The organism is Amycolatopsis sp. lyj-346 (assembly GCF_046548975.1).
In the GTDB taxonomy this organism is placed as follows: domain Bacteria; phylum Actinomycetota; class Actinomycetes; order Mycobacteriales; family Pseudonocardiaceae; genus Amycolatopsis.
The window spans coordinates 112723-225388 of the sequence record NZ_JAJPWT010000009.1 but is presented as its reverse complement, the minus strand read 5'-3'; the positions used below and the strand labels follow the sequence as shown (position 1 = coordinate 225388).

At 71.2% G+C, this 112666-nt stretch carries 102 protein-coding genes, 2 tRNA genes and 1 pseudogene (2 of these 105 running past the window's edge); 43 read left to right on the top strand and 62 right to left on the bottom strand.

Going from position 1 to position 112666, the window contains the following annotated elements; genetic code table 11:
- Together ACLJQE_RS26030 and ACLJQE_RS26025 are read right to left on the bottom strand one after the other, a co-directional pair.
- A protein-coding gene (locus ACLJQE_RS26030; protein ID WP_410641969.1) for an ATP-binding protein crosses the window boundary here: on the bottom strand, positions 1 to 715 show its 5' portion. The gene continues 707 nt to the left of window position 1, outside the view; only the first 715 of its 1422 coding nucleotides appear in the window; the start codon lies at positions 713 to 715; its stop codon lies beyond the left edge, outside the window.
- On the bottom strand, positions 712 to 1425 hold the full coding sequence (locus ACLJQE_RS26025; protein ID WP_410641968.1) for a response regulator transcription factor: 714 nt from the start codon (positions 1423 to 1425) through the stop codon (positions 712 to 714). Before ACLJQE_RS26025 ends, ACLJQE_RS26030 begins: the two co-directional genes overlap by 4 nt.
- 146 nt (positions 1426 to 1571) lie before the next feature.
- Here ACLJQE_RS26025 and ACLJQE_RS26020 point away from each other — a divergent pair, with 146 nt between their 5' ends.
- The 5 genes from ACLJQE_RS26020 (at position 1572) to ACLJQE_RS26000 (ending at position 5624) form a co-directional block, all read left to right on the top strand.
- Positions 1572 to 2918 carry a ferric reductase-like transmembrane domain-containing protein gene (locus ACLJQE_RS26020; protein ID WP_410642126.1) on the top strand — a complete coding sequence of 449 codons (1347 nt, stop codon included), beginning with the start codon at positions 1572 to 1574 and terminating at the stop codon, positions 2916 to 2918.
- A 9-nt stretch (positions 2919 to 2927) separates the two neighbouring features.
- Positions 2928 to 3398, top strand: a complete 471-nt coding sequence (locus ACLJQE_RS26015; RefSeq protein ID WP_410641967.1) for an FMN-binding protein — start codon at positions 2928 to 2930, stop codon at positions 3396 to 3398.
- Positions 3395 to 4138 carry an FAD:protein FMN transferase gene (locus ACLJQE_RS26010; protein ID WP_410641966.1) on the top strand — a complete coding sequence of 248 codons (744 nt, stop codon included), beginning with the start codon at positions 3395 to 3397 and terminating at the stop codon, positions 4136 to 4138. The genes ACLJQE_RS26015 and ACLJQE_RS26010 overlap by 4 nt, the downstream gene beginning before the upstream one ends.
- A gap of 72 nt (positions 4139 to 4210) precedes the next feature.
- A complete protein-coding gene (locus tag ACLJQE_RS26005) occupies positions 4211 to 4591 on the top strand; it encodes a VOC family protein (protein ID WP_410641965.1) in 381 nt (126 codons plus the stop codon).
- A 49-nt stretch (positions 4592 to 4640) separates the two neighbouring features.
- Positions 4641 to 5624, top strand: coding sequence for an asparaginase (locus tag ACLJQE_RS26000; RefSeq protein WP_410641964.1), 984 nt, complete (start codon positions 4641 to 4643; stop codon positions 5622 to 5624).
- A 4-nt stretch (positions 5625 to 5628) separates the two neighbouring features.
- On the opposite strand, the gene ACLJQE_RS25995 is transcribed toward ACLJQE_RS26000, so the two are convergent.
- From ACLJQE_RS25995 to ACLJQE_RS25985, 3 genes are all read right to left on the bottom strand, one after another.
- Positions 5629 to 6108, bottom strand: a complete 480-nt coding sequence (locus ACLJQE_RS25995) for a cysteine dioxygenase (protein ID WP_410642125.1) — start codon at positions 6106 to 6108, stop codon at positions 5629 to 5631.
- Positions 6109 to 6293: 185 nt separating this feature from the next.
- Positions 6294 to 7310, bottom strand: coding sequence for an NAD(P)H-dependent glycerol-3-phosphate dehydrogenase (locus tag ACLJQE_RS25990; RefSeq protein WP_410641963.1), 1017 nt, complete (start codon positions 7308 to 7310; stop codon positions 6294 to 6296).
- The gene (locus tag ACLJQE_RS25985; protein WP_410641962.1) at positions 7310 to 8029 is read right to left on the bottom strand and encodes a lysophospholipid acyltransferase family protein; all 720 of its coding nucleotides are present in this window, start codon (positions 8027 to 8029) and stop codon (positions 7310 to 7312) included. Before ACLJQE_RS25985 ends, ACLJQE_RS25990 begins: the two co-directional genes overlap by 1 nt.
- A gap of 731 nt (positions 8030 to 8760) precedes the next feature.
- On the opposite strand from ACLJQE_RS25985, the gene cofC reads away from it, so the two are divergent.
- Genes cofC through ACLJQE_RS25970 form a run of 3 tightly spaced genes read left to right on the top strand, consistent with a single transcriptional unit; the run spans position 8761 to position 12771 of the window.
- Positions 8761 to 9393: a 2-phospho-L-lactate guanylyltransferase gene (gene cofC / locus ACLJQE_RS25980; protein ID WP_410641961.1), complete on the top strand. Its 633-nt coding sequence runs from the start codon at positions 8761 to 8763 to the stop codon at positions 9391 to 9393.
- Between the two features lie 55 nt (positions 9394 to 9448).
- Positions 9449 to 11821 (top strand): RNA degradosome polyphosphate kinase, encoded by a 2373-nt coding sequence (locus tag ACLJQE_RS25975; RefSeq protein WP_410641960.1) that lies wholly within the window; start codon positions 9449 to 9451, stop codon positions 11819 to 11821.
- Positions 11818 to 12771: an NUDIX hydrolase gene (locus tag ACLJQE_RS25970; RefSeq protein WP_410641959.1), complete on the top strand. Its 954-nt coding sequence runs from the start codon at positions 11818 to 11820 to the stop codon at positions 12769 to 12771. Before ACLJQE_RS25975 ends, ACLJQE_RS25970 begins: the two co-directional genes overlap by 4 nt.
- Positions 12772 to 13020: 249 nt before the next feature.
- Here the strand turns inward: ACLJQE_RS25970 and ACLJQE_RS25965 are convergent, their stop codons facing one another.
- The 4 genes from ACLJQE_RS25965 to leuC all read right to left on the bottom strand — a co-directional run bounded on the left by ACLJQE_RS25965 (position 13021) and on the right by leuC (position 19511).
- Positions 13021 to 15816: a BTAD domain-containing putative transcriptional regulator gene (locus tag ACLJQE_RS25965; protein WP_410641958.1), complete on the bottom strand. Its 2796-nt coding sequence runs from the start codon at positions 15814 to 15816 to the stop codon at positions 13021 to 13023.
- A 669-nt stretch (positions 15817 to 16485) separates the two neighbouring features.
- The gene (locus tag ACLJQE_RS25960) at positions 16486 to 17223 is read right to left on the bottom strand and encodes an HU family DNA-binding protein (RefSeq protein WP_410641957.1); all 738 of its coding nucleotides are present in this window, start codon (positions 17221 to 17223) and stop codon (positions 16486 to 16488) included.
- Between the two features lie 232 nt (positions 17224 to 17455).
- Entirely contained in the window at positions 17456 to 18058 is a 603-nt protein-coding gene (leuD, locus tag ACLJQE_RS25955; protein WP_410641956.1) for a 3-isopropylmalate dehydratase small subunit, read from the bottom strand.
- A gap of 19 nt (positions 18059 to 18077) precedes the next feature.
- The gene (leuC, locus tag ACLJQE_RS25950) at positions 18078 to 19511 is read right to left on the bottom strand and encodes a 3-isopropylmalate dehydratase large subunit (RefSeq protein WP_410641955.1); all 1434 of its coding nucleotides are present in this window, start codon (positions 19509 to 19511) and stop codon (positions 18078 to 18080) included.
- 143 nt (positions 19512 to 19654) lie between these two features.
- Here leuC and ACLJQE_RS25945 point away from each other — a divergent pair, with 143 nt between their 5' ends.
- From ACLJQE_RS25945 to ACLJQE_RS25925, 5 genes are all read left to right on the top strand, one after another.
- On the top strand, positions 19655 to 20356 hold the full coding sequence (locus ACLJQE_RS25945; protein WP_051183801.1) for an IclR family transcriptional regulator: 702 nt from the start codon (positions 19655 to 19657) through the stop codon (positions 20354 to 20356).
- A gap of 44 nt (positions 20357 to 20400) precedes the next feature.
- Positions 20401 to 21417 (top strand): GlxA family transcriptional regulator, encoded by a 1017-nt coding sequence (locus ACLJQE_RS25940; RefSeq protein ID WP_410641954.1) that lies wholly within the window; start codon positions 20401 to 20403, stop codon positions 21415 to 21417.
- A gap of 130 nt (positions 21418 to 21547) precedes the next feature.
- Positions 21548 to 21802, top strand: a complete 255-nt coding sequence (locus ACLJQE_RS25935; RefSeq protein WP_410641953.1) for a hypothetical protein — start codon at positions 21548 to 21550, stop codon at positions 21800 to 21802.
- A 53-nt stretch (positions 21803 to 21855) separates the two neighbouring features.
- On the top strand, positions 21856 to 22446 hold the full coding sequence (locus ACLJQE_RS25930) for a hypothetical protein (protein ID WP_410641952.1): 591 nt from the start codon (positions 21856 to 21858) through the stop codon (positions 22444 to 22446).
- Positions 22447 to 22599: 153 nt separating this feature from the next.
- The gene (locus ACLJQE_RS25925; protein WP_410641951.1) at positions 22600 to 23094 is read left to right on the top strand and encodes a hypothetical protein; all 495 of its coding nucleotides are present in this window, start codon (positions 22600 to 22602) and stop codon (positions 23092 to 23094) included.
- A 61-nt stretch (positions 23095 to 23155) separates the two neighbouring features.
- On the opposite strand, the gene ACLJQE_RS25920 is transcribed toward ACLJQE_RS25925, so the two are convergent.
- Genes ACLJQE_RS25920 through ACLJQE_RS25905 form a run of 4 tightly spaced genes read right to left on the bottom strand, consistent with a single transcriptional unit; the run spans position 23156 to position 31095 of the window.
- Positions 23156 to 24133 (bottom strand): hypothetical protein, encoded by a 978-nt coding sequence (locus tag ACLJQE_RS25920; RefSeq protein ID WP_410641950.1) that lies wholly within the window; start codon positions 24131 to 24133, stop codon positions 23156 to 23158.
- Positions 24130 to 28146 carry an AAA family ATPase gene (locus ACLJQE_RS25915; protein ID WP_410642124.1) on the bottom strand — a complete coding sequence of 1339 codons (4017 nt, stop codon included), beginning with the start codon at positions 28144 to 28146 and terminating at the stop codon, positions 24130 to 24132. Before ACLJQE_RS25915 ends, ACLJQE_RS25920 begins: the two co-directional genes overlap by 4 nt.
- Positions 28147 to 28156: 10 nt before the next feature.
- Positions 28157 to 29317 (bottom strand): exonuclease SbcCD subunit D, encoded by a 1161-nt coding sequence (locus ACLJQE_RS25910; protein ID WP_410641949.1) that lies wholly within the window; start codon positions 29315 to 29317, stop codon positions 28157 to 28159.
- A 35-nt stretch (positions 29318 to 29352) separates the two neighbouring features.
- Positions 29353 to 31095, bottom strand: a complete 1743-nt coding sequence (locus ACLJQE_RS25905) for an ATP-binding protein (RefSeq protein WP_410641948.1) — start codon at positions 31093 to 31095, stop codon at positions 29353 to 29355.
- A 644-nt stretch (positions 31096 to 31739) separates the two neighbouring features.
- On the opposite strand from ACLJQE_RS25905, the gene ACLJQE_RS25900 reads away from it, so the two are divergent.
- From ACLJQE_RS25900 to ACLJQE_RS25890, 3 genes are all read left to right on the top strand, one after another.
- On the top strand, positions 31740 to 32435 hold the full coding sequence (locus ACLJQE_RS25900) for an HU family DNA-binding protein (RefSeq protein WP_410641947.1): 696 nt from the start codon (positions 31740 to 31742) through the stop codon (positions 32433 to 32435).
- 530 nt (positions 32436 to 32965) lie between these two features.
- Positions 32966 to 33151, top strand: a complete 186-nt coding sequence (locus tag ACLJQE_RS25895) for a hypothetical protein (protein WP_410641946.1) — start codon at positions 32966 to 32968, stop codon at positions 33149 to 33151.
- Between the two features lie 237 nt (positions 33152 to 33388).
- Entirely contained in the window at positions 33389 to 33802 is a 414-nt protein-coding gene (locus ACLJQE_RS25890) for a histone-like nucleoid-structuring protein Lsr2 (protein ID WP_410641945.1), read from the top strand.
- Positions 33803 to 33959: 157 nt separating this feature from the next.
- Here the strand turns inward: ACLJQE_RS25890 and ACLJQE_RS25885 are convergent, their stop codons facing one another.
- The 3 genes from ACLJQE_RS25885 to ACLJQE_RS25875 are packed head-to-tail and all read right to left on the bottom strand — an operon-like array spanning position 33960 to position 37110.
- Positions 33960 to 34559, bottom strand: a complete 600-nt coding sequence (locus ACLJQE_RS25885; RefSeq protein WP_410641944.1) for a TetR/AcrR family transcriptional regulator — start codon at positions 34557 to 34559, stop codon at positions 33960 to 33962.
- A gap of 26 nt (positions 34560 to 34585) precedes the next feature.
- A complete protein-coding gene (locus ACLJQE_RS25880; protein ID WP_410641943.1) occupies positions 34586 to 35659 on the bottom strand; it encodes a hypothetical protein in 1074 nt (357 codons plus the stop codon).
- Positions 35656 to 37110, bottom strand: a complete 1455-nt coding sequence (locus tag ACLJQE_RS25875) for an NAD(P)/FAD-dependent oxidoreductase (RefSeq protein WP_410641942.1) — start codon at positions 37108 to 37110, stop codon at positions 35656 to 35658. The genes ACLJQE_RS25880 and ACLJQE_RS25875 overlap by 4 nt, the downstream gene beginning before the upstream one ends.
- A gap of 176 nt (positions 37111 to 37286) precedes the next feature.
- Between ACLJQE_RS25875 and ACLJQE_RS25870 the strand changes: the two genes are divergently transcribed.
- Positions 37287 to 37649 carry a DUF6292 family protein gene (locus tag ACLJQE_RS25870; protein ID WP_410641941.1) on the top strand — a complete coding sequence of 121 codons (363 nt, stop codon included), beginning with the start codon at positions 37287 to 37289 and terminating at the stop codon, positions 37647 to 37649.
- A gap of 76 nt (positions 37650 to 37725) precedes the next feature.
- Here ACLJQE_RS25870 and ACLJQE_RS25865 read toward each other — a convergent pair whose 3' ends face one another.
- Positions 37726 to 38142, bottom strand: a complete 417-nt coding sequence (locus ACLJQE_RS25865; protein WP_410641940.1) for an SsgA family sporulation/cell division regulator — start codon at positions 38140 to 38142, stop codon at positions 37726 to 37728.
- 281 nt (positions 38143 to 38423) lie between these two features.
- On the opposite strand from ACLJQE_RS25865, the gene ACLJQE_RS25860 reads away from it, so the two are divergent.
- Complete coding sequence (locus ACLJQE_RS25860) at positions 38424 to 38795, top strand: hypothetical protein (protein ID WP_410641939.1); 372 nt, start codon at positions 38424 to 38426, stop codon at positions 38793 to 38795.
- A 42-nt stretch (positions 38796 to 38837) separates the two neighbouring features.
- On the opposite strand, the gene ACLJQE_RS25855 is transcribed toward ACLJQE_RS25860, so the two are convergent.
- The 3 genes from ACLJQE_RS25855 to ACLJQE_RS25845 all read right to left on the bottom strand — a co-directional run bounded on the left by ACLJQE_RS25855 (position 38838) and on the right by ACLJQE_RS25845 (position 41253).
- Complete coding sequence (locus ACLJQE_RS25855) at positions 38838 to 39119, bottom strand: hypothetical protein (protein ID WP_410641938.1); 282 nt, start codon at positions 39117 to 39119, stop codon at positions 38838 to 38840.
- A 39-nt stretch (positions 39120 to 39158) separates the two neighbouring features.
- The gene (locus tag ACLJQE_RS25850) at positions 39159 to 39839 is read right to left on the bottom strand and encodes an HU family DNA-binding protein (RefSeq protein WP_410641937.1); all 681 of its coding nucleotides are present in this window, start codon (positions 39837 to 39839) and stop codon (positions 39159 to 39161) included.
- 502 nt (positions 39840 to 40341) lie between these two features.
- Entirely contained in the window at positions 40342 to 41253 is a 912-nt protein-coding gene (locus tag ACLJQE_RS25845) for a LysR family transcriptional regulator (protein ID WP_410641936.1), read from the bottom strand.
- A gap of 266 nt (positions 41254 to 41519) precedes the next feature.
- Here ACLJQE_RS25845 and ACLJQE_RS25840 point away from each other — a divergent pair, with 266 nt between their 5' ends.
- The 3 genes and pseudogenes from ACLJQE_RS25840 (at position 41520) to ACLJQE_RS25830 (ending at position 43988) form a co-directional block, all read left to right on the top strand.
- Positions 41520 to 42626 carry a PrpF domain-containing protein gene (locus tag ACLJQE_RS25840; protein WP_410641935.1) on the top strand — a complete coding sequence of 369 codons (1107 nt, stop codon included), beginning with the start codon at positions 41520 to 41522 and terminating at the stop codon, positions 42624 to 42626.
- A gap of 55 nt (positions 42627 to 42681) precedes the next feature.
- Positions 42682 to 43071 (top strand): annotated as a pseudogene (locus tag ACLJQE_RS25835) (C4-dicarboxylate ABC transporter); the annotation flags it as partial.
- Positions 43072 to 43496: 425 nt separating this feature from the next.
- Positions 43497 to 43988 carry an SLC13 family permease gene (locus ACLJQE_RS25830; RefSeq protein ID WP_410641933.1) on the top strand — a complete coding sequence of 164 codons (492 nt, stop codon included), beginning with the start codon at positions 43497 to 43499 and terminating at the stop codon, positions 43986 to 43988.
- Between the two features lie 89 nt (positions 43989 to 44077).
- On the opposite strand, the gene ACLJQE_RS25825 is transcribed toward ACLJQE_RS25830, so the two are convergent.
- The 3 genes from ACLJQE_RS25825 to ACLJQE_RS25815 all read right to left on the bottom strand — a co-directional run bounded on the left by ACLJQE_RS25825 (position 44078) and on the right by ACLJQE_RS25815 (position 45102).
- A tRNA-Glu gene (locus ACLJQE_RS25825) sits at positions 44078 to 44153 on the bottom strand.
- 93 nt (positions 44154 to 44246) lie between these two features.
- A tRNA-Gln gene (locus ACLJQE_RS25820) sits at positions 44247 to 44318 on the bottom strand.
- Between the two features lie 49 nt (positions 44319 to 44367).
- Positions 44368 to 45102 (bottom strand): HAD family hydrolase, encoded by a 735-nt coding sequence (locus ACLJQE_RS25815; RefSeq protein WP_410642123.1) that lies wholly within the window; start codon positions 45100 to 45102, stop codon positions 44368 to 44370.
- A 502-nt stretch (positions 45103 to 45604) separates the two neighbouring features.
- Between ACLJQE_RS25815 and ACLJQE_RS25810 the strand changes: the two genes are divergently transcribed.
- Positions 45605 to 46855 (top strand): FAD-dependent oxidoreductase, encoded by a 1251-nt coding sequence (locus tag ACLJQE_RS25810; protein ID WP_410641932.1) that lies wholly within the window; start codon positions 45605 to 45607, stop codon positions 46853 to 46855.
- On the opposite strand, the gene ACLJQE_RS25805 is transcribed toward ACLJQE_RS25810, so the two are convergent.
- The 6 genes from ACLJQE_RS25805 to ACLJQE_RS25780 all read right to left on the bottom strand — a co-directional run bounded on the left by ACLJQE_RS25805 (position 46852) and on the right by ACLJQE_RS25780 (position 56671).
- On the bottom strand, positions 46852 to 47622 hold the full coding sequence (locus tag ACLJQE_RS25805) for a fumarylacetoacetate hydrolase family protein (protein ID WP_410641931.1): 771 nt from the start codon (positions 47620 to 47622) through the stop codon (positions 46852 to 46854). The genes ACLJQE_RS25810 and ACLJQE_RS25805 overlap by 4 nt on opposite strands.
- 32 nt (positions 47623 to 47654) lie before the next feature.
- The gene (cimA, locus tag ACLJQE_RS25800) at positions 47655 to 49259 is read right to left on the bottom strand and encodes a citramalate synthase (RefSeq protein WP_410641930.1); all 1605 of its coding nucleotides are present in this window, start codon (positions 49257 to 49259) and stop codon (positions 47655 to 47657) included.
- Positions 49260 to 49509: 250 nt separating this feature from the next.
- Positions 49510 to 50547: a 3-isopropylmalate dehydrogenase gene (locus ACLJQE_RS25795; protein WP_410641929.1), complete on the bottom strand. Its 1038-nt coding sequence runs from the start codon at positions 50545 to 50547 to the stop codon at positions 49510 to 49512.
- A 228-nt stretch (positions 50548 to 50775) separates the two neighbouring features.
- Complete coding sequence (locus tag ACLJQE_RS25790) at positions 50776 to 54153, bottom strand: S8 family serine peptidase (protein WP_410641928.1); 3378 nt, start codon at positions 54151 to 54153, stop codon at positions 50776 to 50778.
- 230 nt (positions 54154 to 54383) lie between these two features.
- A complete protein-coding gene (serA, locus tag ACLJQE_RS25785) occupies positions 54384 to 55982 on the bottom strand; it encodes a phosphoglycerate dehydrogenase (RefSeq protein WP_410641927.1) in 1599 nt (532 codons plus the stop codon).
- A gap of 125 nt (positions 55983 to 56107) precedes the next feature.
- Entirely contained in the window at positions 56108 to 56671 is a 564-nt protein-coding gene (locus ACLJQE_RS25780; RefSeq protein WP_410641926.1) for a TetR/AcrR family transcriptional regulator, read from the bottom strand.
- An 88-nt stretch (positions 56672 to 56759) separates the two neighbouring features.
- Here ACLJQE_RS25780 and ACLJQE_RS25775 point away from each other — a divergent pair, with 88 nt between their 5' ends.
- The 3 genes from ACLJQE_RS25775 (at position 56760) to ACLJQE_RS25765 (ending at position 60063) form a co-directional block, all read left to right on the top strand.
- Positions 56760 to 57659, top strand: coding sequence for a TIGR03620 family F420-dependent LLM class oxidoreductase (locus ACLJQE_RS25775; protein ID WP_410641925.1), 900 nt, complete (start codon positions 56760 to 56762; stop codon positions 57657 to 57659).
- Entirely contained in the window at positions 57656 to 58468 is an 813-nt protein-coding gene (locus ACLJQE_RS25770) for a TIGR03620 family F420-dependent LLM class oxidoreductase (RefSeq protein ID WP_410641924.1), read from the top strand. Before ACLJQE_RS25775 ends, ACLJQE_RS25770 begins: the two co-directional genes overlap by 4 nt.
- A 278-nt stretch (positions 58469 to 58746) precedes the next feature.
- Positions 58747 to 60063 (top strand): ankyrin repeat domain-containing protein, encoded by a 1317-nt coding sequence (locus ACLJQE_RS25765; protein ID WP_410641923.1) that lies wholly within the window; start codon positions 58747 to 58749, stop codon positions 60061 to 60063.
- Positions 60064 to 60075: 12 nt separating this feature from the next.
- Here the strand turns inward: ACLJQE_RS25765 and ACLJQE_RS25760 are convergent, their stop codons facing one another.
- The 4 genes from ACLJQE_RS25760 to ACLJQE_RS25745 form a co-directional block, all read right to left on the bottom strand.
- On the bottom strand, positions 60076 to 60354 hold the full coding sequence (locus ACLJQE_RS25760) for a DUF397 domain-containing protein (RefSeq protein WP_410641922.1): 279 nt from the start codon (positions 60352 to 60354) through the stop codon (positions 60076 to 60078).
- 102 nt (positions 60355 to 60456) lie between these two features.
- Complete coding sequence (gene ilvC / locus ACLJQE_RS25755; RefSeq protein WP_360267039.1) at positions 60457 to 61470, bottom strand: ketol-acid reductoisomerase; 1014 nt, start codon at positions 61468 to 61470, stop codon at positions 60457 to 60459.
- Between the two features lie 36 nt (positions 61471 to 61506).
- Positions 61507 to 62013, bottom strand: coding sequence for an acetolactate synthase small subunit (ilvN, locus tag ACLJQE_RS25750; protein ID WP_003080760.1), 507 nt, complete (start codon positions 62011 to 62013; stop codon positions 61507 to 61509).
- 1 nt (position 62014) lies between these two features.
- Entirely contained in the window at positions 62015 to 63907 is a 1893-nt protein-coding gene (locus ACLJQE_RS25745) for an acetolactate synthase large subunit (RefSeq protein ID WP_410641921.1), read from the bottom strand.
- 335 nt (positions 63908 to 64242) lie between these two features.
- On the opposite strand from ACLJQE_RS25745, the gene ACLJQE_RS25740 reads away from it, so the two are divergent.
- Both ACLJQE_RS25740 and ilvD read left to right on the top strand, forming a co-directional pair.
- Positions 64243 to 64683, top strand: coding sequence for a PH domain-containing protein (locus tag ACLJQE_RS25740; RefSeq protein ID WP_410641920.1), 441 nt, complete (start codon positions 64243 to 64245; stop codon positions 64681 to 64683).
- A 68-nt stretch (positions 64684 to 64751) separates the two neighbouring features.
- On the top strand, positions 64752 to 66596 hold the full coding sequence (ilvD, locus tag ACLJQE_RS25735) for a dihydroxy-acid dehydratase (RefSeq protein WP_410641919.1): 1845 nt from the start codon (positions 64752 to 64754) through the stop codon (positions 66594 to 66596).
- A gap of 231 nt (positions 66597 to 66827) precedes the next feature.
- On the opposite strand, the gene ACLJQE_RS25730 is transcribed toward ilvD, so the two are convergent.
- Positions 66828 to 67403, bottom strand: a complete 576-nt coding sequence (locus ACLJQE_RS25730) for a DoxX family protein (protein ID WP_410641918.1) — start codon at positions 67401 to 67403, stop codon at positions 66828 to 66830.
- A 37-nt stretch (positions 67404 to 67440) separates the two neighbouring features.
- Positions 67441 to 68349: a 2-hydroxyacid dehydrogenase gene (locus ACLJQE_RS25725; protein ID WP_410641917.1), complete on the bottom strand. Its 909-nt coding sequence runs from the start codon at positions 68347 to 68349 to the stop codon at positions 67441 to 67443.
- 64 nt (positions 68350 to 68413) lie between these two features.
- Between ACLJQE_RS25725 and ACLJQE_RS25720 the strand changes: the two genes are divergently transcribed.
- Positions 68414 to 69622, top strand: a complete 1209-nt coding sequence (locus ACLJQE_RS25720; RefSeq protein ID WP_410641916.1) for a PQQ-dependent sugar dehydrogenase — start codon at positions 68414 to 68416, stop codon at positions 69620 to 69622.
- A gap of 60 nt (positions 69623 to 69682) precedes the next feature.
- Here the strand turns inward: ACLJQE_RS25720 and ACLJQE_RS25715 are convergent, their stop codons facing one another.
- From ACLJQE_RS25715 to gatC, 8 genes are all read right to left on the bottom strand, one after another.
- Positions 69683 to 70825, bottom strand: a complete 1143-nt coding sequence (locus ACLJQE_RS25715) for a Gfo/Idh/MocA family protein (protein WP_410641915.1) — start codon at positions 70823 to 70825, stop codon at positions 69683 to 69685.
- Positions 70825 to 71544 carry a cupin domain-containing protein gene (locus ACLJQE_RS25710; RefSeq protein ID WP_410641914.1) on the bottom strand — a complete coding sequence of 240 codons (720 nt, stop codon included), beginning with the start codon at positions 71542 to 71544 and terminating at the stop codon, positions 70825 to 70827. Before ACLJQE_RS25710 ends, ACLJQE_RS25715 begins: the two co-directional genes overlap by 1 nt.
- A complete protein-coding gene (locus ACLJQE_RS25705; protein WP_410641913.1) occupies positions 71541 to 72461 on the bottom strand; it encodes a PmoA family protein in 921 nt (306 codons plus the stop codon). Before ACLJQE_RS25705 ends, ACLJQE_RS25710 begins: the two co-directional genes overlap by 4 nt.
- A complete protein-coding gene (locus ACLJQE_RS25700; protein WP_410641912.1) occupies positions 72458 to 73558 on the bottom strand; it encodes a Gfo/Idh/MocA family protein in 1101 nt (366 codons plus the stop codon). Before ACLJQE_RS25700 ends, ACLJQE_RS25705 begins: the two co-directional genes overlap by 4 nt.
- A 257-nt stretch (positions 73559 to 73815) precedes the next feature.
- Positions 73816 to 74346 (bottom strand): hypothetical protein, encoded by a 531-nt coding sequence (locus ACLJQE_RS25695; protein ID WP_410642122.1) that lies wholly within the window; start codon positions 74344 to 74346, stop codon positions 73816 to 73818.
- Entirely contained in the window at positions 74343 to 75848 is a 1506-nt protein-coding gene (gatB, locus tag ACLJQE_RS25690) for an Asp-tRNA(Asn)/Glu-tRNA(Gln) amidotransferase subunit GatB (RefSeq protein ID WP_410641911.1), read from the bottom strand. Before gatB ends, ACLJQE_RS25695 begins: the two co-directional genes overlap by 4 nt.
- A complete protein-coding gene (gene gatA, locus ACLJQE_RS25685; RefSeq protein WP_410641910.1) occupies positions 75845 to 77362 on the bottom strand; it encodes an Asp-tRNA(Asn)/Glu-tRNA(Gln) amidotransferase subunit GatA in 1518 nt (505 codons plus the stop codon). The genes gatB and gatA overlap by 4 nt, the downstream gene beginning before the upstream one ends.
- Positions 77359 to 77658 carry an Asp-tRNA(Asn)/Glu-tRNA(Gln) amidotransferase subunit GatC gene (gene gatC / locus ACLJQE_RS25680; protein WP_285988990.1) on the bottom strand — a complete coding sequence of 100 codons (300 nt, stop codon included), beginning with the start codon at positions 77656 to 77658 and terminating at the stop codon, positions 77359 to 77361. The genes gatA and gatC overlap by 4 nt, the downstream gene beginning before the upstream one ends.
- A gap of 236 nt (positions 77659 to 77894) precedes the next feature.
- Between gatC and ACLJQE_RS25675 the strand changes: the two genes are divergently transcribed.
- Positions 77895 to 78548, top strand: coding sequence for an amino acid-binding protein (locus ACLJQE_RS25675; protein WP_043781008.1), 654 nt, complete (start codon positions 77895 to 77897; stop codon positions 78546 to 78548).
- A 73-nt stretch (positions 78549 to 78621) separates the two neighbouring features.
- Here the strand turns inward: ACLJQE_RS25675 and ACLJQE_RS25670 are convergent, their stop codons facing one another.
- From ACLJQE_RS25670 to ACLJQE_RS25655, 4 genes are all read right to left on the bottom strand, one after another.
- The gene (locus ACLJQE_RS25670; protein WP_410641909.1) at positions 78622 to 79116 is read right to left on the bottom strand and encodes a GNAT family N-acetyltransferase; all 495 of its coding nucleotides are present in this window, start codon (positions 79114 to 79116) and stop codon (positions 78622 to 78624) included.
- Positions 79109 to 81289 carry an NAD-dependent DNA ligase LigA gene (gene ligA, locus ACLJQE_RS25665; RefSeq protein ID WP_410641908.1) on the bottom strand — a complete coding sequence of 727 codons (2181 nt, stop codon included), beginning with the start codon at positions 81287 to 81289 and terminating at the stop codon, positions 79109 to 79111. The genes ACLJQE_RS25670 and ligA overlap by 8 nt, the downstream gene beginning before the upstream one ends.
- Positions 81290 to 81300: 11 nt before the next feature.
- Positions 81301 to 82005, bottom strand: a complete 705-nt coding sequence (locus tag ACLJQE_RS25660) for a hypothetical protein (protein ID WP_410641907.1) — start codon at positions 82003 to 82005, stop codon at positions 81301 to 81303.
- 85 nt (positions 82006 to 82090) lie between these two features.
- Complete coding sequence (locus tag ACLJQE_RS25655) at positions 82091 to 83128, bottom strand: methionine synthase (RefSeq protein WP_410641905.1); 1038 nt, start codon at positions 83126 to 83128, stop codon at positions 82091 to 82093.
- A 121-nt stretch (positions 83129 to 83249) separates the two neighbouring features.
- On the opposite strand from ACLJQE_RS25655, the gene ACLJQE_RS25650 reads away from it, so the two are divergent.
- The 5 genes from ACLJQE_RS25650 to ACLJQE_RS25630 all read left to right on the top strand — a co-directional run bounded on the left by ACLJQE_RS25650 (position 83250) and on the right by ACLJQE_RS25630 (position 87632).
- Positions 83250 to 84074, top strand: a complete 825-nt coding sequence (locus ACLJQE_RS25650; protein ID WP_410641904.1) for a phospholipid scramblase-related protein — start codon at positions 83250 to 83252, stop codon at positions 84072 to 84074.
- A gap of 104 nt (positions 84075 to 84178) precedes the next feature.
- On the top strand, positions 84179 to 85222 hold the full coding sequence (locus ACLJQE_RS25645; RefSeq protein ID WP_410641903.1) for an MBL fold metallo-hydrolase: 1044 nt from the start codon (positions 84179 to 84181) through the stop codon (positions 85220 to 85222).
- Between the two features lie 78 nt (positions 85223 to 85300).
- Positions 85301 to 85702 (top strand): GNAT family N-acetyltransferase, encoded by a 402-nt coding sequence (locus tag ACLJQE_RS25640; protein WP_410641902.1) that lies wholly within the window; start codon positions 85301 to 85303, stop codon positions 85700 to 85702.
- Between the two features lie 10 nt (positions 85703 to 85712).
- The gene (locus tag ACLJQE_RS25635; protein WP_410641901.1) at positions 85713 to 86165 is read left to right on the top strand and encodes a GNAT family N-acetyltransferase; all 453 of its coding nucleotides are present in this window, start codon (positions 85713 to 85715) and stop codon (positions 86163 to 86165) included.
- Positions 86166 to 86360: 195 nt separating this feature from the next.
- Positions 86361 to 87632: a DUF222 domain-containing protein gene (locus tag ACLJQE_RS25630; RefSeq protein ID WP_410641900.1), complete on the top strand. Its 1272-nt coding sequence runs from the start codon at positions 86361 to 86363 to the stop codon at positions 87630 to 87632.
- Between the two features lie 7 nt (positions 87633 to 87639).
- Here ACLJQE_RS25630 and mnmA read toward each other — a convergent pair whose 3' ends face one another.
- From mnmA to ACLJQE_RS25610, 4 genes are all read right to left on the bottom strand, one after another.
- On the bottom strand, positions 87640 to 88731 hold the full coding sequence (gene mnmA, locus ACLJQE_RS25625) for a tRNA 2-thiouridine(34) synthase MnmA (RefSeq protein ID WP_410642121.1): 1092 nt from the start codon (positions 88729 to 88731) through the stop codon (positions 87640 to 87642).
- 4 nt (positions 88732 to 88735) lie between these two features.
- Positions 88736 to 89932 carry a cysteine desulfurase family protein gene (locus tag ACLJQE_RS25620; RefSeq protein WP_410641899.1) on the bottom strand — a complete coding sequence of 399 codons (1197 nt, stop codon included), beginning with the start codon at positions 89930 to 89932 and terminating at the stop codon, positions 88736 to 88738.
- A 64-nt stretch (positions 89933 to 89996) separates the two neighbouring features.
- On the bottom strand, positions 89997 to 91364 hold the full coding sequence (locus ACLJQE_RS25615) for an MFS transporter (protein ID WP_410641897.1): 1368 nt from the start codon (positions 91362 to 91364) through the stop codon (positions 89997 to 89999).
- Between the two features lie 44 nt (positions 91365 to 91408).
- Positions 91409 to 92692 (bottom strand): helix-turn-helix transcriptional regulator, encoded by a 1284-nt coding sequence (locus ACLJQE_RS25610; protein ID WP_410641895.1) that lies wholly within the window; start codon positions 92690 to 92692, stop codon positions 91409 to 91411.
- A gap of 154 nt (positions 92693 to 92846) precedes the next feature.
- Between ACLJQE_RS25610 and ACLJQE_RS25605 the strand changes: the two genes are divergently transcribed.
- Positions 92847 to 93749: an NADP-dependent oxidoreductase gene (locus tag ACLJQE_RS25605; RefSeq protein ID WP_410641894.1), complete on the top strand. Its 903-nt coding sequence runs from the start codon at positions 92847 to 92849 to the stop codon at positions 93747 to 93749.
- 60 nt (positions 93750 to 93809) lie between these two features.
- On the opposite strand, the gene ACLJQE_RS25600 is transcribed toward ACLJQE_RS25605, so the two are convergent.
- From ACLJQE_RS25600 to ACLJQE_RS25585, 4 genes are all read right to left on the bottom strand, one after another.
- A complete protein-coding gene (locus ACLJQE_RS25600) occupies positions 93810 to 94694 on the bottom strand; it encodes a lysophospholipid acyltransferase family protein (protein WP_410641893.1) in 885 nt (294 codons plus the stop codon).
- Positions 94691 to 95473 carry a GNAT family N-acetyltransferase gene (locus tag ACLJQE_RS25595; RefSeq protein ID WP_410641892.1) on the bottom strand — a complete coding sequence of 261 codons (783 nt, stop codon included), beginning with the start codon at positions 95471 to 95473 and terminating at the stop codon, positions 94691 to 94693. Before ACLJQE_RS25595 ends, ACLJQE_RS25600 begins: the two co-directional genes overlap by 4 nt.
- 147 nt (positions 95474 to 95620) lie before the next feature.
- Positions 95621 to 96580: an electron transfer flavoprotein subunit alpha/FixB family protein gene (locus ACLJQE_RS25590; protein ID WP_043780820.1), complete on the bottom strand. Its 960-nt coding sequence runs from the start codon at positions 96578 to 96580 to the stop codon at positions 95621 to 95623.
- 29 nt (positions 96581 to 96609) lie between these two features.
- Positions 96610 to 97395 (bottom strand): electron transfer flavoprotein subunit beta/FixA family protein, encoded by a 786-nt coding sequence (locus tag ACLJQE_RS25585; RefSeq protein ID WP_410641891.1) that lies wholly within the window; start codon positions 97393 to 97395, stop codon positions 96610 to 96612.
- A gap of 243 nt (positions 97396 to 97638) precedes the next feature.
- Between ACLJQE_RS25585 and ACLJQE_RS25580 the strand changes: the two genes are divergently transcribed.
- Positions 97639 to 98484, top strand: a complete 846-nt coding sequence (locus ACLJQE_RS25580) for a DegV family protein (RefSeq protein WP_410641890.1) — start codon at positions 97639 to 97641, stop codon at positions 98482 to 98484.
- Here the strand turns inward: ACLJQE_RS25580 and ACLJQE_RS25575 are convergent.
- Positions 98462 to 98887: a hypothetical protein gene (locus tag ACLJQE_RS25575; RefSeq protein WP_410641889.1), complete on the bottom strand. Its 426-nt coding sequence runs from the start codon at positions 98885 to 98887 to the stop codon at positions 98462 to 98464. The two genes, ACLJQE_RS25580 and ACLJQE_RS25575, sit on opposite strands and share 23 nt — an antisense overlap.
- A gap of 53 nt (positions 98888 to 98940) precedes the next feature.
- On the opposite strand from ACLJQE_RS25575, the gene ACLJQE_RS25570 reads away from it, so the two are divergent.
- From ACLJQE_RS25570 to ACLJQE_RS25560, 3 genes are read left to right on the top strand one after another with little or no spacing between them, the layout of a single operon-like run.
- A complete protein-coding gene (locus ACLJQE_RS25570) occupies positions 98941 to 99714 on the top strand; it encodes a methyltransferase domain-containing protein (RefSeq protein ID WP_410641888.1) in 774 nt (257 codons plus the stop codon).
- Complete coding sequence (locus ACLJQE_RS25565; protein WP_410641887.1) at positions 99711 to 101216, top strand: 1,4-alpha-glucan branching protein domain-containing protein; 1506 nt, start codon at positions 99711 to 99713, stop codon at positions 101214 to 101216. The genes ACLJQE_RS25570 and ACLJQE_RS25565 overlap by 4 nt, the downstream gene beginning before the upstream one ends.
- Positions 101217 to 101230: 14 nt before the next feature.
- Complete coding sequence (locus ACLJQE_RS25560) at positions 101231 to 101719, top strand: glutathione peroxidase (RefSeq protein ID WP_410641886.1); 489 nt, start codon at positions 101231 to 101233, stop codon at positions 101717 to 101719.
- Between the two features lie 210 nt (positions 101720 to 101929).
- Here the strand turns inward: ACLJQE_RS25560 and ACLJQE_RS25555 are convergent, their stop codons facing one another.
- Positions 101930 to 103693, bottom strand: a complete 1764-nt coding sequence (locus ACLJQE_RS25555; protein ID WP_410641885.1) for a glycoside hydrolase family 2 protein — start codon at positions 103691 to 103693, stop codon at positions 101930 to 101932.
- Between the two features lie 111 nt (positions 103694 to 103804).
- Here ACLJQE_RS25555 and ACLJQE_RS25550 point away from each other — a divergent pair, with 111 nt between their 5' ends.
- Positions 103805 to 105082: a glycosyltransferase family 4 protein gene (locus ACLJQE_RS25550; RefSeq protein WP_410641884.1), complete on the top strand. Its 1278-nt coding sequence runs from the start codon at positions 103805 to 103807 to the stop codon at positions 105080 to 105082.
- Between the two features lie 12 nt (positions 105083 to 105094).
- On the opposite strand, the gene ACLJQE_RS25545 is transcribed toward ACLJQE_RS25550, so the two are convergent.
- The 3 genes from ACLJQE_RS25545 to ACLJQE_RS25535 form a co-directional block, all read right to left on the bottom strand.
- Positions 105095 to 105223, bottom strand: a complete 129-nt coding sequence (locus ACLJQE_RS25545; RefSeq protein ID WP_410641883.1) for a hypothetical protein — start codon at positions 105221 to 105223, stop codon at positions 105095 to 105097.
- Positions 105224 to 105353: 130 nt separating this feature from the next.
- Positions 105354 to 106133, bottom strand: coding sequence for a class I SAM-dependent methyltransferase (locus ACLJQE_RS25540; protein WP_410641882.1), 780 nt, complete (start codon positions 106131 to 106133; stop codon positions 105354 to 105356).
- 56 nt (positions 106134 to 106189) lie between these two features.
- Positions 106190 to 106648, bottom strand: a complete 459-nt coding sequence (locus ACLJQE_RS25535) for a nuclear transport factor 2 family protein (RefSeq protein ID WP_410641881.1) — start codon at positions 106646 to 106648, stop codon at positions 106190 to 106192.
- Positions 106649 to 106739: 91 nt separating this feature from the next.
- Between ACLJQE_RS25535 and ACLJQE_RS25530 the strand changes: the two genes are divergently transcribed.
- Together ACLJQE_RS25530 and ACLJQE_RS25525 are read left to right on the top strand one after the other, a co-directional pair.
- Positions 106740 to 107273, top strand: a complete 534-nt coding sequence (locus tag ACLJQE_RS25530) for a TetR/AcrR family transcriptional regulator (RefSeq protein WP_410641880.1) — start codon at positions 106740 to 106742, stop codon at positions 107271 to 107273.
- 78 nt (positions 107274 to 107351) lie between these two features.
- Positions 107352 to 108038, top strand: a complete 687-nt coding sequence (locus ACLJQE_RS25525) for a hypothetical protein (protein ID WP_410641879.1) — start codon at positions 107352 to 107354, stop codon at positions 108036 to 108038.
- A 156-nt stretch (positions 108039 to 108194) separates the two neighbouring features.
- On the opposite strand, the gene aceB is transcribed toward ACLJQE_RS25525, so the two are convergent.
- Complete coding sequence (gene aceB / locus ACLJQE_RS25520; RefSeq protein ID WP_410641878.1) at positions 108195 to 109802, bottom strand: malate synthase A; 1608 nt, start codon at positions 109800 to 109802, stop codon at positions 108195 to 108197.
- A gap of 96 nt (positions 109803 to 109898) precedes the next feature.
- Positions 109899 to 111179, bottom strand: coding sequence for an isocitrate lyase (gene aceA, locus ACLJQE_RS25515; RefSeq protein WP_410641877.1), 1281 nt, complete (start codon positions 111177 to 111179; stop codon positions 109899 to 109901).
- Positions 111180 to 111407: 228 nt separating this feature from the next.
- On the opposite strand from aceA, the gene ACLJQE_RS25510 reads away from it, so the two are divergent.
- Positions 111408 to 112666: the 5' portion of a short-chain fatty acyl-CoA regulator family protein gene (locus ACLJQE_RS25510; RefSeq protein WP_410641876.1), read on the top strand. It continues 166 nt past the right edge of the window; only the first 1259 of its 1425 coding nucleotides appear in the window; its start codon is at positions 111408 to 111410; its stop codon lies off the right edge, out of view.

Genomic DNA, 112666 nt, shown 5'->3' with positions numbered 1-112666 from the left:
CGATGTGGGCCAGCATCACGTTGAACGCCGTCCGCAGCTCTTCGACTTCGGCGCCGCCGCCGGTGCCCGCCGCGCGCACCGGCAGGTCGGGGTTCGCGGTGAGGTCGTGCGAGGCGATGTCGTGCGCGGTCCCGGCCATGTCGGCCAGCGGGCGCAGGCCGCGGCGCAGCACCAGCCGTCCCACGATCACCAGCACGGCCAGCGCGAGCGCGAACGCGCCGACCTCGACCCAGATCAGCTGCCGGACCGTGCCGTCGAGGTCCTGTTGCGGCGCGGCGGACAGCAGCACCGAGTCGGTGTCGACCGGGCACGCCCGCACCCGGTACGGGCCGTCGTCGCGCAGGTAGATGTTCCGGGTGACGTCGCCGTTCACCGCCTCGGCGGCGATCTTCGCCAGCTGTTTGGCGTCACCCGGCAGCTTGCCGCCCCGCTCCGGGACGGCGACGCCGTTCTTGACCGTGTACAGCGCCGAGTACCACGAGTACACCGACTGCGGCGAGCCGTGCGTCTGGCGCAGCAGCGGCAGCTGCGTGTTCTGGCTCTTGGACAGCTGTTCGTCGAGCCGCCGGTCGAGGTAGCCGTGCATGATCCCGACCGTCGTGACGCCGACGGCCGCGAACACCACCAGCGCGAGCGCGCCGAGGCCGAGGGTGATCCGGGTGCCCAGCCGGGTGCGCTGCCAGGCCTCGTACCACCGGCGGACCGTCCGCGTCACCGGTGGGCCTGCCGCACGACGTACCCGACGCCGCGGACGGTGTGGATCAGCGGCTCGCCGTCGCCCGCGTCGACCTTGCGCCGCAGGTGCGAGATGACCAGCTCGACCACGTTCGACCGGCCGCCGAAGTCGTATTCCCAGACGTGGTCGAGGATCTGCGCCTTGGTCAGCACGGCGGGCGAGCGGCGCATGAGGTAGCGCAGCAGCTCGTACTCGGTCGGCGTCAGCTCGGCCAGGACGTCGCCGCGGCGGACCTCGCGGGTGTCCTCGTCCAGGGTCAGGTCGCCGACCCGCAGCACGGCCCCGCGCGCTTCGGGCTGGTGGGCGAGGCCGGCGCTGCGCCGCAGCACCGCCCGCAGCCGCGCCATCAGCTCTTCGACCGAAAACGGTTTCACCAGGTAGTCGTCACCCCCGCGGGTGAGCCCGGCGATCCGGTCCGCCGTCGCGTCCTTGGCCGTGAGGAAGACCACAGGGATCGCGTTGCCGCCCTCCCGCAGACGGTCGAGCACGGTGAAACCGTCGAAGTCGGGCAGCATCAGGTCGAGCACGACGATGTCCGGCCCGAACTCCGCGGCCCGGCTCAGCGCGGCCTGGCCGGTCCCGGCCGTGACCGCCTGCCAGCCCTCGTACCGGGCGACGGTGGCGACGAGGTCGGCGATGTGCGGCTCGTCGTCCACGACGAGCAGGCGCACCGGGTCAGGGGTCTGCACCCCTTCATCATCTCCCGGCGCGCGCCGATCGGCGTACCCGAACGGCGCGCCGACAGGAACCCGACAGTCGTGGCAAAGCCTCCCCACAGGCTCGGTGCCGACGCTAGCCTTGTGAACCGAATCAAAGGGGGATCCGTGTGAGCACCATGACGCAGACCGTCGAGGCCGCGCGCCCGGCGATCCGCCCCCGGATCGCCGCGAAATCCGGCCTCTTTCTCTTCCTCGGCGCCAACGTGGCCGCCGTCACCATGCTGTTCGTGCAGGCCGGGGTTTCGCAGAACGTGCTGATCACGATCGGCAGGCTCGCCGGGATGTACGGCGCGCTGACGATGGCGTTCCAGCTGCTGCTGGTGGCCCGGCTGCCCTGGCTGGACCGCCGCCTCGGGATGGACCGGCTGACCACCTGGCACCGCTGGACCGGCTTCACGATCCTCTGGACACTGCTGGCGCACCTGGTGTTCATCACCATGGGCTACGCGGAGGTCTCGGACAAGGGGTTCGTCGACGAGCTGGTCGAGATGGCCAACACGCTCGAAGGGATCCTGCGGGCGCTGGTCGCCTTCGCCGTGATCCTCGTCGTCGGCGCCGTTTCGGCGAAGTTCGCGCGCAAGCGGCTCGCCTACGAGACGTGGCACTTCATCCACCTCTACACCTACGCCGCCGTACTGCTCGCCTTCACGCACCAGATCGCGCTGGGCCAGTCGTTCGCCGGTTCGGAGACGGCGAAGGCGTACTGGTGGACGCTCTGGCTGGGGGCCGGCGCCGCCGTGCTCGCCGGGCGCGTCGTGCTGCCGCTGTGGCGGAACCTGCGTCACCAGCTGCGCGTGACGGCGGTCGTTTCCGAGTCCCCGGACGTCGTCTCGGTGTACATGTCCGGCAAGAACCTGGACAAGCTGCCGGCCAAGGCGGGGCAGTTCTTCCTGTGGCGGTTCCTGACGAAGGACCGGTGGTGGCAGGCCAATCCGTTCTCGCTGTCGGCCGCGCCCGACGGCCGCTCCCTGCGGCTGACCGCGAAGGCACTCGGCGATGCCAGCGCGGGGTTGCGCAACCTGCGTGTCGGGACGCGCGTGTTCGCCGAAGGTCCGTACGGCGCCTTCACGACGATCCACCAGCAGCGGCCCAACGCGCTGCTCGTGGCGGGCGGCGTCGGGATCACGCCGATCCGCGCGCTGCTGGAGGAGATCGACGGCCACGTCGTGGTGCTGTACCGCGTCCGCAACCAGGCCGACGCGGTGCTGTTGCCGGAGCTGAACGAGCTGGCCAAGGCGCGCGGCGCCGTCGTCAACCTGCTCACCGGGCCGGACCAGGCGGTGGGCCCGCGCGGTGTGCTGCTCGGGCCGGCGAACCTGCACATGATGGTGCCGGACGTGCACGAGCGGGACGTGTTCGTCTGCGGTCCGCCGGGGATGACTTCGGCCGTGCTGCGCAGCCTGCGTGAGCTGCGTGTGCCGAACGCCCAAGTCCACGCCGAACGCTTCAGCCTCGCGGCCTAGGGGAACGTTGTGAAGAAGACCATCTTCGTCGTCGCGCTGTCGATCGCCGGGTTCATCGCGGTCTGGCGGTTCGAGCCGGGACCGGTGCAGAGCACCGCCGCCGCCCAGCCGCCGCCCGCCATCACGGCACCGTCGACGTCGGCCGCGCCGTCGACGGCACCGTCCTCTTCGGACAACAAGGCACCCGGGCAGTCCACACCGGACACTTCCGGCGGGACCGTGACCACGCAGGGGACGCCGGAGTCCAGTGTGTACGGGATCGTGCAGGTCCAGGTGACCTTCACCGGCAGCCGTCTCACCGCGATCACGCTGCTGCAGGCCCCGGACCACGGGCGGGCGGTCACCGCGCTGCCGAAGCTGCAGGAAGCGGCGATGCAGGCGCAGAGCGCGAACATCGACACGGTGACCGGCGCGACCGAGACGAGCGAGTCGTACAAGACGTCGCTGCAGGCCGCGATCGACGCGCGGGGCAAGAGATGACCACCCGCGTCGAACAGGTGATGGGCCTGCCGATCTCCCTCGACCTGCGCGACGACGAGGACGGCTTCGCCGAAGTCGTCGACGAGGTCTTCGCGTGGTTCCGCGACGTCGACGCCCGGTTCAGTCCCTTCAAGGACGACAGCGAGGTCAGCCGGTACGACCGCGGCGAGCTGACGGCCGCCGAGCTGAGCGACGACCTGCTGGAGGTGCTGGAGCTCTGCGCGTACTACGAGCAGCTCTCCGGCGGCGCGTTCCGCGCGCGGCTGCCCGGTCGCGGCCTCGACCCGTGCGCGGTCGTCAAGGGCTGGGCGGTGCAGCGCGCGGCCGACCTGCTGAAGGCCGAGGGCGCGACGACGTTCTGCCTCAACGCCGGCGGCGACGTCGTCACCGCCGGCGAGCCGGAACCGGGACGTCCGTGGCGGGTCGGGGTGCGCCACCCCGAGCAGCCGCTGGCGGTGTGCGCGGTCCTGGAGTCGCGCAACGGCGCGATCGCGACGTCGGCGGCGTACGAGCGCGGCTCCCACATCCTCGACGGCCGTTCGGGCACGCCGGCGACGGGCCTGATGAGCGTCACCGTCGTGGCAAGCGACCTGGTGACGGCGGACGCGCTGGCCACGGCGGCGTTCGCGATGGGCGAGGAGGGCATCACCTGGGCGGCCGACCGGCCGGGCTGCGAGATCCTGATCGTCGACGACAGCCGCCGCGTGCACCGGACCGCGGGGCTGGCGCTGGCGTCCTGAATCGGCTCGCCCTCCTCCGGCGGCTGCGTCAGACTCGGGCTTGCCCGCTCTGCCCGATTCCCGAGGAGTGCCATGCCGTCGTCCGTGCTGAACGTGTCCGTCGACTGCGCCGATCCGTACACGCTGTGCCAGTTCTGGAGCGAAGTCACCGGGAAGCCGATCCCGGACGAGGACCAGCCGGGCGACGACGAGGTCGGTTTCCAGCTGAACGACGACACGGCGTTGCTCTTCCTGCGCGTGCCGGAGCCGAAGACGGTGAAGAACCGGCTGCACCTGTGCCTGCAGCCGGACATCCCCCGCGATGAGGAGGTCTCACGCCTCCTCGGCCTCGGCGCGACGCTGGTGAACGACCTGCGCAACCCGGACGGCACGGGCTGGGCGGTGCTCGCCGACCCGGAGGGCAACGAGTTCTGCGTACTGAGGAGCGCGGCCGAGCGCGCGGCGACGCCCTGACGGACGCGCGGCGCCGTCCGGTCAAGACCGGCTGAATAGGGTGGCGGGCATGGCACGTCCCCTGATCGCCGTCGCCACCTTGGGCGGCACCATCTCGATGGCCCCGGTCGACGGCGACGGCGGCGCCGTCCCGCGGTTCGGCGCGGCCGAACTGCTCGGCGGGCTCGGCGACCTGCCGATGGACGTCCTGGCGGAAACCCTCGCCGGGATCGGCAGCGCCTCGCTGGACTTCGCGACGCTGCTGCGCTGCCGCGAATGGGGCCTGCGCCAGGACGCCGACGGGTTCGTCGTCGTCCAGGGCACCGACACCCTCGAAGAGACGGCGTACTTCCTGGACCTGCACTGGCCATCGGACGTACCGGTGGTGGTGACCGGAGCCATGCGCAACGCCGGCCTGTTCAGCCCGGACGGCCCGGCGAACCTGCGCAACGCGCTCACCGTCGCGGCCGATCCCCGCAGCCGCGGCCGGGGCGTGCTGGTCACGCTCAACGACGACGTCCACGCCGCACGCTGGGTGCGGAAGGCGCATTCGAGCCACCTGGAGGCGTTCTCTTCGGCGCCGGCGGGGCCGCTGGGCATGGTCGTCGAGCAGGCGGTGCACTACTTCCACCCGTCGCCGCCGCGGCTGCCGTCCCTCGACGGCGACGACTTCGGCGGCCTGGTCCCGGTGGTGGAGGCGGGTCTCGACGACTCGGGTGCGGTGCTGGCGCACGTGGCTTCCCTGCCGGGCGTGCGCGGCGTCGTGATCGCCGCGACGGGCGTGGGGCACGTTTCGGCCGGCACGGCCGACGTGCTCGCGCGGCTGGTGCCGTCGCTGCCGGTGGTCGTCGCTTCGCGGACCGGGGCGGGCCCGACGCTGCGGTCGACGTACGGCTTCCACGGCTCGGAGTCGAGCCTGATCGCGATGGGCGCGACGATGGCGGGCTGGCTGGACGCACGGAAGTCGCGGATCCTGCTGCACGCGCTGCTGGCGGCCGGCGCGGATCGCGAAGGGATCGAACGCGGGTTCCGCCGTCGCGGCGACCTGGACTGAGTGGTCAGTCCAGGACCGGGCCGCCGATCGGGTCGAGGTGGTACGGGCGCATCGCGCGGCCCGCATCGCGGTAGACGTGGATGGAGACCGCCGGGTCGGGGCCTTCGTTGCGGACCTCGTGCACGTACCCGGGCCCGAACACCCGCGACTGCCCCGCGGCGAGCGCGTGCAGCTCGGTGACCGCGCGGCCGTCCGGTGCGCGGCGCGCCACGGCTTCGGTCAGGTGGCCGCCGACCACGGTGAACGCGCCGCTGGCGAACGCGTGGTCGTGCAGGTCGGTGCGCTGGCCGGGCAGCCAGCTCATCAGCCACACCTCCTGCCGCTCGTCCTGCGACACCAGCGTCGCGAAGCGCTCGTCGGGGTCGTAGCGCAGCAGGTGGCGCCAGCGGTCGCGGTCGGCGGCGACTTCGAGGGCGACGCGCACCGGGTGGCGCAGCGCGGGGTTCTCGGGACGCAGCAGGGTGTTGTCGGGAACGGCGAACATGAGGGTCCTCACGGGAAGAAAGGGTGTCGAGCCGGGCCGGGGCGGGGTTCACCGACAACAGCGACACGCGCGCAGGACGGAGCGGAGGCCCATGCGGCCCCGCGGCTCGGTCAGTCCGTGCGCGAACATGCGACCAGAGTCCCAGCCGCTTCCCACCCGGTCAAGACGTCTCACCTGCCGGGAGATCAGGACCACTCGTGCTTGCGGGAGCGCCCCAGCAGCTCCGCGCCGGCCTGGCGGGGGTCGACGCCCTCGTGGCAGACGCGGTGCATGGCGTCGGTGATCGGCATGTCGACCCCGAGGCTCTGCGCCAGCGCCCGGATCGACGAGCACGACATGACCCCCTCGGCGACCTGCCCGCCGGCCGCCGCCTGCGCCTGTTCGAGGGTCTCGCCGCGGCCGAGGCGTTCGCCGAAGGTGCGGTTGCGCGAAAGCGGCGACGAGCAGGTCGCGACCAGGTCGCCGACGCCGGCGAGCCCGGCGAAGGTGAGCGGGTCGGCACCCAGCTTCGCGCCGAGCCGGGCCATCTCGGCCAGCCCGCGGGTGATGAGCGTCGCCATCGTGTTGGTGCCGAGGCCGAGGCCCGCGGCCATCCCGGTGCTGAGCGCGATCACGTTCTTGCAGGCCCCGCCGAGCTCGCAGCCGACGACGTCGGTGTTGGTGTACGGGCGGAAGTACGAGTTGGCGCAGGCGCGCTGGATCGCGACGGCGCGTTCGTGGTCGGCGCAGGCCAGCACGGAGGCGGACGGCTGCCCGGCGGCGATCTCCTTGGCCAGGTTCGGCCCGGTGACGACGACGACGTCGCCGGCGTCGATGCCGACGATCTCGCCGATCACCTCGCTCATCCGCTTGAGCGTGCCGAGCTCGACGCCCTTGGCGAGGCTGACGAGGATCGCGTCGGGCGGCAACAGGCCGCGCCACTCGGTCAGGTTCGCCCGCAGGCTCTGGCTGGGCACCGCGAGCACGACCGCTTCGGCGGCGTCGAGGGCCTTCGCCGGGTCGCTGGTGGCGGTGATGTTCCCGGGCAGGGGCACCCCGGGCAGGTAGGCGCCGTTGGTGTGCCGTTCCCGGATGTCCTCGGCGACCTGTTCGCGGCGCGCCCACATCGTGACGTCCCGCCCGGCGTCGCCGAGCACCTTGGCGAAGGCGGTGCCCCACGACCCGGCACCGAGGACGGTGACCCGCTGCACGTCGGCGCGCATCAGACCGGGTCCCCCGGCTTCGTCACCGGCGGTTCCTCGTGCCGGATTTCGGCGAGGAGCCGGGTCACCTCGTCCATCATGACCTGGGTGACTTCGCGCAGCTTCGTCGCGCTGCGGGTGTTGCCGCCGCGGTAGGCGGACAGGTCGATCGGGTCGCCGACGAAGTGGGTGATCGTCTTGCGCGGGAACGGCGTGAACCTCTTCGTGTAGCCGTTGAAGATCTGGCTGGTGCCCCACCGGGCGACGGGGATGATGGGAACGTCGTTCTGCAGCGCGAGCCGCGCGGCGCCGGTGAAGGACTCCTTCGGCCAGCCGGCCGGATCCTTGGTGATGGTGCCTTCGGGGTAGATGACGACGACCTTGCCGTCTTCGAGCGCCTGGTGGGCAGCTTTGAGACTGTCCCCGGCGGCGGCCGAACCCCGCGAGACGGGGATCTGCCCGGACCCGGAGACGATCGGGCCGAGGATCGGCGCGCGCGTCAGGCTCTCCTTGAAGAGAAAGCGCGGCACGCGCTTCTGCCGGTGCACGAAGACGGCGTCGACGGCGGGGTCGAAGTGCGAAATGTGGTTCATGACGAGCAGCGCGGGCCCCTGCCGCGGAATCTTTTCGGCCCCGACGTAGACCCGCCGCCCGATGGCGGTGAGCGGGTAGAACAGTACGGCGGCCAGCCCCACCCAGAAGCCGCCCTTCTCACGCCGGGCCACGATCTCCTCCTCCACGCATCAAGTCGGCCCTGATCCTGCCGCGCCGCACTCCAGCCAGTCCAGGGAGGGTGCCTTCACCATCGGCGACGGGCGTGCTGACCAGGCCGGAAGCCGCTTTTCGGCGGCTTGGGCGCTTGCCCGCGCAGGGTCGCCGCCTGGCCTGGTCCCGCCCTGGTCTGGCCCGCCTGACCTGGCGCCACCTGGCCTCCCCGTCTGGCCTGGCCCCGCCTGGCCTCGTCTGGCTTGGCTGGCCTCGTCTGGCTTGGCTGGCCTCGCCCCGCCTCGCCTGCCGTGGCCTCGCCCGCTGGCATCGCCCGGCCCGGCCGCCGCCGGGCGGCACGCTGCCGGACCGCGCGGCTCGCCCAGCCTGGGGCTGGCCCCGCGAGAGCGAGTTCGCCCGGCAGAAGGCTCTTTCAGCACACTTCCTCAGCACACCGCCCCACACACAGCCCGCCCCACACACAGCCCGCCCCACACGCAGCCCGCCCCACACACAGCCCGCCCCACACACAGCCCGCCCCACACACAGCCCGCCCCACACACAGCCCGCCCCACACACAGCCCGCCCTCCCAAGGGGGCCGCCATCCCCCAACGGGGCACCCCCGAAATCGACGCTATCGCCCCCACCCGACAAAACCCCGCCCCAAGCCCCACCCACCCCGAACCTGTCCACAACACCCGTCGCCTGTGGACAACCCGCCCCGCCCGCCGCCACCCCGGCCGGCTTTCGGGTAAAGATGGACACGTGGACGTGGACCTGGTCGTGCCGATGAAACACCCCCGCGACGGCAAGTCGCGGCTGCGTGGTGCCGTCGAGGCGGATCGCCATCCCGGGCTGGTCCTGGCGCTCGCCGCCGATACCCTCGCCGCCGTGGCCTCGAGCGGGCGGATCAGGCGCGTTCTGCTCGTCGCCACCGATCCCGGGGCCGTCGCGGAGCTGGGCGAGCTCGGGGTCGAGATCGTCGCCGAGCCTGCCGAAAAGACCCTCAACGCCGCCTTCCGCCACGGTGAAGCCCTGCTCAAAGCCGACGATCCGGCCGCCGTCGTCGGCGCGCTCCAAGCCGACCTGCCCGCCCTGCGCGCCGTCGATCTCACGGCCGCCCTCGCCGAGGCCGCCGGGCGCCGGGCCTTCGTCGCCGATCGCCAGGGCACCGGCACCACCCTGCTGCTGGCGGCCCCCGGCGAGCCGCTCGATCCCCGCTTCGGGCCCGGCTCGGCGCGGCAGCACGCCGCGTCCGGGGCCATCCCCCTGTCGCAGCCGCTGGCGACCCTGCGCAGCGACGTGGACACCCCGGATGATCTCGCCCACGTCCGCGCCCTCGGTGTCGGAAAACACACCGCCGCCCACCTCGGCGAACCCTGTGCCGTTCTGCGCTGAGCTGTTCATCCGACCTTCACCGCGGCCTGCGCAATCCGGCGTCGCGTAGTGAAGAATGGGGGCCGTGAGCACAGACGACGGCAGCACGCCCGCACCGCGGAGGCGACGGAACCCGGCCAGCGGATCTTCGGAGACGGCGAAGAAGACCACCGCCGCCAAACCGGCGGCCGCCAAGAAGGTCCCGTCGAAGTCCACCGCGCGTGACACCGCCGCCCGTGCCACCGCCGGCAAGGCCAGAATCCGCAAGACCACGACCGCCGCGGCCACCCCGCGCCGCCGCAGCTCCACGCAGGGCAACGCGCGGGCGGCCGAGGAGTTCCGGTCCGTCCCGTCGGCGCCGCCCGCCGTCACCGCCGCGCCGACCGCCGTCGAGACGCTGCCCGACGACCGGTACTTCAACCGCGAGCTGTCGTGGCAGGACTTCAACTCCCGCGTGCTCGCGCTGGCCGAAGACGAGTCGCAGCCGCTGCTGGAGCGGGCGAAGTTCCTCGCCATCTTCGCGTCCAATCTGGACGAGTTCTACATGGTCCGCGTCGCCGGCCTGAAGCGCCGCGACGAGACCGGCCTGCTGGTGCGCAGCGCGGACGGGCTCACCCCGCGCGAGCAGCTCGGCTACATCGCCAAGCGCAACCAGGACCTGGTCGAGCGGCAGACCGGCGCGTTCGAGAAGCACCTGCGCCCGCAGCTGGCCGAGCAGGACATCCACATCGTCGGCTGGGCCGACCTGGCCGGCGCCGACCAGCTCCGGCTGTCCAGCTACTTCTCCGAGCAGATCTTCCCGGTCCTGACGCCGCTGGCCGTCGACCCGGCACACCCGTTCCCCTACATCTCGGGCCTTTCCCTCAACCTCGCGGTGACGGTCCGCGACCCGGAGGGCGGCACCGAGCGCTTCGCCCGCGTGAAGGTGCCGAGCAACGTGCCGCGCCTGATGCGCGTCGAGACCGAGCGCACCAGCCGGACGGCGACGTTCCTCCCCCTCGAAGAGCTCATCGCCGCCCACCTGGGTGAGCTGTTCACCGGCATGGACGTCACCGAGCACCACGTCTTCCGCGTCACCCGCAACGCCGACTTCGAGGTCGACGAAGACCGCGACGAGGACCTGCTTCAGGCCCTCGAGCGCGAACTGGCGCAGCGCCGCTTCGGCCCGCCGGTGCGTCTCGAGGTCGCGCAGGACATGAGCGAGCACATGCTCGAGCTGCTGCTGCGCGAGCTGGACGTCGACCCGGCGGACGTCGTCGAGGTGCCCGGCCTGCTCGACCTGACCTGCCTGCACCAGCTGTCCGCCGTGGACCGCAAGGAGCTGAAGGACCGGCCGTTCGTGCCGGCGACGCACCCGGCGTTCGGCGAGCGCGAGACGCCGAAGAGCGTCTTCGCGACGCTGCGCGAGGGCGACGTGCTGGTGCACCACCCGTACGACTCGTTTTCGACCAGCGTGCAGCGGTTCATCGAGCAGGCGGCGGCCGACCCGAAGGTCCTCGCGATCAAGCAGACGCTGTACCGGACGTCCGGTGACTCCCCGATCGTCGACGCGCTGATCGACGCCGCCGAGGCGGGCAAGCAGGTCGTCGCGCTGGTGGAGATCAAGGCGCGGTTCGACGAGCAGGCGAACATCACCTGGGCGCGGACGCTGGAGCGCGCCGGCGTGCACGTCGTGTACGGCCTGGTCGGGCTGAAAACGCACTGCAAGGTGTCGATGATCGTGCGCCAGGAGGGCTCCACGATCCGGCGCTACTGCCACATCGGCACCGGGAACTACAACCCGAAGACCGCACGGCTCTACGAAGACATCGGCCTGTTCACGGCCGACCCGAGCATCGGCGCGGACGTCACCGACCTGTTCAACGTGCTGACCGGTTACTCGCGGCAGGACACCTACCGGACGATCCTGACGTCGCCGCACGGGATCCGCCGCGGCATCGTGCGCGCGATCGGCGAGGAGATCGAGCTGGCGCGGGCCGGGCAGCAGGCCGGGATCCGGATCAAGTGCAACTCGCTGGTCGACGAGCAGGTCATCGACGCGCTCTACCACGCGTCGCAGGCCGGGGTGCCGGTCGAGATCGTGGTGCGCGGCATCTGCACGCTGAAGCCGGGCGTCGAAGGGCTTTCGGAGAACATCCACGTCCGGTCGGTGCTGGGCCGGTTCCTGGAGCACTCGCGGGTCTTCCACTTCCGCGCGGGCGGGACGCACTGGATCGGCAGCGCGGACATGATGCACCGCAACCTGGACCGGCGGATCGAGGCGCTGGTGCGCGTCAAGGATCCGAAGCTGACCGCGCAGCTCGACAACATGTTCGACTCGGCGCTGGACCCGGCGACGCGGTGCTGGGTGCTGACCGAGAGCGGCGAGTGGTCGCCGTTCCCGGCGGACGGCTCGCGCGTGCGCGACCACCAGCTGGAGCTGGCGAAGCTGCACGGGGCCGCCGGATGACCCAGGAGGTACGGGCGGCCGGCGCGGTGCTGTGGCGCGTCGCCGGGGGCGCGACGGAGGTCGCGCTGGTGCACCGCCCGCGGTACGACGACTGGTCGTTCCCGAAGGGGAAGCTCGATCCAGGCGAAACGATCGCCGAGGCCGCAGTGCGGGAAATCGGCGAGGAGACCGGGTTCAGGGCGATCCTGGGCCGCTACCTGGCCCGGACGGCGTACCCGGTGCCGTCGCGCAACGGTTCCGGGACGGTGCCGAAGACGGTCGACTACTTCGCCGCGGAAGCGGTGTCCGGCGAGTTCGCGCCGAACGACGAAGTCGACGAGCTTCGCTGGCTGCACCCGACGGCGGCGGAGAAGCTGCTGACGCGCCCGGAGGACGTCCGGGTGCTGCGGGCATTTTGCGAGCTGCCGGTGGGTTTGACGACGCTGTTGCTGGTGCGCCACGCCAAGGCGGGCAAACGCGACGAGTGGTCCGGCGACGACGACCTCCGGCCCCTGTCGGAGGCGGGCCTGCGCCAGGCGGCGGCGCTGCGCCGGGTGCTGTCGCTGTTCGGCCCGGACCGGGTGTTGTCGGCACCGCGGCTGCGGTGCGTGCAGACGGTCCACGGAGTCGCCGACGACGCCGGAGCGGAGGTCCGCCACGAGCCGTTGTTCTCGGAAGAGGGCTACTGGCCGGACCCGGTCCTGGGCATGGCGCGGCTCTTGGCGGTGGCCGGCGACGGCGGAACACCGGTGGTGTGCAGCCAGGGCGGAGTGATCCCGGACCTGGTGAGCGCATTGGCAGACCGCGACGGAGTGGAGCTCTCGGCGGCCCGCGGCGGCGTGGTGCCGAGCAAGAAGGGCTCGTTCTGGGTGTTGTCGTTCCGCCCCCCGACGGCCTCGGAAGGCCCCCTGCTCCTGGCGGCGGACTACCACCCGAGCGCCCTCCCGGCCCCCTCCCCCAGCCACTCCTGAACCGGTTGCCCACAACCCGGCAACCCTGTGGACAGCTCCGGCCGCGGACGGCCGATCGCCCGGTTTTGCCGGCACCCCCCGATAGACTGGACCTGGGGACGCCCCCCGGAGAGGGTGGGGGCTGGGTAAGAGCCGTGCCGGAAATCGCGCCCTCAAGGCTCTGCCGGAAAGTGCGGCTGTCACCACGAGACAGCGCCGTGACAGTCGATCTTGGTGTACTAGCTGAGGGTCCCGTTGGGCTGCGCCGGGCTAGGGGTACGGCGCATCCCCGGGCGAGGGGGTATCTGTCGGCACCGTGGCCAGCAGAGCCTGCACCTCCGCAGCGCGGGGGTCGCCGAGGCGCTGGCTGACGGTCAGCGCCTCGGCCCAGTGGCCGCCCGCCTCGTGCGCACGACCGGTGCGGTGCTTCAGCCGGCCGAGGGTGATCTGGACATCGATCGTGCCGTAGTCGGCGTTCAGTTCCTTCAGTTCGGCGAGTGCGTCGAGGCCGGCGCGCTCCGCTTCTTCGTGCCGTCCCGCCCCTTCGAGGGCTTCGGCGACGTTCCCGAGCGCGAGCGCCGCGTGGTAGCGGTCGCCGAGTTCGGCGAAGGCTTCGTGGGCCGCCTGAGCGGCTTCGGCGGCGTGGTCGTAGTCGCGGAGGCCGATGCGGCTGGCGCTCACGTTGAGGAGCGCGTGCGGCACGAACGTCCGCTGGCCGTGGTCGCGCGCCAGGTGGACGGCTTGGAGCGCGTGGCGTTCGGCTTCGGCGTATTCGGCCCGGACGTAGTAGGCGCCGGCGAGATTGGACAGGATCGCCACCGTCAGCGCAGTGCCGTCGCCGGCCTCGGACGCGGCGCGTGCTTCCTCCAGCGCCTCGAGCGCCTTGTCCGGCTGGAGCGTGCGCAGGTAGGCCGAGCCGAGGTTGTTGGCGCTGTACTGGAGACCCGTGCTGTCGCCGGCGTCGCGGGTGGCGGCCACGGCCGTGCGCGCGGTGGTGATCCAGTCGTCGCGGTCGTGGCGCTCGGCGAAGAATCCGCGCAGCAGCCACGCGAGTTTCCAGGCGTGCGCGGTCCAGCCGTGACCGGCGGCGATGCCGACGAGGGCGGTGAGGGCCTGCCGTTCGGTGGTGTACCAGGCGATCGTCTGCTCGTGCTGTGCGAAGCGGACGGCGGGCAGCGGCGCGGGGTCGAGCGTGATGTCCTCGGTGAGCAGGTCGGGACGGACCAGTTTGTTCGCTTCGGCGACGCTGGCGAGGTACCAGTCGACGAGCCGGCGCAGCGCCGCCGAGCGCTCGGCCTCGGTCGTTTCGGTTTCGACGAGTTCGCCCGCGTAGACGCGCAGCAGGTCGTGGAACTGGTAGCGGTCGGTGCCGGGCTGGTTGAGCAGGTGGGCGGCGGCGAGCTGGTCGGCGAGCTCACGCGCTTCGCGCAGGTCGGCACCGGCGAGCGCGGCGGCCGAGGACAGGCTGAAACCGTGGCCGGGGTGCAGGCCGAGCAGCCGGAAGAACCGGGCCGCGGCCGGGCGCAGCGCCTTGTACGACCAGGAGAACGCGGCCCGCATGTCGGTGCCGGCGTCCTCGGGGTCGCGCAGGGTGTCGAGCCGCAGGCGCTGGTCGCGGAGTTCTTCGACGATTCCGGCGAGCGAGACGCCGGAGAACCGGGAAGCGCGTTCCCCGGCCAGCGCCAATGCCAGCGGCAGGCGGCCGCAGAGCTGCACGAGTTCGGCAACGGCGCCGGGTTCGGCGGCGATGCGCTGCGGCCCGACGCTGCCGGCGAGCAGCGCGGTCGCGTCGCGGTCGTCGAAGGAGCGCAAGGCGATGCGGCGGGCGCCGTCGCGGGCGACGAGCCCGCGCAGCTGGTTGCGGCTGGTCACCACGACGAGGTTGCCGGGCCCGGGCAGCAGCGGCCGGACCTGGTCGGCGTCGCGGGCGTTGTCGAGCAGCATGAGCGTGCGGCTGCCGGCCAGCCTGCTCCGCAGCAGCGCCGAGCGCTCCTCCACAGTGGAGGGCAGCGTCTCGGCCAAGACGCCGAGGGCGCGCAGGAAGCCGGCCAGCGCGGCGCCCGGCGTGACCGGGGTGTCCGCGGAGTGGCCGCGCAGGTCGAGGAACAGCTGGCCACCGGGGAAGCGGTCGCGGACGCGGTGGGACCAGTGCACGGCCAGCGACGTCTTCCCGACACCGGCGGTGCCTTCGATGACGACGATGCCGGACGCGCCGCCGGGCGGCAGCCGGTCGAGTTCGGCGAGTTCGGGGCCGCGGCCGGTGAAGCCGGCGACGTCGAAGGGCAGCTGCCGCGGAACGGTGTGGACGGCCGGATCGGCATCGGCGGCGAGCAGTTCGGCGTGCAGGCGGCGGAGGTCTTCGCCCGGTTCGACGCCCAGTTCGTCGGCCAGCAACGCCCGCAGCCCGGCGTAGCGGGCAAGCGCTTCGGCGCGGCGCCCGGACCGGGCGAGGGCGCGCACCAGCCGTTCCCACAACGACTCCCGCAGCGGGTGCTGGGCGACGAGATCGGTGAGTTCGGCGACGAGCCGCGCGTCGGGCACGAGCCCGGCGTCGAGGTCGATCCGCTGTTCCACGGCGAAGAGGTACCGCTCGGTCAGCAGCGGCCCCCATTCGGCGGCGAGGGCGGGAGAGCCGACGCCTTCGAGGGGGACCCCGCCCCAGCCGTCGAGCGCGGCGGTGAGCAGTTCTCTGCGACGCGCGGGTTCCGTCGCCGCGGCGGCCTGGTCGAGGGTCTGGAGGAAGCGCAGGGCGTCCACCCGGGACGGGTCGACGACGAGCCGGTAGCCGTCCGGTTCGGTGACGACGCTGTCTTCGCCGCAGAGCCGGCGCAGGCGCATCACGTAGGTCTGCAGGCTGCCGCGGATGTGCGCGGGCGGGGTTTCGCCCCACACGCCCCGGGCGAGGGCATCGATCGACACGAGACGGCCGGCGGCGAGCGCGAGGGTGGCGAGCAGCGCGCGCTGACGTGAACTGGTCAGCACGACCGGCGAACCGTCGACGAGCACCTGGAACGGGCCGAGCAGCCGGATGTCGATGGTGGTCGCCCCCAGGTTCGCCTCGCCCACGACCGGCCCCGCCGGACGCGGGCCCGAGGAACGCAGCGTGGCATCACTCGGCCGGGCGCTCAAGCAACTTTGCGAAATTGGGCGGAACCGGTCCCGGGGCCGGGGTTGGGCCGGCCGGGTGACCCGTGCTGCCCGTCCGGACGCCAAGCCTGCGGTGGGTGACTTCCGGCCCGCGCACGCAAGGTGACGCGCCGGTTGGCGCACTTGAACGGTCGGCTCGCGTACCCGGCCGGTCGGCTCGCGTACCCAGACGGTCGGCTCGCGTACCCAGACGGTCGGCTCGCGTACCCAGACGGTCGGATGGCTTGCCTCGGCGATCTTTCGCGGCCAGGGACCCGGATTACCCCGCCCGGGCAGCCAGTTCGCCCAGGCCCCGGCACGATTCGCGCACCGACCGGCCAGGTACGCCGGCCGACGCTTCCGGTACGCGAACCGACGGGTGGGGTACGCGAGCCGCCCCCTGAGGCAAGGCGATGTCATGAACGACTCGTTCATGACGTTTGCCCTCCGGGCGCTCGAACTACTTCCGCTGCAGGGTCCGGACATGCGGCAGGGCCCCACGCACGTCGCGCGGGGCCCTGCCGGAAAGCTGCTCGTCTAGCAGGGGGTCGCCCCCTGGGGGTCCCCCGGATTTCACGGTACCGCAGGGGTACGACAGTTTCGGGCGGTTCAGTCCTTCTTCGCCGCGGCCGAGGTCCGCCTTGCCGGGGCCTTGGCCGCCGTCGTTTTGGCCGCGGTCGTTTTGGCCGTCGGAGTCTTGGCTGCCGGGGTCTTGGCTGCCGTCGACTTGCGGGCCGTGGTCGTCTTCGCCGCGGTGGTCTTCGCGGCAGTCGGAGCCTTCGCCGCGGCCGGCGCCTTCGCCGCGGCTGGAGCCTTCGCGGCCGTCGTCTTTGCCGTGGTGGCCCTCGTCCGCGTGGTCGCCGGCTTTGCCGCCGCCGTCTTCGGGGCCGCCGCCGTCTTGGCCGCCGTTGTCCTCGTGGCCGCCGCCGGCTTTGCCGCTGTTGCCCGGGTGCGCGTGGTCGTCGATCGCGTCGTGGCCGGCTTCGGCGCCGTCGCCGCGGCCGTGCGGGACGTGGCCGTGCGGGTGCTCGTCGTCGCGCGCTTGGCCGGGGTGGCCTTCGGCAGCTTCTTCGCTCCGGAAACGACGTCCTTGAAGGTGGTGCCGGCGCGGAAGGCGGGCACGTTGGTCTTCTTGACCTTGACGGCCTCACCGGTGCGCGGGTTGCGGGCGGTGCGAGCGGCGCGGGCGCGCTTCTCGAACACCCCGAAGCCGGTGATGTTGACCTTTTCGCCCTTGTTGACCGTCCGGATGATGATGTCGACCAGACCGTCGACCGCCTCGGAAGCGGCCTTCTTGTCGCCCAGGCGCTCTGTCAGCGCCTCGATCAGCTGGGCCTTGTTGGCCATGTCCAGTCCTCCAGGAAGGATCCACGGCCGCGTCGGCCGACTAGCGACACGGTATTACCAACGCAGCACAAATTCCAAACGGCACGCGGAACTTTCCCTTGCCCCGGGAGGGGTTCCGCCTCGCGCCGAGCCCCGGTGAGAGGGCTAGCGGAGGGCCGTTCGGCAGCTGGGCGAAGCACCCCGAAGAGGGCGGGATCCCTTGCCGCGCAAGCGATCCCGCCCCAGGATCGGGCTAGCCGGCGGACACCGGCGTCGTCGTCGGCTTCCAGGACGGGCGGCTCGTCTCGAAGCTGTCGATCTCACCGGCATGGCGCAACGTGAGAGCGATGTCGTCGAGGCCTTCCAGCAGCCGCCAGCGGACGTAGTCGTCGATCTGGAAGGGCGCGGTGAAGTCCTTGGCCCGCACGGTCTTGGTCTCGAGGTCGACCGTGACCTCGGTGCCGGGCTCGTTCTCCAGCAGCTTCCAGAGCAGCTCGACGTCGTGCTGCTCGCACTGCGCGGCCACCAGGCCGCCCTTGCCGGAGTTGCCGCGGAAGATGTCGGCGAACCGGGCGGAGACGACGACCTTGAAGCCGTAGTCCATCAGCGCCCAGACGGCGTGCTCGCGGGAGGAACCGGTTCCGAAGTCCGGCCCGGCGACCAGCACGCTCCCGTTCTTGAACGGCTCCTGGTTGAGGATGAAGTCCTCGTCGCCGCGCCAGGCGGCGAACAGGCCGTCCTCGAACCCCGTCCGGGTCACCCGCTTGAGGTAGACCGCCGGGATGATCTGGTCGGTGTCCACGTTGGACCGGCGCAGCGGGACGCCGACGCCGGTGTGCTGGGTGAACGGTTCCATGGTGGGAGCTCCTCTCGGGTCAGCGGGCGGCGGTGAGCAGGTCTTCCGGCGACGACAGCGTGCCCCGGACGGCCGTGGCGGCGGCCACGAGCGGCGAGACCAGGTGCGTCCGGCCGCCCTTGCCCTGCCGGCCCTCGAAGTTGCGGTTCGACGTCGACGCGCTGCGCTCGCCCGGCTGCAGCTGGTCCGGGTTCATGCCGAGGCACATCGAGCAGCCTGCCTGGCGCCACTCGGCGCCCGCCTCGGTGAAGACCTGGTCGAGGCCCTCGGCCTCGGCGGCCTTGCGGACGCGCATCGAGCCGGGAACCACCAGCATCCGGACCGAGTCCGCCACTTTCCGACCGCGCAGCACGTCGGCCGCGGCCCGCAGGTCCTCGATCCGGCCGTTGGTGCAGGAGCCGAGGAAGACGGTGTCGACGGCGATGTCACGCAGCGGCGTGCCGGGCTTCAAGTCCATGTAGGACAGGGCTTTTTCAGCGGCGATGCGGTCGTTCTCGTCCGGGATCGCCTCCGGGTCGGGCACCTCGGCGCTCAGCGGGAGGCCCTGGCCGGGGTTGGTGCCCCAGGTCACGAACGGCGTCAGCTCGCTCGCGTTCAGGTGCACCTCGGCGTCGAACTCGGCGCCGTCGTCGGTGCGCAGCTGCCGCCAGTTCTCGACCGCCGCGTCCCAGTCCGCGCCCTGCGGGGCGTGGGCGCGGCCCTTCAGGTACTCGAACGTCGTCTCGTCCGGGGCGATCATCCCGGCGCGGGCGCCGGCTTCGATCGACATGTTGCAGACGGTCATCCGGGCCTCCATCGACAGGGCCTCGATGGCCGAGCCGCGGTACTCCAGGATGTAGCCCTGACCGCCGCCGGTGCCGATCTTGGCGATCACGGCGAGGATGATGTCCTTCGCGGTGACGCCGGGGCGCAGCTGTCCGTCGACGGTGATCGCCATGGTCTTGAAGGGCTGCAGCGGCAGCGTCTGGGTGGCCATGACGTGCTCGACCTCGGACGTGCCGATGCCGAAGGCGATGGCGCCGAACGCGCCGTGGGTCGAGGTGTGGCTGTCGCCGCAGACCACGGTCATGCCGGGCTGGGTCAGGCCCAGCTGGGGGCCGATGACGTGCACGATGCCCTGCTCGGCGTCACCCATCGGGTGCAGCCGGACCCCGAACTCCTTGCAGTTGCGGCGAAGGGTGTCGACCTGGGTGCGCGAGACCGGATCGGCGATGGGGAGCTCGATGTCGACGGTCGGGACGTTGTGGTCCTCGGTCGCGATGGTCAGGTCGGGGCGGCGCAGCTGCCGCCCGGCCAGGCGGAGGCCGTCGAAGGCCTGCGGGCTGGTGACTTCGTGCAGCAGGTGGAGGTCGATGTAGAGCAGGTCCGGTTCGGCGCCTTCGCCTCGGCGCACGAGGTGGCTTTCCCACACCTTCTCCGCCAGCGTGCGGGCCTTGCCGGTCGGGCTGGTCATCTCCGGCTCCTTCCACGGTTCGTCGTCGAACTCGGGCGCGCACCTGCGGAACCGGGTGCGAGCCGCGAAGGAGGGGCGCAGCTCGAGTTCAGGGTTTTCCCAGATGCTGGACTTCCCAAACTGCGGGACGCTAGTATCGGGTCGTGGGACAGCATAGCGGTATCGGAGTACTGGACAAAGCAGTGGCCGTCCTGCAGGCGGTCGCGGACGACCCCTGCGGCCTCGCGGAACTGTGCACGCGGACCGGCCTCCCCCGGGCCACCGCGCACCGGCTCGCGGTCGGCCTGGAGGTGCACCGGCTGCTGCGTCGCGGTCCGGACGGCCGCTGGCGCCCCGGTACCGCGCTGGCCGAACTCGCGGGTGGTTCGACCGACCCGCTGCTCGACGCCGCGGGCGTGGTGCTGCCGAAACTGCGCGACGTCACCGGCGAGAGCGTCCAGCTGTACCGGCGCGACGGCGTCCAGCGCGTGTGCGTCGCGACGGCGGAGCCGCCGAGCGGCCTGCGCGACACGGTGCCGGTGGGTTCGCGGCTGCCGATGACGGCCGGCTCGGGCGCGAAGGTGCTCGCGGCCTGGGCGGACCCGCACACGCAGCGCACGATCCTGGCGGACGCGGTCTTCGGCGAGCGGACGCTCCTGGAGGTCCGGCGGCGGGGCTGGGCGCAGAGCGTGGCCGAGCGCGAACCGGGGGTGGCGAGCATTTCGGCGCCGGTGCGCGATTCCGCGGGAACGGTCGTGGCGGCGGTGTCGGTCTCGGGGCCGATCGAGCGGATCGGCCGGAAGCCGGGCGCGCGCTGGGCGGCGGATCTCCTTGCCGCGGCGGACGCCCTGCAGGAACGCCTCTGACGGTTCCGCCCCGGTCCTTCCCTTCACCGGGGTAGATTTCCGTGATGGGGGACGGGGACGGCACGGTCCGGCGAGTGGTGCTCGTCGCGTACGACGACCTGCAGATCCTCGATGTGGCGTGTCCCAGCGGGGCGCTGGAGATCGCGAACTCCCACGGGGCCGTGCCCCCTTATGCCGTCGAGCTGGCGACGGTCTCGGGGCGGGCCGCGCGCAGCTCGTCCGGGATCGTGCTGGCCGGCGCGCGGCGGCTGGCCTCGGTGACCGGGCGGATCGACACGATGGTGGTCGTCGGCGGGGCCGGGACGGGGACAGCGGCCGCGAACGACCGGTTGCTGACCCAGGTGCGGCGGCTGGCCCGGCGGAGCCGGCGGATCGCGTCGGTGTGCACGGGCACGTTCGTGCTCGCCGCGGCCGGGCTGCTGGACCACCGGCAGGTCACCACGCACTGGGGATACGCCGAACTGCTGGCCGCGACGTTTCCCGCCGTGACGGTGGACCCGGCCCCGCTCTACATCCGGGACGGCAACGTCTACACCTCGGCCGGGGTCACCAGCGCACTGGACCTCACCCTGGCCTTGATCGAGGACGACCACGGCCCGGCCCTGGCCCGAGCGGTCGCGCGCGAACTGGTGACCTACCTGCACCGCCCGGCCGACCAGGCCCAGATCAGCATGTTCCTGGCCGCACCGCCGACGGGCAACCGCCTGGTACGCGACCTGCTCGGCCACATCGCCGCGCATCCGGCCGCGGACCTGAGCCCGGCGGCACTGGCGGCCCGGGCCGGGATGACCACCCGGCACCTCACCCGGCTGTTCGCCACCCACCTGGGCCGGACCCCGGCCCGCGCCGTCCGGGCCGCCCGGACCGAGGCCGCCGCGCACCTCGTGCGGGGCAGTGCCCTGCCGCTGTCCGCGGTCGCCCGCCGGTGCGGGTTCGCCTCGGCGGAGACCCTGCGGCAGGCGTTCCTCAGCCACTACGGCTTCACCGGGAACACGATTCGCCGGATGCCGGACATGCCGCGACCACTCGGCGCGCCGGCCGGCCGGAACCCCGGAGCATGACGAGTGCACAGCCCTGTGCACTCCCATAGGCCGAGCGCATGCACCTGTTCGGGTGACGCTGCCCGATGTCGCGTATTCGGTGACGGCGGTCACGTCTCCTCACAGTCGGCACCACGAGGGGGATGACCACATGGACACCGAACTGAATCGCCGGGCGTTGGCGATGCTGCGGGCCGTCGGGGCCGGGCGCGCCGAGCTCACCTGCAGTTGTGAACCCGACCTGCGGGTCGACGGCCTGCCCTGCTGCGACCAGGCGACCGCGCACCAGCTGGCGCGGGCCGGCCTGATCCGGCCCGCGCGGGTCGTCGCCGTCGGGCAGTGGACGCGGGCCGAGCTCACCGACGAGGGCCGCCGGGCCTTGGGCGACACTCTCGCCGCCGCCTGAAGCAACCTTCCGGCGCCCTCGCGCGTGTACCCGCCAAACGCGAGGGGGGATCCATGAAGATTGCTGCCGCTCTGCTCGGCGCCTGCCTGCTGCTGACCGCGTGCGAGGGCGCGCCGGCCACTCCGCCGGCCACACCGCAGGCCACCCAGAACCTGCGCCCGGCCGACACCATCGTGCCCTCGCCGACCGCCGATCCGGCGGCGGTGAGCTGGATGGACGGCTTCTGCTCCGCGGTACACGGCTACCGGGAGCGCACCAACCGGGAAGCCGGCACCCCCCAGCCGTCGCCCCGATCGATCGCCGAGGCGCAGAAGGCGCTCAGCGCGACGCTGGGCGGCATCGCGGCCCGCACCGGTGAGGCGGTCGACAAGCTGACCGCGTTGCCGCCCGCGCCGGTGCCGCTCGGCGAGACCGTGCGCCAGGGGTTCATCGCGAAGTTCACGAAGGCCCGCGACCGCGCCACCGAGGCGAAGGTCCAGCTCGACCGGGCGAAGCCGGGCAACGAAGCGTCCCAGGACCCGGCCGCCAAGGCCGTCGAGCAGGCTCAGCAGGACGTCGACGGCACCTACGACCCGGTCGGCGCCTTCACGGCGTCCCCGGAGCTGATGACCGCCGCCGCGACCGCGCCCGGCTGCAAGGCCTGAGGCCTCGGCGCTCGCCCGGGTGCCGGTGGCCCGGGCCGCCGCAGGCCCGGCAGCGGGTCCACTGTGGACGCCGGGATGATTGCGCGGGAGCACTGGACTCAACCATTTCCCCGGCTCAGGCGTGGAAAGAGCACCAACGAGAGGGGACCAACCATGCTCAAGAAAACCCTGATCGGCCTCATGGCCGCGAGCGCGGCGACGCTCGCGCTGTCGGCCCCGGCCGGTGCGGCTGACGAAGCCGGGTGGAGCCTGACTTCGGAGGTCGAGCCGGGCGGCCGAATCGACGCGTTCATCATGAAGGGGACGGGTGGCGGGGCGTGCACCCCGCGGGGACCGGTCACGTCGACGGGATTCACCGCACCGCTGCAGTGGACCGAGGGCGGGAACTGGGGAAAGCAGTCCGGGCACACCACGGCGATCGGGCGGCCCGGGAAGTACACCGCCTCCTACCCGTGCTTGAACGGCCGGTCGCCGACCCGCACGTTCACGATCCTGGGCACCCCGCCGCCGGACACGACGACGAAGCCCAAGCCGCCGGCCACCAAGCCCAAGCCGCCGACATCGTCGAAGGCGCCGAAACCGGCGAAACCGCAGGTCGCGGTCAAGCCGGCCGGGGCGCCGCAGACCGGTGACGGCTCCCGGAGCTGACGCTCCACAAAGGACACCCCGGGGCGGCGCAGTCCCCAGCTCGCCGCCCCGGGGCCCGGTCTCAGCGGGCCGCGGCCAGCCGCAGCGCCCGGTACACGAACTGCTGGTCGCCGAGCCGGTGCCGCAGGTCGCGCTCCAGCCCGGCGATCGGGTAGAGGTTCTGCGGCGCCCGCGAGTCCTTGTAGGCGACCGACGCGAACCGCCCCAGCACCGACTGGGTGACGTTCGCCAGCTCGGCGACCTGCTCGCGGCCGAGGTGCGGCGCCGCCTCCACCCGCACGACCCCCGACCACGGTGGGCCACCCACCGAGGGCAGCCGCAGGTACCACGAGTGCCGGACCCACGTCGTGCCCATCAGGAACACCGGCGTGCGCTGGTGCGGGCCGAGCCTGCCGACCATCGCGTTGAGCTCACCGGGCAGGTAGGTCGTCTGGTGGCTCTTGATGAACCCGACGGCCCGGTCGAGGTGCGCGCGGCCGCGCAGCGGGCCGTCCACGACCAGCAGGTCGCCGCGCACGTGGCCGTCGATCGCCGTGCGCGCCCGGATCGCCGTGTCCAGCTCCGTTTCGGCCAGCTGCTCCTGCAACGCCGACGACAGCACCACCGGCAGCGGCTTGTCCTCCTTGGCCGCCGCGCGGTGCGCCGTGTAGATCCCGGCCGGGGTGGCGATGTCGTCGGCCTGCGGGGCGATGGTGAACAGCCCCCGCCGGACGTCGGTGCCGACGACGTGCGCCTGTCCCTCGCAGCAGCACACGACCCCCGCCGCGTAGGACGCGCAGATCCCGATGGACGCCGAGTTCGTGCCGGCCGGGTCGTCGATCCAGACGCGCGCGTCGATCCGCCGGACACCGTCGACGAACAGCACGGCTTCCGGCGGCGAGACCGGCGACGGGTCGATCGGCGCCCATTCGGCCTCCGGGACCTCGACGTCGAGCTCGACTTCGGCCTGGGAGCGGCCGAGTTCCTCCGCCTCCATCGAGCTGCCGTAACCCGGATCCCAGGCGTCGATGCTGAAGTTCATCCCGGCCACCGCGGTCATGCGCCCTCCCTGGCGATGTGCGAGCCGGTGCCGTCCCGGGTGACCAGGAACCGCACCGGGACGCGCTCGGCGAGCGCCGGCACGTGCGTGATCACCCCGACCATCCGGGAGCCGGACGCGGCGAGGTTCTCCAAAGTGGAGGCCACCACGTCGAGGGTGGCTTCGTCCAGCGTCCCGAAGCCCTCGTCGAGGAAGATCGACTCCAGCCGGGTCGCGCCGTCGACGGCCATCGCGCCGAGCTGCGAAGACAGCGCGAGGGCCAGGGCGAGCGACGCCTGGAACGTCTCGCCCCCGGACAGCGTCTTCACCGGGCGCCGGGCGTCGGCCTCGTTGTGGTCCACCACCAGGAAGTCGCCCTTGTCGTGGGTCAGCTCGAACTGGCCGCCGGACAGCTCCAGCAGCGACGCCGACGCCTCCGCGACCAGCGTGTCGAGCGCACCGGCGATCAGCCAGCGCGGGAACTTGTCCGAGCGCAGCAGATCCGCGAGCAGCCGCGCGACCTGGGCTTCGGACTCCGCGGCCGCGATGTCTTCGTGCAGCCCGGCCACCCGCGCCACGCGCCGCTTCAGGTCGGCGTGGTCGGCTTCGGCGCGCGCCCGGGCGGCCGCGACGGCGACCGGGACGCGGTCCCGCACCGGCCCGTCCGGCAGGGCGATCCCGAGTGCGGTGACGTCGACGGCGACCGCGCGTTCAGCCGCCTGCAACGCTTCGGCGGCTTCGCTCTCGGCGGTCTTCGCGACGGCCAGCCGCTCTCGGTGGTCCTTCGCCTGGGCGGCGGCCCAGTCCGTGAGCCTGGTCCAGGCGTCGAGGAGGCTCTCGCCGTCTGTGACAACCGGGGCTTCGCCCCCGGCCGGGGGCGAAGCCACCCGGGCCCCCGAAAAGCCGTCTGCGACAACCGGGGCTTCGCCCCGAGCCGGGGGCCCCGCCACCCGGGCCCCCGAAAAGCCGTCTGTGACAACCGGGGCTTCGCCCCGAGCCGGGGGCTCCGCCACCCGGACCCCCGAGAAGCCGTCGATCGGCGGGGCGCCGAGGCCGACCAGCGGGTCGCGGGCCCGGGACAGCCGCTGCCGCGCGGCGTCGACCTGGGCGCCGATGCCCGCTTGGGCTTCCGTGGCGCGTTTCGCGGCCGCCCGCGCGGTCCGCAGGTCCGCGTCCGCTTTCTTCGCGGCTTCTTCGAGAGAAGCGACCTTCGCCAGCTGCGCGGTGACGACGTCCGCGGTGGGCGCGCCGGCGAGCGTCGCGGCGAGTTCGCCGTGCCGGCGCCGCGCGGTGGCGAGTTCGGTACCCGCGGCCTGCTCGGCCAGGCCCGCGTCGACCGCCCGCTGCCGCCGCTCCTCGGCGTTCCGCTCGGCGGAGGCGAGGTCGTCCGCCGCGACGACGGCTTCCTTCCCCACGGCTTCGGCGGCCGCTTCGAGCGCGGCCAGCGCCGTCCGCCGGTCCGCCAGCGCGGTGGCCGCCCAGCCGGTCAGCCGCCGCCAGCCCGCCGGGACGTCGTCGCCGTCGACCGCGGGCGCGCCGAGCTCCACCAACGGGTCGCGCGCGGCCCGCAGGGCTTCCCTGGCCGCCGCGAACGACTTCTCGACGCCGTCGGCCTCCCGCTGCGCCGCCGCACGTTCGGCGCGCGCCGCGGCCAGTTCCCGGTCCGCAGCGTTCGCGGCCTCGGCGACCCGGGCCCGGCCCTCGATCGTCTTGGACAGCCACTCGCCCCGCTCGCGCACGGCGGCGACCAGGTCCGCGAAGTCCTGCTCGGTGAAGGACGCCTCGATCCGCCGCAGCAGCACCGGCGATTCCGGTGGGCCGGCTTTTCGGGGGCCGGGGTGGCGGAGCCTCCCGCCCGGGGCGGAGTCCCGGATGTCCGAGCCGCCTTCCCGGGGGTCCAGGTGGCCGAGTCCCCCATCCGGGACGGAGTCCCCGATATCCGAGCCGGCTCCTCGAGAACCCGAGCGGCCAAGCCCCCCACCCGAGGCGGAGCCCTCAATATCCGAGCCGCCTTCCCCGGAACCCGAGCGGCCAAGCTCCTCACCCGAGGCGGAGCCCCCGATATCCGAGCCGGCTCCTCGAGAACCCGAGCGACCAGGCCCCCCACCCGAGGCGGAGCCCTCAATATCCGAGCCGCCTTCCCCGGAACCCGAGCGACCGAGTCCCCCACCCGCGGCGAAGCCCCCGATATCCGAGCCACCCTCTCGGGAACCCGAGCGGCCAAGTCCCCCACCCGCGGCGAAGCCCCGGATGTCCGAGCCCTCCACCAGCACCGCGCGCAGTTCCTCGGCCTGGGCGGCCGCCGTCGCGGCTGAGTCGGCGTCGCGGTCCACGGCCCGTTCCAGCTTGCGTACCGCGGCTTCGGCCGCCGCGCGCCGGCGTTCGGCGTGCTCGAGGCGTTCGCGGGCCTCCGCCAGGTGGGCGTGCCCGCCCGCGTCGGGCAGCGCCGTGACTTCCTGCTCGCACACCGGGCACGGCTGCCCGACGGCGAGCCCGGTCCGCAGGCTCAGTGCCTGCCCGGCCCGTTCGGCTTCGGCCGCCGCGGCCTTCGCCGCCGTCACTTCGGCGTCCGCGCGGGCGAAGGTGCTTCGTGCCGCTTCGAGTTCCGTGCGGCGCGTGGCCCGCTCGGGCGCGGCCTTCCGCTGCGCCTCGCACAACGCGTACAGCGTGCGGGCGTCGGAGCGGGCCGCGGCGAGCGGGGCGACGTCCGGCTGGGCGGCCAGCGCCGCCCGCGCTTCGGTGTCGGCGGTCTCGGCCGCGCTCAGGCGGGCGGCCGCGGCCGCCGTGCGCTTCGCCACGCGTGCCGCATCCGCCGACAGGTCCCCGAGATCCGCCGGCGGCCGCAGCCCGGCCAGCCGGTCGCGGTCCTGACGGGCCCGCCCGGCTTCGGCGGCGGCGTCCTCCGCGGCACGGGCCGTCGAGTCCCGGATCTTCCGGGCCGTCTCGACGACGGCCACGGCCTCGGTGACCGCGACGGCGGCCGCGTCCTTCGCCCGCAACGCCGTCTTCGCCGCCTCTTCGAGCCGCGGGAGCGCCTTCCCGGTCTCCTCGAACTCGGTGCGGTCGGCGCGGATCCGTTCCAGTTCACTTCGCGCGGGAGCCGCGGCGAGCGCGGCACGGGCTGCTTCGTCCGCCGTTTCCGCCGTCTCCAGCGCGCCCCGGGCGGCCGTGGCCGCATCCGCCGCGGCGCGACGCCGGGTTTCGAGGTCTTCGACACCGTCCGGGCGTTCCACCGCGTCGAGGACGCTCAGTTCCTTCGTGAGCGTGGCGACGCGTTGCCGGGCTTCGTCGTGCGTGCGGGTGGCGTCGTTCAACCCCGGCAGCGCCGCGGTCACCCGCGCGTCCAGCTCCACGAGCGCCACCCTGCGGGCAGCGTGTTCGGCGACGGCTTCCTCGGTGGCGTCGGCGTAGCTGCCCAGCTGTTCGGTGAGGACGGCGGCACGCTGCTTCTGCTGCTCCGCCGTCACGCCGGCCCGGCGCCCGATCCGCTCGTAGACCTCCAGGCCCAGCAGCTTGATGAGGATCTTCTGCCGGTCGGCGGCCTTCGCGTGCAGGAACTCGGCGAAGTCGCCCTGGGGCAGCGCCACGCAGGTGCAGAAGTGCTTGAACGTCAACCCGAGCAGGCGTTCGACCGCCGGGGTCACCTCGGAGTCCGCGGCCACCGCGTCGGCGTCGTCCTCCGGGCCGCCGAGCGCGGTCGGGTCGATCAGCCGTTCCAGGCGGACGTTCTTGACGCTGACCGTGGGTTTCTTGCCGCCACTGCGCCGGACTTCCCGCACCACGTGGTAGCGCGTGCCGCCGGCGTCGAAGACCAGGCGCACGGTGGCGCGGTTCACCGTGGGGGCGAGCGCGGGCGCGACGAGGCCTTCGTGGTCCCAACGGGCGACGGAGCCGTACAACGCGAAGGTGAGCGCGTCGATGACCGTGCTCTTGCCCGCGCCGGTCGGCCCGACGAGCGCGAAGTAGTCCGTGTCCGCGAAGCTGACTTCGGTCTTCTCGCGGAAGGACGCGAAGCCGGTCATCTCCAGCAGCACTGGCCGCATGTCACACCCCGCTCGTCTCTTCGTCGTGCAGCCGCGCGAAGAGCGCCTGCACCCGCTTGTCCTCGACAGTGCGTTCCTCGCAGTAGGACGCGAACAGCTCCCCCGGCGAACGGTCCGCGATCGCGCGGTCGCCGCCCGAGGTCGGCACCGGCGCGGCGAACTCCGGGTCGATGCGGATTTCCAGGGCGTTCGGCAGGGCTTCCTGGATCTCCTCCCGCAGCCCGGCCCGGGTGGCTTCGCGGACGTAGACGCGGAGGTAGTCGTCCCCGAACTCCCCGGCGCGGCCGGTCAGTTCCGCCACCGTGCCGTGGACCGTCCGCAGCTTCCGCCCCGCCGTCAACGGGATGTCGGTGATCTTCGCCGGCGTGGTGGGACTCACCTCCACCGACAGCACGACGCTGGTGTTGTCCTGCTCGCCGAAGTCCACGGCGAACGGCGAACCGCAGTAGTGCACCGGGCACGCGGCGGGCAGCGACTGGCGCCGGTGCAGGTGGCCCAGCGCCACGTAGTGGGGGTCGGCACCGAACGCCGTCGCGGGCACGTGGTACTCGAAGATCGACTGCGCCGCGCGTTCCCCGCCGCCCATCGTCCCGCCGGTCACCGTCAGGTGCGCCATGACGAGGTTCACCGCACCAGGCGTGAAACCCGTCTTGAGGTGCTCCAGGATGTCCCGCACGCGCTGGTCGTACTGGCCGACGTTGTCCGCCGGGGTCCCGGCGAGCAGCTCCGCGGCGCGGACCGCGTAGCGCTGGGAAAGGAAGGGCAGCACGGCGACGTTGACGCGCTCGCCCGTCGAACGCGCGTCGAACGAGCAGACGCCGCCGTCGTGCACCGGGCGGGGATCGCCGGTGAGCTGGATGCCCGCGGCCCGCAGCAGCGGCCGGTACGCCTCGAACGTCGCCGCGTGGTCGTGGTTCCCGGCGATGGCGAGCACCTCGGCACCGGTTTCGCGCAGCGCCATCAGTGCCCGCACCACGAGTTCCTGTGCGGCCGCCGACGGCGCCGACGTCTCGTACAGGTCACCCGCGACGAGGACCGCGTCGAAGGCCTCGTCCCGCGCGATCCGGACGATCTCGCCGAGCACGGCCCGCTGCTCGTCGAGGCGGTTGCGCCCCTTGAGCGTCTTGCCGATGTGCCAGTCGGAGGTGTGCAGGAACTTCACCCTTCGTCCTTCCGTTCGGTGGGTGGGAGGCGGACTCAGAACGGCGGCGGGTCGTCACCGAAGGGGTCGCTGCCGCGCGAGGGCAGGCCGGCGAAGGGATCGCTCTTCTTCGATGTGGCCGTGGCCGCCGGGATCGTCCCGGCCTCGGAAAGCCGCGTGGCCCAGGCGGGGAACGGGAAGCCGACGGCGATCGGGACCGGGATCTCCGGCTGGCTCACGAACATCGTGCCCGGCGTCGCGAGCGTGGCGCGGACCCGCTGGCTGGCCGGGAGGAAGCCGTACTCGGGGCGCGAAGCCTCCGCGGCGTCGAGCCGGCCGACGATGCGGACCGAGCTGTTGCTGACGATCCGGCGCTCGACCTCGCTGGCGGTCTGCTGCGCGCCGATCAGGATGACGCCGAGGGAGCGGCCGCGTTCGGCGATGTCCAGCAGCACCTCCTTGATCGGGCTGCTGCCTTCCCGCGGCGCGTACTTGTTGAGCTCGTCCAGCATCGTGAACAGCAGCCCGCCGGGGCCGGCCGCCTCCTTGCGTGCGGTCTCCGCGGCGAGCGTCACGCCGACGACGAACCGCTGCGCGCGCTCGACGAGGTTGTGGATGTCCACCACGGTCACCTGCTGGTTCTCCGTGGACAACCGGCGTGCGGGGTGGTCGGCGAGGTCGCCGCGGATGAGGCCGGACAGCGCGCGCTGGCTCGAGCGCAGGCGGCGGATGAAGGCGTTGACCGTGCCCGCGCCGGTGACCGCACCCGCCCAGCTCGCCCGGGTTTCCTCGTCGGTGACGCGCTCGCAGATGACGTCGACGAGCTCGGCGTAGGTGCGGCACAGGACGCCGTCGACGTTCGCGGCGCCGTCCTTGCCCGCCGGGGTGCTGTCCAGCCGCAGGCGGTTCGCGACCTGGTGGATGACCATCGTGTACTGGTTGCGCTCGTCCTCGGCGTCGGCGAAGACGTAGGGCAGCAGGTCCTTGGCGCAGAACTCCGCGATGGTCCACCAGAACGCGCCCACGCCCGAGGTCCGCCCGGTCACGTAAGGCTTCCCCGTGGTGTCCGACGGCGTCGGCGGCGCGTAGAAGCCGACGGACGCGAAGGGTTCGGCGGGCAGGCCGAGCTTGGCGTACCCGGCCTTGAGCTTTTCGTCGAGGTGGACGTTCGGGGTGTCGAGGAACAGCAGGTCCTCGCCCTTGACCGAGAAGACGAGGGCCTTGGCGTTGTGGGCGTTGGGCAGGGCGCCGCCGCGGAAGATCGAGTGCAGCAGGAACAACGCGAACGACGTCTTGGTGGCCACGCCGGAGACACCGCTGATGCTGACGTGCGCGCCGCGGGTTCCGTCGAGGAAGTCCATGTTGAGGTAGACGGGTTCGCCGTCCCGGCCCAGCCCGACCGCCACTTGGCGGGTCATGTTGTCGAAGTACAGCGCCTGCGCGCGATCTTCTCCCACGGCCCGCTGGACGACGGCGCCCGGCCGCGGCGGCACGTAGCACTCGGGCTCGACGCGGGTGGTGGCGATCTCGGCGATCTCCTGCACCTGGGCGGGCAGGACCCCGTCGGAGATCAGGAAGACGTCGCTGCCGAAGCTGGCGCCCTCGTGGCGCGCGCTCACCTGCGTCACGACGCCGTAGGAGGTGACTTCGCCGAGCCCGGGCAGTTCCCGCCGGGTCACGACGACGTCGTCGAGCTGCAGGTACGCGTCGGGATCGATGGCCACGCAGAACTGCAGCGGCGTCGAGTCCTCGGTGCCTGCCACCCGACCGACCACGGTGGTGAGCGTCTCCTGGTCCACGGTTCTCCCTGTCTCACCCGGGGCTTCCTCCCGCGGCAGACTAGCCCGCCGGACCGACAGTCCCGCGGCCAACACGGCGTTGCCGCCACCGGCTTCGCCACGGCGTCGCCGCAGGCCACGACTGCGCCGAACGAGTGAGCTCACCCTTCGGGGAGGGCCTTTCGTCCCCCGCCACAGGCATTCCGGGAGCGGACCGGTTGCGCCGCAACGCCGTGCCCGCGGGGTCGTGCCGGGCGGGCACGGCGTCACCGGCTCCGCTTCCGCCTGCCGCCACGGCGAAGCGGGCCGGGAGGGCCTCGCGATCCCCCGCCGCCGCGCGGGATCGGGCCGGGTGGGCTCGGCCACACGCCGCGACACCCCCCGCTCGGGCGTGTCGCGCAAAAAGTTCTCCGGAAGGGCCTCGGGTCCTATATGGACGACCACTGTGGACGGCACCAACCCCCGGTTTTGCCTGCTCAGAGGCATGGCGGAAGTCCGGGCCGCGTTCCTGCCGACCTCCGGCGAGGGGCTATCCGGCGGCGGAACCTGCCCCCGTACAAGGAAATATTTCGACCTCCGGTTGGATTTTGTGCGGTATTGGTAATACCGTGTGCAGTGTCGGCCGAGATGGGCCGTGACTAGTAGTTCCACTATGGAGGACTGGAATGACGAACAAGGCCCAGCTGATCGAGGCGCTGTCGGAGCGTCTGGGCGACAAGAAGGTGGCTTCGCAGGCCGTGGACGGTCTGGTGGACATCATCATCCGGACGGTCAACAAGGGCGAAAAGGTCAACATCACCGGCTTCGGGGTGTTCGAGAAGCGCGCCCGCGCCGCTCGCACCGCCCGCAACCCGCGCACCGGTGAGGCCGTCAAGGTCAAGAAGACCAACGTGCCCGCCTTCCGCGCCGGCACCACCTTCAAGGACGTCATCTCCGGCACCAAGAAGCTGCCCAAGGCGACCCCGGTCAAGCGTGCCTCCGCGGCCACCAGCACGCGGGCGACGGCCACCAAGACCGCCGCGGCCGCCGCGCCGGCCAAGGCCGCCACCACGACCCGCACCACCCGCGCGGCGGCGGCCAAGCCGGCCACCACGCGCTCGACCACCACGCGGACCCGCGCCACCGCGGCGAAGCCGGCCGCCAAGGCCACCACCGCCACCAAGGCGGCCCCGAAGGCCGCCGCGGCGAAGACCACGGCGGCCAAGGCCACCACGGCCAAGGCGACCACCACGCGGGCGAAGACCGCCGCCGCCAAGCCGGCCGCGACCAAGACCGCCGCCGCGACCAAGACCGCCGCCGCCAAGAAGCCGGCCGCCGCCAAGGCCCCGGCCAAGCGCACCTCCGCCGCCAAGAAGAAGTAACACCCCCGGCGACGATCGGAAGGGCCCCGCACCTGCCTGGTGCGGGGCCCTTCCGGCATTCCGGGCCCGGTCAACCGCCCGGCGGTCGTGAGCGGATCGGGAAACCCGGCCCGGCCACCCGCGTTCAGGACCGAGCCGGCAATTCCGCCCCCCAGGCCCGGGTTGCGCACAGACCCGGCTGAGATCGCCGCTCGCGGCTTGCCGGGCGCGCGCAGGCTTCCGGGGCCTCCGACCAGCCCCCGGCCGCTCTCCGGCGGCTTGAACACTGTGCACCAGCCCGGTTCGAACCCGGCGCCGCCACGACCCCGGATACCGGCCCGGCCGTTTCCGCCGCGGATTCCGCGGGTTTCGCGGAACCGGTCCCGGTCACCGGCTCACCCGATCCGCCGCCGTTCGCCGAAGAATTCACCGTGGCCACTCGTTGGGGTGAACGGCCCACAACCCTTTCCGCCCGCGGCCGGCGACGGTTGCGTTCGGGGCTTCGCGGGTAGCCGTCCGGCACGGAACGCAATCCGACCCAAGGAGTCGCGATGACGGCGAACGAAAACCGGCCCGAAGCGGACCTCGCCCACAGCCGGCAGCTCATCAAAGAGGCGAAAGAAGCCGCGGCGGAGGCGCACCTGGCCGATCCCGCCGAAGGCGCCGCCGACGAGGCCCTCGCCACCGATCCGCCCTACCACCACGGCGAGCAGGGCTCCACGCCCTCCGGAAACTAGATTCCCGGCCGCATTTCCGCCGGTATTGCCGCCTCCGCCGCCGCTGCCGGGCAAAGCCGCGAACGGCGGCGGGCCAGTCCTATCCGGACCACGCCGGACCGTCGCCGTTCCGCGGAAGCAAGAGGAAATTGCCGTACCTCTCCTCGGGTGGATACACTCCACCGAAGAACGCCGACCATTGTGCAACTTGTCACACGTCGCGTTCCCCGGACGCACATCCAGCTGAGGAGCATTCAAGTGGCCCAGAAAGTCCTCGTCGAGATCCTGGACGACATCGACGGCAGCACCGCCGCCCAGACCGTCCAGTTCGGCCTCGACGGCGTCACCTACGAAATCGACCTTTCGGACGAGAACGCCACCGCCCTGCGCGACGAGCTGGCCCGCTACATCGCGGCCGGACGGCGCATCGGCGGCCGCAAGGTCCGCGTCGCCACCGGGCAGTCGACCACGACCAGCACCACCGACCGCGAGCGCAACCAGCAGATCCGCGCCTGGGCCAACGCGAACGGCTACGAGGTTTCCGAGCGGGGACGGCTGTCCTCCGAGGTGATCGCCGCCTACGAGCAGGCCCAGGTCGAAGAGGCCGAGGCGCCCGCCGCGCCGCCGCGCAAGCGTGCCCCGCGCAAGAAGGTCGCCGCCGCCAGGAAGTAACGCGGGTGGCCGGCAGATCAACTGGGGAGAGATCACGGCAGCGCCGGTGGCGGGGGCGGAACCCTCGCCGCCGGCATTCCGCACCGGACGTGGGAGGCATCACACACCCGCGTTGTCAGGAATTGTCAGCGCATTTCGCGCAGCGTTTCCGGAAACCTCATCCGCGTAGCGCCGGGCCGATCCAGCGGCGGACCAGGGCACGCAGCTCGTCGTCGCCGAGCGGCGGCGTCGAGGGGTACTGCAGGAACGACAGGAACAGCCGCATCAGGACCTCGGCGAGGCCTTGCAGTTCCTCGTCGGTGGCGATCCCGGCGCCCGCCCAGTCGACCGGCAGGTTGCGGAGGATGCGCGCGCCGTACGAAAACGCCAGCGGCGAGACGACGCCGTCGGTGAAGAAGTCCGCTTCGCCCGCCTGCAGCAGCAGCCCCATGTGGGGCTCCCCCGGAAGCGTCCGGACGGCGAACACCACGGACTCCACCGCGGCTTCGGCGGCCGTCCCGAACGTCGCCAGGTGCCGCTCCATCCGCCCGGCGAACTCCTCGACCTCCGCCAGCGCGACCGCGCGCAGGATGTCCTTCAGGCCCGGGAAGTAGCGGTAGACGGTCTGCCGGGTGACGCCCGCCTCGGCGGCGACGTCGGAGAGGCTCGTCTTGGCCAGGCCGGCCCGGTCGAGGCACGCCGTCGCCGCTTCGACGATCCGGCGGCGTGCCTCGTCTTCGGTGCCGGGCGGGTTGCCCTGCCATCCGTGGTGCCCCATGCCACCCATCTTCCCCGAGGGAGCGCTCAGCCCGGGACAGGGGCGCGGTCCCGCCGGTACAGCGCGACCAGCAGCAGGCCGGCCCCGGCGAAACAGGCGAGCGCGTACGGCCCGCTGCCGATCGGGGTGCCGTCCGCGGTCACGCCGTCTTCGGCGGCGAGGTACGCCGGAAGGGCCCCGAGCCAGCAGATCGCCATCCCACCCAGGTAACCGGCCGGGTAGTACCGCGTGAACGCCGGCAGCGGCTCGCCCGGTTCCCCGGATCGCAGGTGCGCCACGACGATCCAGACGCCGGCCAGCCACAGCAGGCCCAGCTCGACGCCGAGGATCCAGGCGCGCGCGCCTGCGTTGTCGCCGGCGAAGCTCGACGGGATCCCGGCGATCGCCATGGTCGGCGGCGTGAGGACGCCGGCCAGCAGGATGCGCGGGGTCAGCCGGCGCGGCGGCGGGCCGCCCGTCAGCCGCACGACGAGGTAGGTCATCGCGGCCATCGAAACGGAAGCGAACAGCAGCATGCTGTTCAACGGCACCGACGCCAGTGCCGGGTGGTTGACGATCGCGTTGCCCGGGTTCCAGGCCCACCACCTCAGCTGCGGGCCGACGTGGTCGAAGACTTCGTAGAACACCTGGCAGACGAAGGCCACGGCCACCGAACCGCGCAGCGCGCCCCGCCGGAAGAGCCCGAGCGAGCGCACGACCTCGTAGGCGAGCTGGCTGATCACCGGGTAGAACGCCACGATGTAGAGCGGCAGCCGGTCCGCCATGAACTGCACGGTGAACCGGTTGTGGGCGAAGATGAAGCCGTACAGCCGGTCGAGGCCGAACCACTCCGGGAAGTACAGCGGCGGCTCGGTGACGAAGAGGTAGACCAGCGAAGCCCACCACAGCGCCAGGTTCACCGGATCGCCCTCGCGGCGACGGCGGAGGGCGTGCACCAGCGCGAACACCGCGCCGCCGACGATCAGCAGTTCCAGCAGCGGCATCGTCCAGTGGGCGAGCGCCCACGGCGGCCGCACCGAAACCACCGGCGAGACGTCGTCGCAGGCGAAGCCGAGACCGCGGGTGACGGCTTCGGCGTCCGGCCCGCACGCCGTGCTCATCGCGCGGTCGCCGTGGCCGGCGAATAGTCCGTGGCCGGCGGCTCGGCCTGGGGGTCGAACCCGAACGGCACGCGGTGCCTGCCCAGCGCCGCGCGGAGCCGGTAGCGCACCAGACCCGCGAGGACCCGGGGGTTGCGCAGCATCTGCCCCAGTGATTCGTCCAGGTTGAACACCTTGGCGAAGTGCTCATCGACCACCGCGTCCTCCCGGGCGGCGCCGACGACGAGGCTGAACGCCGGGGCCGACACGGCCGCGACGAGGCGCCGCCGCCACTCCGGCAGCTGCTCGGTGCCGACCGCGCACGCGTAACCCTGGTCCCTGGCCATCGCCAGGGACCACGGCACGCGCAGCAGCGCGCGTTGCGCGGCGAAGAAGCGTGAGGAGAACTTCGCGTCGAGCCGCTCGGCGCGGGAGAGGTGCTCGCGCAGCAGCAGGGCCGAAGCCGACGCGGAACTGATGCCCTGGGCGTAGAAGGGGTTGAACGCGCAGATCGAGTCGCCGACGAAGACCAGCCGCCGCGGCCGGGTGCGCAGGCGGTCGTAGCGCCGCCACTTGTTGCCGGTCGACCGCGTGAGGTGGACCGGCGACGCGGGGGCGCAGCGGTCCATGGCGTCGGCGAACAACGGCGTCCGCACCCGGCGCGCGGTTTCGACGAACGCGTCGGTGGTGCTGGGCATCTCCAGGCCCCACGAGCCCATGCAGGCGATGACGCGGTTGCCTTCGATCGGGAAGAAGTTGACCAGGAACTCGTGCTCGGCGGGGTGCTCGCCCTTGTCCGGCGTCGGCATGATCACCAGGTGCCGCCACCACCAGGACGCGGGACGTTCGGCAGGCAGGTCGTACCAGCGCGAGGTGTAGGTGACCTTGGCGTCGAGCGTCTGCACTTCCGGCTCGGGCCAGCCGGCCGCCGCCAGCCAGCCGGCGACCGGGGAGCCGCGGCCCATCGCGTCCACCACGAAATCGGCGTCGACGTGTTCGTCGCCGCCGGCCGCGGTGAAGCCGACACCGGTGACTTCCCCGGCCGAGGTGGTCAGGCCGCGCACCGCGACCCCTTCGCGGACGACGACATTGGCCAGCTCGCGCACCTTGTCCCGCAGCACGCGTTCGATCAGGATCCGCGAGCCGTAGACCATCGTCATGGCACTGCGCTTGCGGGCCGACCAGCCCGGCCCGTCGAGGTAGGCGGCGTCCATGGACGGCATCAGCAGCAGCCCGCCCGCCGCGATGAGGTCGTCCTCGAACCCGGGGAACAGCGCGCCGATCGCGCGCCGCCCCGAGTTGAGCAGGAAGTGCGGGTGCTTGCTCTGCGGCACGCCGCGGCGGTGCTCGGCCCCGTCGGGCAGTTCGTCGCGTTCCAGCACCAGCACGCGGCCGAAGTGCGGGGCGAGCGCTCCGGCCGCGCACAGGCCGGCGGCACTGCCTCCGAGGACGACGGCGGTCTTGCCGAGCATGCGGATCAACTCCCGTCATTCATACAAACAGACACTGAATGTATGAATGACCACCGACGGGTGTCAAGCCCTCTCGGAAGTGCTTGCCGCGGAACCGTTTCCGGCGCGGTTCCCCGGGCCGGCGTTTCCCGCCTCACCCGCACGGGTAGCCACCGGCTGCGACAGGAGGGCGGGCCATGACCGACCACGAACCGTCCACGGCCGCGCTCGTCCGGGCGGTGGCCGCGGAGCTGGGGCTGCAGCCGGAAGACACGCGCTCGCGCACCGGCGACTTCGCGGGCGGGCAGATCCGCTTCGCGGGCCACGCCGGAGAGCGCGACCCGCGTGACTACCTGCTGCGCTGGACGCCCGGCGAAGACTGGGAGCTCGTCGCGGAGGACGGCTCGTCCGGGTCGACGCGGGTCGTCGCCGAGCTGCCGGGCACGCGGCAACCCGAAGCGGTGGCGGACTTCGTGCTCAACACCCTGTCCGGGCACGGGGAACGCCCGGTGCGCCGGGCGGACGAGGACGATCCCGAGCCGGTTCAGCGACCCTGGTAGCCGCGGGTGTGCCCGATGAGGCCGTTCCGGACGGTGACCACTTCGGCGTCCCGGCCGGCCACTCGGGCCCCCCGTGTCATTCCGGGGTGCGGGTCAGCTTCGCCAGCTCGCGGTCGAAGTCGAACGCGCGGCTTTCCTCGCCCCGCGGCAGCGCCTCGCAGGTGCGGTAGAGGAAGTCGACGATCTCGGCGGTGTCCGCTTCGAGCGTGACGTGGCCACCCGGCGACCTCAGTCCGATCACGGTCACGGCCGGATCGGTGGCCGGCGCGACCCGGACGTCGCCGAGCCCGGCCGGTTCCCGGAGGCCGTCGATGAGCAGCTCCCGCGCGACGAGCCACTCGACGAGCCCGCGTCCGGTGTGGAGGCTCAGGGCGACCGCGTAGGGCTCCCGGCTGTCGTAGCCGAGGTCGGCCCGCAGCGACGTGGCACCGCCGTCCGCGGTCCGCACCTCGAGCGCGAGGATCGCCTTGATCATGGTGAACTCGGAACTCAACGGAGGACCTCCACCCCTTCGGCATCCACGCCACGGCCAGTGTCGGCCGATCGGGTGCCCGGCGCCAAGCGGACGCGCCGGTTTCCGCAGGGTGCGGAACGATCGCACGTCATCCGCGGCCGCACGCCGGATGTCCTTTGTGGTCACGCGGGATGCCGGGCCGCCACGGGGGATGCCGCGGTGAGCACGTGGGGTCCGCCGCAACCACCCGGCTGCACCTGCCTCTGACCTGCAGATCTCCGCCACTCTTCCCTCGTCGAGTACGGCCGGGGCTCGTCCTGATGCCGCCGCACGCCGGCTGGCAGGCCGCGCTCATCGCCGCCGGCCAGGCGCTGGCCGACCACGGCTCGCTCGGCCTTGTCGCGGCCGACGAAACCGAGCTGGAGCTGAAGATCGTCGAGCGCGCGGCCGCGATCGTGCGCTGCCGGGTCCTCGGCGCGGCCGAGGCGTGCACCGGGGCCAGGGCGACCCTCGACGCGAATCCCGGTGCCCGGCTGGCCGTCCCCGCGACACCCGGCGGATGCTCGGCCATGGTCCGTGTGCCGGAGAAGCCTGGGTCGGTTCCCCCGGCTGGCAGCCCGAAGACGTTGCGCCGGCCGCTTCCGCCGTCTACTGCTGCCGGCTCTCCCGCACCCTCGGAGACCGGACGGTGACCGTCCGGACCGGCGCGCGGGCCCACGAGTTTTCGCTCCGGTTCACACCTTCGGGAACCGCGCCAGCCGCTCCGTGAGTTCCTCGGCGCGCGGGCTCTTGAGGCGGACGTGGATTTCGGCCATCCGCGCCAGCGCGGCGCGCCCGGCGTTTTCGTCGCCCGCAGCCTCCGCGATCAGCAGCAGCGCCTCGTGGGCCTGGGCCTCGTAGTACTGGTCTCCGCTTTGCCGCAGCACCTCGGCCGCCCGGGCGAGCTCCTGGCGTGCTTCTCCCGGCCGCCCGGCCGCGCGCAGGGTCTTGTTCGCTGAACGGGAAGGGCCCCGCACCAGGCAGGTGCGGGGCCCTTCCGATCGTCGCCGGGGGTGTTACTTCTTCTTGGCGGCGGAGGTGCGCTTGGCCGGCGCCTTGGCGGCGGCCGGCTTCTTGGCGGCGGCGGTCTTGGTCGCGGCGGCGGTCTTGGTCGCGGCCGGCTTGGCGGCCGCGGTCTTCGCCCGCGTGGTGGTCGCCTTCGCCGTGGCCGCCTTCGCCGTGGTGGCCTTCGCCGCGGCGGCCTTCGGGGCCGCCTTGGTGGCGGTGGTGGCCTTGGCGGCCGGCTTCGCCGCGGTGGCGCGGGTCCGCGTGGTCGTCGCGGCAGGCTTGGCCGTGGCCGCTCGCGTGGTGCGGGCCGTGGTCGCCTTGGCCGGAGCCGCGGCAGCCGCGGTCTTCGTGGCCGTCGCCCGGGTCGCGGTGGTGGCGCGCTTGACCGGGGTCGCCTTGGGCAGCTTCTTGGTGCCGGAGATGACGTCCTTGAAGGTGGTGCCGGCCCGGAACGCGGGCACGTTCGTCTTCTTCACCTTCACGGCCTCACCGGTACGCGGGTTCCGCGCCGTACGAGCCGCGCGGGCGCGCTTCTCGAACACCCCGAAGCCGGTGATGTTGACCTTTTCGCCCTTGTTGACCGTCCGGATGATGATGTCCACCAGACCGTCCACGGCCTGCGCAGCCACCTTCTTGTCATCGCCCAGACGCTCCGACAGCGCCTCGATCAGCTGGGCCTTGTTCGTCATTCCGGTCCTCCGTAGTGGAACTTCAAGTCAGGCCCATCACGGCCGACAGCGCACAGAGTATTACCAAAGCCGCACAAATCCAAACAGCGGAAGCAGCTTAACTCTGTTGTGTCGCGCGGAATTTCGGCCCGAGCCGCGAGGCGTGCGCACAACCCGAACCCCTGACCTGCGAATCTACCCTCCAGACCAGCTGAACAGCGGAAACAACGTCCTCATAGGACATGTGCTCGATACCACGACCGTCCCGACAGGACGATCACAAAATCGAACAATTGATCGACGGCGCAACGTTTTACGGTCCACATTGGACCAGTCGGTCCCGGTCCACACGCGGTCGTCGTCCGACTTCGGCACCCCGACGGGAAACGGCGACGCCACGTGCAGGACGTACTCGCAGCCCACCACCGCCTCGGGCGCGAGGTCGGCCGTCATCACGTCGTCCAGACCGTCGACCGCCGAGCACCGGTTCCACGTCGCCGGGTGCCGCTCCGGCTCGCGGCGGTCAGTTCCTGGTCTGGTACTCGCGGGCGATGTCGACGAGGAGCTGGTGCAGGGCGAGTTCGGCGGGGGCGCGAAGCCGGTCCTCGCGGTGGGCCAGCAGGACGCGCCGAGCGGGCACGTCGGTGCCGAGGGCAAGAACGCGGACGTCCGGGTTCGGGTTGCGCACGGCCGTCCTCGGCGCGAGTGCGACTCCGACTCCGACGCTGACCATGGCCTGCGCCTCCTGGTAGTCGTTGGCCTCGAACGCGATCTTCGGGGTGAACCCGGCCGCGCGGCAGCTGCGTTCGAGCACCTCGGCCACCGGATGGTCGTGGGCGCGGACGATCCACTCCTCGTCGGCGAGTTCGGACATGGTGGTGAACCGCTTGCGGGCGAGGCGGTGGTCGGCGGCGACGACGAGCACGGTCGGATCGTCCAGCAGCGGGGTCAGGGAAATGCCGGCCACGTCGACGCGGTCCCACGCGTAGTCCCACAAGAGCGCGATGCCGACCGTGCCGTTCTCCAGCAGTTCGACGAGCTCGTCGAACCGGGTACTGCGCACGTCCAGGCGGAGGTCGGGGTACTGGCGGCGGAACCGGCTGACGACCTGGGGGAGCAGGGCGCTGGCGACGGTCGGGAACACGCCCACCGCGACGGTGCCCCGGCGCAGCCCCGCGAGTTCGGCGAGGTCGGCCTCCGCGGCACCGAGCCTCCGGAGGATGTGGCGCGCGTGGCCGGCCAGCACGGCTCCCGCTTCGGTGGGGCGCACTCCCCTGGCCTGGCGGTGCAGCAGGGGTTGACCGGCCTCCACTTCGAGCCGGCGCAGCTGCTGCGAGACCGCCGATGCGGAGTAACCGAGCTGTTCCGCGGCCGCGGTCATCGACCCCGTGTCCACCACCGCCGCGAGCAGCGCCAGGCGCCGGACGTCCAACATGGGCACTCCTCGGGCAAAATTCCGATGCGGCGAATTCACCGATCAGGGACTTCCGTGCAGTCTAGCTTCACGCACCGTATGCGCTCTTGACTGCGACTTCGTGATCCGAGAGTCCCTCCGTGCCGCCGTCGGGACACTCGGAGCCTGAAGCTCTCCTTCACGTATGTTCAGTTTTCCGTGATTGTGTTCATCCTCGGCGCGAGTCACGGTAGCCGTCATTGCCCGGCTGTTTACGACGGTGATGCCACCGTCGCGGAGGAGTGACTGTGCGAGAGATCCCGGCGACGTGGATGCGCGGTGGCACCAGCAAGTGCTGGGTGTTCGAGCGCGAGGTGCTCACGGTGCCCGGTCGCAGCGTGGACGAGGTGCTGCTGCGGCTGTACGGAAGCCCTGACCCGCGCCAGATCGACGGCGTGGGCGGGGCGACCTCCACCACCAGCAAGGCCGTCGTGCTCACCAGGAGCGACCGGCCGGGCATCGACGTCGAGTACACGTTCGCCCAGATCGGCATCGCCGACGGGCGGGTGGACTGGACGAGCAACTGCGGCAACTGCTCGGCCGTCGTCGGGCCCTACGCGCTGAGGCGTGGCTGGGTGGTCCCGGCCGGCGAGGTGACCACGGTGCGGATCAACAACACCAACACCGGCCAGCTGATCGTCGTCGAGGTGCCGACGCCCTCCGGCCACGTGACCGAACAAGGCGGCGACCACATTCCCGGGGTGACCCAACCCGGCCTCGGGGTGCACCTGTGGTTCGTCGATCCGGCCGGCCGGACGACCGGGGCGTTGCTGCCCACGGGCAACGCCGTCGACCTGGTGGACGGGGTCCGCGTCACGCTGCTCGACGCCGGGGCGCCCGTCGTCCTCGTCCCCGCCGTCGAGATCGGCGCGGACGGTGCGGCGCACCCGGCCGCCCTCGACACCCGGGAAGACCTGCTGGACCGGCTCGACCGCATCCGCCGCATCGCGGCGGTCCGCATGGGGCTCGCCGCCGATCCCGCCGGAGCCGCCCGCGCCGTCCCCAAGATCGCCCTGGTGAGCGCGGGACAGCGCGAACGTTCGGACGTGACCGTGCGGATGCTGTCCATGGGACGGACGCATCCCGCGCTGGCCATCACCGGAAGCGTCGCCCTCACCGCGGCCGCGCGCACCCCCGGTACGGTCCTGTCCGAGTTCACCGCCGTCGAGCGGGAGGTGCTGCGCCTGGACACCCCGGCCGGAGTCGTGACGACCCGCGCGGGCACTCGCGACGGACTGCTCGCCATCGGGGTCACGCGGACCACGCGCCGGATCGGCGACGCGACGCTCGTCCTCCCCGACGAAGAGCCACTGGAGCCCTCGCCCACGACACTGGCCGCCGCCTCGGCCGCCTGACCCGCACCGTCCCGCCCCGGGCGGAAGCGTCGGGGCCGACCGTACAAAAAGGACAATGATGTCATCACAGCTGATCGCGATCCTGGTGCTGGGCGGCATGTTCGTGATCGCCACCGTGCTGCCCATCAACATCGGGATCCTCGCGCTGGTCGCTTCGTTCGTCGTGGGCACGTTCGTGTTCGGTCTCGACGAGAAGGAGATCTTCGAGGGATTCCCGGTCTCGCTGTTCATCACCGTCGTCGGAGTCACGTACCTGTTCTCCGTCGCCAAGCTGAACGGCACGATCGACCTGTTGGTAGCGGGCGGGATCCGGCTCGTGCGGGGCCGCGCGATCCTGGTCCCGTGGGTGCTGTTCGCCGTGGCAGCCACGCTGACCGCGTTGGGTACCTTCACCCCGGCGGCCGTCGCCTTGCTGGTGCCGATCGGGATGAGTTTCGCCTTCACCTACCGCATCAACCCGCTGATGATCGGGATGATGGTGATCTGCGGTGCCCACGCCGGGGCGTTCTCGCCGATGGCGGTGTCCGGAGCGCTCGTGTACGGCATCGTGGCCAAGGCCGGCCTGACCGTCTCCCACGCCGCGTTGTTCTTCGCCAGCCTGGGGTTCAACCTGCTGCTCGCCGCCGTCACCTACGCGATGCTCCGCCGCCGCGGCGAGGAGAGCTTCGTCGAGCACCCGGCTGATGGTGACGCGCCGGCCGGGGGAAGTACGCCGGCGCCGGCCGGTGGCGGTGTGGCCACCGCGGTCAAGACGAAGGCGATCACGGTGACCTGGCGCCGGCGCGCCACGCTCGCGGCGTTGGTCGTGCTCGTGGTCGGCGCACTCGCCTTCCACCTGCAGATCGGTTCCTCGCACTGGCTGCGGGTGCCGTGCTCGCCCTGCTCGATCGAGAGAACCTCGGCAAGGCCGTCGAGGGCATCAGCTGGCCGACGATCCTCCTGGTCGCCGGCATGGTCACCTACGTCGGAGTGCTCGAGCACTCGGGCACCATCGGCTGGGTCGCCCACGGCGCGGTCGGCCTGGGGGCTCCGCTGCTGGTGGCGCTCGTGCTGTGTGTCGTCGTCGGCGTCACCTCGGCGTTCGCCTCGTCGACGGCGATCCTCACCGCGACCATCCCGATGGCGATTCCGTTGCTGCTCACCGGATCACTGCCCGTCATGGGGGTCGTCGCCGCCATGGCCATCGCCACCACGATCGTGGACGTCTCGCCGTTCTCCACCAACGGCGCACTGGTCCTCGCCAACGCCCGCGGCGTCGACCGGATCCGCTTCTACCGGCAGGTCGTCTCCTACACCTGCGGCATCGTCGCCCTCGGACCGGTCGCGGCCTGGGCGGTGCTCGTCCTGCCGGGCTCGTTCTGAGGCCGGGCAGCCGAGCTCGCAAGCCGTGACTGCTACCCCAGCAAAAAAGCTCGGCTGACCTGGGTCAGCCGAGCTTGGGTGGTAACTGCTGGTACCCCCGATGGGATTCGAACCCACGCTACCGGCGTGAGAGGCCGGCGTCCTAGGCCGCTAGACGACGGGGGCTTAGGAACTTTCCCTGGTTTCCCAGAGGTTTTCTTGCTGGAGAGAACCTACCAGAAGCGATTTCCCGCTTTGCAGGGGGGTCACTCTCCGCAGCTGGGGTACCAGGACTCGAACCTAGACTAACTGGACCAGAACCAGTCGTGCTGCCAATTACACCATACCCCAGTGAGGTACTGCTCCGGCTGGCCGGTTCAGCACCGCACGAGGAGAAATACTAGAGCACGCCGTTCCGGACGGTGAAGGCGGGGGTGCCACTGCCGCGCTGGGCCGGGACGCCGATCGTGGCGTATTCCGAAACCAGCAGCTCAGGCAGCTCGGCGAGGCCGGCCACCGTGTGGACGCCGTCGGGGGCGCGTTCGCCGATGCGGTCGCGGTCGAGCCAGACCGCGCCCAGGCCCGCGTCGCGGGCGCCGATCGCGTCGGTGTCCAGTTTGTCCCCCACGTGCACCGCCTGGGCCGGCGCGCACCCCAAGCCGAGGCAGACCGTGTGGAACATCACCGGGTCGGGCTTGGCCACGCCGAGCTCGCCGGCGATGGCGACGTGGTCGAAGAACGGCGACAGGCCCAGGTCGGCGATCTTCTTCCGCTGGTGGACGCCCGAGGCGTTCGTCACCGCGGCCAGCATCAGGCCGGCGGCGCGCAGCCACTCCAGGCAGTCCAGGACGTCGTCGAACAGCTGCCAGGAGTGGTCGAGCAGTTCTCTGCGGCGACGCTCGAAGGAGCTCACCTGCTCGGCGTCGGCGAGGATGCCGATCTCGGCGAGGAAGCAGTCGGTGCGCCGCTGGTGCATCGTCGCGTAGTCGAGTTCGCCCGCGACGACGAGGGCGACGTGCTCTTCGGTGATGAGGTCCCACAGCGGCCACAGGTCACCCCGGCCGGTGAGGATGTGGAGGCTCCGGCGGATCGCGGCGGTGCAGTCGATGAGCGTGTCGTCGATGTCCAGGCACACCAGCCGGAGCTCGGGCGGCGCCCAGGGCTCGGACGCCACCGCGGCGGGCGGGGCGGTTCGCGAAGGGGTCCGGGGTACCAGGGCGAAATCCACCCAGTGAGGCTAGGGCAACCGCCGCGTTCGCGACGCTGCCAAAGAGGTGATTGCCGCTCCCCTGTTCCGGCGCGCCGGTTCTACTCCCAGTTGGCGAACCGTCCCCGTTCGTTATCCGCGCCGCACGCGCCACCGGCGACGGCGCCCGCGGCGAAGAAATCGATTCCTCGGTGAAACCCCTTGCCCCGCCTGGGAATCCGCTCCGTCCACAAGGGCACCTCCGCATCCCGCCGCCGGAGCCGCCCGGAACCGGGACACCGTCGGCCGACTGTCGCATTTGGACGGTTTCCGCCGACCGGCCCGCGGCTGCGCGACCATCGCCCGATCAGCGTATCTCCGGTCGCAGCCCTTGACGCGGGTGCCGGACAGGTGCATTCTCAGGTTATTCAACAGGCGATGAATAAGGGAGATGGTCGAGATGACCGAACGCACGAGCTGCGTCGTCATCGGTGGCGGGCCGGCCGGGATGGTCACGGGATTGCTGCTGGCCAGGGCCGGCGTCGAGGTGACGGTGCTGGAGAAGCACGCCGATTTCCTGCGCGACTTCCGCGGGGACACGGTCCACCCGTCGACGCTGACGCTGCTCGACGAGCTGGGCCTCGGCGAGAAGTTCCACGCGCTGCCGCACAGCGAGCTGCACTCGGCCGGGTTCCCGCGGGAAAACGGCGAAATGATGAAGCTGGCCGACTTCAGCCGGCTGAAGGTGGCGCACCCGTACATCGCGATGGTCCCGCAGTGGGACTTCCTCGACCTGCTCGCCGAAAGCGCGCGCAAGGAGCCGACGTTCGTCCTGCGGATGGAAACCGAGTGCACGGGCCTGGTGCGCGAGCAGGGCCGGGTCGCCGGGATCACCTACCGCACCCGCGCCGGGGAGACCGGCGAAATCCGCGCCGACCTGGTGATCGCCGCCGACGGCCGCTGGTCGCTGGCCCGCCGCGAGGCCGGCCTGGTGCCGCGGGAGTACGACTGCCCGTTCGACGTCTTGTGGTTCCGGCTTTCCCGCGGCGACGGTGAGGAAGGCAGCACGCTGATGCCGAAGATGCGGGACCGCCGCTTCGCGGTACCGCTCCCCCGGCCGGACTTCTACCAGGTCGCCTACCTCGCGCCCAAGGGCGACGACCTGCGGAAGGAGGGCATCGAGGCGTTCCGGGAGAACGTCACCCAGGTCTGCCCCGAGTTCGCCGACCGGGTGCACGAGCTGGAATCGATGGACGACGTCAAGTTCCTCGACGTGCGGCTCAACCTGCTGCGCAAGTGGCACGTCGACGGGCTGCTGTGCGTCGGCGACGCGGCGCACGCGATGTCGCCGATCGGCGGCGTGGGCATCAACCTGGCGGTGCAGGACGCGGTCGCGGCGGCGACGCTGCTGGCCGAGCCGCTGCGCCGGGGCCGCCCGACGGAGGCCGAGCTGGCCAAGGTGCGCATCCGGCGCCTCGCGCCGACGCTCATGGTGCAGGGGCTGCAGCGCCTGATGCACCGGACCGTGGTGCGCGGGGTGATGACCGGCAAGCGCAACGGCCCGCCGGAGGCGATGATCAAGGCGTTCGCCCGGTTCCCGCGGCTGTCGTACTTCCCGGCCCGGCTCCTCGGCCTGGGGCTGCGGCCGGAGCACGCTCCGGCGTTCGCCCGGCGGCCGATGGAGCCGGCGGCCAGGAGTTAGACGTTCTCGACCGGGTTGGTCAGGGTGCCGATGCCTTCGATGGTGATCGAGACGCTCTGGCCGCCCTCGATCGGGCCGACGCCCTCGGGGGTGCCGGTGAGGATGATGTCGCCGGGCAGGAGCGTCATGACGCCCGACACGAACTCGACCAGCTCGGGGATCTTGTGGACGAGGTCGGACGTGCGGCCGTCCTGCTTGAGCTCGCCGTCGACCTCGGCCCGCAACGCCAGGTCGGACGGGTCGATCGAGGTCTCGATCCACGGGCCGATCGGGCAGAAGGTGTCGAAGCCCTTGGCGCGGCCCCACTGGCCGTCGGCCTTCTGGAGGTCGCGGGCGCTGACGTCGTTGGCGATCGTGTAGCCGAGGACGACGCTCGCGGCGCGGGCGGCAGGCACGTTCTTCACCGGCTGCCCGATGACGATCGCCAGCTCGCCCTCGAAGTCGACGCGGCCGATGCCCGACGGACGGCGGATGGCCGCGTGGGGCCCGATGACCGTCGTCGACGGCTTGATGAACAGCATCGGGGCGCTCGGCACGTCGTTGCCGAACTCGGCCGCGTGCTTGGCGTAGTTGCGGCCGACGGCGATCACCTTGGACGGCAGGATCGGCGCGAGCAGCCGGACGTCGGCCAGCGGCCACCGCTTGCCGGTGAAGTTCGGCTGGCCGAAGGGGTGCTCGGCGATTTCGAGGACCTGGGCGTCGTCACCGTCGCCTTCGATCGAGGCGAACGCGACACCACCGGGATGAGCAATTCGGGCTAGGCGCACGTTGGTCAGTCTACGTGCGCTCCACCCGTGCTTCAGGACACGGTCGTGCTCTTGTGCACCAGCGCGTCGCACAGGGCCAGCCAGCTGGCCTCGACGATGTTGCCGTGCACGCCGACGGTGGTCCACTCGCGCCCGCCGTCGGTGCTCTCGACGAGCACGCGCGTCACCGCGTCGGTGCCGGGGTGGCCCTGGAGGATGCGCACCTTGTAGTCGGCCAGCTCCACACTGTCCAACCAGGACAGGTGCGGCGACAGCGCCTTCCGCAGGGCGGCGTCGAGGGCGTGCACCGGCCCGATGCCCTCGGCGGTGGCGATGACGCGCTCGCCGCCGACGTGCACCTTGACCGTCGCCTCGGCCATGACCTCGCCGTCCGGGCGGTGGTCGAGCACCACGCGGTAGGACTCGAGCGCGAACGGTGCCTCGGCGGGGACGTCGGCCTCCTGCCGCAGCAGGAGCTCCAGGGAGGCGTCGGCGGCCTCGAAGGACCACCCTTCCGCTTCGAGGCGCTTGACCTTCGTGATCGCGCTCGTCAGCGCTTCGGGCCGGCCGGCAAGGTCGACCCCGAGCTCACGTCCCTTGAGCTCGAGGCTGGCCCTGCCGGCCATCTCGGTGACCAGTACCCGCATGTCGTTGCCGACGGAAGCTGGATCGATGTGGTTGTACAACAACGGATCCACCTTGATCGCGCTCGCGTGCAGTCCCGCCTTGTGAGCGAAAGCCGACGCCCCTACGTAAGCCTGGTGGGAGTAGGGGGCGAGGTTGGCGATTTCGGCAAGGGCATGGGAGACCCGGGTGAGTTCGGCGGCGCCTCCGGTCGGGAGGACGTCCATGCCGAGCTTGGTCACCAGGTTTCCCGTCACGGCGAACAGGTCGGCGTTGCCGGCCCGTTCCCCGTAACCGTTGGCGGTGCACTGGACGTGCGTCACGCCGGCCTGCACCGCGGCGACGGAGTTCGCCACGGCGCAGGAAGTGTCGTCCTGACAGTGGATCCCGAGCCGGAACCCGGTCTTTTCCTTGATCTTCCGGACGGTCTCGGCCAGGCCGAGGGGGAGCTGCCCGCCGTTGGTGTCGCAGAGCACGAGGACGTCGGCGCCCGCGTGGGCGGCGGCGTCGAGCACCCTGAGCGAGGTCTCGGGGGAATGCGCGTAGCCGTCGAAGAAGTGCTCGGCGTCGAGGAAGACCCGCCGTCCTTCCTTCGTCAGGAACGCGACGGTGTCCTCGACCATGGCGCAGGCCTCGTCGACGTCGACGCGCAGGGCGCGTTCGATGTGGCGGAGGTCGGACTTCGCGACGAGGGTGATGACCGGGGCTTCGCTGTCGAGCAGGGCCCGGACCTGCGGGTCGGCGTCGGCGGTGGTGCCGGCCTTGCGCGTCGCCCCGAAGGCGACGAGTGCGGCGTGGCGAAGCTTCAGTTCGCCCTTCGCGGCGCGCGCGAAGAATTCGGTGTCCTTGGGGAGCGCCCCGGGCCAGCCGCCTTCGATGAACCCGACGCCGAGCTCGTCCAGCAGCCGCGCGACGGCGAGCTTGTCCTGGACGGAGTAGGAGATGCCCTCCCGCTGCGCACCGTCGCGCAGGGTCGTGTCGTAGAGGTGGAAGGCATCGCCGAGGGGGGTATCGGCGGGCTCCTGGCGGGTCACGGGTCTCTCCTAGCGTTTCGGGGCAACAAAAAAACCTCCCGCATGGGTGCGAGAGGTTGCGCGCCGGGTGCTCTTGTGGAGCTATCGTCCGGCGCGCTCGTCGATAATGATCGCGAAGCTGGTCACGGTCGCATCATGCCACAGCGGTTCCCGGGAAGTCCACAAACTGGGCCAGACTCCCACCATCCGGGAAGACCGGGGGCACGAAAAGCCCCGCACCCGGCGAGGGTGCGGGGCTTTCCCGGAGAAATCAGCCCGTGCGCACGTTGGACGAAACCAGCGCCGCCAGCCGGTCGCCGATCGCCTGGGTGGCCCCCGGGGAGGCCTGGTCCCGCGTGGCCAGGTCGAACGCCACCGACGCCTCGATCCGCCGCGCCGCTTCCTTCTGGCCCAGGTGGTCCAGCAGCAGCGCCACCGACAGCACCGCGGCCGTCGGGTCCGCCAGCCCCTGGCCCGCGATGTCCGGCGCCGAACCGTGCACCGGCTCGAACATGCTCGGGTTGCGGCGGGTCATGTCCAGGTTGCCGCTGGCCGCCAGGCCGATGCCGCCCGTCACCGCGGCCGCGAGGTCGGTGATGATGTCGCCGAACAGGTTGTCCGTCACGATCACGTCGAACCGGGACGGGTCCGTCACCAGGTGGATGGTCGCCGCGTCCACATGCGAATACGCGACCGTCACCTCCGGGTGCTCCAGCGAAACCTCTTCGACGATCCGCGACCACAGCGAGCCCGCGAACGAGAGCACGTTGGTCTTGTGCACCAGCGTCAGGTGCTTGCGCGGCCGGGCCTCGGCGCGGTTGAACGCGTCCGCGACCACGCGCCGGACGCCGAACGCCGTGTTGACGCTGACCTCCGTCGCGATCTCGTGTTCGGTGTCCTTGCGGATCAGGCCGCCAGTGCCCGCGTACGGGCCTTCGGTGCCTTCGCGCACGACGACCATGTCGACGTCGCCCGCGTCGGCCAGCGGTCCCCGGACACCCGGGTACAGCCGCGCCGGGCGCAGGTTGACGTGGTGGTCCATCTCGAACCGCAGGCGCAGCAGCAGGCCGCGCTCGAGGATGCCGCTGGGCACGCTCGGGTCGCCGACCGCGCCCAGCAGGATCGCGTCGTGCTGACGGAGCTCGCCGAGGACCGATTCCGGCAGCAGTTCACCGGTCGAGTGCCATCGCGCGGCGCCGAGGTCGTAGTTCGTGATCTCCGCCGTCGGTACTACTTCGCCGAGCACCTTCAGCGCCTCGGAGACCACCTCGGGCCCGATCCCGTCTCCTGGGATCACCGCGAGCCGCATCCACACACCTCCGTCGACCAGGCCACCGGCCGCACCGATGGCCCACCGCAACAAAACGCCAGCAGCCGGAAGGTTACCGCCCGTAGACAAACTGCCGTAGCCGCACCACCCTTATGCCGCATCCTCCCGCAGGGTGAGACACCCAATCGGGTGAATGCGAGCGGGGCGCCCCCGGCGGAAATCCGCCCGGAACGCCCCTGCTCCTGCACAAATCGATCTTGCCGCGGACTAGCGGCGACCAGCCCCGATCGGCTGACGCTCGTTCCCCGGCCGGGCGCCCTGCGCCGCGTCCACCTTGACCACGTTCGCCCGGTTTCCCGCGGCGTTGTGGTGTTCGATGGCCAGCAGCCCGAGGGCGTTGTCGGCCGCGGCCGAGGCCGCGTTCCGCGTCACGACCAGCGCCGTACCCGGCTTCGCGACGTAGCCCAGCGCGGCGTCGCCGCCGCCCTGCACCGCGTAGCCCGGCGCGAGCGCGTCGAACGAAAGCGGCGTGCCGACGTAGTCGATCAGCCCGTTCGCCGTGCCCGGCGCGACGTAGAACCCGCTGACGCCCACCGTGTAGGAGATCCGGTGGCTGTCGGCTCCCGCGTCGATGCCCAGCGCGGCCAGCGAAACCGGCAGCGTGAGCACGTTCGTGTCGAACACGTTGGTGTCGACGTCGCCGAGCTGGCCGTTGACCGCCTGGACGTCGACGGTCGGGAAGCCCGGGGTCAGCGCGACCGTGGTGGCCAGGAGCACGTCGGTCGACGTCGCCTTGGTCACGTAGGTCTCGAAGTCCGGCTGCCCGTCCCCGGTCGTGTCGATGTCGACGAACGGCGAGGTGTTGCTGCCGATGTTCGCCCAGTCACCCCAGGTGGACAGGCCGAACGCGAGGATCGCGTTCTCCGGCTCGCCCTGGGCCTTCGCCAGCGGCGCGGTCGACGCCGCACCGATGTAGCGGAGGTCGCCGCCCTTGGCCGTCTTGTTCAGCGTGCAGTCGGTGACCACGTCCGCGTCGCACTCGGGCAGCTGCGGGGACTCCGCCTGCAGCTCGAGCACGCTGATCAGCGAGCGGTACCGCTGCGCGCCGGCACCCTGGTCGACACCCTTGCCGGTCAGGTTCAGCACGGCCTGGGTGGCGTCCGGCCCGAACTTCACCGACGGCGGCGTCGAAATCGTCGACGCCGGCTTCGGCGCGGAGTAGACCGAGACCCGCAGCGGCACCTTGGCCCCGCCGACCGGGGTGAAGGCGACGCGGCCGGAGGCGTCCGCGACGAACTGCCGGGCCAGGCCGGCCTGGGTGGCCTGCATGGTCGGGTCCATGACCTTGCGCAGGGCCTTCGGGTCGGTGATCTTCAGCGTCACCTTCACCTTGGCGGTGCCGCGCGGGGTCAGCTTCACCGTCTGCTTGTCCACTGTGTACTCGACACCCGGCAGCGCGTTGACCGCCTGGTAGGCCACCGAGTACTCGGCGGGCGTGACGCCCTTGTTGACGAGCTTGATCGTCTTCGACAGCGTCACCGGCCCGGACGCCTCGACCGTGCCGAAGCTGACGCTCACCGCGCCCGGGTCGTCGACGACGTAGGCGAGCACCTGGTTGTCCAGCGCCGCCTTCGCGTCGATCCGGCCGCTGCCGACGCGCTGCGGCGCGTAGGTGTGGCCCGCGCCGTCGGAGACGTCGTGGCCGGCGGTGTCGATGACCGCCGCCTTGACCTCCTCGACCGACCAGTCCGGGTGGGTCTGGCGGATCAGCGCGGTGATGCCCGCGGTGTGCGGCGCGGCCATCGACGTGCCCGACAGCACGGTCCGGCCGTTGCCGCTGCCGCGGAAGGCCGAGGTGATCGTGTCACCGGGCGCGGCGACGTCCGGCTTGAGGGCCGGGCCGCGGGTGCCGCGCGAGGTGAACGAGCTCGGGGTGTCCACGATCGTCTTGTCGTAGGTCTGGATCGAGGCGCGCCCGGCGCCGTAGAGCCGGACCTCCAGGGTGCCCGCGGTCAGCGCCGCGCGCAGCGTCTTCGTGGCGGAGCCGGTGAACTGGAACACCGGGATCGCCGCGTTGCCCGCGATGCCGGCGCCGAAGTGCTCCAAAGTGGACGAAAGGAGCGCACCCTTCGCCCCGGCGGCCTGCGCGTTGTTGGCGCGCCCGGCCGAGCCGCAGGCGCGGGTCGAGTCGTTGTCGTCCCACTCCAGCCAGACGAACTTGCCCGCCGCCTTCGCCTTGTCCTCGGCCGAATACGGCGCGCAGCCCGCGGCGTTCGCCGCCGACAGGGCGACGACCGGCGCGGTCACGTCCAGGGTGTCGTAGCCGGTGTAGTTCTGGCTGTACTGGCCGGTCTTCTGGCCCGCCGCGGTCGCCGGGGCCTTGACCTCGGCGGCGTCGCGCAGGATGCCCGCGTCGCGCGTGCTGGCGACGGTGAGCGCCTCGGGCGTGCTGCCCGGGGCGCCGGCGACGTCGTTGATGTCGCCGCCGTTGCCCGCGGAGATCACCGGCAGCACGTTGTTCGCGACGAGCTTGCGCACGAACAGCGAGTCCGGGTCGTCCGGCGCGCCGAAGTCGGAGCCGAGCGAGAGGTTGACGATGTCGAGGTGGTCGGTGAAGTCGCCGTCGCCGTCCGGGTCGAGCGCCCAGTCCAGCGCCTGCGAGGTGACGTTCGTCGAGCCCTCGCAGCCGAACACCTTGATGCCGTAGAGGAGCGACTTCGGCGCCGTGCCCGGGCCGATCTGCATCGCGTCGACCTTCTTGGCGTCGAGCTTCTTGTAGTCGCCCTTGAAGGTCTTGCCGTCGGCGGTGACGCCGAAGCCGCCGATGGTGCCGGCCACGTGCGTGCCGTGTTCACCGCAGGCGAGCGGGTTCGGGTCCGGCTTCGGGGTGGTCTTGCCGGGAGTCGCGGCGTCGTAGTCGTCGCCGACGAGGTCGATGCCGCCGACGACCTTGGCGGTCGGGAAGAGCGGGGTCGGCTTGGTGCTGTCGACGCTCTTGTAGGCGGCCTGGGTGCCGGGGCCGCCGAAGTCGGCGTGGGTGTAGTCGATGCCGTCGTCGATGACGCCGACGCGGACGCCGTCGCCGAACTTGCCGGTCTGCTGCCAGGCGGCGAGCGTGTTGGTCAGCTGCGCAGCACTGGCGTTGGTGCGCGTCTTCGGGACGACCGTGCGCACCGCGACGACGTCCGCGCGCTTCGCGACCTCACGCAGCTTCGCGGCGTCGGCGGTGACGACCACGCCGGGAACGGCGTTGGCGGTCTGGGTGACGACCTGCGGCTTGGCGTCGGCCGCGCGCAGCTGGCCGACGACGGAGTCCACCGCGGCGGCGGTGTCGGCCTTGGCGGCGCGAGCGGCCCGCTTGGCCTGTTCCTTGCCCTGCGGCTGCGTGGCGGTGAACGCGTCGACAGCCGGCTGCTTGGCCAGCTCGACGAACGCGGTGACCCGGCCCTGCGCGGCCCCCAGGCGCGGCGGCAGCTTCCCCTGCAGCTTCGCGTCGTCGATCTTGGCCGGTGCGACGCCGTCGGCGAGGGGCAGGTTGGGAATGGGCACAGTGGCTGCGCTCGCCGACGGCGCCCCGAGCGCGGCCGCCAGAACGACGGCGAAGGCCGCCGTCGTGGCGCGCGCGGGGAGGCGGGATCTGCTCATGAGTCGGCCCCTTACTCGAGGTCTGGACCCGAACCTGCCTGCCGCTCCTGACACCCCCGACGGTGAAGCGCGGCACAGCGCCGTGCCCTCGACGACGCGTGGTTCGACCTCGCGCAGAGAACCTAATGCCCCAAAACACCTACTTACGTAGGCAAAAGACTCCGTTATGTAGTTGTGATTGCGTGTGAAGGCCCCCTGTCGGGTGACAGGGGGCCTTCGAAAGTGTTACGTCAGTTGAAGTCGACGGCGCGGATCGTGTGCGCGCCGACCGAGGCGCCGATCGGCTCCAGCAGGTGCGCGTCGATGTGCCGGTCGACGCGCAGCAGCATCACCGCGTCCGAGCCGTCCGTCGTCTGGCTGATCTGGGCGGCCTCGATGTTGATGCCCGCCTCGCCCAGCAGTGTGCCGACCCGGCCCATCACGCCCGGGCGGTCCGGGTACTCGACCAGCAGCACGGTGCCCTCGGCCCGCAGGTCGAAGCCGCGGCCGTTGACCTCGACCAGCTTCTCGACCTCGTCGAGGCCGGTGACCGAACCCGACACGCTCAGCACCGCGCCGTCGGCGTGCACCGCGCGCACCGTGACCAGACTGCGGAACTTCGGGCTCTCCGGCTCGGTCTCCAGCTCGACCTGCACGCCCAGCTTCTCCGCCAGCTGCGGCGCGTTGACGAAGGTGACCTGGTCCTCGACCACGCCGGTGAACACCCCGCGCAGCGCCGCCAGCTGCAGCACGCTGGTGTCCTCGCTGGTCAGCTCGCCCTTGACCTGCACGGTCACCGACGTCGGCGACGTCGGGTTCAGTGCGGTCAGCAGCTGGCCGAGCTTCTGGGTCAGCGACAGGTACGGGCGGACGTGCTCGCCGACCGCGCCGCCGCCGGAGACGTTCACCGCGTCCGGCACGAAGTCGCCGCGCAGGGCCAGCAGCACCGACCTCGCGACGTCGGTGCCCGCGCGGTCCTGCGCCTCGGCCGTCGAGGCGCCCAGGTGCGGCGTCACGACGACGTTCTCCAGCTCGAACAGCGGGCTGGACGTGGTCGGCTCGGTGACGAAGACGTCGACGCCGGCCCCGCCGACGTGGCCCGAGCGCAGCGCGTCGGCCAGGTCCTGCTCGACGATCAGCCCGCCGCGGGCGGCGTTCACGATGATGACGCCGGGCTTGGTCTTCTTCAGCGCCTCGGCGTCGATGAGGCCCTTGGTCTCCGGCGTCTTCGGCAGGTGGATGGAGATGGCGTCGGCGCGGGTCAGCAGTTCGTCGAGGGTGACGAGCTCGATGCCGAGCTGCGCGGCGCGGGCGGCCGAGACGTAGGGGTCGTAGGCGATGAGGTGCGTGTCGAAGGCGGCGAGGCGCTGGGCGAACAGCTGGCCGATCTTGCCGAGGCCGACCACGCCGATGGTCTTGCCCTGGAGCTCGACGCCGGAGAACGAGCTGCGCTTCCACTCGCCGCCGCGGAGGCTCTGGTCGGCGGCCGGGACCCGGCGCGCGACCGACAGCAGCAGGGCGACGGCGTGCTCGGCGGCGGAGACGATGTTCGACGTCGGCGCGTTGACGACCAGGACGCCCCGCTCGGTCGCGGCGGGCACCTCGACGTTGTCGAGGCCGACGCCGGCGCGGGCGACGACCTTCAGCTGCGTGGTGGCCGCGAAGACCTCGGCGTTCACCTGGGTGGCGGAGCGGACCAGGAGCGCGTCGGCGCTCTTCACCGCCTCGAGCAGCGCGGACCGGTCCGTGCCGTCGACGTGCCGGACCTCCACCTCGTCACCGAAGACACTCAGCACGGAGGGCGCGAGCTTCTCCGCGATGAGGACGACGGGCTTATTGGGCTTGCTCACGATGCGGCTCCCACTATCTGGTCATTTCCAGGACGCTCTGTGTCGACAAACGGTCATTGCACGTCGTTGTGCCCCGGTCGAGCCGGAGTTTAACGCGCAGGAGCGCCCCGTGGCGTCCCCCGGTGTTAACTCGCCCGTAATCCTTCGAAAACAAGAGCCAGCAGCCGTTGCATGCCCCCTTCGCCGGGCAGGTGCCCACCCGCCCAGGATGTCGCGTGCAGCAACAGAAGCAGCTCCTCCGTGGTGACGTCGGGGCGAAGCTCGCCCGCCTGCTTCGCGCGTTCCACCAGCTGGGAACCGACGTCGCGCATGGCGTGGCAGGATTCGTACAACCGGGACGATTCGTCGTTCAGCGCGTCGGCGGTGAGCTCGACCAGCCCGCGAAAGGTGCCGGTGGCGTCCCCGAGCCCCGCCAGCCACGTCTGCAGGGCGGTCAGCGGCTCGGGGTGGCCGAGCAGTTCGCGGGCCCGCTCGGCCTGGGTGTCGAACCGGGCCCGCAACAGCGCCTCGAGCAGCGCGTCCCGGGTCGGGAAGTGCCGGTAGAGCGTGCCGATGCCGACCCCGGCGCGGCGCGCGATGTCCTCCAGTGACGCCTCGACGCCGTGCTCGGCGAAGGCGCGTTGGGCCTCTTCGAGGAGGCGCTCGTAGTTGCGGCGGGCGTCCGCGCGCATCGGTTTCACGTCGGTCATCGCAGTCCCGACCTTACTCGCTAGCCAATCGGAGGCTGCCTCCGTATATTACCGGAGGCAGCCTCAGCTTACTGGAGGGAACTCGAGGATGACCCTGATCGAAGACACCCGCGCCCGGCTCGGCGCGGTCGGCGCCTGGTTGCCGAGCGCGCCACTCGCCCCACCGCCGGACGTCGAACGCGCGGCCACCCGACGGCTCGCCGACGCCGGCTACCGCTCGATCTGGAGCGGCGAAGGACCCGGCAGCCGCGAAGTGCTCGCCCACTTCGGCGACCTGCTCGCGTCGGTGCCGGACGTCGTGCTCGGCACCGGCATCGCCAACGTCTGGTCCCGCCCCGGACGGACCGCCGAGAAGGGCGGCGCCACCCTCGCCCACGCCCACCCCGGCCGGTTCGTCCTCGGCATCGGCATCGGGCACGCGTTCCAAGCCACGAAGTACGGCGCGGACTACCGGCCACTGGAGCAGATGCGCGGCTATCTGTCCGAAATGGACGCCACGGCGGCCGAAAGTCCCCCGGCCATCGCGTTTCCGCGCGTGCTGGCCGCCATCGGGCCGCGCATGCTGGAGCTGGCGCGCGACCACGCCGACGGCGCGCACCCGTTCGCCCAGCCGGTCTCGCACACGCCGTACGCCCGCGAAATCCTCGGCCCGGACAAGCTGCTGATCCCCCAGCAGGCCGTCGTCCCCGGCACCCGCGAGGACGCCCGGGCCCACGTGCGGCGCAGTGTCGCGCAGTTGCGCGAGCACCGGGCCCAGGCCTACCTGGCGGGCTGGGAACGGCTCGGGTACACGCGAGCCGACATCGACGGCCCGAGCGACCGGTTCGTCGACGACCTCGTCCTCTGGGGCGACGGGAAGACGATCGCCGAGCGGCTCGGCGAGCTGCTCGACGCGGGCGCGGACCACGTGCTGCTGACGCCGTACGCAGCTTCGTTCGACTCCATTGTGGACCTATTGGCCGACCTGGCCCCGGAGGTGACCCGATGAGCGTCGGGATCTGGCAGTTCTTCGACGGCGCACCGATCGACGCGGTGCGGGAAACGGCCGCCGAAATCGAGGAACTCGGCTTCGCCGCGATCTGGTTCGGCGAGTACGGCGGGCGCGAGGCGTTCACGCAGGCGTCGCTGCTGCTCACGGCGACGTCCCGGCTGACGATCGCCACCGGCGTCGCGCGGTTCGACCAGCGGTCCCCGCTCGCGGCGGAAGGCGCCATCCGGGCACTGGGCGAGGCCCACCCGGGCCGGTTCATCGCGGGCCTCGGCGGGCACCGGCCGGGCGCGCGGCCGCTCCCCGCGTTGCGTGAATACCTCGACGGCATGGACGCGGCCGAGCTGCCGGGGCTGCCCCGGCCGTCCCCGCGCCCGCTCCGGGTCCTCGCGGCACTGGGCCCGAAGCTGCTGGGCCTGGCGGCCGAACGCGCCGACGGCGCCCACCCCTACTTCGTCCCGCCGGAACACACGGCGATGGCCCGCGAACGCCTCGGGCCGGGCAAGTACCTCGCCGTCGAGCAGGCGGTGGTGCTCGACGCGGCCCCCGAAGCGGCCCGCGAGCACGTCGGCCTCTACGTCCGGCAAGCACCGCACCACCAGGCGAACCTGCGCCGCCTCGGCTTCACCGACGACGACCTCGCCGACGGCGGCAGCGACCGCTTGGTCGACGCCATCGTCCCGTGCGGCGAACAGGCGGTGGCGGCCCGGATCCGGGCCCACCTCGACGCGGGCGCCGACCACGTCTGCGTCCAGGTCCTGGCCCGCACCCCGAAGTCGTACCGCCGCCTGGCCGACCTCCTCCCGTGAGCAACCCGGATCTCGCGTGACCAGACCCGTAACCCACGTGAACGAGCCCGGATCTCGCGTGATCGGAGCCGTAACTCGCGAGTTCCGGCTTCAATCACGCGAGTTCCGTCGGCAATCACGCGAGATCCGGGTTCGGCGGTAGGGTGGCGGGGCGCGGTGCGGGCCGCGCCCCGTCCGCGGAAAGGGCCGAGCCCACCCCCGTTTCACCGCACCACCAGCTCCGCACCTCTTTCCTGCCCGGTGCCGGCGGACCACGGGCGACGAGGGAAGGAGGCACCATGGGCGTGCTGCCCGCGAAACCCAGCCTGGACCAGCTGCGCAAGCGCGCGAAGGACCTTGCGCGTGCCGAAGGCGTGAAGCTGTCCGAAGCGCAGTTCCGGATCGCCCGGGACCACGGCTTCCCGAGCTGGCCGAAGCTGCAGGCCTACGTCCGGCGCGTCACCGAGCACGGGGACGGCCTGCAGCACCCGTACCACCAGGACGTCGAGTACTACGCCGAGCGCGCGCTCGGGTTGCTCGCCTCGGCCGAGGACGGCACGCCCGGCGCGAACGAGCCGTTCGACCGCTGGAACCAGCCACGCACGCGCGACGGCGCCCGAGCCGTCATCGCCCGCGAGCACGGTTTCGTTTCCTGGCAGGCACTCCGCACCCACGTCGAGTCCCTTGTGGACAGCGGCGAGCCGTTCGCCCGTGCGTACCGGGCGATCGAGGCACGGGATCCCGAGCGGCTCGAAACGCTCCTGACCGAGTTCCCCGGGCTCGTCGGCGCGCGCGGAACCAACGGCAACGACCTGCTCGGCATGGCCGGCGCCACGCACGACGAGCGGCTCAGCCGGATCCTCCTCGACCACGGCGCCGACCCGGCCCGCGGCAACGTCCACGGCTGGACACCCCTGCACCAGGCCGCCTACAGCAACCTGCCGCTCCTGCTCGACCTGCTCCTGCGGCACGGCGCACCGGTCGACGTCCCGGCCCGCGGTGACGGTGGCACGCCGCTGGTCGTCGCCCTGTTCTGGGGACACCGCGAAGCTGCGGAGACGCTGGCCGCGCACAGCCGGGCGCCGGGCAACCTGCGGGTCGCGGCCGGGCTCGGCGACGCCGGCCTCCTCGCCGAGCTCCTGACCTCGGGCCGTGGCGGCGCCCACCGCGGTTTCTACCGCCCCCACAGCGGTTTCCCGCGCTGGCAGCCGGCGGACGACCCGGTCGAGGTCAAGAACGAAGCCCTCGCGTGGGCGGCGCGCAACGACCGCGTCGACGCGCTCAGAACGCTCGTGGCCGCCGGCGCCGACGTGAACGCCGACGTCTACCGCGGCACCGCGCTGGCCTGGGCGGCGGCACAGGGCAGGCTCGACGCCGTCCGGACGCTCCTCGGCCTCGGCGCCGACGTGAACTTCCGCGGCACGTTCGGCGGCCCGCACCACGGCGAGGGCGTCACGGCCCTGCACCTGGCCGCGCAGTCCGGGCACCTCGGCGTCATCCGCACCCTCGTCGACCACGGCGCCGACGTCGCCGCCCGCGACGCGATCTTCGGCAGCACCCCGGAAAGGTGGGCGGAGGTGTGCGGGCAGCCGGCCGCACGGGACCTGCTCCGGTAGCCAACCGGAGCTTCAGGCCTCTTCGAGGTCCTCGGGCAGGTCGAACTCGCCGTCGCGGACGCCCTTGACGAACGCGTCCCACTCCCCCGGCGTGAAGACGAGGATCACGCCGTCCGGCTTCGCCGACTGCCGCATCGCGGTGTAGGTGACACCGTCGGTGTGCTCGATGAAGGCGTACTCGACGCAGTCGTCGAGGGTGACGCCTTCGGGCTCGGCCCGGATCCACTCGGCCTTCGTGAAGTCGAGGTGGTGCCGGATGTGCGCCTTGTCGTCGACCGGCTGATCATTCATGTCTCCAGCGTAGCGACCCGGGCACCGAACGCACTGATGGGGACGCCCGGTGCGGGCGTCCCCATCAGCGTCTTGGAAATGAGACTGTGGTGCGAAAGAAGGTCAGGCGGTTTCGGTGATCGGCCGGTCCACCCACGACATCAGGTCGCGCAGCTTCTTGCCGGTCGCCTCGATCGGGTGCTGGTTGCCCTGCTCCTCGAGCTTGGTGAAGTTCGGCCGGCCGGCCTCGTCCTCGGCGACCCATTCGCGGGCGAACGTGCCGTCCTGGATCTCGCCGAGGATCTTCTTCATCTCTTCCTTGACCGCCGGCGAGATGACGCGCGGGCCGCGGGTCAGGTCGCCGTACTCGGCGGTGTCGGAGATCGAGTAGCGCTGGCGCGCGATGCCGCCCTCGTACATGAGGTCGACGATCAGCTTCAGCTCGTGCAGCACCTCGAAGTAGGCGATCTCCGGGGCGTAGCCGGCCTCGGTGAGCACCTCGAACCCGGTCTGCACCAGCGCGGAGGCGCCGCCGCAGAGCACGGCCTGCTCGCCGAAGAGGTCGGTCTCGGTCTCCTCGGTGAACGTCGTCTTGATGACGCCGGCGCGGGCACCACCGATGGCGGCCGCGTAGGACAGCGCGAGCGCCTGGGCGTTGCCGGAAGCGTCCTGCTCGACCGCGATGAGCGCCGGGACGCCCTTGCCGTCGACGAACTGGCGGCGGACCAGGTGACCCGGGCCCTTCGGGGCGACCATGGCGACGTCGACGTTGGACGGCGGCTTGATCAGGTCGTAGCGGATGTTGAAGCCGTGCCCGAAGAAGAGCGCGTCGCCGTCCTTGAGGTTCGGCGCGATGTCCTGCTCGTAGATGTGCCGCTGTTTGGTGTCCGGCGCCAGGATCATGATCAGGTCGGCCTCGGCCGACGCCTCGGCCGGGGTGAGCACGCGCAGGCCCTGCTCCTCGGCCTTCGCCCGCGACTTGGACCCCTCGGGCAGGCCGATGCGGACGTCGACGCCGGAGTCGCGCAGGCTCAGCGAGTGGGCGTGGCCCTGGCTGCCGTAGCCGATGACAGCGACCTTGCGCCCCTGGATGATCGAGAGGTCGGCGTCGTCGTCGTAGAAGATTTCCACTGCCATGGGGGTTACTGCTTCCTTTCCTGACTTACAAAGTTTCTAACGGGGCGAAGTCGCGGTGATCGAGCGGGCGCCACGGCCCACCGCGACCATGCCCGACTGCACCAGCTCGCGGATGCCATACGGCTCCAGCATCCGCAGCAGGGCGCCGATCTTGTCCGACGTCCCGGTCGCCTCGACGGTGAGCGCCTCCGGGGACACGTCCACCACCTTCGCACGGAAGAGCTGGACGGTTTCGAGGACCTGGCTGCGCACGGTGTTGTCGGCGCGCACCTTCACCAGCAGCAGTTCGCGCTGCACGGCGGTCGACTGTTCCAGCTCGACGATCTTGATCACGTTGACCAGCTTGTTGAGCTGCTTCGTCACCTGTTCGAGCGGTAGCTCTTCCACGGCGACCACGATCGTCATGCGGGACACCTCGGGGTTTTCCGTGGGCCCGACGGCGAGGGACTCGATGTTGAAACCGCGCCGGGAGAACAGGCCCGAGACGCGCGCGAGCACACCCGGCTTGTTCTCGACCAGGACACTCAGCGTGTGGACGCTCATCTCAGCGCTCACCTTCCCCAGCGGCTTCCGCGGCGGCCTCGGTCGTCTCCACCGAAACCTCGTCGTCGTCGAACAACGGCCGGATGCCCCGGACCGCCATGATCTCGTCGTTGCCGGTGCCGGCCGCGACCATCGGCCACACCTGGGCATCCTTCCCCACGACGAAGTCGATCACGACGGGGCGGTCGTTGATCTCCATCGCGCGGCGGATGGTGGCGTCGACGTCTTCGCGGGTCTCGCACCGCAGGCCGGCGCAGCCCAGCGCCTCGGCCAGCAGCACGAAGTCCGGGATGCGGTGTTTGTGCGTGCCGAGGTCGGTGTTGGAGTACCGCTCCGAGTAGAAGAGGTTCTGCCACTGCCGGACCATGCCCAGGTTGCCGTTGTTGATCACGGCGACCTTGATCGGCGCGCCTTCGATGGCGCAGGTGGCCAGCTCCTGGTTGGTCATCTGGAAGCAGCCGTCGCCGTCGATCGCCCACACCTGCTTGTCCGGGACGCCGAACTGCGCGCCCATCGCCGCGGGCACCGCGTAGCCCATGGTGCCGAGGCCGCCGGAGTTGATCCAGGTGCGCGGGTTCTCGTACTTGACGAACTGCGCGGCCCACATCTGGTGCTGGCCGACGCCGGCGGCGTACACCGCGTCCGGGCCGACGAGCTCGCCGATCCGCTCGATGACGTACTGCGGCGACAGCGACCCGTCGTCCGGCCACTCGTAGCCGGCCGGGTAGTTCTTGCGCCAGTCGTCGGCCTGGGTCCACCAGTCGGTGAGGTCGGGCCGGCCGCCGTGGTCGAACTCCACCTTCACGGCGGTGATCAGCTCGCCGATGATCTCCTTGCAGTCGCCCACGATCGGGACGTCGGCCTTGCGGTTCTTGGAGATCTCGGCCGGGTCGATGTCGGCGTGCACGATCGCGGCGTCCGGCGCGAACGAGGACAGCTGGCCGGTGACCCGGTCGTCGAACCGGGCGCCGAGCGCGATCAGGAGGTCGGCGCGCTGCATGGCGGCGACCGCGGCGACCGTGCCGTGCATGCCCGGCATGCCGAGGTGCTGCGGGTGCGAGTCGGGGAACGCGCCGCGCGCCATCAGGGTGGTGACGACGGGGATGTTCGTCAGCTCGGCGAGCTGCTTCAGCTGCTCGTGCGCCTCCGCCTTGATGACGCCACCGCCGACGTAGAGCACCGGGCGCCGCGACTTCGCGATCAGCTTCGCGGCTTCGCGGACCTGCTTGCCGTGCGGGCGCAGCGTGGGGCGGTAGCCCGGCAGCCGCAGCTCGGTCGGCCAGGAGAACGAGGTCATCTCCTGCAGCACGTCCTTGGGGATGTCCACCAGCACCGGGCCGGGTCGGCCCGTCGACGCCAGGTGGAACGCCTCGGCGATGGTCCGCGGGATGTCCGCGGGGTCGGTGACGAGGAAGTTGTGCTTGGTGATCGGCATGGTGATGCCGCAGATGTCGGCTTCCTGGAACGCGTCGGTGCCGATCAGCGCGCGGGACTGCTGGCCGGTGATGGCCACGACCGGGACGGAGTCCATGTTCGCGTCGGCGAGCGGGGTGACCAGGTTGGTCGCGCCCGGGCCCGAAGTGGCCATGCAGACGCCGACCTTGCCGGTGGCCTGCGCGTAGCCGGTGGCCGCGTGGCCGGCGCCCTGTTCGTGGCGGACCAGGATGTGGCGGACCTTCGTCGAGTCGAGCAGGGGGTCGTAGGCGGGCAGGATGGTGCCGCCCGGGATCCCGAAGACCACCTCGGCGCCGACGGCCTCGAGCGAGCGCACGAGCGACTGGGCGCCGGTGACGCGCACCGGCGTTCCCGCCGGTGGCGCCGGCTTCGGACGTGCTCCGGGCGTTCCGGGCGTCGGCCCGGGTTTCGCGTCGCTGCGCGACGTGGCACTGGTCATCGGATTTGCCTCGTAGGTCTCGGTGTCACTCGTTCGGGTCGGTTTTGTGCGGTGGGGCGGGGAATTGCTTCCCTAGGGCAACAAAAAACCCTCGCCGACCGTAAGGTCGCACGAGGGTTCGCGCGTCGACGCAGCGGAAAGTCTTCCCTAAGCGTCGACGCGCTTGGGAAGTACGAGGCCGGTCAGCGGTGTCACGGCGATGACGCTAGACCGAACGCCATGCGGGTGTCAACTCTGCGGGATGACGAGTCCGCATGCTGGACACCGTCGCGGTGCACGTCACTGGCGCCCGACCCGGGTTCGGGCCGGGCGTGCGCGCGGTGCACCATTTCCCCGTGGCCGAAAAACAGCAGGACGAGGGCCGGAAGGCCGTCTTCCGCGTCCCCCGCACGTCCTTCATGGCGATCGCTCTCCTGACGATCTGCGTGACGCCGATCGCGCTCGGGGAGATCCCGTACCTGCAGTGGCTCTACCTCATCCCGATCGCGCTGGCGGTGTTCGTGATCCGCCACCGCACGGTGGCGACCCGCTCGGGGCTGGCGGTCCGGACGATGTTCGGCCACCGCGACATCCCGTGGTCGGCGCTGAAAGGGCTGGCGATCACGAAGAAGGCGCGGGTGCAGGCGGTGCTGCAGGACGACACGAAGGTGCCGCTGCCGACCGTGCGGACCCGGCACCTGCCGGTGCTGTCGCTGGTCAGCGAGGGACTGGTCGCCGACCCGAGCGGGGTGCTCGAAGCCGAGGACATCAAGCCCGGGACGTCACCCGGCGAGTAACCCGGGTGGCGGTCGGCGTAAATTGGTAGGACCAGTTTCGCCGGCCACCCTTTGACCTGGGAGTTCCCGTGCCGCCTCTCCGTTCCCGGACCACCACCCACGGCCGCAACGCGGCGGGCGCGCGCTCGCTCTGGCGCGCCACCGGCATGACCGACAGCGACTTCGGCAAGCCGATCGTGGCGATCGCCAACTCCTACACCCAGTTCGTGCCCGGCCACGTGCACCTGAAGGACCTCGGCGAGATCGTCGCCGGGGCGGTCAAGGAAGCCGGCGGCGTCGCGCGCGAGTTCCACACGATCGCCGTCGACGACGGCATCGCGATGGGCCACTCCGGCATGCTCTACTCGCTGCCCTCGCGCGAGATCATCGCCGACTCGGTCGAGTACATGGTCAACGCGCACCAGGCCGACGCGCTGGTGTGCATCTCCAACTGCGACAAGATCACCCCGGGCATGCTCAACGCCGCGATGCGCCTGAACATCCCGGTCGTGTTCGTCTCGGGCGGCCCGATGGAGGCGGGCAAGGCCGTCGTCGTGGGCGGTGTCGCGCAGGCCCCGACCGACCTGATCACCGCGATCGCGGCCTCGGCCAGCAGCGAGGTCGACGAAGAAGGGCTCGGCATCGTCGAGCGTTCGGCCTGCCCGACGTGCGGGTCGTGCTCCGGCATGTTCACCGCGAACTCGATGAACTGCCTCACCGAGGCGCTGGGGCTTTCGCTGCCGGGCAACGGCTCGACGCTGGCGACGCACGCCGCGCGCCGCGCGCTGTTCGAGGAGGCCGGCCGGACCGTCGTCGAGCTGTGCCGCCGCTGGTACGAGGAAGACGACGCTTCGGCCCTGCCGCGCTCGATCGCGTCGAAGGCGGCGTTCGAGAACGCGATGGCGCTCGACATGGCCATGGGCGGTTCGACGAACACGGTGCTGCACGTCCTCGCGGCCGCCCAGGAGGGCGAGGTCGACTTCACGATCGCCGACATCGACGCGATCGGCCGCCGCGTGCCGTGCCTGTCGAAGGTGGCGCCGAACTCGGACTACCACATGGAGGACGTCCACCGGGCGGGCGGAATCCCGGCGATCCTCGGCGAGCTGTACCGCGGCGGCCTGCTCAACACCGACGTGTGGTCGGTGCACTCGCGCGATCTGAAGTCGTGGCTCGAGACGTGGGACATCCGGGCCGATTCGCCTTCTCCCGTTGCTCTCGAGCTGTTCCACGCGGCGCCGGGCGGGGTCCGCACGACGCAGGCGTTCTCGACGTCGAACCGCTGGTCGTCGCTGGACACCGACGCGGCGGCGGGGTGCATCCGCGACGTCGAGCACGCGTACACGAAGGACGGCGGCCTGGCGATCCTGCGCGGCAACCTCGCGGAGAACGGCGCGGTGATCAAGGCCGCGGGCATCGACGAGGACCTGTGGCACTTCGAGGGCCCGGCGCGGGTCCTGGAGAGCCAGGAGGAAGCGGTGTCGGCGATCCTGAAGAAGGAGATCCAGCCGGGCGAAGTCCTGGTGATCCGCTACGAGGGCCCGGCGGGCGGCCCGGGCATGCAGGAGATGCTGCACCCGACGGCGTTCCTCAAGGGCTCGGGCCTCGGCAAGAAGTGCGCGCTCATCACGGACGGCCGCTTTTCGGGTGGCTCGTCGGGCATTTCGGTGGGCCACATCTCCCCCGAGGCGGCCGCGGGCGGCCTGATCGGCCTGGTGGAGAACGGCGACCGGATCCTGCTGGACATCCACGAGCGGCGCTTGGAACTGCTGGTCGACGAGCCGGTGCTGACCGAGCGGCGCGCGAAGATGGAGGCGTCGGAGCGGCCGTGGCAGCCGAAGGACCGCCAGCGCCCGGTGACGGCGGCGTTGCGCGCCTACGCCCGGATGGCCACGTCGGCCGACACCGGCGCGGTCCGCGACGTGAACAAGTAATCCCGGCTGGCGCCGTGCGGCGGGCCGCCGGATCGCCGCGGCCTCGCACAGGCACTGTTTGAAAGGGCCGTCCCGGCTTCCCGGGGCGGCCTTTTCGGTGCCCGAAAGACCCCCACCGGCCAGGGGGACCCCCGATTTCAACGTTACCGGGGCGCACCGACAATTCCGGCCCCGCGCACCGCGGTTGTCCACAGGCGCGTGCCGAGCCGCCGAGTTGTCCCCAGCCGACCGCTACCGCGTCAGAACGATGACCACCACGGCGGCCGCGGCGGCCAGCAGCAGCGACACCAGCCCCAGCGGCAACGGCCGCCTCCGCCAAGGCGTGTTCCGCTCCAGCGAAATCGGCCCGGCCCCGGTGAACAGCAGGCTCAACGCCGAACACGCCAGCAGCAGCTCGAACTCGAACCCCTGCCCCGCCCCCTCGAAGAACCCGCCGTGGAACTTCGCGTACACGGCATTGGCCGCCACCCCGAGCAGCCCGGCCGCGGCCAGCGGCGTGAACAGCCCGACGATCACCAGCGCCCCGCCGGCCACCTCGGTGATGCCGGTGATCCACGACAGCAGCGTCGTCTGCTTGTGGTAGCCGTACGTCTCCAGCACCCGCGCGAACCCGCCGATGCCCGGCCCGCCGAACAGGCCGAACAGGTGCTGCAGGCCGTGCGCGCCCATGGTCACGCCGAGCGCCAGCCGCAGGATCAGCAGGCCGAGGCCGAGCCCGCCCTGGCGCGGGGTGTCGTCCGACCGATCGTCCTCGACGCCCGACAGAAGGCTGGTGGGCTGCTGCGAAAAGTCGTCTCCACTGCTCACGCGCGAAGGTTAGGGGATCGCGGCGAGCCTGGCGAGCTCAGTATTCGCCGTGCACCAGGTTGTCCGGCAGCTCGCCGCCGGCGTACCGGGCGATCTCGGCCGCGGCCACGGCGTACGAACGACCACGAACCCCGCGCACGGCCCCGCCGACGTGCGGGGTCAGCAGCAGCCCCGGCGCCGTCCACAACGGATGCCCGGCGGGCGGCGGTTCGGGGTCGGTGACGTCCAGAGCGGCCCGCAGCCGGCCCGTGGTCAATTCGGCGACCAGGGCACCGGTGTCCACGACGGCGCCGCGGGAGACGTTGACCAGCACCGCGCCGTCGCGCATCCGGGCGAGGAACTCCGCGTCGGCCATGCCCCGCGTCCGGGAGGTCAGCGGCACCATCAGCACCACGACGTCGTGGTGCTCGAGCAGGCCGGCCAGCTCGCGCACGCCGTGCACGCCCTCCCGCGCGGTCATCCCGACCATCGTGCAGCGCACGTCGAACGGTTCGAGCCGCCGCCGCAGGTGCTGCCCGAGGTCGCCGGCGCCGACGACGAGCACGCGCTTGCCCTGCAGCGTGTCCGCCGTCTGCCGCTCCCACCGGCCTTCGCGCTGCGCCACGGCGAAGACGTCCAGTTTCCGGTAAATCGACAGCAGCGCGGCGACGACCCACTCGGCCGTGCTCCCGCCGTGCGCGCCGCGGCAGGTGGAGAGCAGGACGCCGTCGGGCACCTTGCCGACCCAGTCCTCGGCGCCCGCGGACAGCAGCTGGATCAGCTTCAGGTTCGGCAGCGTGCGCCACAGCTGCTCGCCCGGCGGGTGCTTGCCGGGGATGAGCACCTGGGCTTTCGCGGCCTCGGGCGGCACCGGCTCGCCCCACTGGTAGCGCACGGGGAGGACCCGCGGGACCTCGGCGAGCACGGTCATGCCCTCGTCGTCGGGCACCAGCACGGTCAGCGTCATGATCCCCAACGTATCGAGGAGTACTCACCCATGGTTCACGCACCGGCCCCTAGGCTGGGGGATCATGCGCACCCGCTACCGCTCGGCCCTGCTGGCGATCCTGGCCTGCGGCGTCCTGCTGCCCGCCGGGTGCGCGCGGTTCGACAACACCGCGGCCGGCCAGACGTTCAGCCCCGCTCCCGTCCCGAGCCCCGAGTCGCCGCCCGAGGTCCAGGGCCCCGGCGCGGACTCCGGGAGCGACCCCAAGCAGGCGCGGCCGGGCCAGTCGGCCGCACCGGTGCCGCCGCCGCAGGGCTGCAAGGACTTCGACCCGTCGGTGATCGCGACGTGCCTGGACACCGTCGCCGCGGTGGCCGGCCTGCCGGGTGACGGCTCCACGCCGAGCGCGCTGGCCGGCGAACGCAAGAGCGGCCGCGTCCTGCTGGCGACGGGCGGCAAGGACGCGACGGACTTCGCGAAGCTCGACGTCCAGGCGGACGGCGACGGCGGGCTGACCGGGCTCGCGGTGTCCCCGTCGTACGTCGAGGACCAGCTGGTGTTCGCCTACATCACGACCCCGACCGACAACCGTGTCGTGCGGTTCGCCAAGGGCCAGCCGCCGAAGCCGGTGCTCACCGGCATCCCGAAGGGCGCGTCCGGCAACCGCGGCACGATCGGCACCGACAACCGGGGCGCCCTGCTGGTCGCGACCGGCGACGCGGGCAACCCGAACGCCGCGGCCGACGCGAACTCCCTCGCGGGGAAGCTGCTGCGGATCGACACCTCCGGCAAGGCCGCGGCGGGCAACCCGAACGGCTCACTCGTGGTGGCGACCGGTCTGCACGCGCCGGGCGGGGTGTGCGCGTCGGCCGACGGCGGCCGCGTCTGGGTCACCGACCGCCTCGCCGACAAGGACGCTCTCTACCGCGTCCAGGCCGGCGGGCCGCTGACGGCGCCGGCGTGGACGTGGCCCGACAAGCCGGGCGTCGCGGGCTGCGCCGACTTCGTCGACGCCAACGGCTCGCTCTCGGTCGGCACGTCGCTGGCCGGCGACCTGCAGAACCTGCCGGTGACCCCGGACGGCGCGATCAGCGGCAAGCCGACGGTGAGCCTCGACGGCAAGACCGGCAAGCCGCCGGTGACGTACGGGCGGCTGGCCGGGATGAGCATGATCAACCCGCAGCTGGCGGTGGCGGGCACGGTCAACAAGGACGGCGGCAGCCCGGTTTCGAGCGATGACCGCGTCGTGCTGATCACCCCGGCCACCTCCGGCGGCGGCAACGGCAAGGACTGACGTCCGGGCGGAACCTCGCGCCGGCCGGCCCGCGTGACACGAGCCGGCCCGGCGCGAGACTCACGCCAGCGGCTTCAGCTCCACCCGCCGTCCCTCGGCCGACGACGTCAGCCCGGCCTCCGCCACCTGCAGCCCCCGTGCGGCCGAGAAGAAGTCGTAGCGGTGCTGCCGCCCGGCGACGACGTCCCGGACGAACTCCTCCCACTGCGCCTTGAAGCCGTTGTCGAACTCGGCGTTGTCCGGCACTTCCTGCCACTGGTCGCGGAACGGCTCGGTGGCCGGCAGGTCCGGGTTCCAGACGGGCTTCGGCGTCGCCGAGCGGTGCTGGACGCGGCAGCGCCGCAGCCCGGCGACCGCGCTGCCCTCGGTGCCGTCGACCTGGAACTCGACCAGCTCGTCGCGGAAGACCCGCGTCGACCACGACGAGTTGATCTGCGCGATCACCCCCGACTCGAGTTCGAAGATGCCGTACGCGGCGTCATCCGCCGTCGCCGCGTACGCCTCGCCCTGCTCGTCCCAGCGGCGCGGGACGTGCGTCACCGCCTTGGCCGTCACGGCCGAAACGCGGCCGAAGAGGTTCTCGAGCACGTAGTTCCAGTGGCAGAACATGTCGAGCACGATCCCGCCGCCGTCCTCGGCGCGGTAGTTCCAGCTCGGGCGCTGCGCTTCCTGCCAGTCGCCCTCGAACACCCAGTAGCCGAACTCGCCGCGCACCGACAGGATCCGCCCGAAGAAGCCCCCGTCGATCAGCCGCCGCAGCTTGAGCAGCCCGGGCAGGAACAGCTTGTCGTGCACGACGCCGTGGCAGATCCCGGCGTCCCGGGCGAGCCCGGCCAGCTCCAGCGCCGCCGGCAGCGTCTCGGCGAGCGGCTTTTCGGCGTAGACGTGCTTGCCGGCGGCGATCGCCTCCCGCACCGACGGCTCGCGTGCCGAGGTCAGCTGCGCGTCGAAGTAGATCTGGACGTCTTGCAGCGCGGAGGCGGCGTCGGTGGTCCACGCGGTCAGGCCGTGCCGGTCGGCGAGGTCCTTGAGCTTCGCGGCGTTGCGCCCGGCGAGGATCGGCTCGAGCTGCACGCGGCGGCCGTCCGGCAGGGTGACGCCACCCTGTTCGCGGATCGCCAGGACCGACCGGAGGAGGTGCTGCCGGTAGCCCATCCGGCCCGTCACCCCGTTGAGCAGCACTCCGATGCTGGACTGGTTCATCACTGCAAGCCTTCCTGGTCGAGCGGGATGTCGTATTCGGCGCGGCGTCCGCACATGCCGTAGCCGTCGGGGTTCGACGGCGTCGCGACCCGCAGGCCGGACCGGTCGAGGTGGCTCCCGTCGCCGTCGGCGAGCGCCTTGAGGTGCGCACCGGTCAGTTCGGCGGCCCGCAACGCCCCGGCCTGCCAGCGCGGTACCCACTCTGCGACCTTCGGCGCGACGAGCGCGACGGCCGCCCGGTGGAACGCCCGCAGCGGTTCCGGATCGCCGTCCCGCAGCGCGTCACGCAGCGGCAGGTATCCGCGAACGGCCAGGTCACGGCGCTGCCGGGCGGCGTCGTCGGTTTTCGGCAACGCCGCGGCCTCGGCGTAGGCGGCCGCGTCGGCGAGCACGTCCGGCGGGAACGTGAAGACGGCGTCCCCGGCCTCCGGCAGCCCGCTGTTCTGCATGAGGACGGTGACGCGCAGGCCGTCGTCCTGCACCATCCGGTGCACGGTGCCGGGCGCGAACCACGCGATCACCCCGGCCTTCAGGGGCGTCTCCGCGTAGCCGCCGACGCTCAGGGTCTGGACGGCGCCGCGGCCGCCGGTGACGACGTAGGCCTCGGTGCAGGCGAGGTGGACGTGCGGGCTGCCGCCGCAGACGCCGTCCTCGGCCGCCCAGTCGTAGGCGCGCAGGTGCGAGACGCCGATGCCACCCGGGAGCGGGAAATCGTTCATGACCAGCCGTGCCCGTCGAGGTAGCGGGCCACCCGGTCGCGGTCCCAGGCCCCGTCGGCGACGACGATCCGGTAGCGGTAGGCGAAGCTCTCGCCCGGCGGCAGCTCGAACTCGTCGAAAAACGCCCACGAGAAAGCGACCATGGGCGTCTCCTGGGAACGGACGAACCAGTGCGACTCGTGGATCGCCTTGTCGTTCTCGGGCGCGTGGGCGAAGACGAGCGTCGAATGCGCGTCGACGTCGTCGTGTTCCCCGACGAACGCGAGCCACGGCGCCTGCGCGCCCATCATCGCCTCGCCCTCGAGGTCGCCGGGCCCGAGGACCCGGCCCCCGCCGAAGTCCCGGGGCCCCCGCCAGTGCAGACCGGTGTACCCGGCCTGCTCGCGGCCGGCGGTGGTCGGGCTGCCGAACACGAGCGGGGCGTCGCGGACGTTGGTCAGCTCGATCCCCCAGTCGAGCACCCAGGCCCCTTCGGCCGGCTCGACCGAGTGGACGACGATGTCGCGGCGCTCCCGTGCCCATTCGTCACCGCCGTTGGCCACCCAGGTGAGGTTCTCGGTGAGGCTCAGCCGATCGCGTTCGACGGTGAAGCCGGCGAATTCGTCGTGCCGCATGGAGCCGATGCGGTCGGGCAGCTCCTGGTACCAGTCGCCCGGGACGTAGGTGTGGCCACCCCAGAAGTTCTGCCCGGACAGGTGGCTCGCCGTCATCTGCAGGCCCTTGTGCCAACGGTGGTCGGCGGGCCGGTAGCCGCTGACGTGCCGGCCGCCGAGGGTCCGCAGCGGGTGGGCGTAGGGCTTGCGCGCCTCGTAGGCCACCGGGTCGGGCCGGTACACATAGGACATCAGCTGGACGCCGCCCGCCTCGACGGCAACGTGCTCGCCGTGCCGGTGGGTCACCGTGATCGTCGCGCTCATCCCCGTGCTCCTGTCTGGGTGCGGGTGCCGGCCATGGAGCGGTAGAAGGCGTCGCCCGGCCCGATCTCCCCGCGGCGCACGCCGAGCCCGGTGGAGGCGGACTTGTAGAGCGCGGCGGCGAACTCCAGCACCCGCCGCCCGTCGTCCCCGCTGCACGGCGGCCGCCGCCCGGCCCGGTAGGCGGCCAGAACCGGCGCGAACGCGGCGGCGTGCGAGCTGTCGACGTCGGCGGCCGGGGTGTGCCACCGTTCGACGGCCTCCCCGGCGACGTGCGGAGCCGGCGTATAGCGCCAGTCCTCGACGCCGTACCCGTAGAGGTGGGTGAGCTCCGCGGTGGCGAGCTCGCAGTCGATCCGGATCCGGCTCACCTCGTCCGGCGAGAGGACGCTGTTGACGACGGTCGCGAGCGCCCCCGACTCGAACCGGACCAGCGCGGTGGAGACGTCTTCGGTCTCGACGTCGTGCACGAGCCGGGCGGTCATCGCGCGCACCTCGGCCCAGTCGCCGAGCAGGTGGAGCAGCAGATCCATCTGGTGGATGCCGTGGCCCATGGCCGGCCCGCCACCCTCGGTCTCCCAGCGCCCCCGCCACGGCACCGCGTAGTAGGCGGCATCGCGGTACCAGGTGGTCTGGCAGTGCGCGACGAGCGGACGCCCCAGCTCCCCGCCCGCAAGCAGCTCCCGGAAGTGCACGGCGGCCGAGCCGGACCGCTGCTGGTAGACGAAGGCCGCGTACGGCCCACCGTCCTGCTCGGCGGCGGTCATCTCGTCGTATTCGGCCAGCGACCGGCACGGCGGCTTTTCGCACCAGACCCAGGCCCCGCTCTCGAGCGCCTCCTTCGTCTGTTCGACGTGCAGGCTCGGCGGCGTGCAGATCGAGACGAGGTCCGGCTCCTGCTCGGCGAGCAGGGTGCCGAGGTCGCGGTAGGGCTTGGCGTGGCCGGTCCCGGCGCAGAACGCGGCGACCCGCGCCTCGTCGACGTCCGCGGCGGCCACGATGTCGACGTCTTCGTGGTGTGCTTCGAAGGCGGTCCGGTGGCTTTCCGCGATGGCCCCGGTCCCGACGACGGCCACCCGCAAGCGCTTTCCCTGAGCCAACCCGGGTCTCCCTCCACGGCTCCGGCGCCCCAGCAGCGCCGATCCGCGCCACCCGTCCACCCACGGGGCGGCGGTGTCCGCGGCCGGGCTGCGCCTCTCCGACCGTTCCAGAAAGCGCTTTCTCATGCAACGGGCGGCCGTGATGTCAACGTTGTCAACGATCGCGATCCACCGGTCGGACGACTCGCGTACCCGGTCAGGAATTCTCCGGCGGCAGGACTCTTACCAAAGGGCCCGTGGCGCCGCGTCCGCGAAGATCAGCCGATCTTGCCGCGCGCCTTGCCCGGCTGCCGGCTCTCGGCCCGCATCGCCAGCATGTCCAGGAAAGCGGCAACACCGGACACCAGCGCCGCGAACAACCCGAGGAACCGGCCAAGGCCGGGCCCGATGGCGACCCCGGCGGCCTCGAAGATGCCGCGCTGGTCGGCGTCGAACTCCCAGTCCAGGGTGAACCAGCCCAGCACCATCAGCAGCAGCGACGCCGCGGCGACCACCAGCCACAGCTGCGGCAGGCCACTGACCCGCAGGGTCCGGACTCGTCCGAAAACGACCACGGCCAGCCCGGCCAGCAGCAACGGCAGCGGCGGGCACCAGGCGAAGAAGCTCGAGTGCCACGCGTCGCGGACGACGTCGCCCCGGGGCAGCTGCGCGAGGATGTCTTCGATGTCCGGTTTGGTGGCGGTCAACGTGGTCCACGGCAGGAACGTCGAGCCCAGCGCGAGCAGCCCGGCCGCCAGGCCGAGCCACTCGCGCCAGGTGACGCTTTTGACGAAACCCGGCAACGTCAGGAACCGACGCGCTCGATGATCAGTTCACGGACCCGCTTGGCGTCCGCCTGCCCCTTGGTCGCCTTCATGACCGCGCCGACGATGGCACCCGCCGCGGCAACCTTCCCGCCGCGGATCTTGTCCGCGACGTCCGGCTGCGCCGCCAGGGCCTCGTCGATCGCCGCGAGCAGCGCCGAGTCGTCCGAGACGACCTTCAGCCCACGCTTCTCGACGACCTCCCGCGGCTCACCCTCCCCGGCAAGCACGCCCTGGACGACTTCCTTCGCCAGCTTGTTCGTCAGTTCGCCGGACGTCACCAGCCCGATCACCTCGGCCAGCTGGCCCGGGGTGATCGCCAGCTCCGCCAGCTCGACCTCGCGGGCGTTGGCCTCCTGGGCGAGGGTGTTGACCCACCAGCCGCGCGCGTCGTCCGGCGACGCACCGGCCTCGACGGTGGCCGCGACGAGGTCGACCGCACCGACGTTCAGCAGGTCACGCAGGGCTTCGTCGGAAAGCGACCATTCCTGCTGGATCCGCTTCCGCCGCTCCGACGGCATCTCCGGCAGCGTCCCCCGCAGCTGTTCGACCCACTCGCGCGACGGCGCGATCGGGACCAGGTCGGGCTCCGGGAAGTACCGGTAGTCCTCGGCGGTCTCCTTCGTCCGGCCGGGCGAAGTGGTGCCGTCGGCCTCCTGGAAGTGCCGCGTCTCCTGCTTGATCGAACCGCCGTCGGCGAGGATCGCCGCCTGCCGCGTCATCTCGTAGCGCACCGCGCGCTCGACGCTGCGCAGCGAGTTGACGTTCTTCGTCTCGGTGCGCGTGCCGAACTCGGTCGCGTCCTTCGCCATCAGCGAGACGTTCGCGTCGCACCGCAGCGAGCCCTGGTCCATCCGGACGTCGGACACGTCGAGCGCGCGAAGCAGGTCCCGCAGCGCGCTCACGTAGGCCCGCGCGACCTCGGGCGCCCGCTCACCGGTGCCCTCGATCGGCTTCGTCACGATTTCGATCAACGGCACGCCGGCCCGGTTGTAGTCGAGCAGCGAGTGCTCGGCACCGTGGATCCGCCCGGTGGCGCCGCCGACGTGCAGCGACTTGCCGGTGTCCTCCTCCATGTGCGCGCGCTCGATCTCCACGCGCACGACCTCGCCGTCGTCCAGCGTGACGTCGAGGTAGCCGTTGAAGGCGATCGGCTCGTCGTACTGCGACGTCTGGAAGTTCTTCGGCATGTCCGGGTAGAAGTAGTTCTTCCGCGCGAACCGGCACCACTCGGCGATCTCGCAGTTCAGCGCGAGACCGATCCGGATGGCACCCTCGACGGCCTTGCCGTTGACCGCCGGCAGCGCCCCGGGCAGGCCCAGGCAGGTCGGGCAGACCTTCGTGTTCGGCTCACCGCCGAATTCGTTCGGGCAGCCGCAGAACATCTTCGTGTTCGTGTTCAGCTCGACGTGGACCTCGAGCCCGAGCACGGGGTTGAAGCGTTCGATGACGTCGGCGTAGTCCATCAACTCGGCCACGGCAGTCACTTCGTTCCTCCCAGCTCCGGGACCTTGTGGATGAGCGAGCCACCGGCGGCGGCGTCACGGGCGGCCTCGTAGGCGGCACCGACTCGGTAAAGCCGGTCGTCGGCCAGCGCCGGGGCCATGATCTGCAGCCCGACCGGCAGGCCGTCCTCGTCGGACAGCCCGCTCGGCACGCTCATGGCGGCGTTGCCGGCCAGGTTCGACGGGATCGTGCACAGGTCGGCGAGGTACATCGCCATCGGGTCGTCGACGCGCTCGCCGATCTTGAACGCCGTGGTCGGCGTCGTGGGCGAAACGAGGACATCGACCTGCTCGAAGGCGGCGTCGAAGTCACGCGTGATCAGCGTGCGCACCTTCTGCGCCGAGCCGTAGTAGGCGTCGTAGTAGCCGGACGACAACGCGTAGGTGCCCAGCATGATCCGCCGCTTGACCTCGGCGCCGAAGCCCTTCTCCCGCGTCAGCGACATGACCTCTTCGGCGCTGTGCGTGCCGTCGTCGGCGACGCGCAGGCCGTAGCGCATGGCGTCGAACCGCGCGAGGTTCGACGAGCACTCGCTCGGCGCGATCAGGTAGTACGCCGGCAGCGCATAGACGAAATTCGGACAAGACACCTCGACCACGTCGGCGCCGAGCGCCCGCAGCTGCTCGACCGCGGCCTGGAAGGACCGCAGCACGCCCGGCTGGTAGCCGTCGCCGCCGAACTCCTTCACGACGCCGACCTTGACGCCCTTCAGGTCACCGTTCGCGCCCTGGCGCGCAGCGGCGACGACCGGCGGCACCGGCGCGTCGATGGACGTCGAGTCCCGCGGGTCGTACCCGGCGATGACCTCGTGCAGCAGGGCGGCGTCGAGCACTGTCCGCGCGCAGGGCCCGGCCTGGTCGAGCGAGGACGAAAAAGCGACAAGGCCGTAGCGCGACACCCCGCCGTAGGTCGGCTTGACCCCGACGGTCCCGGTGACCGACCCGGGCTGCCGGATCGACCCACCGGTGTCGGTGCCGATGGCGATGGCGGCCTCGAACGCCGCGATCGACGCCGACGAGCCACCACCCGACCCGCCCGGGATGCGGGCGTGGTCCCACGGGTTGTGCGTCGGGCCGTAGGCGGAGTTCTCGGTCGACGACCCCATGGCGAACTCGTCCATGTTCGTCTTGCCGAGGATGACGACACCGGCCTCGCGCAGCTTGCGCGTCACGGTCGCGTCGTACGGCGGCAACCAGCCTTCGAGCGTTTTCGAACCACAGGTCGTCGGCACGCCCTCGGTGGTCAGGACGTCCTTGAGCGCGAGCGGCACACCGGCCAGCGGCGACGCGGGCGCCTTCCCCTCGGCGATGCCCTCATCGACGGCCTTGGCCGCGGCCAGCGCGCCCTCGGTGTCGACGTGCAGGAACGCGTGGATGTGGTCGTCGACCTCGGCGATCCGGTCCAGGTGGGCCTGCGTGACCTCGACCGCGGACACCTCACGCGAGTGGATCTTCTCCGCCAGTTCGGCGGCGGTCAGCTTGATGAGCTCGGTCACTGCTCTTCCCCCAGAATCCGCGGCACCCGGAAACGGCCCTCTTCGGCGGCCGGCGCACCGGCCAGTGCCTGCTGCTGCGAGAGCCCGGGGACGACGACGTCCTGTCGGAAGACGTTCGTCAGCGGCACGGCGTGCGACGTGGGCGGCACATCGGCGGCGGCGACCTCGCTCACCTTGGCCACCGAGTCCAGGATCTGGTCGAGCTGGCCGGCGAAGACGTCGATCTCGTCGTCGGTCACGGCCAGCCTGGCCAGCTTCGCGAGGTGCGCGACCTCGTCTCGGGAAATGTTGGGCACGCGGGTGACTCCCGGGTTGTGCTGTGCGGGTTGTCTCGGAAGCTGCAAGTCTATGGTGGCGGCGCGGGCGGACTCGACTGGGTTACGCCCGGCGCAAGCCGGCTGCCGTCCGGCGACGCTCACATCCCGCCCGGCGGACAGCGGGTCCCGCGAGCCGGGCGGGTCTGTCACAATCGGCGACCGGCATCGAGCGTCCCACGGCAAGGCTGGGACGCCAGAGGTGAGAGGGGCGCGTGGTGTCGTTCCTGATCCGGGTCCTCCTTCCGGACAGCCCGGGGACCCTCGGCGCGGTCGCCACGGCGCTCGGCACGGTAGGCGCCGACATCCTCAGCGTGGACGTCGTCGAGCGCGGCAGCGGAGTCGCCGTCGACGACCTGGTGGTCGAGCTCCCGTCCGGCCGCCTGCCCGACGCGCTGATCACGGCGGCGGAGAGCGTCGAGGGTGTCGAGGTCGACGCGGTCCGTCCCTACGCAGGCGTTCTGGACACGCACCGTGAGCTCGAGCTCGTCGAGGAGATCGCCGCGCAGCCGAAGTCCGGCCTCGACATCCTCGCCGAGGGCGTCCCCCGCATCGTGCGCGCCGGCTGGGCGATGATCGTCGAGCATTCGGAGACCGGCGCGGTCCGGCTGGCCTCGTCGAGCGCGGCCCCCGAAACCCCGATCACCGACCTGCCGTGGCTGCCGCTCGAACGTGCGACGGTTCTCGACAGCGAGGAAGCCTGGATCCCGGAGACGTGGAAGGAGCTCGGCACCGAGCTCGCCGCAACCCCGCTCGGCAAACCAGGCAAGGCGCTGCTCGTCGCCCGCCCGGGCGGGCCGAACTTCCGCGCCGCCGAGGTCGCCCGGCTCGCCCACCTCGCCGGCATCGTCGCGGTCGTCCTGGACGGCTAGCGACGAGCTCCCCTCACGTCGCCGAAAGGGACGAGCCCCGCTGGGGTTCGTCCCTTTCTCGACAAGGCCCAGGTCAAAGGTCGATCTGATAGGCGATGAGCTCGATGTGCGGGAACGGCCGCCAGTCGCGCTCGGCCAGGCGCGTGAACCCGAGACGCTCGTAGAGCCGGTGCGCGCTGTGCATCCGGTCGGCACTGCTCAGCACCACCTTGCGGAGCCCCAACCCGCGAGCTCGGTCGAACACCGCCTTGGTCAAAGCCTCGCCAATACCTCGGCCACGCGCCGACGGCGCCACCGCGAGCATCCGGAACTCCAGCTCCCCCGGACGCGAGATCTCGGCGTACTCGGACTCCGGGTGCACGATGGTCACGGTGCCGACCACCTTCCCCGTCCCGTCCACGGCGACGAGGACCTCGGCCTCCTCGACCCGCCGCGCGACGTCACGCAGCTTCGCGTCGTAGCCGACGTCGTCGGCCAGGTGGCCGTCGGCCTCATACGCCAGCACCGTGACTTCGCCGGCCGCGGCGTACTCCTCGGGCCGCGGCGGCCGGATCTCGACATCACTCATCCGTTCCCCCAGTCGCTTCTTCGATGGTCGCGTCTTCGGTCGGCAGCGCCACCTCCCGCGCCGCGTCGGGGCCCTGCTCCAGCAGGACGCGGAAGCCGGCTTCATCGAGCACCGGCACTTTGAGCTGAACCGCCTTGTCGTATTTCGAACCAGGCGCATCCCCGACGACGACGAACGCGGTCTTCTTCGAGACCGACCCGGCGGCCTTGCCGCCGCGGGCCATGATGACCTCCTTGGCCTCGTCGCGCGAGAAGCCGTCGAGCGAGCCTGTCACCACAATCGACAGCCCTTCGAGGTGGCGCGGAATCGACTCGTCGCGCTCCTCCTCCATCCGCACGCCGGCCCGTCGCCACTTTTCGACGATCTCGCGGTGCCAGGCGACTTCGAACCACTCCTGCGTCGCGTGGGCGATGGTCGGACCGACGCCGTCGACCGCCGAAAGCTCCTCTTCGGTGGCCTGCTCGATCCGTTCGATCGAGCCGAACTCGCGCGCCAGCGCCTGCGCCGCAGTGGGCCCGACGTGCCGGATCGACAGGGCGACCAGCACCTTCCACAGCGGCCGGTCCTTCGCCGCATCGAGGTTGGCGAGCAGCTTCCGCGCGTTCGCCGACAGCTCGCCCGCCTTGGTCCGGAACAGTTCGACCTCGGCGAGGCTGTCCTCGTTCAGGTCGAAGACGTCGCCCTCGTCGGCGACCACCCGCGCGTCGAGCAGCGCCACCGCGGCCTCGTACCCGAGGACCTCGATGTCGAAGGCGCCCCGCCCGGCCAGGTGGAACAGGCGCTCACGCAGCTGCGCGGGACAGAACCGGGTGTTCGGGCAGCGGATGTCCTTGTCGCCTTCCTTCTGGTAGGCGAGCTCGGTGCCGCATTCCGGGCAGTGGGTGGGCATGACGAACTCGCGTTCGTCGCCGGTGCGGGCGTCCACCACCGGCCCGAGGACCTCGGGGATGACGTCGCCGGCCTTCCGGATGACGATCCGGTCGCCGATGAGCACGCCCTTGCGTTTGACCTCCTCCTGGTTGTGGAGGGTGGCCCTGGCCACGGTCGACCCGGCGACCGTGACCGGCTCGGTGACCGCGAACGGGGTCACCCGTCCGGTCCGTCCGACGCCGACCTGGATGTCCAGCAGCGTGGTGATCGCCTCTTCCGGCGGGTACTTGTAGGCGATCGCCCACCGCGGCGCGCGCGACGTCGTACCCAGCCGCCGCTGCAACGCCACCTGGTCGACCTTGATGACCACGCCGTCGATCTCGTGCTCGGCATCGTGCCGGTGCTCGCCCCAGTAGGCGATGTGCGCGGTGAGCTCGTCGGCCGAGGTCAGGACCTTGCTGTGCGGCGACACCGGCAGCCCCCACGCGGCCAGCGCGTCGTACGCCTCCGACTGACGCTGGGCCTCGAAGCCCGCGCGCTTGCCGAGCCCGTGGCAGATCAGCCGCAGCCGGCGCTCGCGAGTGATCTTGGGATCCTTCTGCCGCAGCGAGCCGGCCGCGGTGTTGCGCGGGTTCGCGTACGGCGGCTTACCGGCTTCGACCATCTTCGCGTTCAGTTCGAGGAAGTCCTCGACGCGGAAGAAAACCTCGCCGCGCACCTCGACCAGGGCGGGCACCGGGAACTGATCGGTGCCGGTCAAGGTCAGCGGCACCTGGTCGAGCGTGCGGACGTTGAGCGTGACGTCCTCACCGGTCCGGCCGTCACCCCGGGTGAGCGCCCGGGTCAAGTGGCCGTTTTCGTACAGGAGGTTGATGGCCAGGCCGTCGATCTTCAGCTCGGCGAGGAATTCGGTGCGCCCGACTTCCTTCTCGACGCGTTCCCCCCACGCGAGGAACTCGTCCTGGTCGAAGACGTTGTCCAGGCTGAGCATGCGCTCGAGGTGGTCGTGCGCGGTGAACTCGGTCGAGAACGTGCCCCCGACCCGCTGGGTCGGCGAATCGGGCGTGACCAGCGCCGGGTGCGCGTCTTCGAGCCGCTGCAGTTCGCCCAGCAACTCGTCGAACTGCCCGTCGGAGATGATCGGCGAGTCCAGGACGTAGTAGCGGAACTGGTGGTCACGCAGTTCCTCGGCGAGGGCACTGTGCCGCTCGCGCACGTCGGCCGGGACGTCGGTGACGTCCTCCGCGGCCACCGGGGCGTCGACCGCCGCAACCTGGTCGTGGGGGAGTTCGGTGCTGCTCACGGGTGGTAACCCTAGCCGGAGGTACCGACATTTTCGTTCGGTCCGCTGTCCAGTCCGCGGACCAGTTCACGGAACTCCAGAAGGGTGATGGACCCGGCCGGCTCGGCCTCCGCGGTCTCGACGCGCCGTAACCGTTCGGCGGCGAGCCGTTCACCCAATGTCGCGTCGAGCGGCAGGAAGGTCATGGTCCGCCGCGTCGCGTCGTCGAGGTCGCCGAAGCGCGGGTGGAAAACGGCAACGTCGACCACGCGCTCGTCATCGTCCACCTGGGCAACGACCCGGACCTCGGCCAGCGCGATCCGGTGCTCGCCGAGGTTTACCGTGACTTCGGTCGGATCGGGCACCGGCGGAACCGAGTCGTGGTACTCCCAGATCGCGTCGTCCGGCGGCGCCGCGGCCCGCCACGCGTCCGTGAACGGCCGCACTTCGGGATCTTCCTGACCGGTCACGACCAGGGCGTAGATCGCCTGGCGACCTCGCTCCAGCGAGAAGTGCAGCCGCGGGTGCAGCGCCTCCACGAGCTGGCACAGCTCGTGTTCGACGCGGTGTGGTTCGCCCTCCCCCAGTGCCGCGCTGACCATCGGGAGCAGCTCGAACCAGCCGTGCCAGAACGCCTCCGCGGCGGCCGCCGGATCGTCCGGCACAGGTTGCTCGGGCCACGCGGTGCGCGGGTCGGGCGGATCGGCGGCGGCGTTCTTGCGGCGGAACAGACGCATGGTTTCGGACGGTCCTCGTTCGGTCGGCGACTTCGACAACGCTACTTGCCGACCGAACCGGACGTCGGTGAGTTGCCGGATTCCGTCACCAGCCCTCCGGCGGCTCCACGAAGGCCTTACCGAGGTCCCGCGTCAGGGAGAGGGCACGGCGCATCCAGTCCGGCGTCGCACCGGCGAGACCGCAACTGGGTGTCGACACCGCCTGATCGGCGAGGACGCTGCGGTTGAAACCGAGCCGGTCGGCCAGCCGGAACGCCGGCTCGCCGACCTCCTTCAGAGTCGGCGAAGCCCCCGGCATCGTCGCCGGCACCGCACCCAGGAACAGCGTGGCCCCGCCGTCCCACACTTCGCCGATCTCGTCGAGGAACGCGGCAGAGGCACCGTCGAGCGCGGAGAGGTCGAAGGCCAAGGCGTCTGCACCGGCCTCTCGCAGCAGACCGAGGGGCGGGTTCGCGGCACAGCAGTGCAGGATCACCGGGTTGTCGGTGATCCGCCGGGCGCCGTCGATCACGGTGGTGAGCAGCTCACGAGCCTCGGGCGCCGGCACCGCGGGGACGGTCCCGTAGCCGGACGGCGTCGACAGAGCACCGGCCAGCACCGCGGGCAACGACGGCTCGTCGAACTGGACCACCACCGGCGCGCCGGTCCTGGACCGCACTTCCGCGACGTGTTCGGTCAGGCCCTCCAGCAGTGACGACGTGAAGTCCCGCAAGGCTCCGCGATCGGTGAGCACCCGATGCCCCCGGGGCAGCTCGATCCCCGCGCCGAGCGTCCACGGCCCGGCCAGCTGGACCTTGAAGACCGGCGGGGTGACCCCGGTCTTCTCTCGCGCCTCCTGCACGGCGTCGAGATCCCAGCGAAGCAGATCAACCGCACGGCGATGCTCGTGCCCAGGCCGGGACGCCACGCGATAGCCACTCGGCACGACCTCGACGGCCAGGTCGACGAGCAGCGCGGCGGTCCGGCCGAGCATGTCCGCGCCGACGCCGCGGGCCGGCAGCTCGGGCAGGTGCGGGAAGTCGGGCAACTCGCCGAACACCACCGCCGCCGCTTCGAAAGGATCGTCGCCCGGCATCGAGCCGATCGCCGTTGCGGCTCCGTTGGGCCAGATTCGCTCACTCACGACCACCGATTCTGGTCGACTGCCGCGCACCGGCACCGGCCGGGGCGCCAGGATGCGGACATTCAGCGCATATTCCTTTACTGGCACCATGAGTACGCCCACGGCGATAGGCTGACCGGCCATGACGAGTTCGCCACCACAGCCGGGCTGGTACCCGGACGCGCGGGACCCCCGTCAGCACCGATGGTGGGACGGCCAAGCCTGGACAGCCGACACCCGGCCGGCCCACCCATCGCCGGCGCCGAGCGACTCCGAGCCGATCGAGCTGGACATCGAACGCGCCCACGACCCGGCCCGGATCCAGAGCCAGGTCAATCGCGCGACACGCGGTCGAGGCGGCACGCGCGCCGGGGGCGGGACCCTGTTCACCGAACCGGTCCTCGTGGTCAACCAGCGCGCCAAGCTGTTCGAGATGGCCAACGAGTTCGGCGTCTTCGACCAGCACGGCAACCAGCTCGGCGGGGTCGTCCAGGTGGGCCAGAGCACGCTGAAGAAGGCGCTCCGGCTCCTCACCAACTACGACCAGTTCCTGACCCACAAGTTCGAGGTCCGCGACGCCAACCACAGCACCGTCCTGAAGGTGACGCGGCCGGCGAAGGTGTTCAAGTCGCGGTGCGTTGTCACCAGGGCCGACGAGACGCCGATCGGCGAGATCGTCCAGGAGAACGTCTTCGGCAAGATCCGGTTCGGCTTCATCGTCGACGGCCAATCGGTCGGCGGGATTTTCGCCGAGAACTGGCGCGCCTGGAACTTCTCGATCCGCGACCACGCCGGCACCGAGGTCGCCCGGGTGACCAAGACCTGGGGTGGCTTCCTCAAAGCCGCCTTCACCACCGCCGACAACTACGTCGTGGAGATCCCGCATCCACTGCCGGATCCGCTCGCCAGCATGGTGGTCGCGGCGGCCTTGACGATCGACACCGCCCTGAAACAGGACACCGACTGAGCGAGTGACCGGCGTCTCATCTCCTCCCGGTGGACAGCGGGCCCGGCACGGCTCAGGGTGAATGAAGGCCGGGACGCCGCAGTCTCGCCGGGACGGAGGTCACCGTGGAACCGTTGCCGGAAAGCAGCGACAGGAACTGGACCGAGCCCGGAATCTACGAGGTCTCGGCCGGCGTCTACCGGATCCCGTTGCCGCTGCCCAACGACGCTCTGCGCGCGGTCAACGTCTACGCGGTCACCGACGGCGAGAAGCTGGTCTTGGTCGACTCCGGTTGGGCGCTGACGGTGGCCCGGCAACAGCTCGCCGACGCCCTGAGCGGGATCGGCGCCGGACTCGCCGACGTCAGCGAATTCCTCGTCACCCACGTACACCGGGACCACTATTCGCAGGCGGTGGTCCTCCGGCGTGACTTCGGCTCGAAGATCGCCCTCGGCCAGGACGAAGAGCCATCGCTGAAGGCATCCGGCAACCCCGACCGCTTGCCGATGGAAGCCCAGGTCGACCTTCTGTTCCAGGCCGGAGCGGGCGAAGTCGTGGAAGCACTGGCCCGGCAGTTCGGCACGAGCCTCCGGCACACGGAAGCCGACCTCTGGGAAGCGCCCGACGAGTGGCTGACCCCAGGCCCGCGGTCGATCCTGCCCGGGCGCGAATTCGAAGTCGTCGCCACTCCGGGACACACGTCCGGGCATGTCGTCTTCGTGGACGACACCGCCGGCCTGTTGTTCTCCGGCGACCACGTCCTGCCGCACATCACACCTTCCATCGGATTCCAGCCGGTGCCGGCCGAGTTGCCGCTCAACGACTTCATCGGCTCGCTTCGCCTGGTACGCGCCATGCCGGACCGCCGCATGCTTCCCGCCCACGGCCCGGTGTCCGAAAGCGTGCACACCCGGGTCGACGAACTGCTGGAACACCATCGTCAGCGTCTCGAGACCATAGCCTCGCAAATCGCCGCCGGTGCTACCTGCGCGTACGAAGCCGCACACCGGATCGGCTGGACCCGCCGCAACCGCAAACTGTCCGAAATGGACTCCTTCAATCAGACGCTCGCAGTCCTCGAAACCGCAGCACACCTCGATCTTTTGGTCTCCCAGGGAAAACTGAGCGCCCAAGCTGTTGACGGAGTCCGTCGTTACGCGCTGACCTGAGGCATGCACGGCCGACACTGCGGGTAGCCGCCTCATTGCCGTTAGGTCCGCCGTCCGGCCTCCTGCATACTGGGTGAAATGGAGGTCATCAGACGTGCCCGGGCAACGGACATCGAGGCGCTCGTGCGCCTGTTCGGGGCACCGGGCGAGCCGCTGGCAGCGGCGCTCGGGGAACTAATGAACACCCCGAACGTCACGCTGGTCGTGGCCGAGGACGACAACGGCGTAGCCGGCACCGCACAGCTGACCGTGCTCCGAGGCCTCGCGTGGGACGGTGCACCCCGTGGCCTGCTCGAGGGCATCCGCGCCGCTCGGCGCGGTGTGACCAGCGCCCTCCTGACCTGGGGAATCGACGAAGCCCGCCGGCGCGGCTGCAAACGCATCCATCTCGATTCGGGACTCAACCGCGGCGACCTGCGAGACTTCTACGCACGCTTCGGCTTCGAGTACAGCTACCAAGGATTCACCCGCGTCCTGTGATACTGGCCCGGTGGCCGACTACACCATCCGCAGGGCACGACGCGAAGACATCGATGCGATCGTGCGGATGCTGGCGGACGACCAGCTCGGCGCCACCCGGGACGATCCTGGCGACCTCGAGCCATACCTGCGCGCCTTCGACGAGATCGCCGCGGATCCGAACCAGCTCTTGGTGGTCGTCGTGTTCGGCGACAAGCCGGTCGGCACCTTGCAGCTGACGATCATTCCGGGACTCGCCAGGCGCGGTGCGCTTCGCGGCCAGATCGAGGCCGTGCGGATCCACGCCGGCCATCGGGGCACCGGACTGGGTGCCGAGCTCGTTCGCTGGGCGATCGACGAGTCACGGCGGCGCGGGTGCAGCCTCGTACAACTCACGTCGGACACCTCCAGGACGGAAGCTCACCGGTTCTACGAGCGCCTCGGGTTCGTGCCCAGTCACACAGGATTCAAGCTCAAACTCTGAGCAGCGTCGGCCGCTACGCGCATCGATACCGCGATTGTCTACTTCGGACATTGATCCTCCCGTGATCGCCGTGCGGACATCCACGCACGCGAACGATCCCTAAACAATTGCGATCCGTCAAGTCGCAAGCGGCGCGAATGGACCGTTCGCGCCCTTTCGATGACTTTTCTTGCGAACCGTCGTACCGTCGAGCCCATGACACCTTCACAACCAGTCCGCAAGCTCGTTCCCGCACCCGCCCAAAGCGCCGACGGCAAACTTCCGTTCGTGCTGCTAGCGGTCCGCGCCGACCCGAACACCTTGCAGCACATGGAAGACGACCAAGTCATCGACCTGATCCGCAATACCGATGCGGAGATCTCGAAGCTCCAAGCACTCCAGCTGAGAGCGATCGCGAACCTGAGCGTGCGCCGGAGACGGGAGCCCAGCGCGGCGTCGGAAGTCGCGTTGGCCTTGTCCACAACGGAACACCGCGCCAGCGCAATCGTTTCCGCGGCCAACGCGCTGATTGCCCGCCTCCCCCGCATGCTGAACCTGATGGACGACGGCCGGCTCGACCTCTATCGCGCCATGAAGGTCACCGATGCGACGGCGTGGCTTTCGGGAGATCACGTACGTGTCGTCGACGAGACGCTCGAGGACCGGGTTCCGGGACGGAACGCCACCCAGGTCCGCCGGGCCGCGGCCTACGCCGCCGCGCAGGTCGATCCCGAAGGCGCCGCGCTCCGCACCGAGCGAAAGCTTCTCGAGCGGCGCCTCACCGTGCACCACCAGGACGGCGGCGTGTCCCATCTGTCGGTCAACAGCGCACCGACCGAGAAGGCAACCGCCGCTTATGCCCGCGTCGACCAGGCCGCCCGAGCGTTGAAGACGCCGGATGAGCCGCGAACACTGGATCAGCTCCGTGCGGACGTGGCCGTCGATCTGCTGCTGAGTGGCACAGGTGGCCGGAGTGAACGCACGGAGGTCTTCCTGCACATCGACCTGGCCACCTACCTCGGCCTCAACCAGACTCCCGCAGTGTTGGCCGGTCGCGGCCCCATCGCGGCTGCGCTCGCTCGCCGCATCATCGGCGGTGCCGATACGACGCTGCGTCGGGTCCTCACCGACCCGCGGACCGGTCATGCGGTCGAACTGTCTCCGACGCGCTACTCGATCGAACAGGACGAGTTCATCCGGGTTCGCGACCAAGAGTGCCGGCAGCCGGGATGCACCCGCCCCGCACAGAGTTGCAGGATCAAAGCCACTCGCGCGAAGGGGGAGGCCGAAGGCGCTGCGGACCAAGCAGTCACCTTCTGTTCGCGGCACAGCAAGCTGCGAGGACAGCCTGGCTGGGACTACGAAGTCACGCCGGACGGCACCGTGAACGTCGCGACGCCATCAGGGCAGGTGCATTCGACAACACCACCGTCGATGCACCCCGGTCGCAGACGGGCGAACCGGCTGCGGAAGAAGCCGCGGAGGTGACCGAGGATCAGCGGGTGCCCGAGATCTTCGCGCTGCCGAGGACGACGTCCCCGCCTTCGGAATCAGGGCGGTAGAGGACGACGACCTGCCCCGGAGCGACTCCGCGCAGCGGCTCGCGCAAATGCACCGTCATGGTGTCGTCGTCCACGTCGGCGACCGCATCCACGATGCCTCCGTGCGCCCTGACCTGGACCACGCATTCGGTGGGTTCCGTCAGCGGCCGGCCGCTGGGCCAGATTGCGCGGTCAGCCTCGATCACCTTGACGCCGAGCCCGGCCGCGGAACCGACCTTGACGGAGCCCGACACCGGTTCGAGTGACAGGACGTACCGAGGGCGGCCGTCCGGTGCGGGAGCGTCGATCCCCAGCCCCTTGCGCTGGCCGACCGTGAAACCGTGCACCCCGGTGTGCCGGCCGAGGACCGCACCCGTTTCCGCGTCCACGAGCTCGCCGGGTCGCTGCCCCAGCCGGTTCTCCAGGAACTTCTTGGTGTCGCCGTCCGGGATGAAGCAGATGTCGTGGCTGTCCGGCTTGTTGGCAACGGACAGACCTCGTCGCTCCGCCTCGGCCCGCACGTCGGTCTTCCAGGAACCGCCCAGGGGGAACATGGCGTGGCTGAGCTGTTCCGGTGTCAGCGAGGCGAGCACGTACGACTGATCCTTGCCACTGTCGGCACTACGACGTAGCTCCGGCACACCGTCTACCACTGAGAGGCGCGCGTAGTGGCCTGTCGCGACCGCATCGAATCCGAGCGCCATCGCCTTTTCGAGGAGCGCTTCGAACTTGATCTTCTCGTTGCAGGTGACACACGGGTTCGGAGTGCGTCCGGCAGCGTATTCGCCGACGAAGGTTTCAACGACCTCTTCGGTGAAGCGCTCGGCGAAGTCCCAGATGTAGAACGGGATGCCGAGGATGTCGGCGGCTCGCCGGGCGTCGTGCGAGTCCTCGATCGTGCAACACCCCCGCGAGCCGGTCCGCAAGGTTCCCGGCTTGGCTGACAGGGCCAGGTGCACACCGACGACGTCGTGCCCGGCGTCGACCGCGCGTGCCGCGGCGACCGCCGAGTCCACTCCTCCGCTCATCGCGGCCAAAACCCGCATTGCCTCACACCTCTTGCTTCTGGGTCTGCTTGCGCATTCCGGCGAGGCCGGCCTGCCGGGCACGCATGACGACGCCACCGATCTCCGCGGCCACGGCCTCGACGTCCGCGGCGGTGGATGTGTGGCCAAGGGAGAAACGAAGGGAACCGCGGGCCGCCGCCGGGTCGGCCCCCATGGCCAGCAGCACGTGGCTCGGCTGGGCGACGCCTGCTGTGCACGCCGATCCCGTCGAGCATTCGATGCCCTTGGCGTCGAGCAGCATCAGCAGGCTGTCGCCGGCACATCCGGGGAAGGTGAAGTGGGCATGGCTCGGCAGCCTCTCGCCCTCTCCACCGTTGAGGACGGCGTCGGGCACCTCGCGTTGGACTGCCTCGACGAGCCCGTCGCGGAGTTCCTCGACGCGCTTCGCGTACTCGGCTCGGGACCCGACGCTGATTCGGACCGCAGCTGCGAAGCTCACGATCGCCGGGACGTCCAAGGTGCCGGAGCGGACATTGCGCTCCTGGCCGCCACCGTGCAGCAAGGGCGCACAAGGGACGTCGCGTCCCAGCAGGAGCGCGCCCACTCCGAAGGGGCCGCCGAGTTTGTGCCCGGTCAGGGTGAGTGCAGCGGCGCCGCTGGCGGCGAAGTCGACCGGTGTGGCCCCGACCGCCTGAACGGCGTCGGTGTGGAACGGGATGCCGAACTCGGCGCAGACGGCCGCCAGCTCGGCGATCGGGTTGATCGTGCCGACCTCGTTGTTCGCCCACATCACGGTGGCCAACGCCACGGTCTCGGGCTCCGCGGCGATGGCGGCCCGGAGGACGTCAGGCGACACTCGCCCCTGGCTGTCCACGTCGAGCAGAGTGACCTCGGCACCGCCGTGGGCTTCGAGCCATTCGACGGTGTCGAGCACGGCGTGGTGCTCCGCGGCGCCGCACAGAATGCGGCGACGCTGCTCCTGCTCGCCGCGACGGGCCCAGTAGATGCCCTTGATCGCGAGGTTGTCGCTCTCGGTGCCTCCGCCGGTGAAGATCACCTCGGAGGGCCGGGCGCCCAGGGCCTCGGCGATGGTTTCGCGGGCTTCCTCGACCCTACGGCGCGCCCGGCGGCCCGAAGAGTGCAGCGCGGAGGCGTTGCCCACGGTGGACAGCGCCTCGGTCATCGCCGCTATGGCTTCGGGCAACATCGGAGTGGTCGCCGCGTGGTCGAGATAGGTCATCGCTGTTCCAGGGTAGTCCGCTCCAGCGCGTGACGAAGCCCACCCTGGCCCTCGAAGTGGGCTGTCACACCTTCGACGGCCACCGCCCGGTCAGCCGGACCCCCGCTATCGCGAGCGCCACCAAGGCCACGGTGAGCAGGGCCATCGCCGGCGACGGGTCGAGAACCGAGCCGACCACGCTGAGCAGGACGCCACCCAGGCCGATGAGCAGCGCGGAGCCGACCCAGTCGGCGAGCTGCATCGCCGAGGTGTTGAATCCGCGCTCGCCTTCGGGCGAGTAGCGGAGCAGGAGGACCGAGATCGCGGGCATGGCGATCCCCATCCCCGCACCGCCGATGGCGCAGGCCACGAAGGCGACCCAGCCGGGGAACCAGGGCTGCGAAACCAGGCCGAAGCAGACCAAGCCTGCCGCGACGAGCCAGAACCCGGTGCGCAGCGATGCCTCCCTCGACCAGTCGAGGTACCGGCCTTGGGCCGCCGACGCCGCGGACCAGCCCAAAGCCGTGATCGTCAGCGGCAGGCCGGCGAGGGCGGGGCTGTAACCGTGGACCGCGCTCATCGTCAGCGGGAGATACGCCTCCATTCCCGCGTACGCGCCGGCGATCAGGGCACGGGAGGCGATGACTGTCGGCAGGCCGGGGCGGGAAGTCAACGTCCCGGCCGGCAGCAGCGTCCGGAGGGCGTAGCCCAACGCGATCAGGCCGACAGTGCCGTAGCCGAGCGCGACGAGCGACTGGTGCTGAGCTGCCCACGCCAGCGCCGCGACGCCGAGCGCGGCGATGATCGCGTGGGGCACGCTCGCCCGTCGGCCACCCGTGGCGGGTTCGTGCGACGGCAAGCGCCGGACGACCACGACCAGCATGAGCACCCCGATCGCCACGAGCGGGACCAAGCCGAGGAAGACCCAGCGCCAGCCGACGCTGACCGTCACGATCCCGGCCGCCGAAGGCCCGATGACCGCCGGCAGCACCCAGGCGGCGGCGTTCGCGGCGTAGATGACCGGACGTTCATGGTCGGTGAACGTCAGCGCGATCAGGAGCGAGACCGAGACGAGGAGCAAGCCCGAGCCGAAGCCCTGCAGTGCGCGGCCGAGGAGGAGCATCGACATCCCGCTTGCCGTCCCCGCGACCACGAGGCCGGCCGCGAACAGCACCGGCCCGGCGAGCAGCGCCGGTGCCGGGCCGCGGCGGTCGCCGATGCGGCCCGAGAGCACCGTCGCGACCACGCTGGAGATCAGGAAGATCGTGAAGGGCCACGAGTAGAGCGACGTCCCGTGGAGGTCGGCGACGAGGGTGGGCATCGCCGTCGCCACGCCCATGCTCTCGAACGCGACCAACGTGACCACGAGCAGCAGCGCGATCGTGGTCAGCCGGTGTTCCGCGCTCCAGAGCACACTGCGGCGACGGGGTGCGGAATCGATCGTCGAGGCCATGATCAGCAGCGTGCAACCTCCAGCCCGCTGGAGGTCAAGGTGGTTCAGGCGGTGCGGTGTGCCACCGGTTCCAGTGGCAGGTCGCGAGCCAGCGCGGCCGCTTCACCGCGGGAGCTCACGTCCAGTTTGTCGAGGATGTTGCGGACGTGGAACTTCACCGTGTGCTCGCTGAGCTGCAGTTGCCCGGCGATCTGCCGGTTGCACAGGCCGTGGGAGATGCCCGACAGGACTTCCAGTTCGCGCGGGTTGAGCCGGTCGAGCGGACGGAGCTCCGGCGGTTCGGCCACGCCGAGTGGCAGGGCCGCGGTGATCGTCGTGCCCCAGCCCGCGACGGCGTCGATCTCCCAGTGGCCGCCGAGGGCGGTGAGCCGGTCGGTCAGGCCTCGGGTGGGGATCGCGTCGGCGGCTTCGGGGCAGTCGTCGCGGACGGTGATCCGCAGGACCGATCCGTCCACGCGCCAGGACGCCCTCAGCCGCGTGGTCGCTGGACGGTCCAAGGCGGCCAGCACCAGGCCGCGGGTCAGCGTCCGTGCCGTGTGGGCGATGTCCTGCGGGAGGGACGCGTCACCGACCGGATCGGCGAGGTCGACGTCGACGTCCGTGTGCCGGATCAGGTCGGCCAGCTGGGTCTTGAGGACGGCGAATGCCGCGTCCGCCTGCTCCGCGGACATGACCTGGTCGCGGTCGACGACGCCTTTGAGCTCCAGCAGCGCGTCGGCGGCGAGGTCGACCGCGGTACGGCGGGCGGCGGCGTCGGAGAGCCGGCCGGAGCGGAGGACCGACAGGAGCGTGACCAGGGTTGCCGCGTGCGTCTGGCCGAGGTCGGTGATCACCTGGGCGCGTGCGGAGGCGGCGGCGAGGCTGCTGGCCAGGACGTCCGGGCCCGGGTCCGTTGCCCGCTGGCCCGCGTCGGTGCTGACGATGTGCCACAGCTGGGCCGCCAGTTCCAGCTCCGCGGACGGCGGCTCCGGCGCGTTCGGCACCACGGCGATCACCGCGCCCCGGCCGACCGCCGGTGTCGAGGCGAGCAGGACCAGCCGCCGCTCGACGCCACCGAGCACGCCGTCGGTCACCAGGGCCTTGCCCGGCTCGCTCCGGTCGACCAGCCGCTGCAGCTCGACGCTCGTCACGGCGTGCGTGATCGCTTCGTCGCCGATGACCTTGAGCGGGCTGCGCGGGCAGTCGCCCGTCTGCATCGCGGCCGCGCGGTGCGGGATCAGCTTGCCCAGCTCGGCGGTGAACCGGCTGAGCAACTGGGGCCGCGGCGCCGACAGGAGCCGCTCGACGACGTCCAGCACGTGCCGCGGATCCGACCAGGAAGCGTCCATGGCCTCCAAGGTAGGCGCGGCCGGGATCCGGCGACCTGCTCGTCCGGCTAGTGAACACTGCTCGTCCGGGCGGTTCGGCGGCTCCGCCGGGCGAGTTGACTTCCGGGGGAGGACATTCGAACCGAAGGTCACGAACCAGGGAGCGAGAACCACGATGCGAGCGATCACCTTCTCCGCATACGGCGGCCCGGAAGTCCTGCAGCTGTCCGACGTCCCGGCGCCGGAGCCGGGCCCGGGGCAGGTGCGGCTGGCCGTCCGGGCCGCCGGGGTCAACCCGATCGACTGGAAGATCCGCAACGGCGCCATGCAGCAGAACTTCCCGGTTGCGTTCCCGCACGTCCCCGGGCTGGAGGTCGCCGGGGTCGTCGACGCCGTCGGGGAGGGTGCGGATTTCGCCGTGGGTGACGACGTGTTCGGCTGGTCGGAGACCGGTGCTTACGCCGAGTACGTGCTCGCGAAGACGATCGCGCCGAAGCCTGCGAGCCTTTCGTGGGCGGACGCCGCCGCGTTGCCGGTTGCCGGCGAGACCGCGCTTCGCGTCCTCGGGCTGCTCGGGGTCCAGGAGGGCGAGACGCTGCTGCTGCACGGTGCCAGCGGCACGGTCGGGCGGTTCGCCGCCCAGGTCGCCGTTGCGCAGGGGGTGACCGTCGTCGGGACCGGGGGCAGCCGGAGCCTCGACGATCTCAAGTCGCTGGGTGTCGTGCCCGTCCTCTACGGCGACGGCTGGGTGGAGCGGGTCCGCGAGGTCACGTCCGGGCCGGTGGACGCCGTGTTCGACGCCGCCGGGCACGGGGTGCTGCCCGGTTCCGTCGAACTGCGGGGCACCAAGGACCGGATCGTCACCATTGCCGATGCGGCCGCGTTCGAGCTGGGGATCCCGTTCTCCAGCGGGGGCGAACAGACCCGTGAGGTCCTCACCGAGATCGCCGGCTGGGTGACCGACCGTGGGGTCGGCATCGCGCTCGGCAAGAGCTATCCGCTGGCCGAGGCGGCCGCGGCGCAGGTCGAGAGCGAGGGCGGGCACCCTGGCGGAAAATTGACCATCGCCGTCAGCTGACCGAAGAGAGCCGGGCCCCCCATCCGGGCCTGCCGCCGGATCGCGGCGACAGGGCCCGGATCACTTCGCGGGAGGCGAAGCCAGTGGGGCCGCCTGGCGACGCGGGGTCCGGCGGCGCTGCTGGGCCGGGATCTGCACCGTGCCCAGCGCGGAGTGGACCGCCGACTCGGCGAGCGCGGCCAGTTCGCGACGGGTTTCCGCACGGCCGGGGGCGATCTCCGGGCAGACGTGGATCTCGAGCACCAGGCCGCGCAGGGCCGCGACCCGGCGCAGGGACGCGATCAGCGATTCCGGTCCGATGAACGCGGGGCGGCTGGTCTCACGGCCGTCGGCGAGGCGGTAGCGCAACGCGATCGGGCGCACCGGGACGCCGCCGTCGATGGCCGCCTGGAACGTCGCCGTCGTGAAGCGGCCCGAGGCCAGGCCGCACCAGGTGGTGCCCTCCGGGGTGACGCTGACGAGCGATCCCGTCCGGAGCGCGTCGGCCAGTGACGCCATCGTCGCGGGCAACGTCGTCAGCCGTTCGCGGTCGAGGAAGATGCTGCCGCCGCGGCGGACCAGGCCGCCGAGCACCGGCCAGCTCGCGATCTCCTTCTTGGCCAGTGCCCGCATCGGCCGCAGCGCGTTGATCGCGACGATGTCCAGCCACGAGATGTGGTTGTTGACCACCAGCGCGCCACGGCCGGCGGGCGCGGTGAGGAAGTCGGCGCCGCCCCGGATGTCCAGCCGGACGCCGAACGCCCGCAGCACGCCGCGGAAGATCAGCCGGAGCAGGCGCTCGCGGCCGGGGACGACCAGCAGCAACGGTGCGGACACCAGTGCCGCGAGGACGACCGAGCTCGCGGCCGCGAAGCGCAGGGCCCGGTGCGGGAGGCCGACCACCGGGTCGTCGGCGGTGAGGCAGCCGTCGCCGCACGGCGAAGACGGCATCCAGGCGTGGCTCATCCCTGGCCCCCGAGGAAGAACTTCAGGTACCGCTCGTCGACGTTCTGCAGGTCCAGCAGGACGAAGAAGTCCGCGACGCCGAAGTCCACGTCGAGCGCGGGCGGCCCGCAGACCTTGGCGCCGAGCCGGACGTAACCCTTGATCAGTGGCGGCAGCGCGGGCCGCGCCGGGCGCTCGATGCCCGAGGCGTCCCACGGGATCAACGGCGTGACGCGCGTGCCTTCGCCGGAGTAGTGCTTGGCGTGCAGGACGTCCCACACGCCGGCGGCGAAGGAGCCGTCGTCCACCAGCGGGACGGACGCGCAGCCGGCGAGGTAGCGGTGGCCGGAGAGCAGCATGTAGCGGGCGATTCCGGCCCAGACCAGGCTCACGACGGCGCCGCTGCGGTGGTCCGGGTGGACGCAGGACCGGCCGGTCTCGACCAGCGACGGTCGCAGGCCTTCGATCGCCGTCAGGTCGAACTCGCTGTCGGCGTAGAGCTTCCCGGCCTGGACGGCGCGATCCGGCGGCAGCATCCGGTAGCAGCCGACGATCTCGCCCGTGTTGTCGTCGCGGACCACCAGGTGGTCGCAGAACTCGTCGAACTCGTCGACGTCGAGACCGGGCCGCGGGGAGTGGAGGCGCGCACCCATTTCCTCGGCGAAAACCCGGTGACGCAGTTTCTGCGCCGCGACCACTTCGTCGTTCGCGTGCGCGACGAGAAGCGAGTACCGGGGGGCGTCGGCGGGGACCTCGGTACCCGCCTGATCAGTGCTGACGAGGAGCTGTGACGTCGTCATGAACAAGGTGTACCTGCGCGGAGGAAGCCGCGGAGAGTGCCATCCGATGACCGATAAATGCACGTTCAGTTAATGGCGGGTTCTCTGTCCCGAAAACGCACGAAGGGCCTTCCGGGGGCACCCCGGAAGGCCCTTCGCGGGCGAAGATCAGCCCTTGCGCTTCTCGACCGCCTCGGTCAGCTGCGGTGCGACGTTGAACAGGTCGCCGACGATGCCGAAGTCGGCGATCTCGAAGATCGGCGCCTCCGGGTCCTTGTTGACCGCGATGATCGTCTTCGACGTCTGCATGCCGGCGCGGTGCTGGATCGCGCCGGAGATGCCGAGCGCGATGTACAGCTGCGGCGAGACCGTCTTACCGGTCTGGCCGACCTGGAACTGCGCCGGGTAGTAGCCCGAGTCGACCGCGGCACGCGACGCGCCGACAGCCGCGCCGAGCGAGTCGGCCAGCTTCTCGACGACGTCGAACTTCTCCGCCGAGCCGACGCCGCGGCCACCGGAGACCACGATCGAGGCCTCGGTCAGCTCGGGCCGGTCGCCACCGGTCACCGGCTCGACGCCGGTGATCTTGGTCGCCTTCGCCGCGTCGACGGCGGGGAGCTCGACGGTCTCCTCGGCCGCCGCGCCCTCGGCGGGCTCGGCCTCGACCGCACCCGGGCGGATGGAGACGACCGGGGCGCCCTTCGCGGACTTGGACTTGACCGAGAACGCGCCACCGAAGATGGACTGGTCGATCACGCCGTCGCCGTTGACGCCCACGGCGTCGTAGATCAGGCCGGAGCCCAGGCGCACGGCCAGGCGGGCGGCGACCTCCTTGCCCTCACCGCTGGCGGTGACGAGCACGGCCGCCGGGGACGCCTGCTGCGCGAGCGCGGCGAGCACGTCGACCTTGGGCGTGACCAGGTAGTTCGCGGCGTCGTCGCCTTCCGCGACATACACCTTGGCGGCGCCGTGCGACGCCAGCGCCTGCTTCGCCTTGGCGGCGGTCCCGGTCGGGCCGACGACGACGGCCGACGGCTCACCGAGCGCGCGGGCGGCGGTCAGCAGCTCGAGCGTGACCTTCTTGACCTCACCGTCGACGTGGTCGACGAGGACGAGTACTTCAGCCATGGTTCTACTTCCTCCTCGAAGGACCGTTGTCAGATGAGCTTCTGGCCGACCAGGTACTCGGCGACCTTGGTGCCGCCGTCGCCCTCGTCCTCGACCTTCTCGCCGGCGGTGCGCGGCGGCTTCGGCGAGGCCTCGGTCACCGTGGACCAAGCGTTGGCGAGACCGACCTCGCCCGCGTCGACGCCCAGGTCGGCGATGGTGAACGTCTCGACCGGCTTCTTCTTCGCGGCCATGATGCCCTTGAAGGACGGGTAGCGCGGCTCGTTGATCTTCTCGCCGACGCTCACGATCGCGGGCAGGCTCGCCTCGAGGTGGGTCAGGCCGTCCTCGGTCTCGCGGATGGCCTTGATCGTCGAGCCGTCGACGGTCAGCTCGCGCACGTAGGTGACCTGCGGCAGGCCCAGCAGCTCAGCGAGGATCGCCGGGATGGCGCCACCGCGGCCGTCGGACGACTCGTTGCCGGCGATGACCAGGTCGAAGCCCTCGACCTTGCCGATCGCGGCGGCGAGCACCTTGGCGGTGGCGATCGCGTCGGAACCGTGCAGCGCCTCGTCGGAGACGTGGATGGCCTTGTCGGCGCCCATGGACAGCGCCTTGCGGATGGCGTCGGTCGCGCGGTCCGGGCCCACCGAGATCACGGTGACCTCGCCCTCGCCGGCTTCCTTGATCTTCAGCGCTTCTTCGACGGCCTTCTCGTTGATCTCGTCGAGCACGGCGTCGGCGGATTCGCGGTCAAGGGTGTGGTCGGACCCGTTGAGCTTCCGCTCCGAGTAGGTGTCCGGTACCTGCTTGACCAGGACGACGATGTTGGTCATGGGTCTGCTTCGACCTCCCGGTTCGTGGCCCGCGGTCGACCACGGGACAGTGCTCTACTGGCCGGTAGATTAGGGCCAATCGGCGCGCAGGACCCGTCGAGGTGACGCCATTCACCTGGATGAGCAATTTATTGGGACGATCGTCCCGGTAGTCAACCGGTTACCCCACCCGAACTGCCGTTCGTCCAATCGGACCAACCACGGCCTACTCGCAGTGGGTATCAGGCACTAATCTTCCCCACCATGCCTGCGCGCATCGCCGTCATCACCGACTCGAGCTCCTGCCTGCCCGACCTCGTCGCGTCCCGCTGGGCGATCGGGGTCGTCCAGATCCAGCTGAACATGGGTGGTCAGTTCGACGACGAAAACCGCTTCGACCGCGGCGAGGTCATCGACGCCATGAGAGCCGGGCAGACGATCACCACCGCGCCCCCGGATCCGGGGGCGTTCTTCTGGACCTACCAGGAGGCGGCCGCCGCCGGCGCGACCGCCATCGTCAGCATCCACATCTCCGGCCGCATGTCCGACACCGTCCGCGCGGCCCGGGAGGCCGCCCAGCAGGTCCGTATCCCGGTGCACGTCCTGGACAGCCGGACCACCGGTATGAGCCTCGGCTTCGCCGCCGTGTCCGCCGCCCGGGCCGCGGCGGCCGGCGCGGACGCCAGCCGGGTCATCGAAGCCGCCGAACGCCGGTGCACCACGAGCACCGAGTTCATCTACGTCGACACCCTCGAGTATCTCCGCCGCGGCGGCCGGATCGGCGCCGCGCAGGCCGTGCTCGGCACCGCGTTCTCGATCAAACCGCTGCTCACGGTCAAGGACGGCGAGGTCGCGCCGCTGGCCCGGATCCCCGGCACGCGGCGCGCGCTGGCCAAGATGGTGGACCTCGCGGTGAAGAAGTCCGGCGGGTTCCGCGCCGACATCGCCGTGACCCGGTTCGGCGCCAGCGACCACGAACTGGAGATCGGCAGGCAGATCGAACGCCGGGTGCCGGCGATGGTCGAGAGCATGGTCGTCGAAGCGAGCACGGTCATCGGCGCGCACCTCGGCCCCGGCGCGCTCGGCATCACGGTGTCGCCGGTGGGCTGACCCGCCGTGCCGGGACCAGCAGGATCACCAGCGGCAGCAGCACCCCGAGCCCGGTCGTCGCGACGATGAGCACCTGGTCGATCCGCTCGTAGTGCGCGACGTGGCCGAAGTGGTAGAGGAAGTGCGGGACGCCGAACAGCAGTGCCGAGACAGCCGCCAGCCTCGCCACGGCTGTGGTGCCGATCACGGCGGCCCCGATCAGCAGGGCCGCGAGCCCCAGGTTGAGCCCGCCGAAGTCGCGCAGGAAGTGCTCGTTGAACGGTCCGTCCATCGCCACCCAGCCGGTGCGGAAGCCGGGAAAGTCCCGGTAGAAGCCGGTTGGTGAGATCAACGGCCACAAGCCGACGGGGACTTCGATCAGGCCGAAGAGGACGAGCAGGACACGGGTGATGGTTCGTTGCATGACCACGGAACGAGACAGCGGGGCCCGACGTGACACCCGCTAGGGTCGCGGAGGTGACCACCCCAGCCACCCGGGCCGAGGCGCTGCACCTCACCGGCGAGCGGACCGTCCCCGGCATCGCCGAGGAGAACTACTGGTTCAAGCGCCACGAAGCCGCGTACGCCGCCCTGCTCCCCCACTGCGCGGACGCGACGGTCCTCGAAGCCGGCTGCGGCGAGGGCTACGGCGCGAGCCTCCTCGCGACCACGGCCCGCCGGGTGCTCGCGCTGGACTACGACGTCCCGACCACCGAGCACGTCGCCCGCCGCTACCCCGAGGTCGCCGTCGCGCGGGCGAACCTGGCGTTCCTGCCGCTGCGGGACGCCGCCGTCGACGTCGTGGCCAATTTCCAGGTCATCGAGCACCTGTGGGACCAGGCCGGGTTCCTCGCCGAGTGCCGTCGGGTGTTGTCGCCGAACGGCAAACTGCTGGTCACGACGCCGAACCGGCTGACCTTCACCCCGGACAGCGACACGCCGCTGAACCCGTTCCACACCCGCGAGCTGGCACCGTTCGAGCTGGCCGGGCTGCTCACCGACGCCGGCTTCGAGGTCGAATCGCTGCACGGGCTGCACCACGGCGAGGCCGTGCGCGCGCTCGACGAGCGCTACGGCGGATCGATCATCGACGCCCAGCTCGACGTGGTCATGGGCAAGCTGCCGGGGCAGGCCGAGTGGCCGGACGCCCTGCTCGCCGACGTCGCCGCGATCGAGGTCACCGGGTTCGACATCCACGGCGACGACCTCGACGCGAGCCTCGACCTGATCGCCGTGGCGGTGCGCCGATGAGCGAAGGCACCTTCTGCCTCGTCGTGCACAGCCACCTGCCGTGGCTGCCGCACCACGGGACCTGGCCGGTCGGCGAGGAATGGCTCTACCAGGCGTGGGCGCACTCCTACCTGCCGATGGTGGAGCTCCTGGAGCGCTTCGCCGACGAAGGCCGCCGCGACGTGCTGACACTGGGCGTGACGCCGGTGCTCGCCGCGCAGCTCGACGACCCGTACAGCATCCGCGCGTTCCACGACTGGCTCGGCCACTGGCAGCTGCGCGCCCAGCACGCGGCGACGCTGTGGCGCGGCGATCCGCTGCTGCGCGAGCTCGCCGCGGCCGAGCACCGGACCGCCGTCCGCGCGGCCGAAGAGCTCGGGACGCGGTGGCGGCACGGCTTCTCCCCTGTCCTGCGGTCCCTGGTCGACAATGCGACCATCGAGCTGCTCGGCGGGCCGCTGGCCCACCCGTTCCAGCCGCTCCTGGACCCGCGGGTGCGGGAATTCGCATTGAACGCCGGTCTCGCCGACACGGCGCTGCGGCTGGGGACGCGGCCCGAGGGGATTTGGGCGCCGGAGTGCGGCTACGCGCCTGGTATGGAAAACGACTACGCGGCCGCGGGCGTGCGGCGGTTCATGGTCGACGGCCCGTCACTGCGCGGCGAGACGTGGGCCGCGCGGCCGGTCGGCGGCACCGACGTCCTCGCGTTCGGCCGGGACCTCGAGGTCACCTACCGCGTCTGGTCGCCGAAGGCCGGCTACCCCGGCCACGCCGCCTACCGCGACTTCCACACCTGGCAGCACGAGGTCGGCCTCAAGGCGGCGCGGGTCACCGGCAAGACGGTCGAGCCGCAGGACAAGGCGCCGTACGACCCGGCGCTCGCCGCGGACGTGCTGGGAACGCACGTCAAGGACTTCGTCGAGACCGTCGTGACGCGGCTGCGGTCGCTGAAGCGCCAACACGGGCGAGAGGCGCTCGTGGTCGCCGCTTACGACACGGAGCTGTTCGGGCACTGGTGGCACGAAGGGCCGGCCTGGCTGGAAGGCGTGCTGCGCGCGCTCCCCGAGGCGGGCGTGCAGGTGACGACGCTGAAGGGCGCGATGGAAGCCGGCCACGTCGGCGAGCCGATCGACCTGCCCGCGTCGTCGTGGGGATCCGGCAAGGACTGGCGCGTCTGGGACGGCGAGCAGGTCAAGGACATGGTGGCCGCCAACGCGGCCCTGCAGGACCGGCTGCTCGACCTGGTCGGAGGGCTGGACCGGACGGCGCGGGACGTCGTCGCCGACCAAGCCGTCGCCGAAGCGATGCTGGCGCTGGAAAGCGACTGGGCGTTCATGGTCACCAAGGATTCGGCCGCGGACTACGCCCGTCGTCGCGCGGCGGTCCACACCGAGCGCTTCGACGCGCTGGCCGGGCTGCTGCGTCGCGGCGATCGCGCGCGGGCCGCGGAGCTCGCCGCCGCGTATCGCGCCGACGACGGACCGTTCGGGCACCTCGACGCCCGGGCGCTGAAGCACGACTGAAAGGGACTCACCGGATGGGAATCCACGAAATTCCGCTCAAGACCCTCGACGGGCGGGACAGCTCGCTGGGTGAATTCGCGGGCAAGGTGCTGCTCGTGGTCAACGTCGCGTCGAAGTGCGGCCTGACCCCGCAGTACTCCGGTCTCGAGCGGCTGCAGGAACGCTTCGGCGAGCAGGGCTTCTCCGTTGTCGGGTTCCCGTGCAACCAGTTCGCCGGGCAGGAGCCGGGCAGCGCGGAGGAAATCCAGACGTTCTGCTCGACGACCTACGGCGTCACCTTCCCGCTGTTCGAGAAGATCGACGTCAACGGCGAAGGCCGGCACCCGCTGTACGCCGAGCTGACCGAGACCGCGGACGCCGAGGGTGCGGCCGGCGACGTCCAGTGGAACTTCGAGAAGTTCCTGATCGGCGCCGACGGCGAGGTCCTGGCGCGGTTCCGGCCGCGCACCGAGCCAGAGGACGAGACGGTCGTCAAGGCCGTCGAGGCGGCACTGCCGGCGTGATACCACGGCGGGGGACGCCGATCCCCCGCCGTCGCCGAATTCACCGGATCGACTGAATCAGCGACCGTTCAGGTATCACGGAAACGCTCCCGGTCTCGCACCGAATAATTCTCCCGACGCCATTCCGGCGTCATCTCGGGCGAGAAAGCGATCACGGATGAGCCCACCTGGGACTCTGCCTGGATCTGTGGCGACCGGCTGTGGTCGAATTCAGGACGAGCCCGCGTCGATCACCGCTCGCACGCACTTCGCGACCACCGCCGAATCCACCTTGACCACGCGACGGTCGTAGGTCAGCAGGCCGTTGACCTCGTTTTCGACGTCCGTCGTCTGCGTGTAGACCGCCCCGGACAAGCCGCGCTCCGTCACGACGCGCTCGAGGGCAGCGCTCACCTCGGCGTAGCGCTCGGTGAGCCGCTCCGGCGTCGGCGTCATCTCGTAGGCGTTCGGCGGGCCCGGCCAGCGGTGGTCGTCCAGAACCAGACCAAGGCCGCCGTATTCGCCGTCGACGATCGCGCGGCCGTCGCTCACCGACGGCGCACCCGGGCCCACGTACGTGTGGTCGTCGTAGACGTCACCCGCGCCGCTGTCGGGCCGCGAGAAACAGCAGTTGACGCCGCTGTTCGCGATCACCAGCCGCGTCGGGTCGAGGGCCTTGACCAATTCCGCGACACGAGCCGTGTCGAACTCGCCCCAGCCCTCGTTGAACGGGACCCAGCCGGCGATCGACGGGACGGCTCGCAGCTGCGTCACCATCTCGACCAGTTCCGCCTCGAAGCGTTCACGCGCCCGCGGCACCGGGTCCGGCGCGATCCCGGGCGGGCCGTCGAACGACACCGTCAGCGACGGCATGTCCTGCCAGACGACCAAGCCCAGCGTGTCGGCCCAGAAGTACCAGCGGGCGGGCTCGACCTTGACGTGCTTGCGGACGAAGTTGAAGCCCAGCTCCTTCGTCTTTTCGAGGTCGAAACGCAGGGCGTCGTCGGTGGGCGCGGTCGAGATGCCGTCCGGCCAGTAGCCCTGGTCGAGCGGTCCGTGCAGAAAAGTGACACGGCCGTTGAGCGCGATCCTCGGACGCCCTTGCCGATCCGGGACCAGACCGATCGTCCGGAGGCCGGCGTAGCTGCCGACCTCGTCCGAAATCGAACCATGCCAGTCGAGCAGCTGGACGCGCACCGAGTAGAGGTGTGGGTCGTCGGGTGTCCAAAGGCGTGGCGATGGAACGTCCACGCGCACCGCAGCCCCGGCCGGACCCGACGCCCGCGCCACCTCGAGGTTGTTTGCCGAAATGACGACAACGACTTCGGCACCGCCGGTGACCTGCGGGAACACGCTCACGCCGGTCAGGTCCGGAGTCAGGTCCAGCCGTTCGATCCGGGTTTCGGGGGCTGGTTCCAGCCACACCGTTTGCCAGATTCCGGACGACGCCGTGTAGCAGATCCCGCCGGGTGCGTTGCGCTGCTTTCCGACCGGGAAGGGCTCGATGTCGGTGCGGTCCTCGGCGCGGACGGTCAGTTCCTGCGGTCCCGAGGCGCGCAGGACGTCGGTGATGTCCGCGCTGAACGCCGTGTAGCCGCCTTCGTGCGTCGCGACGAGCTGGTTGTTGACCCAGACCTTCGCCATTTGGTCGACCGCGCCGAAGTGCAGGAGGATCCGCGAGCCGCGCCAGTCGGCGGGGACGTCGAAGAGGCGCCGGTACCAGAGGACTTCGTCGCGTCGCTGGATTCCGGACAACGCCGATTCCGGCGGGAACGGGACCAGGATGCGCTCGGTGTAGCCGGACGGCCGTGGTTCATCCGGCGACGACGGCCAGCCCGCGTACTCCCAGACTCCGTTGAGATTGAGCCAGCGAGGTCGCTTGAACTGGGGTCGCGGGTACTCGGGCAGCACATTGTCCGGAGCGACGTCGCCGCTCCACGGGGTGGGCAGAGGCGGGTCGAGCCGGCGCCAGCCGGGGTCCTCGGGAGGAGTCATCCCGGTCGATGGTGGCAGACATCCCCTGACTCAACAGTGATCGAGATCACATGTGAACACCTCGCGAGCACGGGCGCGCCGGGCCTTCCGACTCGCGAGTAACCTCTGCCCATGCGAGTGCTGATGCTGTCCTGGGAGTACCCGCCCGTGGCCATCGGGGGCCTGGCCCGGCACGTCCACGCGCTCGCCACCCACCTCACCCGCCAGGGCCACGACGTCGTGGTGCTCTGCCGGCACGCCGCGGGCACCGACGCCGGGACGCACCCGCGCACCGACCGCGTCGTCGACGGCGTCCGGATCATCCGGGTCGCCGAGGACCCGATGCACGTGACCTTCGAACGGGACCTCGTCGCCTGGACGCTGGCCATGGGGCACGCCATGATCCGCGCCGCGCAGGACCTGCTGCGCACCTGGCAGCCCGACGTCGTCCACGCGCACGACTGGCTGGTCGCCCACCCGGCGATCGCGATCGCCGAGGCTGCGCGGGTGCCGCTGGTCGGCACGATCCACGCGACCGAGGCGGGGCGGCACTCCGGCTGGCTGTCGCACCCGCTGAACCAGCAGGTCCACTCGGTCGAGTGGTGGCTGGCCAACCGCGCCGACGCACTGATCACCTGCTCCCAGGCCATGCGCCGCGAGGTCGCGTACCTCTTCGAGGTCGAGGCGGCCGACGTCACGGTGATCCACAACGGCATCGAGGAGCGCGGCTGGCAGGTGCCCGCGGACGAGATCGCGCGCGCCCGCGAGGTCTACAGCCCGGCCGGTGCGCCGGTGCTGCTCTACTTCGGGCGGCTCGAGTGGGAGAAGGGCGTGCAGGACCTGCTGGCCGCGCTCCCCCGCATCCGGCGCCGTCACCCGGGCACCCGCGTGGTCGTTGCCGGAAAAGGACGACACTTCGACGAGCTGGTCGAACAGGCGCGGAAGCTGCGGGTGCGGCGCGCGGTCGACTTCGTCGGGCACCTCTCCGACCGCGACCTCCGTGCGGCGCTGGCCGCGGCCGACGCCGTGGTCCTGCCGAGCCGGTACGAGCCGTTCGGCATCGTCGCCCTCGAAGCCGCGGCTGCGAAGGCGCCGCTGGTCGCGTCGACCGCCGGCGGGCTCGGCGAGGTCGTGGTGCACGGCGAGACCGGGCTGGCCTTCAGCCCCGGGGACGTCGCCGCGCTGGCCGCCGCGGTGACGACGGTGCTCTCCGACGCCGAAGCCGCGGCCGAGCGGGCGCGGGCCGCGCAGTCCCGGCTGGCCGCGGACTTCGATTGGGGCCGCATCGCCGAGGCGACCGCCGAGGTCTACCGGCGGGCGAAGCCGGGCGAACCGGTCGAGCTGCCCCGGCCCAAGATCGCGACCGGCAACGCCTTCGAACCGGTGCCGGCCGAGATCCCGGAAGTTTAGGTAGCCGTCCGCTCAGAACCGGCAGGGCCGCACGCAGTTCGGACCGGCCGCGACGGCCGTGGTCGTGATTCCGTCCACGGCGAACGCGAGCGCAAACGCGGCGAAAAGGGTGACGACGGCAGCTCTGAACCTGCTGGTCATGGGGGACTCCTCGGGGACAGGAGGCGCGATCGGCGCCTCGCAGCGAGCATCCGCGCCGCCTCCCCGGGAAACAATAAGCGGAACAGCACGGGCCGGTACGTATTCGCCTTCCGTGATCGGTTCGCCCGGTTCACCGGGTTCCGGTCAGCAGCCGGACCCGGACGCGTTCCCGCAGCGGGCCGTGCGGATCGACCGCCGCCCGGATGCGCTCGGTGAACGCCGGCCTCGCGTCCGGGCCGGGCAGCTGCTCGGGGCTCATGGCCGAAAAAACGCCACCGGCTATTTCCTCGGCACTCAGCGGCGCGGAGTACTCGACGACCGTCAAGTCCACGGCGTACCCGGCGGCCGCGAGCGCCTTCGCGTACCGCTCCTGGCTCGCGTCATCCGTGCCGCAGGTCCGGTGCAGCGGGGTGCCGAGGTGCGCCGAGACGACCTCCCGCAGCGCGGCCGACCACGCCGTGTCCTGCAGCCACAGCGGTTCGCCGTTGGTCACCACCGCGACACCGCCGCCGGGACGCAGCAGCGGATGGACCGCCGCGAACAGCCGCTCGTGGTCCATCCAGTGCAACGCCTGCGCCACCGTCATCGCGACCAGGCGCCCCGGCCCGAGAACGGCCTTCAGCGCGCCGACGTCGGAGTCGGCGCCGAGCAGCCAGCCGACGTTCGGCTCCGCCGTCGCCTGGCGGGCCTGCGCCAGCATCGCCGGTTCCGGGTCCATGCCCAGCACCGCCCCGGCGCGAGGCGCCAGGGCCCGGGTGAGCTGGCCGGTGCCGCAGCCGAGGTCGAGGACGACGTCGTCGCGGGTCAGCGCGAACGCCGCGGCCAGCCGGTCCGCCACCTCGGCCGGGTAGCCGCGGCGGAACCGCTGGTAGTACTCGCTCACTTCGCCGCCGAACGCCGGTGCCGTCATGTCCCGAGCATGCCCACGGTCCGCAACGGCCGGACCGCTTTCCGCCGAGAGCGGACTCAGAAGACCGGCAGCAGCACGCCGTGCTCCGGCTCCGGCCGCGGACCGAAGATGCGGCGGTCGGCTTCGGCGATCGGGACGTCGTTGATGCTCGCTTCGCGCCGGCGCATCAGGCCTTCGTCGCTGAACTCCCAGAGCTCGTTGCCGTAGCTGCGGAACCACAGCCCCTCGGCGTTGCGGGATTCGTACTGGAACCGGACGCCGATGCGGTTGCCGCGAAAGCCCCACAGCTCCTTGCGCAGCGCGTAGTCCAGCTCGCGGGCCCATTTCTCGGTCAGGAACTCGACGATCTGCGTGCGCCCGACGACGTACCGGTCGCGATTGCGCCAGACCGAGTCCTCCGTGTATGCGAGCGAGACACGCTCGGGGTCGCGGGTGTTCCACGCGTCTTCGGCGGCCTGGACCTTCTGGCGGGCGGTGTCCTCGTCGAACGGCGGGAACGGCGGGCGCGGGGTCATGGAAGCTCCCTTCGAGACGCGGAGAACGTGCGTTCTCCGTTGCTGTCGCTAGAGTAGAGAACGATCATTCTCAGCGCCAGGGGCAGGTGACATGGATTCCACGGAGGCGACCGAGCGGCTGCTCGAGGCCGCCGAAGACCTCTTCTACGCGCACGGCGTCCAGGCGGTCGGGATGGATGCCGTCCGCGAACGCTCCGGCGTCTCGCTCAAACGGCTCTACCAGTGCTTCCCGGCGAAGAACGACCTGGTCGAGGCGTACTTGCTTCGCCGCGACGAACGCTGGCGCGGCTCGTTGCGCGATTTCGTCCACGCCCGCGGCGACGATCCCCTGGCCGTCTTCGGCTGGCTGAAGAACTGGTTCGCCGAGCCCGGCTTCCGCGGCTGCGCGTTCATCAACTCCTTCGGCGAGTTCGGCGAGCCCGCGCCGGGCATCGCCGCCGCGATCCGCAAGCACAAGGCCGAGGTCCGCGCCTACCTGCGCGGCCTCGTGCCCGACCGAAGCGTCGCCGATCAGCTGTTCTCGCTCGTCGAGGGCGCGACCGTCCTCGCCGCCATCACCGGGGACCCGCGCGAAGCGGATACGGCCCGCGAAGCCGCGAAAGTCCTGCTGAAAGCACTCGTGTGAGTGACGACTCTGCGTAACGACCCGTCGTCGGCCGCCGACTACCGGCGACCAGCCGCGATTACGCAGAGGAGCCGTCCCATGAAGATCTTTCTTGCAGCGGACGCGGAGCAAACGGTGCCCGACTGGCGCGTGCTCGGGCACGGGTTGATCGCCGGGATCATCGCGGCCGTCCTCGTGACCGCCGCAGCCGCACTGGTCGCGTTCGGGAGGAACGACGCCGACCTGCCCGGCGGCGCCCAGTGGAAGTTCACCGACAGCTGGGCCAGCAACCTCACGGCGCTGACGGCCGTCTTCGCCGCGCTGCTGGCGGCCTTCTCCGGCAAGCTCGACACGGCGATCGCGCCCGGAGCATCGGCGGCCTTCGCGGTCGCGTCGGCCCTTTACGTCGCTATCGCTGCCTGCGCCCCGATCGCGTACACCGTCGGGCAAAGCACAACGTCGGACAAGAGCGGGCCGGCGGGGCTCAAAGGGAGCCGGGCCGGTCTCGTCGGAGCCGCGTTCCTGACGCTGTGGTCGGTCTTTTCGTCGCTCGGTTCGGTCTTCTTCGTCCTGCAGTACGGCGGGATCGGCGTCATCCGGAATCACCGATGGCTCGCCACGATCCTGCTCGCGGCGATGGCCATGCTGGTCGCGGCCTATGCCGTCCGGACGATCCGGTGGCTGGTCACCATTCCGACCACCACCACCGCGCTTCCCGGCATCACCGGCTTCACCTGCTGTGAACCGCCGGCGAACCTCGTGACGCGACGGGTGTTCCTGCTCTGACCGAGAAATGAACCGGTCCGGTGACGGGGAGCCGCCGTCACCGGACCGGTCCGGACCCACACCATCCCAACAGTGTGGAATCCGGCCTCCCCTCGTCAGGTAGGGGAGGCCGGATGCTCGAAGCACCCGTTACCGAGCGCATCGAACAGAGCCCTGCTACCGGGCGTCTGTGAGGTACCGCGCGTAGGCACCCGTGGTGAGGAAGCTCGGCAGCTTCTCGCCCAGCGCGGTTTCGGTGAAGATCTCGCGAGCGTCGTCGAGGCGGTTGCCGTCGCCGAGGTCCGCTCGCACCGAGGCCAGTTCCTCGTCCAGGAACTCGACGGCCAGCTCGCGGGTCAGCGCCGTGCCGTCCTCGAGCTTCGTGCCGTTGCGGATCCACTGCCAGATCTGGCAGCGGGCGATCTCCGCGGTGGCCGCGTCCTCCATCAGGTTGTGGATCGCCGCCGCGCCGGTGCCGCACAGCCACGCGTCGACGTAGCGGAGGGCGACGTTGATGTTCGCGCGAACGCCCGCCTCGGTGACTTCGCCGCCGGCGCTGGCCACGTCGAGCAGGTCCTCGGCGGTGACGTGGACGTCCTCGCGCAGCTTGCCGAGCTGGTTGGGCCAGCCGCCGAGCACGCCGTCGAACACCTCGCGGCAGACCGGGACCAGGCCGGGGTGCGCGACCCACGAGCCGTCGAAACCGTCGCCGGCCTCGCGTTCCTTGTCGGCGCGGACCTTCTCGAGCGCGGTCGCGTTGATCTCCGGGTCCTTGCTCGGGATGAACGCGGCCATGCCGCCGATGGCGTGCGCGCCGCGCTTGTGGCAGGTCTGGACCAACAGCTCGGTGTAGGCCCGCATGAACGGGACGGTCATGGTCACCTGCGCGCGGTCCGGCAGCACGAAGTCGGCGCCGTGCGCGGCGAAGTTCTTGATCATGCTGAAGATGTAGTCCCAGCGGCCGGCGTTCAACCCCGCCGCGTGCTCGCGCAGCTCGTAGAGGATTTCGTCCATCTCGAACGCGGCGGTGATCGTCTCGATCAGCACCGTCGCGCGGATCGTGCCGCGCGGAATGCCGAGTTCGCGCTGGGCCAGCAGAAAGACGTCGTTCCACAGGCGCGCTTCGAGGTGGTTCTCCAGCTTCGGCAGGTAGAAGTACGGGCCGACGCCGCGGGCGAGCAGCTGGCGCGCGTTGTGGAAGAAGTACAGGCCGAAGTCGACCAGGCTCGCCGACACCGGGCGGCCGTCGATGCGGATGTGCTTCTCCACCAGGTGCCAGCCGCGGGGGCGCGCGACGATCGTCGCCGGGTCTTCGCTGATGGCGTAGTGCTTACCGGCCTCAGTGGTGAAGTCGATGTTGCGGCGGATGGCGTCGAAGAGGTTGAGCTGGCCGTCGATGACGTTGTGCCACGTCGGCGACGTCGCGTCCTCGAAGTCCGCCAGCCAGACCTTCGCGCCGGAGTTCAGCGCGTTGACCGTCATCTTGCGGTCGGTCGGGCCGGTGATCTCGACGCGGCGGTCCTCCAGGCCGGGCGCGGTCGGGGCGACGTGCCACGACTCGTCGTCGCGGATCCGCCGGGTCTCGGGCAGGAAGCCGAGCGGCTTCTCGCCGGACTGCAGTTCCTCGCGCCGCACGCGGCGGGCGTCGAGCAGCTCGCGCCGGCGGCCGGCGAAGGTGTTGTCCAGCTTGGCCAGGAAGTCGAGTGCCGCCGGGGTCAGGATCTCGGCGAACCGGCCCTCGACCGGCCCGGTGACCTCGATGCGGTAGTTCAGCCGATCAACCATGGGGTGCCTCCGCGAGCTGTGGGCAGGGAAGGAAAGAAAGGGGAAGGTCGCGGCCTGACGACGGTGGGGGTTGCCGTCGCCAGGCCGCGGCCGGGATCAGTGGAACTGGGCTTCTTCGGTGGAGCCCTTGAGCGCCGTGGTCGAGCTCTCCGGGTTCAGCGCCGTCGCGACGTTGTCGAAGTAGCCGGTGCCGACCTCGCGCTGGTGCTTGGTCGCGGTGTAGCCGCGGCTCTCCGAGGCGAACTCGCGCTCCTGCAGGTCGACGTAGGCGGTCATGCCCTCGCGGGCGTAGCCGTGCGCCAGGTCGAACATCGAGTAGTTCAGCGCGTGGAAGCCGGCCAGCGTGATGAACTGGAACTTGTAGCCCATGTGGCCGAGCTCGCGCTGGAACTTCGCGATCGTCGCGTCGTCCAGGTGCTTCTTCCAGTTGAACGACGGCGAGCAGTTGTAGGCCAGCATCTGGTCCGGGAACTTCGCCTTGATCGCCTCGGCGTACTTGCGCGCCACCTCGAGGTCCGGCTCGGACGTCTCCATCCAGAGCAGGTCGGCGTACTGGGCGTAGGCCAGGCCGCGCTCGATGCACGGCTCGATGCCGTTGCGGACCTCGTAGAAGCCCTCGGCGGTGCGGCCGCCGGTGAGGAACTGCTGGTCACGCTCGTCGACGTCGCTGGTCAGCAGGGTCGCGGCCTGCGCGTCGGTGCGGGCGACGACCAGCGACGGCACGTTCAGCACGTCCGCGGCGAGGCGAGCGGCGTTCAGCGTGCGCTCGTGCTGCTTGGTCGGGATCAGCACCTTGCCGCCGAGGTGGCCGCACTTCTTCTCGGACGCGAGCTGGTCTTCCCAGTGCACACCCGCGGCGCCGGCCGCAATCATGCCCTTCATCAGCTCGAACGCGTTGAGCGGGCCACCGAAGCCGGCCTCGGCGTCGGCGACGATCGGGGCGTACCAGTCGATGTCGGTGTTGCCCTCGGCCCAGTTGATCTGGTCCGCGCGGCCCAGCGCGTTGTTGATGCGGCGGACCACGGCCGGCACCGAGTTGGCCGGGTAGAGGCTCTGGTCCGGGTAGGTCTGGCCCGACAGGTTGGCGTCGGCCGCGACCTGCCAGCCGGACAGGTAGATGGCCTGGAGGCCTGCGCGGACCTGCTGGACGGCCTGGTTGCCGGTGAGGGCGCCGAGTGCGTGGACGTAGTCCTCGGTGTGCAGCAGGTCCCACAGCTTCTCCGCGCCGCGGCGGGCCAGGGTGTGCTCCTCGACGACGCTGCCGCGCAGCTTGATCACGTCTTCGGCCGAGTAGGAGCGCTGCACGCCCGCCCAGCGGGGGTCGTTCGCCCACTGCGCCGCCAGCTCCGCGGCCGCCTGCTTGGCCTGTTCCGTCATCGGATCTCCCGGTGTTGCGAAGGTTGCGATTGCTCGCCTTGCTTGGCCTGACCCTGACACGCCAGCGAAAACGAGGTCCAGTCCTCCAATTTGCCAATTTGTGCGAAGGGTACGTACGCTCTTTGCAAAGGTTGCGAATCAGCCGATTCGCAACTGATCGAAAATCCGCGTTCTTGACCGTTCACGTAACCGTTCAGGACCGGAAACCTTCCGGGAAGGAGGGCAAGAATGGAGAAGACTTTCGCCGGCGCGCGGCTGCGGCACCTCCGCGAAAGCCGCTCGATGAGCCAGGCCGACCTCGCTCGTGTGCTGGAGATCTCACCCAGCTACCTCAACCAGATCGAGCACAACTCGCGCCCGCTGACCGTGCCGGTGCTGCTGCGGATCACGCAGGCGTTCGGCGTCGACACGGAGTTCTTCGCCAACAACGACACGTCCCGGCTGGTCGCCGACGTCAAGGAAGCCCTGCTCGACGAGGTCCTCGGCATCGACGTCACGACCGGTGAGCTCAACGAGCTGGCCACGAACCTCCCGGCGATCGCGCAGGCACTGGTCAAGCTGCACCGCAGCTACCGCAGCGCCGTCGAAAGCACCGCCGCGCTGACCACCGAAAACGGCCTGGGCCTGCACGGCAGCGCTGCCGCACCGCTGCCGCACGAGGAGGTCCGCGACTTCTTCTACGAGCGCGAGAACTATGTCGCCGAACTGGACGAACGCGCCGAGAAGATGGCCGCCGACATCCCGTTGCAGCGCGGACAGGTCCTCAGTGCGCTGAAGGAACGCCTTTTCCAGCGCTACGGCGTCGAGGTGACCAGCGAGGGCATCGACGAAGCCGCCGGTCAGCAGCACCGCTACGAGCCGGTGACGCGGGTGCTGCGGCTGGCGCCGAGCCTGCGGGTCGGCCAGCAGGCGTTCCGGATGGCTTCGCAGATCGCGCTGCTCGAGTACGACGACCTGATCACCGAACTGGCCGACTCGTGGGCGTTCTCCGGCCCGGCCGCCCGGTCGCTCGCCCGCGTCGGCCTGGCGAACTACTTCGCCGGGGCGCTGATCCTCCCCTACGGTCCGTTCCTGGCCGCGGCCGAACGGTTCCGCTACGACATCGAGCGGCTGTGCGACCACTACGGCGTCGGCTTCGAGACGGCCTGCCACCGGCTGTCCACGCTGCAGCGGCCCAAGCAGCGCGGGGTGCCGTTCTCGTTCGTGCGGGTGGACCGGGCCGGCAACATGTCGAAGCGGCAGTCGGCGGCCGGGTTCCACTTCTCCCGGGTCGGCGGGGCCTGTCCGCTGTGGAACATCTACGAGGCGTTCACCCAGCCGGGCAAGATCCTCACCCAGATCGCGACGCTGCCCGACGGCAAGAGCTACTTCTGGATCGCGCGCACCGTGTCACGCAACATCGGCGGCTACGGCAGCCCCGGCAAGACGTTCACCGTGGGACTCGGCTGCGAACTGCGCCACGCCGGGCGGCTGGTCTACTCGACCGG

Coding starts and splice junctions, on each gene's coding strand:
- ACLJQE_RS25565 (WP_410641887.1), top strand. CDS start 99,711: ATGAGCGAAGGCACCTTCTGCCTCGTCGTGCACAGCCACCTGCCGTGG.
- ACLJQE_RS25575 (WP_410641889.1), bottom strand. CDS start 98,887: ATGCAACGAACCATCACCCGTGTCCTGCTCGTCCTCTTCGGCCTGATC.
- ACLJQE_RS25630 (WP_410641900.1), top strand. CDS start 86,361: ATGACACCTTCACAACCAGTCCGCAAGCTCGTTCCCGCACCCGCCCAA.
- ACLJQE_RS25765 (WP_410641923.1), top strand. CDS start 58,747: ATGGGCGTGCTGCCCGCGAAACCCAGCCTGGACCAGCTGCGCAAGCGC.
- ACLJQE_RS25530 (WP_410641880.1), top strand. CDS start 106,740: ATGGATTCCACGGAGGCGACCGAGCGGCTGCTCGAGGCCGCCGAAGAC.
- ACLJQE_RS25900 (WP_410641947.1), top strand. CDS start 31,740: ATGACGAACAAGGCCCAGCTGATCGAGGCGCTGTCGGAGCGTCTGGGC.
- ACLJQE_RS25580 (WP_410641890.1), top strand. CDS start 97,639: ATGCCTGCGCGCATCGCCGTCATCACCGACTCGAGCTCCTGCCTGCCC.
- ACLJQE_RS25605 (WP_410641894.1), top strand. CDS start 92,847: ATGCGAGCGATCACCTTCTCCGCATACGGCGGCCCGGAAGTCCTGCAG.
- ACLJQE_RS25550 (WP_410641884.1), top strand. CDS start 103,805: ATGCGAGTGCTGATGCTGTCCTGGGAGTACCCGCCCGTGGCCATCGGG.
- ACLJQE_RS25720 (WP_410641916.1), top strand. CDS start 68,414: ATGCGCACCCGCTACCGCTCGGCCCTGCTGGCGATCCTGGCCTGCGGC.
- ACLJQE_RS25600 (WP_410641893.1), bottom strand. CDS start 94,694: ATGAGCCACGCCTGGATGCCGTCTTCGCCGTGCGGCGACGGCTGCCTC.
- ACLJQE_RS25620 (WP_410641899.1), bottom strand. CDS start 89,932: ATGACCTATCTCGACCACGCGGCGACCACTCCGATGTTGCCCGAAGCC.
- ACLJQE_RS25875 (WP_410641942.1), bottom strand. CDS start 37,110: ATGCTCGGCAAGACCGCCGTCGTCCTCGGAGGCAGTGCCGCCGGCCTG.
- ACLJQE_RS25930 (WP_410641952.1), top strand. CDS start 21,856: ATGAAGATTGCTGCCGCTCTGCTCGGCGCCTGCCTGCTGCTGACCGCG.
- ACLJQE_RS25810 (WP_410641932.1), top strand. CDS start 45,605: ATGGTCGAGATGACCGAACGCACGAGCTGCGTCGTCATCGGTGGCGGG.
- mnmA (WP_410642121.1), bottom strand. CDS start 88,731: ATGCGGGTTTTGGCCGCGATGAGCGGAGGAGTGGACTCGGCGGTCGCC.
- ACLJQE_RS25595 (WP_410641892.1), bottom strand. CDS start 95,473: ATGACGACGTCACAGCTCCTCGTCAGCACTGATCAGGCGGGTACCGAG.
- ACLJQE_RS25715 (WP_410641915.1), bottom strand. CDS start 70,825: ATGAACCAGTCCAGCATCGGAGTGCTGCTCAACGGGGTGACGGGCCGG.
- ACLJQE_RS25775 (WP_410641925.1), top strand. CDS start 56,760: ATGACCCTGATCGAAGACACCCGCGCCCGGCTCGGCGCGGTCGGCGCC.
- ACLJQE_RS25860 (WP_410641939.1), top strand. CDS start 38,424: ATGCCGCCGCACGCCGGCTGGCAGGCCGCGCTCATCGCCGCCGGCCAG.
- ACLJQE_RS25725 (WP_410641917.1), bottom strand. CDS start 68,349: ATGACGCTGACCGTGCTGGTGCCCGACGACGAGGGCATGACCGTGCTC.
- ACLJQE_RS25760 (WP_410641922.1), bottom strand. CDS start 60,354: ATGAATGATCAGCCGGTCGACGACAAGGCGCACATCCGGCACCACCTC.
- ACLJQE_RS25845 (WP_410641936.1), bottom strand. CDS start 41,253: ATGTTGGACGTCCGGCGCCTGGCGCTGCTCGCGGCGGTGGTGGACACG.
- ilvC (WP_360267039.1), bottom strand. CDS start 61,470: ATGGCAGTGGAAATCTTCTACGACGACGACGCCGACCTCTCGATCATC.
- ACLJQE_RS25960 (WP_410641957.1), bottom strand. CDS start 17,223: ATGGCCAACAAGGCCCAGCTGATCGAGGCGCTGACAGAGCGCCTGGGC.
- ACLJQE_RS25540 (WP_410641882.1), bottom strand. CDS start 106,133: ATGACGGCACCGGCGTTCGGCGGCGAAGTGAGCGAGTACTACCAGCGG.
- ACLJQE_RS25790 (WP_410641928.1), bottom strand. CDS start 54,153: ATGAGCAGATCCCGCCTCCCCGCGCGCGCCACGACGGCGGCCTTCGCC.
- ACLJQE_RS25590 (WP_043780820.1), bottom strand. CDS start 96,580: ATGGCTGAAGTACTCGTCCTCGTCGACCACGTCGACGGTGAGGTCAAG.
- ACLJQE_RS25705 (WP_410641913.1), bottom strand. CDS start 72,461: ATGAGCGCGACGATCACGGTGACCCACCGGCACGGCGAGCACGTTGCC.
- leuD (WP_410641956.1), bottom strand. CDS start 18,058: ATGGAACCGTTCACCCAGCACACCGGCGTCGGCGTCCCGCTGCGCCGG.
- ACLJQE_RS25710 (WP_410641914.1), bottom strand. CDS start 71,544: ATGAACGATTTCCCGCTCCCGGGTGGCATCGGCGTCTCGCACCTGCGC.
- ACLJQE_RS25545 (WP_410641883.1), bottom strand. CDS start 105,223: ATGACCAGCAGGTTCAGAGCTGCCGTCGTCACCCTTTTCGCCGCGTTT.
- ACLJQE_RS25615 (WP_410641897.1), bottom strand. CDS start 91,364: ATGGCCTCGACGATCGATTCCGCACCCCGTCGCCGCAGTGTGCTCTGG.
- ACLJQE_RS25660 (WP_410641907.1), bottom strand. CDS start 82,005: ATGCGTCTGTTCCGCCGCAAGAACGCCGCCGCCGATCCGCCCGACCCG.
- ACLJQE_RS25555 (WP_410641885.1), bottom strand. CDS start 103,693: ATGACTCCTCCCGAGGACCCCGGCTGGCGCCGGCTCGACCCGCCTCTG.
- ACLJQE_RS25650 (WP_410641904.1), top strand. CDS start 83,250: ATGACGAGTTCGCCACCACAGCCGGGCTGGTACCCGGACGCGCGGGAC.
- ACLJQE_RS25560 (WP_410641886.1), top strand. CDS start 101,231: ATGGGAATCCACGAAATTCCGCTCAAGACCCTCGACGGGCGGGACAGC.
- ACLJQE_RS25880 (WP_410641943.1), bottom strand. CDS start 35,659: ATGAGCACGGCGTGCGGGCCGGACGCCGAAGCCGTCACCCGCGGTCTC.
- ilvN (WP_003080760.1), bottom strand. CDS start 62,013: ATGAGCGTCCACACGCTGAGTGTCCTGGTCGAGAACAAGCCGGGTGTG.
- ACLJQE_RS26020 (WP_410642126.1), top strand. CDS start 1,572: ATGACGCAGACCGTCGAGGCCGCGCGCCCGGCGATCCGCCCCCGGATC.
- ACLJQE_RS25990 (WP_410641963.1), bottom strand. CDS start 7,310: ATGCGCGCCGACGTGCAGCGGGTCACCGTCCTCGGTGCCGGGTCGTGG.
- ACLJQE_RS25780 (WP_410641926.1), bottom strand. CDS start 56,671: ATGACCGACGTGAAACCGATGCGCGCGGACGCCCGCCGCAACTACGAG.
- ACLJQE_RS25970 (WP_410641959.1), top strand. CDS start 11,818: ATGACCCAGGAGGTACGGGCGGCCGGCGCGGTGCTGTGGCGCGTCGCC.
- ACLJQE_RS25935 (WP_410641953.1), top strand. CDS start 21,548: ATGGACACCGAACTGAATCGCCGGGCGTTGGCGATGCTGCGGGCCGTC.
- aceB (WP_410641878.1), bottom strand. CDS start 109,802: ATGGTTGATCGGCTGAACTACCGCATCGAGGTCACCGGGCCGGTCGAG.
- ACLJQE_RS25975 (WP_410641960.1), top strand. CDS start 9,449: ATGGGGGCCGTGAGCACAGACGACGGCAGCACGCCCGCACCGCGGAGG.
- ACLJQE_RS25920 (WP_410641950.1), bottom strand. CDS start 24,133: ATGACCGCGGTGGCCGGGATGAACTTCAGCATCGACGCCTGGGATCCG.
- ACLJQE_RS26010 (WP_410641966.1), top strand. CDS start 3,395: ATGACCACCCGCGTCGAACAGGTGATGGGCCTGCCGATCTCCCTCGAC.
- ACLJQE_RS25770 (WP_410641924.1), top strand. CDS start 57,656: ATGAGCGTCGGGATCTGGCAGTTCTTCGACGGCGCACCGATCGACGCG.
- ACLJQE_RS25525 (WP_410641879.1), top strand. CDS start 107,352: ATGAAGATCTTTCTTGCAGCGGACGCGGAGCAAACGGTGCCCGACTGG.
- ACLJQE_RS25925 (WP_410641951.1), top strand. CDS start 22,600: ATGCTCAAGAAAACCCTGATCGGCCTCATGGCCGCGAGCGCGGCGACG.
- ACLJQE_RS25940 (WP_410641954.1), top strand. CDS start 20,401: ATGGGGGACGGGGACGGCACGGTCCGGCGAGTGGTGCTCGTCGCGTAC.
- ACLJQE_RS26005 (WP_410641965.1), top strand. CDS start 4,211: ATGCCGTCGTCCGTGCTGAACGTGTCCGTCGACTGCGCCGATCCGTAC.
- ACLJQE_RS25610 (WP_410641895.1), bottom strand. CDS start 92,692: ATGGACGCTTCCTGGTCGGATCCGCGGCACGTGCTGGACGTCGTCGAG.
- aceA (WP_410641877.1), bottom strand. CDS start 111,179: ATGACGGAACAGGCCAAGCAGGCGGCCGCGGAGCTGGCGGCGCAGTGG.
- ACLJQE_RS25585 (WP_410641891.1), bottom strand. CDS start 97,395: ATGACCAACATCGTCGTCCTGGTCAAGCAGGTACCGGACACCTACTCG.
- ACLJQE_RS25895 (WP_410641946.1), top strand. CDS start 32,966: ATGACGGCGAACGAAAACCGGCCCGAAGCGGACCTCGCCCACAGCCGG.
- ACLJQE_RS25745 (WP_410641921.1), bottom strand. CDS start 63,907: ATGACCAGTGCCACGTCGCGCAGCGACGCGAAACCCGGGCCGACGCCC.
- ACLJQE_RS25995 (WP_410642125.1), bottom strand. CDS start 6,108: ATGTTCGCCGTTCCCGACAACACCCTGCTGCGTCCCGAGAACCCCGCG.
- ACLJQE_RS25885 (WP_410641944.1), bottom strand. CDS start 34,559: ATGGGGCACCACGGATGGCAGGGCAACCCGCCCGGCACCGAAGACGAG.
- ACLJQE_RS25795 (WP_410641929.1), bottom strand. CDS start 50,547: ATGCGGCTCGCGGTGATCCCAGGAGACGGGATCGGGCCCGAGGTGGTC.
- ACLJQE_RS25870 (WP_410641941.1), top strand. CDS start 37,287: ATGACCGACCACGAACCGTCCACGGCCGCGCTCGTCCGGGCGGTGGCC.
- ACLJQE_RS25535 (WP_410641881.1), bottom strand. CDS start 106,648: ATGACCCCGCGCCCGCCGTTCCCGCCGTTCGACGAGGACACCGCCCGC.
- ACLJQE_RS25850 (WP_410641937.1), bottom strand. CDS start 39,839: ATGACGAACAAGGCCCAGCTGATCGAGGCGCTGTCGGAGCGTCTGGGC.
- ACLJQE_RS25670 (WP_410641909.1), bottom strand. CDS start 79,116: ATGAGTGATGTCGAGATCCGGCCGCCGCGGCCCGAGGAGTACGCCGCG.
- leuC (WP_410641955.1), bottom strand. CDS start 19,511: ATGACCAGCCCGACCGGCAAGGCCCGCACGCTGGCGGAGAAGGTGTGG.
- ACLJQE_RS26000 (WP_410641964.1), top strand. CDS start 4,641: ATGGCACGTCCCCTGATCGCCGTCGCCACCTTGGGCGGCACCATCTCG.
- ACLJQE_RS25640 (WP_410641902.1), top strand. CDS start 85,301: ATGGAGGTCATCAGACGTGCCCGGGCAACGGACATCGAGGCGCTCGTG.